The organism is Paenibacillus glycanilyticus NBRC 16618 (assembly GCF_004000805.1).
Classification (GTDB): domain Bacteria; phylum Bacillota; class Bacilli; order Paenibacillales; family Paenibacillaceae; genus Pristimantibacillus; species Pristimantibacillus glycanilyticus.
Genome location: NZ_BILY01000023.1, coordinates 1 through 102,531, shown reverse-complemented (window position 1 = coordinate 102,531; position 102,531 = coordinate 1). Strand labels below are relative to the sequence as shown.

Sequence of the window (102,531 nt, the reverse complement as noted above, 5' to 3'; positions counted from 1 at the left end):
TTGTGGCTTTTTCTTTTGACCTCAAACGGTAGAACAGATTTTTTTAAGAGTTAGTTAATAACAGGTTAACTTTTAAATGCTACTATTCTATTCATTCTCGATTACATTACTGAAAGGAGAAGTCCATCTCGATGGAAACGACTAAAAAAATAGCAAGCTCGTCGATTAACAAGCTCCCTCAATTAGCCCTTCTGTTCTGGATAATGAAAATCGCTGCGACAACGTTGGGGGAGACCGGAAGCGATTTGATTACCGTGCCTGGATCGGAAGATAATTATTTGACGCCTTTTCTATTCTTTATTGGAATTTTTGTAGTTTTCTTGGTCATTCAATTGTTTGTTAAGGCATATGTACCGCCTGTTTACTGGATTGTTATCTTGTCAACAAGTCTTGCCGGTACGGCGTTTTCCGACTATATGGACCGCTCATTAGGGTTAGGATACATGAAAGGTGCCGGTCTATTAGTCAGTTTGTTGGTCGTCATCTTTATCGTGTGGTACTTCATTGAGCCGAACCTGAATGTTAAGCAAATTGCGACCAAAAGAGTGGAGGTTCTATACTGGATTGCAATTCTCGTCTCCAACACATTAGGGACAGCCGCGGGTGACTTTCTGTCTCATAAGCAGGAAGGGATCGGTAAGCTTGCCGGAGGCGGAAGCTTTATGGAAGAAGGCTTAGGGCTTACGATTGCTCAAGGCGCAATGTTAACCGGTGGACTCATTGTACTCATTCTTCTCGCATTCTGGTTTACGAAGATAAATCGAGTCGTGTTATTCTGGTTAGCCTTCATATTGACCCGTCCATTCGGGGCAACATTCGGAGATTTCTTGATCAAGCCTCACGACAAAGGCGGGCTTGGTCTGCATCATGGTACGCAGATTGCCTCCGGTATTCTGCTGGCGCTTCTCATTATTTGTATTCTTATTGAGTATGCAAAACCAAAAAAATGGCTTAATCGTTCTGATCCGGCAGCGGCCTGATGCCTTTAAGAAAGCGAAAGGTTGTTCTGATATTCAGAACAACCTTTTATAAAACAGTCATTATTCTTCGCTATTTTCGAATCTTCCTCGAATCCTCCTCTTTTTCCTTTTATCCATCCTTTTGATTTGTTCAGCGATCGTGTATCCGATTAGGTAGGCCGCAGCCGAGGTGTTTCCATCCACAGTAAATGGGATAATGGAAGCATCCGCAACAATTAAATTTTTCACCCCATGAACGTGTCCCCTCCGGTCAACGACCCCGCCCTTGCTTAAGGGAGCCATGCGAAGCGAGCTTTGCTGATGATGATTGTGGTCGAAATTTTCTCTAATAAATTGCTCGAGTTCGCTATCGTCATCTATCGTTTCAAGCGTTGGTGAAATGAGGCGGTATGTTGGATCTATGGAGTTTAGTTCAGTAGCTATATCCTTTACATAGATCTTGTAAATGTTTTTTATGGCTTCCATATCACTCGGATTATCGAGAAAGCCTTCATCTGCGAGCACAATTTTAAGCGGGTCTTTGTTTTGGATTCGAATGGAACCGCGACTTTTCGGATGCAGATAAATTAAACCTAACGTTAACGTATCGTCTTCGGAACCAATACCCAGAATCTGAACCGCCCGACGGCGCTTGCCGTCTATTTCCAAAGGGGCAGGCAGGAAAGCGCCTCCGGTATAAAGGGCATTCGGATCATTGGAAGGTAAAGGCCTGTCGTGCGGATTCGATTGAAATACCGCAAAGTTCAGTGTGTGATTTCTTAAGCTTTTCCCCACGTTTGGATTATGAAAGACGCAGCGAATACCGGCTTCCTTCAGTGTTTTTGAGGATCCGATTCCGGATAGCATTAAGAGCTGGGCGCTGTTAATACCCGCTGCAATAATGACTTTTTTCCTTGCGTGCGCGATTATACGCTTACCGCTTTTTAGAAATTCCACTCCGCTAGCTCGCTTATTGGAAAAGATCACTCTTAAAGCAGTCGAATCGGAAAATAATCTTAATTGACGGCCATCTACTCCCCGACCATTCGGGGTTAAGATATCGGAAGACAAAAAAGCAGTGGAAGAGCTTTCTCTTCTGCAATTCGGATTCTGATACAATTGCCATCGGGTAAAGGGGCCAATTGGGGTTCTCGGGTCATTGTAATCGAGAATTTCAGAGAATCCGGTAGCTCGCTCAATTGCGGTAACTACTTTTTTTGCCATGGATGTCGGATTGGCGGGAGCCTGACGAATGTCAATGCGCCCATGATAACCGTGCGCCAAGGTATTATTTGTTTTCCCGTTATATCTTTCAAGTCTTTTAAACCGCTGAACCGCTCGATTTGGAGACCAGAGAGGCCCGAGCAGCCTTTCCCATTCTTTGAATACCTTGCTTGTTGGGCGTACGTATTGTTCCCCGTTTATCGATGAACCGCCTCCCAAGAGACGTCCTGTCGTCCATTCAAACGTTCTATCGTCCAGCCCCGCTTGCGGAACACCTTCTCCTTGCCAGAAATACTGAGGGAAGTATTGTTCCTCCAACTCGGAAGCCATCGTCGAGTCGCTAATCGGTTTATCTTTATCATTGTTTCCGCCTGCTTCCAGAACAAGGACGGATGTTCTTTTATCGTCGGATAAGGTTTTGGCGATGACCGCTCCTGCAGGTCCTGTACCCACTACGATGTAGTCATAGATGAAGTCGCTTCCCATCAAAACTCTCCTTTTACATTAAGGGGCTAATGTAGGATATTAAGATGAGTTGTCTCATGTGTCGAAAAAGCAGCTTACCTTATATTCACAATCAGAATATAATGAAAAACAATTCTAATTTATTGTAAAACAATAAATTTTATGTTAAGGTCATTTTGTGATTAAATTAGCGAGGTGCTTTTATGAAACGGGGAACAACACTCTTTTTGAAGATGGCCGTTATTCTTATTGGAATCCCGGTTCTTGCTTTGTGCATTTTTTTAGTGCCCAAAATCGGGGATTTTGCTGGAGAATCTTATCCGGATCTTGCTTATATAAAGCCTCTCGTTCTAATCGATATGTACGCGGCAGCGATACCTTTTTACTTTGCTTTGTATCAAGCCTTTAAACTTTTAAGCTATATCGATAACAATCAAGCGTTCTCGGAATTATCCGTTAAGGCTTTAAAGAATATAAAATATTGTGGCATCACCATTAGTGTCTTGTACCTGCTAGGTATGCCGCTCTACTATCTCATGGCGCAAAAAGTTGATCCTCCAAGCTTCATGCCAATGGGAACAGCCATTATTTTCGCCTCAATGGTGATCGCCGTTTTTGCAGCCGTTCTCCAAAGGCTGTTACAAGAAGCCATTCGAATAAAATCGGAAAATGATTTAACGGTCTAAGTTTGAAACTCTATCCTTATTCTTATAAGCAGCCAGCGTTCATTTTACGCTGGCTGCTTATTTGTTGAACTATTGGGCAGGGCAGCGTAATAAATATAGTTGAGGAAAGGGTGATCGCTAATATGGATAAAATATTAGAAGCGCTTCTTGAAGGATTTAAGAAGCAGTATTCCAAATCAAAAGCCATTATTCCGCCAAAGGTATATGATGTATCCCCTCAAAGTAAGGAGGAAATATTCGATATGAATTTCCCCGGAGTTTACATTTTTTATGGCCAGACGAGCTATTGCTCCAAAAAAAAGGTGCTTTACTTAGGGGTATCCGGAGCGCAAGGGGGCGTTGGGAAAAAGGTTCAAACTCAACTCGACAAGCTTAAATCGGATTCCGGTTTTCAGAAAAACATGAAAGAGTTGGGGTATGATGGAGCTATTCATTATGACATGGCTAGTTTTTTAGACAGTGCAAAGGCGACAGTTCTACTGGAGGAGATACATATCGTTGAATTTGAAGGGAAAGAAAATCTGAAGCTTGTTGAGAGGTTTCTTAGTATCGAAGAAGAACCTCTTTTTTGCAAAGAGCATATTACAGAGCCCATGAAAGATCGGCATAAACGTTATATAGATGAGTGCCGGGATGAGGTACTCCAAACCGATTAATCAGGAATGGGAAAGATGTCAGGGACAATACAGATATCGTTAGCCGGATTGGGATAAACAGGAATGCGGCTTATTGCCAATCTACTAATTTTTTCCTTTGTATAAGCACAGATCTAGGTGTATAATCCGTTCAGACATCGGAGCGAGAAGTGGGGAAATGGTTATGAACAGCGGATTGGTAAACGCCATTATTGCGTATATCATGTGGGGAGTCCTCCCCCTATATTGGAAATTGTTTAACGACGTGCCTGCGGGAGAGATTCTGTCCCATCGGGTCGTCTGGTCGTTCGTCTTCATGGGTATTCTTGTTGCCGTCCAGCGCCGCTGGGGCGACATGAAGCGGATTGCGTCCAGCCGCACGCTTCTGCTTCCGCTCGCCGCGAGCGGACTGCTGATCGCGGCGAATTGGCTGATCTTCATCTGGGCGGTCAACAACGGTCATGTCGTAGAGACAAGTCTCGGTTATTATTTGAACCCGCTCTTGAACGTTCTGCTGGCGGTTGTCTTCCTTCGCGAGAAGCCCAACCGTGGCCAATGGCTCGCGATTGCCATCGCAGGGTTGGCAGTGCTCATCATTGCCATTGACTACGGGCGGTTCCCGTGGGTCGCGATATCGCTGGCCGCGTCGTTCGGCTTGTACGGCTTAGCGAAGAAAAAGATTGCGCAAGACGCCTCTGTTGGCTTGCTGTCGGAAACGGCAGTCGTCCTGCCCGTCGCGCTTGGTTACTGGATTTACTTGGCTGCCACGGGAAAAACGACGGCATGGACGCTGCCCGCGACCACGTTCGTCGAACTGCTTTTGTCAGGCGTGGTTACGGCGTTGCCGCTGCTCTTCTTTGCGCGGGCTGCCGCTCGCATGGCGTTGTCCACACTTGGATTCGTACAATACATTGGGCCGACGATTATGTTGTTGTTAAGCATATTCATATTCAAGGAATCGGTCTCTCCGGTCCTGCTTGTCGGGTTCGCGCTCATCTGGACATCGCTCATCGTATATGCCGTGGCATCCGTTCGCGGTACGAGACTCGCGAAGGCGAGTTGAGTTTAGGCTAAAAGGCTAAACAGACAACATCCATTAATATAAAACAAACCGGCAGCAGATCAGAGATCCGATGCCGGTTTTTGTTATGCATAGTATGCAAGTGGCCTCTGAATTAAATAGGTAGGATAGGCCCTTGTTCATATATTTATTTAATAGTAAAAAGTAAATAAGCAACTGAAGTGGAGGACATTTACTATGCACATAGTATGGTCGACTTTGTTAATACAAGTTTTGGTATTAGCCGTTATTTTAACTTTTGTTATATGGGGGATAGTTAGAATAATAAAGGTTATAAAGAAGTAGTCGCAATCTGTTTATGAAGAGAAAAGAGCACCCGCCATTCATCGTCGAATGGAGCGGGTGCTCTTTATTTTCAAGGTCTGATTGCTCTGACCGCTCTCGAGATCGAGGTCATTCTTTTTTTACCATTATTATGAAATGGTATATCGAGTTCATAGCTACTTAATAGAATAATCAAATTTATTCTATTATTTTTTAAGTAGGCGGGTTCCAAAAAGTGTATAATTCATGTTAGTTTATGTCGAATTACCGCGCTTTTATGGGGAGGGAAATCAAGGAATGAAATTAAATGCGATCCCCGGTTCCGAACGGGGGCCAATTGCCGTATCCAAGCTGCTTGTTCCAAATGCGGCATCCAATTATGTCGAGCGGCCGAGACTGTCGAGTATTATGGACCGGTCGAACACCTGCCGGCTGACGGTGGTAGCGGCGCCTGCCGGATTCGGCAAAACAACGCTAGTCAGCGGCTGGATCAGTAGGCGGGCGGCTCGCGCAGCCTGGCTGTCGCTTGAACCGGCCGATAATACGTTCGTGCGGTTTTGGAGCTGCGCGGCCGCGGCGATTGACCGGACGATTCCGGGCTTCTACGAAGCGGCGATGCCGATCTTCCTCTCATTCGGCGAGACGTCCGCGGAGTCGGCGATGTCCTTTTTCCTGAATGAGTTAACGGGCCGGATTGCCGAGGAGACGATACTTGTCGTGGACGATTATCATTTCATCGACAATCCGGCCATTCATAATGGTCTTTCTTATTTGCTTGATCATATGCCAGCTGCCCTTCATCTCGTCATCGTCAGCCGAACGGTTCCGCCGCTTCCGCTGTCACGGATGCGGGCGCGGAGACAGGTGCTGGAGCTGGATGGACGTCATCTGCGGTTCACGGCGGATGAAGCGATGGAGCTTCAAAACAAGACGTCGGAGACCAGGCTTACGCATGAAGAAATGACGGAGCTTGACGCCAAAACCGAAGGCTGGGCGGTAGGACTGATTCTGGCCTTTCATTCCTTGGCCGCAACAGGCGGCAACGAGAATTTTCTTCGTTCCTTCGACGGTCATAACCGTTACGTATTTGATTACCTGATCGACGAGGTTATCCATCGTCAGCCGCAGAATGTGCAGAGCTTTTTGCTGCGGACGAGCATTTTGGAGCGCTTTTCCGTATCGCTATGCGATGCGGTGACCGATTGGGCGAACTCCGCTTCCGCGATTGCCTATTTGGAAAAATCGAATCTGTTCGTCAGCCCGCTCGACGATACGCGTACCTGGTATAAGTATCATCATCTTTTTGCGGAGGCGCTCCGGAATCGATTGGACGAAACCTGTGACCAGGCAACAAGAAGCGAGCTTCACCGGAAAGCTCATCGATGGTTCGGAGAACGCGGCTTGTATCGGGAAGCGATCAAGCATGCGCTGGCGGCGGAGGATTTCGATGCGGCCGGTCAGTACATGGAACGGCATTTGCCTGAAATAATCGGAAGCGGAGAAGAGGCTGATCTGCTTCGATGGCTTAGCGAGATGCCGCTCAGAAGCATCGTACGGTTTACGAATCTGTTCTTTTTCCAGGAAAGCGTACAAGCCGCGAAAGGGCGGGCGGCTGAAGCCCGCCGGTACTTGGATCAAGTCACAGCCTTGTTGGATACGGAGCCCGGGCTGATTGAAAGCGAACGGGTAAAGGAAATGCAAGTGCATATCCGGATGTACAGCAACTCGCTTTCCTATTATGAAGGGGATATTGACGGGTTCATCGGACAGTTGAAAAGCAATCTGGATTTATTGGTGCGGCATGGATCGATTGCGAATGTCGTGAATATGGGCGAAGCTCTGCTGTATCGCGGTCCAGTCGGCTTCGGAGGCAGACTGCGCAAAATCGCTTATTTGTCCTCACACGTTTCGGCCGATGAGAAGCTGTCGCTTGTGCTGCATCGGAGCCTGGAGGGCTTGGGCGTGATTTTGCTTGCGGATTTGTTATACGAACTCAATCGCATTGCAGAATCGCGGCTAACCCTTGAAAAGGCGCTATATGGCGGGGCGTTTCCGCGCAATCCCGCGGCTTTGGCGCCTGGATACATCCTGCTGTCCAAAATTTTGCAGGCGGAAGGGCAATTGGATCAGGCCAGGGACGTCATCCTGCGCGCGATTGAAGAGATGAGGGAATGCCGTTCTCCCCGCTGGCAGATGATCGTGGAAGCAAGACTGGCGAGACTGCAGCTTGCCGCGGGAGAAACCGAGGCGGCCGCCGCATGGATTAATGCCCGCCATATTCGAATCATGGAGCGCTCGGATGTGAGCCGCGAATACGAGAACTTTACTTTGGCGCGCGTCTTGATGTCGCAGGGCGAGCTGCGCAAGGCTTTGGGCTGGCTCTCGCGAATTAGCCTGGAAGCGAAACAGGCGGACCGGATTGCAAGCCGAATTGAAGCGCTCCTGCTTCAGGCCTTATGCCACAAGGAGCTGGCGGATTACGCCAGTGCCGCCTCTGCGTTGGCACAAGCCTGCGAATTAGCGCGCCCGGAAGGTTTTATCCGCATTTTCATAGACGAGGGACAAGCATTAACTCCTCTATTCGAGCGGTGGTTAAGCGAAGCTAAGCCGGAGGGAGAGATGGCTGCATACGCGAATCTGCTGCGTGAGAGGATTTCCGAAGGCGGTTGGACTGCTTCGTATACCCGGGCGAAAGAAATCCCAGCCATCAAGTTGACCGAGCGGGAACGGGAAGTATTGCGGAAAATCGGCGAGGGTCTTTCGAACGAAGAAATCGGCCGGCAGCTTTTTCTCTCCACGGGGACGGTCAAGAAGTACGCTTATAACATTTACGAGAAGCTGCAGGTCAAGAATCGGGTGCAGGCCATCTCGAGAGCAAAGGAAATGGGATTGTTGTAAATACCAACTTTAGTTGGTTGAGAGAGCGAAGCCAAGTTCCCTATAATTCTTTTTTAGAAGAAAGATAGGGAGGAATTGGACTTATGTCTCGTATAGGGAAGCTGCTGCTGGCGTTAATACTCGTATGGATGATTAATCCGGGATATTCCCATTGGGCTATGGCCAGCGGTGGAGCGGCTGTGGCTGTGCATAAGCAGATGAAGGCGGGAAACGAATTTACGCTGCTGCTGGACGAAGGAGGCCGTATATGGTCCTGGGGCAATAACGAATACGGAACGCTTGGAGACCGAACCAAGAGAGACCGTCTCACTCCGGATTTAGTAACGGGATTAAGCGAGGTCAAGGGAATCGCGGCCGGAGCTGATTTCGCCCTTGCGCTAAAGATTGACGGTACGGTGTGGGCATGGGGAGACAACTTCTTTGGGCAGCTTGGATTAGGCCACAGCTATGAGCGTAACACGGAGGTGCAAGTCAGCGGGTTAAGCGACGTCAAGACAATTGCGGCGGGAGCGGATCATGCCTTGGCCTTGAAGAATGACGGAACGGTGTGGAGCTGGGGATTAAACGCGAATGGACAACTCGGAGACGGGACCATGGATAACGGATATTTCCCCGCGCAGGTTTCCGGTCTAAGCGATGTTACGGCGATCTTTGCCGGATTCGATCAATCCTTTGCCGTGAAAACCGATGGAACGGTCTGGGCTTGGGGAATGAATAATGATGGACAGCTTGGCACGGGGATAATCAATTATTACCAAGCTGTTCCAATGAAAGTCCAAGGTTTAAGCGATGTCGTGGCGATCGCAGGGGGCGGCAACCATACTATTGCGTTAAAAAACGACGGAACGGTGTGGGCATGGGGAGATAACGGTTATGGTCAGCTTGGAAACAACGGAATAACGGATAACACGAGTTTCCCCGTACAGGTAACCGGTTTGGATCACGTGAAGTCGATTGCCGCAGGACGATTCCATTCCTTGGCGGTAAAGAACGACGGTACCGTCTGGTCATGGGGGCTTAATAGCTACGGGGAGCTCGGAGACGGAACCAATACCAATCGCGACTTGCCGGTGGAAGTGACGGGATTAACGGATATAACGGAAGTTTCATCCATGGTTAACCACAATGTTGCTTTAAAAAAGGACGGCACAGTATGGGGATGGGGAGCAAATTACGAAGGTCAGCTTGGTGACGGGTCCACCGGGGACCAGTCTATTCCGACGCAGGCTTTAATAATAAATCCTCAATTAGGAGGTCTTGATCTATCCGACGGCCGTTTGAGCCCGTCACTTTCTTCCGAGGTGAATGAATATAGGGTAGTTGTGGCCAAAGGAAAAAGCGGAATTACGGTGACGCCAAGAGAGGCCAACGCGAGTGCAACGGCAAGCATGTACAATGCATCGGGCTTGCTCGCTGCGGGTCCCTTCGGACTGACTAACGATACCGCTTCGGATTTGCTTCCTCTAGCGAGTGGTGACAACCGGCTTGAAATTACGCTGACTCCGCAATGGGGACCGGTTAAGACGTATATCCTAACCGTCATTCAAGCTAACGATAACGCTGAATTGAACAATCTGGAGATTACGGGCGGAACGCTGTCAGCCGCTCCTTCGCCAGCCGTGAACGCCTACACGGCGGACGTGGCGAATTCCATTGCATCCGTCAAAGTAAAGCCAACCGCAGCGGATGCAGCCGCGACGATTACGGTGAATGGCAAGCCGGTAGCAAGCGGAGCAGATTCGGAGGATATTCCGCTCAGTGTCGGCAATAACACGATTTTGGTGGTTACGACGGCGCAGGACGGTATAACGAAGAAAACCTATACCATTAACGTCACTCGGGCTTCCGCGCCATCGAGGCCCTCTCTGTCCGGTAATGCAAGGTTAGGCGGTATCACCTTATCCAGCGGAGAGCTTACGCCGGCCTTCTCATCCTCGATACAAGAGTATCGGACGACAGTACCTGATGACGTCGATAAATTAGTGATTACCCCCATAGCCGAGCATTCGCAAGCAACCATTCGCCTTAACGGAAAGTTGGTACCCGGAGGCGAAGCCAGCCAGCCGATCATTCTTGCAGTCGGAGAGACGACAATCGAGATTGCGGTGACGGCTGCAGACGGAACGGTTGCCGATTATCGAATAGTCGTTACGAGAACTCCCCAGCCATGTGTCAATGACGGATCACGACTATCCGATATTGCCGGTCATTGGTCGGAAACGTTTGTGAAGCAAGCAGCATGCGCGGGTATCGCCGGAGGGTATCCGGACGGGACATTCAAGCCCAACGCGCCGATTACGAGAGCGGAATTTCTCGTCATGCTCATGAACGCAATTCGAGCGGAATTAACTAGGGCGGCTACGGTGAATGTGTTTGCCGATCAAGCGGAAATACAGGCATGGGCGGTGCCGGCCATCGGTATGGCCTATGCAAAAGGAATTGCGCAAGGTTACCCGGATGGAACGATTCGTCCAAACGCTCGGATTAACCGCGCGGAAATGGCAACCCTGGCCGCGAGGGCGTTCGATATCCCGTTAACAGCCGGGGACGCCGGATTTGCGGATGACTCCGGCATACCGGAATGGGCGACCGGAGCGGTTCATGCACTCAAGGAGCAGGGAGTTCTGAATGGCAAAGGAAACGGCATGTTTCATGCTGAAGCCGAGGCGACAAGATCGGAAGCTGTTGTGGTGATTCTGAAGCTACACCGGTTAAGAACATCGGATGAATAAAAAAGGAGGGGATAAGGTTCCGTCATTTGCGGATGACAAGAATCTTATCCCCTTCCTCGCTCACACAAACGATACATCGGATTCGTCGTTGAATTCTTCCTCCAGCACCTCGACCGGTACCGTCTGCTCTTCTTCCGGCGTGGCCGTCGGGTGAATTCTCGCCGTGCCTGCCCCTACATTAACATGCTCGATAAAAACGGGGACGCCGAAATACGATACGATAATCATATCCGGAGAATCGGCGATCTCCTTCGCTCTAAACGCTTCCACAGTCCATCACCTCTTGCAAAGTATTTACCTTGTCTAGGTTGTTTATCCGCCGGTTCGCATCGAACAAAAACACGATATTCTCCGAACAAATTGCTTCTTTTCATTCGAAAAAATCCCGCTGCGAAACAATTACCCTCCCCTCTGAAAACAACTGTCGGTTACGGCCGAACTCCCCTTTCGATAAAATGAAAGCGTATACGACGAAGTCGAGAGGGAGATTATGATGAACTTTGACTTAAATATCGTTCCGTTCAGTCGGAGAGACTCGTTCCTGGCGGTCTCGATTCTGCCTGAAGCCCAAGATAGAGAACAAGGTCTGTACCTGCGCACCGTTCGCGGCGGCGATGATAAATTCGGCGAGGCTTTTCATGTCGCCATGCTGGATGAAGGCGGCCAAGCCGTACCGTTCAACTCGGCAGCCTCGCCTGAGCGGGTGAAGCTGGCATCGGAATGCGGCTTAACGGCCGAGATCTGCATTTCCGACAGCCGGACGTTCCGCGTCCGGACAAGCGGCTGCGGAATCCGATTAACGTTCCGTACATCCGCCTATGATTACGCGTTTCAAGAGTCGCCCGGCAGATGGGAGGTCAACAGCTTCACCCATGAATGCCGGTTCAGGCTTACGGCGCTTGTCGGAGAGCTGCGGATGGAAGTGCCATGGGATAAAATCAAAAGCACTTACGTGATCGCCGACTTCCTGCCGTACCGGGCAACAGGGCAATCCGAATTCGCTATCGAAGAATTCCGGACCGTATTAGAGCCGCGGGCTGCCTGGAAGCCGTTCGATGATATCGTAAATGAAGTGAAGGAAGAGTTTAGCCAGTGGCTGAATAACAGCTTGTCGATGCCCGAACGCTGGGAAGATAGCCGTGCTCTTGCTTCCTATATTACCTGGTCCTGCCTTGTTCCGGCGGAAGGATGCCTGACGCGTCCCGCTATGTATATGTCGAAGAACTGGATGACGAATATTTGGAGCTGGGATCACTGCTTTAACGCCATGGCGCTCGTACGCCACGATCCGAAGCTGGCTTGGGATCAGTTCATGATCTTCTTCGACCGCCAGGATGAGAGCGGGCTTATCCCGGATTTCATCAACGATAAGTATGCGTTATGGAATTGCAACAAACCGCCTATTCACGGATGGACGCTTGCTTGGATGATGGCGCGAACGGATTTTATCCAAGAGGAGCAGCTGGCTGAGGTATACGGGCCTTTATCCAAATGGACAAATTGGTGGTTCCGGTACCGCGATAATGATGGCGACGGCATACCGCAATACAATCACGGCAATGACTCCGGATGGGATAACAGTACGGCGTTTAACAACGGCATTCCCGTCGAAAGCCCGGATTTGGCGGCTTTTCTAATTATTCAATCGGAGGTATTGGCCGGCATCGCGGAGCGGCTTGGAAAAGCGGAAGAGGCGGTCGGATGGCGGAAGCTTGCCGAGGACACACTAGAAAAAATGATTGCCCATTTCTGGGACAACGGAAGGTTTGCGTCCTGCCGCTCCGGTACTCACGAGAAGTCGGAAGGAGACAGTCTGCTCCTGTTCGTACCGATTCTATTGGGCAGCCGTCTGCCTGAAGATATCCGTGCTGCTCTGCTGCGGGGATTGAGAGAAGAGGGCAGATTTTTAACGGTTAACGGCTGGGCGACGGAAAGTCTCGATAGTCCCTTCTATCTTTCCGATGGTTACTGGCGGGGTCCGATCTGGGCGCCATCAACCATGCTTTTAGTTGAAGGCGCTGCCGCGGCAGGAGACAGAGAGCTTGCGGAAACCGTCTCGAGGCGGTTCTGCGCGATGCTTGACCGGAGCGGGATGGCTGAGAATTTCGACGCGGTTACGGGAGAAGGATTGCGGGATCGCGCATTCACTTGGACGTCCAGCGTATTTCTGATCTTGGGAAATGAATATACAACTTAATGGCTTGATCGCACTTCTTCACCGTCTTAAAAAGACTGGCGAGGAAGTGCTTTTGACGTTTGGGGACCAATGACATTGTTTGTCGGAATGGTCCATGCTACAATTCAGATGATTTTTGCAAGCAGCAGCACGGAGGGCATCCCTATGAACGATTTACTGAAACGGCTTCGCATTCGCCTTCAGCCAAGCGCTTACCGGAGCATTCGCACCAAATTTCTCGTCAGTTTTCTTATTGTTACGATTATCCCGCTGCTATCGCTTGGCGCCATGTCCTATTACCAATCGGCGAAGGTTATCAATTCTCAGTTCGGCAAATACGGAGAGAACGCCGTAGCGCAGCTGGAGCAGCAGACGAGCTCCTATTTGAACCGGATGAATCAGACGACGGAGACGATTTATACGTATTTGCTTGATCCCGCGTGGGCTGACTTAGGAGATCAGCCTCCTTCAACCTATAGCGATATCATGGATAAAAATGATTTGGAGTCGCTTTTGAAAGCGCTTAAAACCGATCGGACGACCGGCATTTATATCATTACTCGTACCGGCTATTATTATGGGGAAAATAATCTGGACGTATCCAAGCTGACGGCCATTCCCGCATGGCATACGATGCCGGATTCCCAATCGGGCAAATATTGGCTTGGGTTCTACCCCCAGAGCCACGGAATGAACGATACGGCTGATGCCGGCATGCCGGTTCTGGGCTTGGCCGTATCGATTAATAATCCCTATGGAGCCCTGAAAGGAAGCAAAATTCTAATCGAAGAGAATGCCGAAGAGCTGCTTCATATGTTCAAGCTGTTCGAGAACGATACGAAGGCGCATCTTCGAATCAATGACTCAAGCGGAAGGGTTATCTACGAAACGGCGGGTGCTTTTGCTTCGCAGTCAAGCGATATTGTCTGGAACAAAACCATAGCCGTAAACGGGTGGAACATAGAATCAAGGCTGCCTGCCGCATCGTTCTATCGTTCCTCCGGCATTATCAGGTCGAACACGATAATCGTGGCAACGGCTTCTTGTCTTTTGGCATTTGGACTCGCTTATTTGTTCTCATCCCGTTTCACCGTGCGGATCCGCCGGCTCAGAGACGCAATGCAGAAGGTCAGCTTCGGCAAGCTGCATACGAGAACGCAGGTGGAAGCGAAGGACGAGCTGGGCGTTCTCGATATCAGCTTTAACAATATGGTAAGCGGCATACAGACGTTAGTCGGCGAGATTGAACAAAGCGAGAGGCTTAAGAAGGAAGCGGAGCTCAAAGCCTTTCACTATCAGATCAATCCCCATCTGTTGTTCAATACGCTGAACTCGATTCAATGGAAGGCAAGACTGCAGGGAGCGGAGGACATTCGCCAGATGCTATACCATCTGACCAAGGTGCTGGAGGGCAATCTGGATATCTCGCAGGAGATGATTCCCCTCGGGAGTGAGCTGAAGATTATTGAGCATTACCTCAAAGTCCAGGAAATACGTTATGGCCCCGTGTTTACGTACAAGCTGGAATGCGAAGAGCAGCTTAAGCGCTATTTGATTCCCCGTATGACACTGCAGCCGTTATTCGAAAATATTTTTTTCCATGGGTTCGAGGATGGTCAAGGAGAGATTGGGTTAACCATTCGCGAAGCAGGCAATCATCTGCGGCTTATCCTGTCCGATAATGGAGCGGGCATTCCCGCAGCGAAGCTGGAACGTCTTCTTTTGCCGAATACGGAGAAGCGCAAGGGCAGGGGAGGGCTTGGCGTGCAGAACGCGAATCAGAAGTTCAAGCTGCATTTTGGACCACAGTTCGGGTTAAACGTACAATCGATTCATGGGGAAGGGACCACCATCATCATCGAATGGCCCAAGAAGGAGGAGAATCCGCATGGAAACGGAAACAGCGATTAAAGTATTGATTGCAGACGACGAGAGTATTGTCCGCAAAGGACTCCGTTCGACCGTACCTTGGGAGAAATACGGAATGGAAGTGGTCTCGGATGCCCCGAACGGGCGCAAAGCTTGGGAAGCTTTTCTGGAACACCAGCCCCAGGTCGTCATCACGGATATCGTGATGCCCGAGATGGACGGCATAGAATTATCTCGGAAAGTGAAAGAAACAGCTCCCGATACCAAAATCATTCTGCTCAGCTGCCATAGGGACTTCGAATACGCGCAGCAGGGCATGAAGCTTGGCGCATCCGGTTATTTGCTAAAAACGGCATTCGAGGATGAAGAGCTGGAGGAAATGCTCGCGAAATTCCAAAGAGAGTTCGCGGCAGCTTCGGAATCAGCGGCTGTGAAAGACAAGGAAACCGATCAAGGAGAGCGACTTAGCACTCTTCTATATGCTTGGCTGAACGGACACAATGATAAGTTTATCGGCGAAATGGAGAAGCGTTCCGGCGAGGACCGGTCCTTTAACGATGAGCCCGTCTATATCTATTTGATTAAAACCTTGGGCTGCGAATGCTCATGGCCGGATCTACTTAAGCAAGGCACCTCTCATGATCAGCAGCTTTGTACCGGTATGCTCATTCCGTATGGGGAGGAGCGCTGTTATTGCATGCTGCCGAAATCTAAGGCAAATGCTATGGAGAGCTTGCTGGTGGAGCATAAAAGCGAGCTTGCGAAGCTGCAGTGGACGAGAAGAGGACCGCTCTCGGACACGGAAGAAAGATTGGAAGCCTTTCTTGCGCTTCATAAGGAGGCCGAATTGGAGAAGGCTTATAATGTATCGAAATCGGATTGGCCGGAAGCCATTTGGCGCGCCGTCAAGCTGCTTCACGACAATCCGTCCGCCGAATGGTCCGTCAGCGATGTGGCAAGGCAGGTCGGTCTCAGCCGGAGCCATTTCTCGATTCTGTTCAAGAAAGCGGTCGGGGACAGCTTTGTCGCTTTTCAATACAAACGGAAGCTTAGGCTGGCTACGGGATTATTAAGAGATACCCATCTTACAATGCAGGAAATTGCCGAGCGCACGGGGCTTGGCGACAGCAAATATTTCAGCAAATGGTTCAAGCGGTGCACGGGGGAGACGCCAAGCCGCTACCGCGCCGAACAAAAAGACAACAGGCATCTAACAGATGACCACCCGCCTTCGTAATCGAACAAAAACACGGAAACAATCGAATAGTTATCGGTTTTGAACCGCTTTCATTTTCGTTATGATGAAAGCGGTTCAATTATTATATATCTCATTTTTCAAAAGGGGAGCTGCCAGAAATGAAAAAGAAACTAACCTTTATTCTTCTGACAACTGTAGTGTCGATGGCTGCGCTGACGGCATGCGGCGGCAATAATGAAAGCTCGGGCGGCAATTCGGCGCAGTCCGCGGGCGGCAAAGGTTCCGCCGATGTGAAGAAGCTTCGGTTCGCGACATGGGATACAGGCGACGCGCTTAAGATCGAGCAGGATATCGCGAAGAAATTCGAAGCCGATCATCCCGGAACGCAGGTGCAGGTAGAAGCCTACGCGGATGGCTTTGACCAGAAGCTCGCGGCGGGCTTTGGCGCTACGAATCCACCGGATGTGATGTACATGTGGGACTTCCCAACGTATCACCGGTCGCTTGAGCCTCTTAACAGCTACGCGGACGGCGATAAGGATCTGAATAAGGATGATTTCTACAGCGGTTTGTTCAACTATGCGACTATAGAAAACAATCTCTACGGCATTCCGGCAGGCTTTACGACTCGCGTGGTCTACTACAACAAAAAGATGTTTGACGATGCGGGCATCGCGTATCCGAAGGATGGCTGGACATGGGATGATTTTCAGTCCGCCGCGCAGAAGCTGACGGATAAATCGAAGAAGCAATACGGCTTTGGCGTACGCGCGGAGAACGATACGTATGATCTGCAAGGCTTTGTATGGAGCAACGGCGGATCTTATATCTCGGATGACGGCAAAACGATCGACGGCTTTATGAACAGCAAGGAAACAGCCGGCGCCATCCAAATGTTTGGCGATATGCTGAAGAACGGCTCGGCTGTATTGACGGGCGGCAAAGGGCAGCAAAGCGGAGAGGATATTTTCAAAGGCGGAAAAATCGCCATGTGGGAAAGCGGCATCTGGCCGCTCGAATCCTTCAAGCAAGCAGGCATTGACGTAGGCACGGTAGAGATGCCGGCCTTCCCGGGCAAGCCGGTAAAAGGCGTCGTCGCCGAATCTGCCCTGTCCATTGCCAAGGATTCCAAGCAGAAGGAACTGGCTTGGGAATTTATCAAATATTACGTGTCGAGCGAAGCCATCAAGATGCGCGTAGCCGACTTGCCGGTACGGGTAAGCGTAGTAAGCGAGTTGAAAAAGGATCAGGATCCTCTATACAAGCCTTACTATACGATGCTGGAACGCTCGGACAATACCCCCGCCTTCCTTCTTAACGACAAGTGGAATGAAGTGAACCGTCAGCTGTCCGCCGCGGTTGAAGCGGTCGTGCACGGCAGCAATGCGCAGGATGCGCTTAATCAAGCCGTGAAGGACAGCGAGCGGTATTTGAAATAACATTACAGCTTTGGAAAGAAGGTTAGGAGATGGCTCAGACCTACTCGCAGACAGCAGGGAACAACGCGGCCAGCTTCACGCCTAGAAGAAAACGCAGATGGGGTGGGGCTGCGCCCTACCTCTTCATCTTCCCGTGGATCTTCGGATTCCTCGTTTTCACGCTAGGCCCGTTATTGTTCTCGCTTATTATTTCGTTTTTTGATTGGCCGATCGTAGGCCAGATGCATTTCATCGGTCTTGGAAACTACAAATCCATGTTTACGGATGATCCGTTATTCTGGAAGTCGCTAGGCGTAACGCTTAAGTTTGCCGCGCTGTTTGTTCCTTTCAACATTATCGTCGCGCTGGGGCTTGCCATTCTGCTCAATCAGAACACGCGCGGCACGGCTATTTTCCGAACCGCCTTCTATCTGCCTTCCGTTATTTCCGGCGTTGCTCTAGCGATGATCTGGTCCTGGGTGTACAGCGGCGATTACGGCATCTTGAATTATTTTCTCTCGATTCTTGGCGTGCAAGGTCCGGACTGGCTGAACGATACCAAATGGTCCATGGTTGCGATGGTTGTCGCCAGCCTTTGGGGACAAGGCTCCATGATGCTCGTCTTTCTCGCCGGGCTTAAGGGAATTCCGAAGGATCTATATGAATCGGCTTCACTGGACGGAGCGGGGAAAATCAGGCAGTTCTTCAGCGTGACGGTTCCCATGCTAAGCCCGACCATTCTATTTAACTTGATTACTTCCATTATCGCGGCCTTCCAGCAGCTCACTCTCGCTTTGCTCTTGACGGGCGGCGGGCCGATGAAAGCCACTTACTTCTACGCGATGTACATGTACGAGAATGCGTTCAAATATTACAAAATGGGTTATTCCGCAGCTAACGCATGGTTTATGTTCCTTATCGTGCTTACGTTGACCTTCCTGGTATTCAAGTCTTCCGAGGCGTGGGTGTTCTATGAAGGCGAGATGAAGCGCAAGCCGCAGAAGAAAACGAAAGCTGGCGGAAAGGGGAAAACCGCATGAAAAAGCTATTTATCTATGCGTTATTGATCTGCTGCTCGCTGCTGTTCGCCGCGCCGTTGTTCTGGGCAGTGACCACGGCGCTTAAGTCGCAAGCCGAGCTGTACCTTTTTCCGCCGAAATGGATTCCTTCCGCACTCCAATTCAGCAACTTCTCGGATGCATGGACGATACAGCCCTTCAACTTATTTTTGAAAAACACGGTTATCGTGACGCTGTTGTCAACGATCGGCCAGCTGGTATCCTGTACGCTTGTGGCTTACGGCTTCGCAAGATTCGAATTCAAGGGACGCAATCTGTTGTTTCTTGTCGTGCTGGCGACGATGATGATTCCTTGGGAAGTGACGATGATTCCGCAATACATGGAGTTTAACTACCTGGGCTGGATCAATACGCTTAAGCCGCTTATTGTTCCGTCATGGTTCGGGTCGGCCTATTTCATCTTCCTGCTCAGACAATTTATTCTTACGCTTCCACGCGAGCTGGATGAAGCGGCAACGATTGACGGAGCGAACAAGTTCGGCATTCTTGCCCGAATCATCGTGCCGCTTATGGGGCCGCCGCTTATTCTGGTCGGAGTGTTTCAAGTGATGAACTGCTGGAACGATTACCTGGGACCGCTGATTTTCCTTAATGATCAGTCGAAATATACGCTTACGCTTGGCTTGTCGCAGTTCAAGGGGATGTTTGGCGTCGATATGCAGTCCATTATGGCGATTACCTGTCTGATCTCGATTCCGCCGCTTGCCGTATTTTTCTTCGCGCAGCGTTATATTGTAGGCGGAATCGCCAATACGGGGATTAAATAAACAGAGAGCTTTGCGATTCGGGAGGAGAAGCATCATGACAAACAAGACAATCGAACGGGATTGGGACAATCTGGCGGTGCTGGAGCGCAACCGGGCGAAAAGCCGGGCGTATTTCATCCCTTTTTCTGATATAGAAGGCGCTTTGAGCTATGACAGGGGGAGCTCCCCTTGGTTCAAATCCTTAAACGGCAACTGGAAGTTTCATTACTCGAAAGGGCCAGAATGGGCGCCGGAAGCCTTTTTTGAAGAGAGCTATGACGTGTCCGGCTGGGACGAGATTCAGGTTCCGGGTCACTGGCAGCTGAAGGGCTACGGCCATCCGCATTACACGGATCTGTATTATCCGTTTCCGGTCAATCCTCCCCATGTGCCTAACGATAATCCGACAGGCAGCTATGTGCGGGAGTTTGAGCTTCCTCCGTATTGGGACGGAAGAAAGCTGGCGGTCAAGTTTGACGGCGTAGACAGCGCCTTCCATGTATGGGTGAACGGCGAGTTCGTCGGTTACAGCCAAGGAAGCCGATTAACGTCGGAGTTTGATTTGACGCCTTATGCGAAAGCCGGAATTAACCGCATGGCCGTCCGGGTTTATCAATGGTCGGACGGCTCCTACCTGGAAGATCAGGATATGTGGTATATGAGCGGTATTTTCCGGGATGTATATCTAGTTTCCGAGCCATCCTCCATCCGTCTTGCAGACTACCGGATCGTGACCGAGCTGGACTCGCAGTATTGCGATGCAAACCTGTCCGTAAAAATAGAGTTAAGCGGAGACAACCTGCAAGGGGAAATCAGATTGAACCTGCTGGATCAGGAAGGCAATGCGGTTGCATCCGCGGTTAATCCGATCGATTCGGCAAGCCAAGATCAAGCTTGTACTGAATTCGCGATGCTGGTAACAAAGCCTGCGCTGTGGAGCGCCGAATCGCCGGCACTGTATCATTTAACGATCAGCATTGTCGATCAGCATGACCATGTGTTGGAGACGGTTGCCCAACGGGTAGGCTTCCGCAAGATTGAAGTGAAGGACGGCCAGTTTTTGGTGAATGGTAAAGCCATTCTGCTTAAAGGCGTGAACCGGCATGACCATCACCCGGATACGGGACGTACGGTTACGCTGTCCACGATGATTCAAGATGTCATGATGATGAAGCAGCATAATATTAATGCGGTGAGAACCGCGCATTATCCGAATGATCCCCGGTTCTATGACGTTTGCGATGAATACGGGCTGTATGTGATGGAAGAAGCGGATTTGGAGACTCACGGATTCGAGCCGCTTGGCAATATCTCTCGTTTAAGCGATGATCCCGCCTGGCGGGACGCGTATGTCGACCGGATCCGCCGCATGGTCGAACGCGATAAGAACCATCCATCCGTCTTGTTCTGGTCGCTTGGCAACGAATCCGGCTTTGGCTGCAATTTCAGGGCGATGTCGGAATGGTGCAAGCAGGCTGATCCGACCCGTCTCATTCATTATGAAGAAGACCGGGAAGCGGAAGTATGCGACGTGGTGAGCACGATGTATTCCTCCGTGGAGAAAATGGAAGGCTTCGGACAGCTGGTTGATCATCCCAAACCGCATATCCTATGCGAATTTGCTCATGCGATGGGGAACGGACCGGGAGGGCTCAAGACATATTTCGATACCTTTGATGCTTACCGAAGATTGCAGGGCGGCTTCGTGTGGGAATGGATTGACCACGGCATCTCCCGGAAGACGGCTGACGGAAAAGGCGATTACGCCTATGGCGGAGACTACGGCGATGAACCGAATAACGGCAACTTCGTCATCGACGGCCTTGTTCGTCCCGACCGGACGCCTTCACCGGGACTTATCGAATACAAGAAGATAATCGAGCCTGTAAGGGTTGAATATCTGTCGAATCATCGTATACGCGTCGTTAACCGGTACGATTTTATTACGCTGGATCATCTTCACGCGGATTGGAGCGTGATTGCAGACGGACGTACGGTTCAAAGCGGTGTTCTGGCGCTGCCTCCGATTGGACCGGGCGAAAGCGCGGAGCTGGACGTTCCTGTTCGGACGGATGCGCAGCTTTCCCATTTAGATTCTGGTGCCGAGCGGTGGTTGAACATCGGTTTCTCGCTTGCGGCAGATTGCAGCTGGGGAGAGCGGGGACATGAGCTCGCCTGGGCGCAGCTTGCGCTTGAAGCTGCAGAGAGGAACGCCTCGGCGGCAGCTGTAAATCTGCCTATTCGAAGCTTATCCTGCTCGGAGGAAGGACGAGAAATTATTCTTGAAAATGATTTATTCCAAATAGCCTTTGACTCCCGTCAATCCGGCATCCGCTCGCTTCGAATGAACGGACAAGAGCTTGTGAACAAAGGGCCGCGCCTTAACTTCTGGAGGGCGCCGATTGATAACGACATGTATGTCCTGCCCGATTGGCGCAAGGCGCATCTGGATAAGCTGTCGGAGCGTATCGATGGATGCCAGTGGGAACGGCTTGATGAAGGGACTGTTCGGGTCAGCTGGATCTCCCGCATAGCGCCGCCGGTGCATGATTGGGGCTTCCGCTGCGAAACCGTCTATACCGTAACGGGCTCAGGATTAATAACGATTGATATTCACGGGGTTCCGGAAGGCAAGCCGCCAGCTATGCTGCCTAAGATTGGGCTCCAAATGGAGCTCCCTCCGTCTATGGATAACGTCAAATGGTATGGCCGCGGACCGGGAGAAAATTATTCCGACAGCAAGGAAGCTGGACGTTTCGGCGTGTATAGCAAAACGGTAGACGAGCTGTTTACCTCTTATATTTATCCGCAGGAAAACGGCAACCGCACGGATGTCCGCTGGGTATCGGTGACGGACGGCGGCGGTATCGGGTTGCTTGCCGTAGGCGAGCCAACGCTTGAATTCAGCGCCCGAAGATATGCGGATGCCGATCTGGAAGCGGCAAGGCATGCCAGCGATCTTGTTCCGCGGGATTTCATTACGCTGAACCTGGATTATCGGCAGAATGGCCTTGGCAGCAATAGCTGCGGGCCGGCGCAAGCACCGGATTGCATGGTTACGCCTGACGAATTCCGTTTCCGGGTGCTATTAAAGCCTTACCTTTCCGAGGATTCCGCTCCGGAGCGACTCAGTCATCAGATGAGATTGGAAGCGAAGCGCGGCCTTTCCACTCTCGGAAAGGAGTAGGAGATGTCGGACTATTTCCGGGGATTATTGCGTCTGCCCTCAGGCGTTCGCCGCTTCCTGATGACCGAGTCTTTGTACGGTATCGGGATCGGATTGTATTCGCTTGTCCTTAATTTGCATTTATTGTCCAAAGGATTAAAGGAAGATCAGGTTGGCGCTTTAGTATCCGTTGGCATCCTGATTATGGGGATACTGGCTATCCCCGTATCCTTGCTCGCCAATCGGTACGGCCGCAAAAAGCTGCTCGTTACCGGCATCTTGTTTATTGCGGCAGGCAATGTCCTGTATGCCTTTACCGGCGAACTTGCTTACTTCTACCTGGCTCAAGTACTTGTCTCTATCGGATTAACGCTGGTAGAGACGACGGAGGTACAGCTTCTGTTCCATTATTGCACGTCCCGCAGGGATGAGATGCGAGCGTTCTCCCTGATGTTTGCGGTCTTTACGGCCTTCACGGGAGCGGGTACTTTAATCGCGGGTTATTTGCCTAGCGAAGCAACAAGCGGAGAAGGCTATCGGACAGCGCTGCTTCTTGCCGGCCTGGTGTTTGTCATTCATGGAATTGTCCGCGGCTTGATCCTTCCGGCAGAGAGCGGCTCCACTCCCCCTAAGGAGAATAGATGGGATGATAGTAGTAACCGTGAGATGGTGTCCGGTTGGAAAAAGAAGCTTCCTAGCTCCAAGCTATGGCTGTTCGCCGTCTTTATGGCTTTACTAGGAGGAGCGCTTGCGATTACGGGATCATTCCTCAATGTGATCGTCAAATACCGGCTGGACTGGATGGACGATAATGTCTCTTTGCTGCTTGCAATAGCGGGAGTTGTTCTCTTCGTAAGCTCTTTGCTTACTCCCTATATCATGGAGCGGTTTGGCCCGCATACGGCAATTATTTCTGTTTTCGTTATGAATATGGTTATTTTCGCGGCTCTTTTCTGGTCCATGCCGGTATGGCTGTTTATGGTCTTGTTCCTTATCCGCGGAGGCGGGGTGACCATGCTTTCCAATTTGGTAGACAGTAAATTAATGTCCGCCCTTAAGGAAAAGGAGAGAAACCTCTTCGCCGGGATGCGTTCGGTCTTCCGCAGCGTAGGTTCTTCCATTGCCGCTTATTTGGCAGGATTGATTTTGGCCGGTGCGGACTACCGGATGCCCTTCCTCATAACGGCTGTTGTGCTCGGCGCCGGGTTGTTATGTTATATAAAGTGGATTCGTCCGCTTCTGGATTAAATTATAAAAACAAAGAAAAACCTTTGATAATCGAAGGTTTTTCTTTGTTTTTATAAGAGTGATATTTTGGTTCCAACATATTACCAATTTAAACTATGGGAGTTATAATAAATAGAGCTAATTAATAGAGTTAATTTAAACTATTACAGAAATGGACAGAGGCCGTCATGAAAAACTTATCACGAAAATCGATGTTTTTGCTTATCCTTGCTATGCTCTTTCAATTGGGGCTGGGGAATTATTTGATGCCCAGCACATTCGCCGCCGCCGCGGATCCCGTCATAACCGCAACTCCGGGTTCGGCTTCATTCGTGGCAGGAGACAACACGGCCTCTACACCGGTTATTATCGACTCCGGTCTAACGGTCACTGATGGGGTTAGTACTACGCTAGAAAGTGCAACTGTTGCCATTACGGGCAACTTCCATGCCGGAGAAGATGTTCTGGGGTTCATCAACGACGGGGCGACCATGGGTAATATTTCAGCCAGTTATAATGCAGCAACGGGCTTGCTAACGCTGACGTCTGCGGGCGCAACAGCAACGTTGGCGCAATGGCAAAGCGCATTGCGTTCCGTTGCTTATACAAATACCGCCATCTGGCCAAATACGGCAACGCGTACAATCAGCTTCAGTGCCATTGACGGGGCAAGCAATACTAGCAACACAACAACAAGGACCGTTACGGTAACAGCGACGGACCAGACGCCGATCGTGACCGTAACTGGCGGGACAACTGCTTACATATCCGGAACATCTGCTGTTACTATTGACCCCGGTGTGACGGTGTCCGATCTGGACAACATGACGCAGTCCAGCGCCACGGTAATCATCACGAACAGTTTCCATTCTGGCGATACACTTGTTTTTATCAATACCAGCTCGATCTTATACGGCAATATTGTTGCAAGTTATAATACAGCCACAGGCGTGCTCACGCTGGTGTCCGCAGGCGCAACGGCGACTTTGGCGCAGTGGTCCAATGCCTTGAGTTCGGTTACGTTTGCGACAGTGAGTATGGCGACAGGGAACCGTACGATCAGCTACATGGTAAGTGATGGTACAAAAACCAGTGCTGCTTCTACGAATACCGTCAATGTGATTGGGCTCCCAACCTTGACCGCGAGCAGCGGTTCGGCTTCATTCGTGGCCGGAGATAACACGATCTCGACACCGGTTGTTATCGACTCCGGTCTAACGGTTACAGACGGAACTAGTACTACGCTTGAAAGCTCGACCGTGGGCATCACCGGTAACTTCCAACCTGGGGAAGATGTATTGGCTTTTACCAACGACGGAACGACCATGGGGAACATTACGGCTTCTTATAATGCAGCAACGGGAGTGCTGAAGCTGACCTCTGCGGGCGCAACAGCAACGTTGGCGCAATGGCAAAGCGCATTGCGTTCCGTTGCTTATACGGATACGGCCATAACGCCAAATACGGCAACGCGTGCAATCAGCTTCAGCGCAGTCGATGGGGCAGGCAATACCAGCAATACAACAACGAGGACCGTTACCGTAGCGGCAACGAACCAGACGCCTGTCGTATCGTTGAGCAGCGGTCCGGCCATTTTCAGGACCGGTGATCTATTAACTTCTACTCCGGTCGCTATCGACAACGGTCTTACGATAAACGATTTGGACAACGCAACGCTAGCAAGCGCAACGGTTAACGTCTCGAGCCATTACAGTGATCAAGAGGATGTACTGGCATTCGCGAACGACAATGCGTCGGCATACGGCAATATTACGGCCAGTTATTCGAGCGCAAGCGGCGAGTTGACGATGACTTCCGCGGGAGCTGCAGCAACCTTAGCCCAATGGCAGAACGCTTTACGCGCGGTGACCTACAATAACATAGCGGCGACACCGGATACCGCGGCTCGCACGATTAGCTTCACCGTAAACGATGGAACAAGCAACAGTAACAGGGTAACGAAGAGCATGACTTTGATCGCATTAAGCAGCTTAAGCGCTAGTACGAATGCAATAAGCGTTCTGGCAGGGCAAACGGCGACTACAGCCATTACGGCCAAGTATTCGGATCTGACCCAGGCGGATGTGACTTCAAACGTATCTTGGTCTGTTCGGAATTCCGCAATCGCCAGCGTCTCAAACGGAACAATTACAGGTCTTCAGGCAGGCAGCACGGTTATCACCGCCGTCTACGGAACCCGATCCATAGACATAAACGTGACCGTAAGCAGTGTCTCCATCTCGGGCCCTGTAACGAACCCGGCTGCGAAGATCTTCTACGATTTCGTGTCTATGGACCGGCTTAAAGCTTCCATACAAAATGCCTTAAATGCCGGGAATTCTGCATCATTCCAAGATACGGCGTCCCATTGGGCTTCCAAAGATCTCTCGCTTGGCGCTAAGCTGGGCATCATTAACGGTTATCCGGACGGCAGCTTTAGACCGGATGCCTCCGTTACGAGAGCCGAATTTAGTACGCTTGTCGTTAAAGCATTTGCTTTGCGTTTGGAAAACGGCGGGAAAGAGTTCGAAGATACCCAGACCTCCTGGGCACGAGATTCCATTGGAATTCTTGCCTATTACGGGGTTATCAGCGGCTACCCGGATGGAACATTCCATCCTGACCAAAAGATTACGCGTGCCGAGATGGTTGCTATTCTCTCGAAAATATTAATCCTGCAAAGCAATTCCGGTGAAGCCAATACCTTCATTGACGTAACACCACAGTATTGGGCTAAAGCGATTATTGAAGAAGCTGCGGCAGCAGGGATTATTCAAGGCAAAGGAGAGAACCGATTCGCGCCGAACGATAACCTTACGAGGGCTGAAGCTTTAACGGTTATCCTGCGCGTGATGAAAAAAGATCCGGTTATTTCAGGTCTGCTCGTTTAGGAAGATGATAAGGGCAATCTCTCAGGTTAACGACCCGGTGTCTCCGTTACGATCTCACCTTCCGGGCCCATGATCATCACGACTTCTCGTAGGACATGCCGTTGGTTCCATTCAGTCCTTGCGCATGGAATTTCTCTTGGCGCTCGCCTTGCCCTGGGGGATCAAGAACTGTACAATGTTTTTGAACAGATCTTGACTACAAACTAAAGGAGAGAGATCAGATATGCAATCCGTAGCAGGGAAAGTAGCGTTAATTACAGGAGCAGGGCGTGGGATCGGACGCGCGGTAGCCATTGCGTTCGCGCAAGAGGGTATTCATGTCGGCCTTGTTGGACGAACGCTTGATAATTTACATAAAGTAGCGGAAGAGCTTAAGCCGTATGGCGTGAAGGTAGCCCTTGCATCAGCCGACGTGGCCGATCTGGCTTCGATTACCGCAGCGGTTGAGAGCATTCGCTCCGAGTTAGGCGCCATCGACATTCTAATTAATAACGCCGGCATAGGCAAATTCGGCGGCTTCATGGATCTGACGCCGGAAGATTGGACGAACATCATTGATGTTAACGTCAAAGGCGTGTATTACACGACACGCGCGGTATTGCCTGAGATGATTGAACGCAATACGGGAGATATCGTAAACATTGCGTCCACGGCCGGCCAGAGAGGAGCGCCTCTCACAAGCGCCTATACGGCTTCGAAGGCTGCCGTTATCGGTCTCAGCGAATCCTTAATGCTTGAGGTTCGCAAGAATAATATTCGGGTAATCACCTTGACCCCAAGCACGGTGGCAACGGATATGGCTGTGGAGCTTAAGCTAACCGACGGCAACCCAGATAAGGTTATGCAGCCTGAAGATTTGGCGGACCTGATTGTAGCGCAGCTGAAGCTGCACCGCCGTGTCGTATTGAAGCAAGCGGGACTTTGGTCGACCAACCCATAAGAGCGCAATATGAAATAGGAAACAAGCAAAAGACTGCCGAGTTATCGTCAGTCTTTTGCTTGTTGCATACGGAATAGTGTTATATATTCGATTTTATTTATAACACTCATTCGTAGACGGAGAGGTGACAATGGCAAATATTAATGACATTGCAAAGCGGGCAGGCGTTTCGGTATCAACGGTATCCAGAGTGCTGAATCATAATCCGTATGTATCGGAGGAGAAGCGGGCGGCCGTTCAGCGCGTGATCGACGAATTGGATTACACGCCAAACCGCCTGGCCGTTGATTTAATCCGTCAAGAAACAAGAACCATCGGTGTCATCATGCCCTATAATAACAATCAGGCTTTTGATCAGCTGCTTCACGGCGTGCTTAACCGTTCGGCGGAACACGATTATTCCGTTATGGTGCTGCCTACCAAATACGATCAAGTTAAAGAGCTCCGTTCCTTGGACAGGCTGAAAAATAAACAGCTTGACGGGATTATCCTCACGTCACGCTCGAATGCATGGGACGCCATTGTCCCGTATTCCAAATACGGTGCCATTGTGGCTTGCGAATATACGGATCATCCGGAGATTGGCTGCGCCTACATGGACCGGTATGCTTCTTTCGTAGACGCCTTCCGCTTATTAAGGGACAAGGGTCATACCCGTGTCGCGTTTACGACGGCAAGAGGAGAAGAGAGCAACAGTACCCGACTGACTTGCAAAGCGTATGAGCATATATTTGGCGAGCTTCCGCCTGCTTATCATATCAGCGATTGCTACAGCATGGAGGATGGAATAAGGGCAGCCAAGCAGCTGCTTCATGCTAAACGGAGGCCAACGGCTATTTACGCGAACGGCGATGAGGTTGCAACGGGGATTTACCAGTATGCAAGAAGCATCCAGCTGGAGGTACCGGAAGACTTGGCGATCATCGGCCAAGAAAATCAGCCGGTTGGAATTGGATTAGGCTTATCTACGGTTGATCATCAATTGGTGAAGGTTGGGGAACAGGCCTTTGATCTCATCGTTGAAAAATCCAGGAATAAGATCGAGATCCCGTATCACATTATTATAAGGCAATCGATTTAGCTATTGACCTGAAAAGGATTTCATACTTTAGCCTACAGACAAGAGATTCATTCTAAAGCTGTAGGAGGAAGATAGCTATGTATACGGCCCTTATTTTTGACATTGACGGCACTTTAATCAATACGGAGCAAGCGGTGTTAGGTACGATTCATGTATTTGACGGAATTGGGGAGCTGCTTGCTGAGCTTAGGGAGTACCCGGTTCTAAAAGGAGTGGTTACCTCGAAGACGAGTCAAGAGTATCTGGATGACTTTGTCCCCTTTGGTCTCGTTCGCGATCTGCCCTTTGCTTTATGCGCGGATGATACGAATCGGCATAAGCCTCATCCGGAGCCCTTGCTTACCTTTCTTGAGATCTCCGGCGCAAGGCCGGACTCAACCATTTATATCGGCGACACCGTCTACGACTACGAATGCGCCAGAGATGCCGGAGTAGATTTCGGTTTAGCGTTATGGGGATGCAGGCAGCCTGGCCTTATTCCCGCGAAGTATAAATTCGAACATCCGAAAGATATACTGACTCTTATGAATCGTCCTTAATGGCAAGGGAGATTGACCTTTCCAATCCCATTGCCAATAATAGAGAAACAACCCTTAACGCAAGCTGCATCTTATTTTGTTTCCCTAAGGAGATTTACCTTGCATGTCCATTCGTTTTAAATTGCTATTATCTTATGCGGCCATGCTGGTCATACCGCTAATCTCGATCCTGGTTATCAGTCTGCTCCTGGTTATCTTCTACCAAGGGGATGTGAAGAATCTAAAGGGCGTTTACGAAACGACGGAAAACAGGTTTGGCCACGAAGCCGTCGAGCATGCGGTCAAAGAAATCAAACGCACCTCGGTTCGGCATCCCGATTTATTGCTGGACTCGACGTATTTGAATGATATGTCCGCCGATTTGGAGAAGAACGATTCCGGTATCATCGTCAGAAGAGGCGATGCCATCTATTACCGCTCGGAAAATATGGCGCAAAGCCCTCGGCTGGCAGTTGATTTGCCGGGATATGCACGTTCGAATTCTTCAAACGGTTATACGGAGAAAAAAGAAGGAAATACGAATTATGTATTTCTGCAGTTTGACGTCATGTTTAAGGATGAACCGGTAAGCCTGTTTATTATATCGAAGGAAGATCCGCTTACCTACTTCATCCGCAAGTATTTCCCCACCTTATTTGTGTGTTCTTTGTTGATTTTGATTATTACCCATGTCCTGCTGACGACTTATATGTCCAAAAACATTATTCGCCGCCTGCGGACCTTGCGGACAGCCGCGCGGGAGATGAAGAACGGAAACCTGGACTTCAAGCTTCAGGTTGAGGGCAAAGACGAGATTGGCCAATTAAGCATGGCATTTGAGGATATGCGTTCGCGCATGCAGGAGTCCATTCAGATCCAAGCGCAATACGAGGTGAACCGCAAAGAGTTGATCGCAAGCATATCGCATGATCTGAGAACGCCGCTTACCGCCATACGGGGTTATATTGACGGGGTAATGGAAGGTGTGGCGGACACGCCCGAGAAAAGCGCCAGGTACATGAAAACCATCGATGCGAAGGCGGCGGAGCTGGAGCATCTGATCAACGAACTCTTTTTGTACTCCAAGCTTGATCTTAACCGTCAGCCATTCCAGTTTGAAGCGGTAGAGCTCCTGCCTTTTCTAAACGATTTATCGGAGGAGCTTCAATTCGAGCTTGAGAAAAAATCAATCGCGTTCGAGCCCGATATGGATGTGCCTGCCGGATATTTCGTGCGCATGGACAGGGATCAATTCAAACGCGTGCTGAACAATATTATCTCCAATAGCGTCAGGTATATGGACAAACCATTGCCGGTTATCCGGATGAAGGCTTATTTGGCGGGCCATCAAGCGGTCATGAAGATTTCGGATAACGGGATCGGGATGAAGGACAAGGATCTTGAACACATATTCGAGCGCTTCTATCGCGCCGACGAATCGCGAAGCAATAAGACGGGCGGCAGCGGTCTGGGGCTTGCCATTGCAAAGCAAATTATGGAGAGCCATAACGGAGAAATCACGGCGGCAAGCAAGTGGACAGCCGGTACAACCATCAGCTTGAGTCTGCCTATTCATTCAAGGGAAGGGGGAGGGAAATGATAAAATCGGTTTTGTTGATTGAAGATGATACAACGATTGCGGAGCTTCAGCGGGATTACCTGGAGATTAACGGGTATGAAGTGCAGGTTGCCGGGGATGGAGAAGCGGGTCTGGCCATGAGCTTGTCCGGTCTTTACGATCTGGTCATTCTGGACCTGATGATTCCCAAGATGAACGGATTTGAGGTCTGCAAGAAAATAAGGGAGAAGCAGGACATTCCGATTCTTATCGTCACTTCCCTCCATGACGATATTGACGTGATTCGGGGTTTAGGCCTTGGCGCTGACGATTATATTACCAAGCCGTTTAAGCCGGCGGAGCTGGTTGCTAGAGTGAAGGCCCATCTGGCCAGGTATGAGCGGCTGGTCGGCAAAAAGGATATCAAAAACATCATTCAAATTCGCGATTTGTATATCGATCCGGATACGCGCAAGGTCTATGTGAATGATGAAGAAGCCGTATTAACAACGAAAGAATTTGATCTGCTGTACTTCCTGGCGAGTCACCCCAACAAAGTATTTAGCAAAGAACATCTTTTTGAGCGGATTTGGGGAGTTGACGCGCTTGGGGATATGCAGACGGTTACCGTGCATATCCGGAAAATTCGCGAAAAAATTGAAAAGGACTCTGCTAACCCCGACTATATCGAAACGGTATGGGGGGCCGGCTATCGCTGCAGAGGGTAAAGAGAAGTCTGATCAGAGGATCAGGCTTCTTTATTTTTCTTCATAATAGTTAATAAAAATTTAATTGAATATTCACAGCTCGTTGAGATCTTCGCCTTACATTAGGAGAAGTTTAATTAAGGCGTGATTTACGAGAGGAGTAGTTATTCCGTTATGCAAAACATTCTTACAGCCGTCGTTCAGGGCATCATAGAAGGATTAACCGAATTCCTTCCGGTGTCTTCAACGGGCCATTTGATTTTGTCGGGAAAGCTGTTGAACTTTACCGGCGACAAGGCGGATACCTTTGAAATTATTATACAGCTTGGAGCCATTCTGGCAGTTGCCGTTATTTATTGGCGCAGAATATTAAACCTTCTGGGGATAGGGAGACTATCGCCGGACATGGCTGAAAATCAGCAAGATAAGCAGCCAGGCAAACTTAATCTTTTTCATATTATCCTTGCCTGCTTGCCTGCGATGGTGCTGGGGCTAGTTCTGCACTCGTTTATTACTTCGTATTTATTCTCCGCGTACACCGTGCTTGTAGGCTTGGTTTTCGGAGGGATCTTTATGCTGTTTGGCGAGAGCAGCAGCAAGTCTTCCGTCCAATCGACCGGAGTGGATCAGATTACTTATAAGCAGGCCATTTATATTGGATTATTTCAATGTCTGGCGCTTTGGCCTGGCTTCTCGCGCTCGGGGGCGACAATTGCGGGAGGATTGCTGGCTGGTGTTGGTTATAGAGCGGCAACCAACTTCTCGTTCCTGATTGCAATTCCGATGATGGTAGCCGCCAGCGGATTCGAATTATTAAAAAGCTATGACACCTTAACAGCGTCGGATGCGGTTTTTTTTATTACCGGCTTCCTGGTCGCTTTTGTGGTGGCGCTAGTTGCGGTTATTACGTTCTTGAAGCTCCTTGAACGCTTTAAGCTTGCGCCTTTTGCTTATTACCGCTTTGCGCTTGCAGCCGTATTTCTGGCATACCTGCTGGTTACGGGCAACTAATCGCTCTATTTTCATATTCTCGGAATAATTAAGCGTAACGGAAATCGATAGAAAAATCACAACGGCTGCCGGGCATCACGTATGACGGCAGCCGTTTTTATTAGCCAATAAAACAACCGGATTTTGGAAGAAAAAATATTTTATCGCGAATGAACAATTCCGCCCATACCGGAGTCTTTCCCTATATAGACAGGAGAGGAGAGTAAATAATGAAGCGAATTATAGAAGCAGTTATGCAAAGATCAGCCATTATTTTAATTAGCGTCGTATTAATTTTGGCATGGGGGGCCGTATCGGCGTTGCAAATGCAGCGGGATTACCTTCCCGGCATCAATAACACAACCTTAATGGTGTCCCTGCGTGCGTCTTCGTATCAAGCAGATCAAATCAAGCGGGACATTACGGCACCAATTGAGGATGCGATCCGCAAGACGAACGGAATAACGAACTTGGAGACAACCTCGTATGACGGCGGGGTATTAATGAATATTTACTATCCCATGGACTATGATATGGGCAAAGCCGAGAATGCCATCAAGCAAGCGTTAAACGATGCGGCGCTGCCCGACGGCGTAAACAAACCTGCTGTAACCAGGCTGACGTCCAGCACTTTTCCGATCTTGAGTTACAGCCTTACGTCAAACAGCGGTAAAATCGATGATTTAACTTTGCAGTCATCTACCCAGACCGACATCGTTAACCAATTAAAATCCGTTCCGGGCGTTTCCGACGTTCAGACGGTAGGGGGAGCAAACAAAGGTTATGTCGTCGTGCTCCGCATGAAGGATCTTGTGGCGAATAATCTGACTCTCGATGATTTCAATAAATCCATTACGGCAGATATTCCGAGTCTGCAAGGCAATATCGCGAATATCAAAGCGTCGTTCCCGATCAAGGTTGAGGGCTGGGATCTGACAGAAGATCAGTTGAGCAAGCTTATGATTAAAAATAAAGACGGAAACCGTGTTCCCTTATCCGCTATTGCTGCCGTCTATCCGTCTCTGACGGATGTGAAAACCGTTTCCCGCACGAACGGGAAAGCTAATGTCATGCTTAATGTCATAAAAACGCCAACCGCAACCATCACGGATGTGGCCAAGCAGGTCAAGCATCGCGTGAATCAGATCCCGGTTGTTCAGAGCGGGGACGTCAAGATGGAGTTGCTCACCGACCGCGCACATGATCTGAACAGTTCACTGTTAGGACTTGTCCGGGAAGGATTACTAGGCTGCGTGTTCTCTATGCTTTGCGTCTTATTCTTCTTCCGGAATGTGCGTTCTACCTTGTTGATAGCCGTTACGCTGCCAATCTCCCTGCTCGCAACAACGGACGTATTGAAAGCAATGGGCATTACGCTGAACATTTTGACGGTGTCCGGACTTATCGTTGCGATGGGCCGGATTGTGGATGATGCCATTGTCATCCTGGATAATATGTACCGGAGAATTCAAGAGAACAAAGACAAGCCGGTTCTTGGCGTTCTGTCCGCTGCGGTTGTTGAGATGCTGCCGGCGATTTTTGCATCAACCGCAACAACGATAGCCGTATATGTTCCTATAGCTTTGGTAGGCGGCATTATCGGGGCTTCTTATTCCGGTTTTGCCTGGTCGGTAGTTATTGCCCTGACCGTATCGTTCCTTGTTGCCATGATTGTCATCCCAACCTTTGCGATGATGGGTTGGAGCAAACCGAAGTCGGAAGCGGTAACGCTGGAGCCGCTTATGAAGCCATTGCTTCTGTCGGCACTGAAGCGCAAAAAAACCGTGGTAAGCCTCTCGCTCATTCTGTTTGTGGCTGCAGCAATCTTTGGATCGCAGCTTCCATTCAGCCTGCTCCCAAGCACCGCAAGCGGGCAGGTGGCCGTTAAGGTGGAGCTTCCGAAAGGGACTCCTTTGTCGGAGGTCGATAAAGAAGTCAAAGTCGTCGAAAACGAACTTCAACATAATGCTGGTATTGCTTCTTATACGGCTACTTTTGGCTCCAGCTTTACGCCTACGGCAGACGATGTATTTGACCAAGGCGGAGGATTTATCCAGCAGCCAAACGTTGCCAATCTTTCCATTCAGCTGAAAGACAAGAAGAGCGTCAAGGCATTTATTCCTTCTTTGCAGTCGGATTTGAATAAGGTGTCGGGCCAAGGGGCGATCACGGTCACTAATCAGAATATTGCTGGCGATGATTCGACAATCAAGATTATGTTAACCGGCGCGGACCAGCTGACGCTAGAAAAAACAGCCGGGCAAGTACGCGCGAAGCTGGTTCAAATTCCGGGACTTAGCGTGACCGGCCAGACGGATTTGACGAACGGTAATCCTAAATATGAGCTTTCGATAGATAAAGACAAGGCCCTTGCTGACGGCATTGATCCGGATGAGGTCAATAAGCTATTGCTCAGATATACCTCCAAAGCAAAGGATTTTGACATCTCGACATCAACGGGAACGGGTACGATTCCGGTGGATGTATATATCGATTCGGTCAAAGAGGGAGCAGCGACCGGCTCATCCGTGCCGGTGTATTCGCCGCAACAGGTGCTTGCCTCCTTATCGGCAGAGACTGTTAAAGGCAGCGGCGGGAAAGCTTACCGGCTCGATTCCTTTGTAACGATGCAAAAAAGCAATGCATTATCTTCCATTCAGGAGCGGGACGGCGAGCCGGTTTCAGTCGTTCAGGCTCAGATTACTTCGAGCAATATGAGCAAGGTATCCAAAGACGTGGATAAAACCTTAAAGGATCTGCAGCTTCCGGAAGGAGTAAGCTATTCGCTTGGCGGAATTACCCAGCAGGTCACGCAGATGATTATCGAGATTGTCATTGCGGTTGCCGTATCCATCTTGCTTGTGCTGCTTATTACAAGCATGGTATTCAAAGGCTGGAAGGCGCCGTTTGCCGTATTGCTAAGCATTCCGCTAGCTTTGTCCGGCATCGTGATCTCTTTGTACGCGATTCATGGCCAGTGGAATCTCGCGGCGTTTATCGGCGTGTTGATGCTCACGGGGATTGTTGTTACGAACGGTATCGTGCTTATCGATAAGATCGAGCGTAACCGAAAAGAAGGAATGGAGCTTCGCGACGCGGTTATTCAGGGCAGCTTGTCCAGAGTTCGTCCAATCTTTATGACAGCCGGCACCACGATTTTGACCTTGATTCCTCTAGCGCTCTCGCATAGCGCGGATACGGTTATTTCTCAGGTGCTTGGCATTGTGGTTATTGGAGGTATGATTACCTCCACATTAAACAGCTTCTTCATGATTCCGATTATTTACGAATGGATGCAGGGCAGAGCCGCACGAAAATCCTAATCCTTCATCAGGATGAATAGCCGATATCCGGTTCACAATAATGGAAGAAGCAAGGGGGTATACGTCATCGATATCGCAGCTTGGCTTGAACAGTATGGTTACGGAATTATTTTTCTCTCGTTATGCCTCGAAATGCTGGCCTTGCCTCTTCCTGGAGAGATTATGATGAGCTATGCGGGAATGCTCGTATTCGAGAAGAAATTGAGCTGGCTTCTTAGCATTCTGACGGCATCAGCCGGGGTTACAACCGGAATAACGCTTTCCTATTGGATCGGTTATTGGTTAGGTAAACCGTTTATAACGAAATACGGGCATCGGTTCCATATGGGTGAGGAACAAATGGAGCGCCTAACAATCTGGTTTGAGAAATACGGCGATAAGCTGTTGTTTATCGCGTATTTCATACCGGGCGTCAGGCATATTACGGGTTACTTCTGCGGAGTAACCCGTATGCCGTTTCGGCGGTATGCGATTTATGCTTATTCCGGGGCTGTCTTTTGGGTCAGCTTATTTATCTCGCTCGGAAAAGTGTTAGGTCCTAAATGGGAAGCGTACCACTCCACGGTGAACCGTTATTTGATTATCTTTGCGATTGCCTCAGGTCTGCTGTTTTTGCTCTACAATCTCTTGAAAAAGTACAAGTACCGTATCATTTCGTTCCTGCTGGATCTAGTTGGCGGAGGAGTCCGCCATGTACGCTCATTGGGGAAAGCGAAATATTTGGTGTTCGTTGCCTTTGCCGCATTCGTATTGTCTCTCTCGCTTATGTTCGGAATGATTCAAGATTATGTTGCCCAGGAGTTCGGGAAGTTTGATGAAGTGACTTATTATTTGATCCTGATGATTATCGGCTCAGGCCGGCATGACCTGATGGCGAATTTCCTGCAGATAGGCAGCATTTATCTGTATGCCCCGGTGATTGCCCTTACCCTGATCGTTATTCGATTCAAGGGCGATAACAAGCTGCTGGAAATCGTATTTGTATGCTGGACGATTGCTGGTGGTGTCGTTCTAAATGAAGGGCTTCGCATGGTCTTTCATCGGACGGGGCCCGTTTCTTCCGGTATTCCAATCACCAACACCTTTCCAAGCGAGGATACCTTTGCGGCGGTTACCGTATTGGGATTTTGCGTCTTTCTAATTTTGCGGCATTACAGCCAGGAAATCGTTCATGTCGTCCTGATTGCAGCCGCGGCGCTTCTATGCCTCTTGTTAGGGATAAGCCTCATCTATTTCAACTTGCAATATCCAAGCGATGTAGCTGCAGGTTACGTATTCGGCGGCGTTTGGGCAAGCCTAAACGTTCTAATGCTGGAAGTGAGGCGGAAGCTGCGGCGAAGCAGAGTAAGTATAGCGTAAGTTATCGGTCAGGTTTGAAAAGCTTAATCCTAATACAGCGGCAGCTGGTCACTACGACCGGCTGCCTTATTTTTTTACGAAAAAAAAGATTGATCTTGTGAACGAATTCTAGGTAAAATATGGATATTGTATGAGGAGGGATTTTATTTTGTCCATTGTGATTGTCATCGTTATTGTAGCGGCTGCCTTCATCATCATATCCAACGTGATGGGAACCTCCAATCAAAGAGGAAACCGCTCCAATGGGAGAAATAGGAGATCGGGACACACCTCGGTGGATCCGAATTTGCATTCTCCCATCATAAATAATCATTCGGATGACAATATCCACCGCCATCACCATCACGGCCAGCATCACGATCATCATCATCACTATCATGATCATGGAAGCAGCTCTTCTTCGAACGATTCCTCCTCGGGATCCGATTCGGGAGGCGGAGGATCAAGCAGCGATTAACAAAGAAGCTCCCCTCAAGGGCAATCAGGCGAATCAACCTGTTCCTGTGCGGGGGAGCTTTTTTTCTTCCAGCATCTTCTTAAGAAAAACTTAAGGTTTATCCTTAGGTTTTATTAAATAGTTTTTCTTATCCTAGAGCTTAGATTGTACAGGAGGAGAAGGGAGAATATTTCTCTATGGACCGGCAAGTAAAAATCGCTATTTTACGGCGGTATGAGTCCTATTGTTATCAGATTTGCCATTATCTTATCCAGCAAGAACCGTATGCTTCCCAGGCAGCGAAAGAGGCATTGCTCAGCATTGCCGTCGATGCTTGCTTTTTTACGGATTCCGACGAAACGCGAAAGGATAAGATCCGCCGCACCAGCATCCGTATGTCCTTGTTATGGCAAGGAAATAGCATAAAAATATAATATAAGAGCCATGGGATCGCATGCGATTCCATGGCTCTCCGTACTAGAGGCTGATGCTGCCGGTGAGCACGGCAGTTCCCCTCGGAGTTACTCCGTAAGCGTCAGGCTCTTGAGTAATGGCGATCTGATCGTAACCGGACAAATTTTTGTCGAGTGTAAGATACAGGCCGCCTTTTCCTTCGCGTGCGAGGAAGGTTCCGGCGTTTACGACGTCTTGGCCGTCCTTCATCAACCATACCTGGAACGCTTCGTTGCCTTTTAGCTCCGGAAGCTTCTCAGCTTGCACAAGAAGATGCGTTCCCTTACGGTCAATGACGATTGTAGCCAGCCCGTTGGCCACGATGTTCTGCGCAGCCGAGCTTAGGCTAACCGCTTCGTTTGGCCTAACCCCTTGCGGTGGAACCGATGAGTCCTCCAGTCTGCGATTGAGATCGGATACCTGAGTCCGAAGAGACAAGCAATAAACGAAGAGAAGAAGAACGGCAGCGGATAGCGCAATGATAGCCCATGCCGGCCTTAATCTGCGTTTGATCGAGTGTGTCTGTTTCCCAGTAACGGATTCAATAGAGAAGTGGATTACGGAAGGTGCGGCAATAGTCGCAGGGGCTTCGTTATCTGCTGCCTGCTCGCTTCCGGACACCTTGTCTGCCGAGTCGTTATTTTGCCCAAAGCCATCGCCGAGTATATGGCCTAGTATTCGGTCGCGCATGCCAGAAGGTGGTTCGACCTGTTCTGATGCCAACGGCAGCTGATCGACAATGGCAGTCAGCTCTGCCAGCTCGGCTGTGCATTGAACGCAAGTCGTCAGATGGCTCTCGAATGCTTTGCGTTCTTCGTCGTCAAGTCCTCCTAGTGCATAGAGCTCAACGTTTTCGCACAGTTTTGAATGATGGTTCATAACTTGCCCCCTCCTCTCCGATATGCCCTAGGTGGCTTCTCAACGCTTTCATTGCCAGCCGTACTCTGCTCTTGACTGTCCCGAGAGGGATTTCGCATCTCACCGACACTTCCTGATGGGTATACCCGTTAAAATAGATTAGTTCAACCACTTCCTGCTGATCACCGCTCAGCTTGCCTAGGGCATTCCGAACCTGCTCCCCGACAACGTTGGCTGCAGCCAGTTCCGCTGTATCGGAATCGGGGTCTGGAGTCTGATTCAATTGCTCGGTCTCCGCAACCTGCTGAGATGTTCGCGTTTGTCTCCGTCTAAGGGCATCGATCGCTATGTTTCTTGTAATCGTGAATAGCCAGCTAGCCAGACGGCCTTGCTCGGAATTATAACGTTCGGCTAAATTCCAAATGCGCATGAACAGCTCCTGCACGACTTCTTCCGCCAGCATGGCGTCCTTGACGATCCGGTAGGCGAACATATACACAGGGCGTTCATATCTTTCGTAGAGAAGCTTAAGAGCTTCGGGATCTTTGTCTGCGATACCCGAGAAAATCTCCAATTCCGTTCGATCCTCCGACATATACGGGCTATCCCCCTTTTATCGCCTCCTTATTATATCGAAAAGTCCCGACCCGGCATAGATTCCAGCCGGATCGGGACAAGAAGAAGGCTTTACATGGATTGAGTCAAGACAATGGACCAGTCGGCGTTATTCCATTTCAAATCCCAGCCAAGCAATTCGGCAATGAATCGGAGAGGAACCTGCGTACGTCCATCCTTAATGAATACTTTTGCGCCTAGATTCACGCTTTTTCCGTTAACTTGGGCGGTGTTTTTGCCGATCCAGAATTTCACTTTATCCGAACCTGTTTCGACAACGACTTCGTTACTCGCGGGAATCCATTGAATACTTGCTCCCAGCGCAGTAGTCAACGTTCGAAGCGAGACAAAAGTCGTACCATTCACGACGCTTGGGGCAACGTCCATCATCATGGAGGTGTTATCCACCTTTGCTGTTTTGCTATTGATTTTCAGCCAGATTGTATTTACGTGAGTGGCGGCTTTGAATAGGTCGGGTTTCTGAGCGACGATAGCTCCGCCAAGCGCTTTGCCCACTCCGAACATAAGGCTGTAGCCTTTATCGTAGCTGGCGTATAATGCCATCGCATCCTGCGCGCGGTACAGATCGAAGGCTTGCAGTACGAGTTTTTCATGCTCGGCTACGGCTGCGGTGGCTGCGGAAGCGGGAAGCTTGCCGGATGTTGCGCTTGCCAGGAAGCTTCCGAAGTCAATGGCGAATTGGCTGAGCTTGGCTCTTGCGGCTTTCATTTTCTCGTTATCTCCCTGCAAGGTAGCTTGAACGATCTCGTCCTGAGCATTAATATGATCGCCCAGCCACACTTTCTTGAAGGCTTCTCCTCCGTCTTTACCGTAGAGGGAGGTGATTGCCGCCGTAAATCCCTCGGTATTGCCGCTCTCGGCCTGAAGAATGGCAGGATAAGCAGGCGATTTGTCATAGCCTTTCTGCATACTGAGGACGGCAAGAGCGTAATGCTCGGCTGCTAGATAGTTGAGTGCGGAACGGAGGTTGCCAGCCGGCGTATCCGGGCGTGTTCCGTTGAATTTATCGGGCATTTGGGAGACAACGGCGCCGGACAAGGCGCTGCTAATCTGGAACATGAAGCTTAAGCCTTCCCGGTATTTGGCCAACGCATGGCCGTAATCCTTCGCAACATATTCATCGAACACGTCTTTCACTTGCTGCTCGTGGGTGCGGAGCACGCTTTGAGCCGTCGAGGCTGGAAGCTTGCCACCCGTTGCCGAGCTAAGGAAATTGCCCAGATCTACGGCAAATTTCTCGATTTCGGCTGCTACCTCCGCTTTGTCAGAAGCGTTGTTATTCTCAACGGCAGAGACATAGTCTTTCGTATAAGTCAAATGCCCGCTGAAAATGTCGTCAAATGCTTTTGCTCCAGTATCCCCGTATAGCGAGGCAATGGCAGGAACCATATCCTTAGCGTTCTTTTCCAGCGCGCTCTGTGCGGACATGGCATCAAAGCTGTGATCATACTTCTTGATCATGGAATCAACCGCAAGCGTAAAATGCTCCGACAATAAGTAGTCAAGCGTTGCCCTGAGCTCCACGGCCGGCGTATCGACGGTTGGTGTCACGGGCTCCGCAGCGCTAGCTGCCGATGCTCCGGCAACCACGGAGGACAGAAGAGATAAACTTAACACAGGGGCCAGCAATTTCGTTTTCAATTTCATTCCATTCACTCTCCTTGGTATAAGCTGATTGTTTCTGACAATTAGCCTAACGCAAGAATCGGAAAGCTGGATCACCTTATTTCATAATAAATATTCTGTTATTTGGATAACCGTAGCTTTAAATAAATCCCCATCGCTTTTGAGCGTTAGGCTAATCTGAAATTACTTTGACACATAGAGTAATTTCGGTTAGTATTACTCTATCAGACAGAATAGTTAGGTCAAGGAGGGCTCAGTATCATTAGGAGCGACATTATTCGCGGGCATTTGGATCCCATTATCCTACGCCTTATCCTCGAGAAGGATCGGTACGGATATGAAATTTCTAAAGAGATCAGCCTGCGGACGAAGGACAGATTCCAGATTAAAGAAGCGACGTTGTATGCGGTATTTCAAAGACTGGAGAACAAAGACCTTATCGAGTCTTATTACGGTGATGTTTCTCACGGAGGACAGAGGAAATATTACCGAATAACAACGCTTGGCAAGGCTTACTTACGGGAAATGGTTAAAGAATGGGAAGAAATCAAGGGAATTATCGACGTGTTCATGGAGGGATTGAATTGAAATCGATAAAGCAGCATGTAGACGAATTGTTTAAGGGAATTCCGGAGAGCGAGAAGAAGAAAGTGATCAAACAGGAAATCGTGGCCAATCTCCAGGAGAAGGTATTCGATCTGATGGAACAGGGGAAGGAAGAAGAGGATGCCATCAACAAAGCGATTGTCGAGTTCGGAGACATCGAGGAGATTAAGCAGCAACTTGGACACAAGCTTCCCACAAGAAGAAACAATGCCAAATTAAATCTCGGCTTTTCGATCTGGGGCAGCCTTCTCATTATCGCGCTTGTTGTATTCGTGAATTTCTATTACACGCCGGATGTGATCTGGTTCGTATACCCGACATTTGCCGTTCTCTGGTGGCCGTTGTCCATGGTGTTTAATTGGTTGCGCTTAAGGTGAGGAGGTCGACCTAATGATAGATAGGCAGCAAGTTGGATTTGCCGCTGTTGGCAGCTTGATGAGTATCTTGTTTTTTATGATCGTAAATTTTTTAACATCTCCGAGTGAAATTTGGTTTATTTACCCGGCCTTTGTGTTATTGTTCTGGCCGCTAAGTCTGGCATCCGTAAGAAAGGGCTATTACCGACTGTACTCCGTGCTCGGAAGTCTGCTTGTCATCGTCTTTCTGCTTACGATCAATTATATGAAATCTCCCGAGTTTCCGTGGATGGTATACGCCATATTTCCATTCGTCTGGTGGCCGGTAACGATATGGAGCGGATCCAAAGCAAGGACGTTAACGTTCGCCATCTTCTCGAGTATAAGTACGACTGTGTATTATGCGATCCTGAACGCCGTAATGTCACCCGAATATCCTTGGGCGATCTATCCGGCCTTTGCCGTGATTTGGTGGCCGCTCGCTTTGTACTATGTACGGAAGAAACAGTACTACTCATTTTCCATCTCCGCGAGCGCACTGATGATTGCCTTCTTTATTACGGTTAACCTGGTTTCTTCACCGGATACCATTTGGGCGATTTATCCGATCTTCGCCATTTTATGGTGGCCGCTTAGCATGTACTATTTCGGGGTCAAAAGAATAAAGAGTTGATGTACCAACTAATAAACGAAGTCCATGGGGACAGAGGGGAACAACTATGCCTACTCCAACTGTACGTCAACTAAAAAAGGACATGGCTCCTTACGAAAAATCGCATGCAAGGACCAGCATTCTGCAGATCTTGACTACCGTTTTGCCGTTTGTGATGCTTTGGTATTTAGCCTATTGGGCGATGGATATATCCTATTGGCTTACGCTTGCTCTTTCCGTTGTGGCAGCCGGTTTCGTCATTCGGATCTTTATCCTTTTTCACGATTGCTGTCATCAGTCGCTGTTCAAAAGCAAGAGGCTGAACGAAATCGTAGGAACGATTACGGGCATTCTTACCTTTCATCCTTATCATCAGTGGAAGCATGCGCATTCGATTCATCATGCTACGAGCAGTAATCTGAATAAACGGGGAACCGGGGATGTATGGATCCTCACCGTAGAGGAGTATTTAACCTCCTCCTTCTGGAGGCGTTTGGGGTACAGACTGTACAGGAATCCTTTTGTAATGTTTATTCTTGGGCCTTTCTACACGATGCTTATTGAGAATCGGTTCAACCGGAAGAATGCCAAAATCAAAGAACGACTCAATACGTATTTAACCAATCTGGGTATTGCGGGATTAGCTGCGCTGCTTTGCTGGGCGATTGGATGGCAAGCTTTCCTGCTGGTTCAAATTCCGATCTTCTATCTCTCCGGTGCAGCCGGGATCTGGTTGTTTTATGTCCAGCACCAATTCGAGGATAGTTACTTCGAGAAGGAAGAGGAGTGGGACTATGTGAAAGCAGCGGTAGATGGAAGCTCGTATTACAAGCTGCCCAAGCTGCTGCAATGGCTTACAGGGAATATCGGTTTTCATCACGTCCATCACCTTAGCCCGAGAGTACCGAATTATTATTTGGAAGAAGCGCATGAGAAAACGCCTGCTTTGCACAAGGTGACCACGATAACGATAGCTTCCAGCTTGCAAGCGATCCATTTCCGCCTATGGGATGAGGCCAACAAGAGATTTGTGGGCTTCAAGGAAATTCGTCTCATGAAACAAGTCGCTAAACAATAACCTGGATAAAATAAAACCTCTTCCCCATAAAAGGGAGAAGAGGTTTTTGCTGTTGTTGCAATATGATTCGCTATAGCCTATACGCCTTGAGCGATCATCGCGTCGGCCACTTTCACAAAACCGGCGATGTTGGCGCCGATAACGAGGTTGCCCGGAACGCCGTATGTTTCGGATGCTTTCATGCTCGCGGAATAAATGTTGTGCATGATTTGCTGGAGCTTGGTATCTACTTCCTCAAGCGTCCAGGACAGTCTTGCGCTATTTTGCGCCATTTCCAGAGCCGATACGGACACGCCGCCTGCATTTGCCGCTTTCGCAGGAGCGAACAGTACTTTGTTGTCCAGGAAGACATCGATAGCTTCCAGCGTGGAAGGCATGTTGGCACCTTCGCCAACCGCTTTTACGCCATTATTGACAAGCAGCTCAGCCGAAGCCTTGTCGATCTCGTTTTGCGTTGCGCATGGAAGCGCGATATCGCAGGCAATCGACCAGATGCCGGAACAGCCTTCAACGTAGATCGCGTCCGGATGCTCAAGAACATAATCTTTGCATCTGCGGTTTTCGACTTCTTTCAGGCGTTTAAGCGTATCGAGGTTAATGCCGGCCTCGTGATAGATATAACCGCTGGAATCGCTGCAGGCTACAACTTTCGCGCCAAGCTGAATGGCTTTTTCGATGGCATAGATGGATACGTTGCCCGAGCCGGAAACAACTACCGTGCTGCCGTTAAAGCCGAGGCCTACGCTCTTCATCATTTCTTCAACGAAGTATACGGCTCCGTAGCCTGTTGCTTCTTTGCGGCCAAGGCTGCCGCCGTAACCGATCCCTTTGCCTGTCAGAACGCCGGCTTCGTAAGCGCCGACCAGTTTTTTGTATTGGCCGAACATATAGCCGATTTCTCTGGCGCCAACACCGATATCGCCTGCCGGTACGTCCGTATCCGGACCGATATGCTTGCTAAGCTCCATCATGAAGCTTTGGCAGAAGCGCATGATTTCCAGATCCGATTTACCTTTAGGATCGAAGTCGGAGCCGCCTTTGCCGCCGCCGATCGCTTGGCCGGTCAACGAGTTTTTGAAGATTTGCTCAAACCCGAGGAACTTGATAATGCTGGCGTTTACGGATGGATGGAAGCGCAAGCCGCCTTTGTAAGGACCGATGGCGTTGCTGAATTGAACGCGGAACCCGCGGTTAACTTGCACTTTGCCCTTGTCATCCGTCCAAGGTACGCGGAAAGAGATAATCCGGTCCGGCTCAACCAGGCGGTCGAGGACGGCATGCTCGATATATTTCGGCTGCTGAGCGAGCACGGGAATCAGGGACAGGAACACTTCTTTCACAGCCTGATGGAATTCAACTTCACCCGGATTGCGTTTTTGCACGGTTTCAAACAGATCATCAATATAGCTGTGGGCAGCTTCTGTGTTCGCTTGTTCGACTTCTTTTACGATACTCATCGCGGTAACACTCCCTCAAAGTTTGTAGGAAAACTTATTCATTTCTCTTTTTTAATTTAGTAGTTTAATATTAATATCAAATATTTAATCGCAACAATATTCAGATAGGATAAAGTTGATGCGTTTTGCGCATGAAGGATAGGGTGAGTGTAGTGGAAGTTAGACAAATGCGATATTTTATGGAAGTTGCAAAGAGAGAGCATGTGACTGAAGCCGCCAATGTCCTGCATGTTGCGCAATCCTCGGTCAGCAGGCAGCTGGCTCAATTGGAAAGCGAATTAGGGGTCGATTTATTTATCCGGAATGGACGGAGAGTTAAACTGACGCCGATAGGGAAGATTCTGCTGCAGCGAGTGGAACAAATGCTTCACATGATGAACGAGGCCGAGCGGGAAGTAAAGGAATATTTGGATCCGGAAAAAGGGGTTGTTCGTATTGCCTTCCCGATCAGCTTGGCGGCGCATGTTCTGCCAAAGGCGATTTACGCCTTTCGCAAAAAGTATCCGGAATCCAAGTTTCAGATGAGACAGGCCCTTTACGGCGATTTGATTGACGGTGTTGTCAACGGCGAATTTAATTTGGCCATGATTGCCCCGCTGCCGGAAGAGGATAAACATATTCAGCAAAAGCTTTTGTTTACGGAACGGATTGTTGCGCTGCTGCCCATCCATCATCCGCTTGCCAACAGGGCCAGCATACAGCTGTCGGAGATCAAGGATGAGTCCTTCGTCACGCTCCCGGAAGGGACGATTTTCCGTAAAATCGTACTGAGTGCCTGCCAAGAAATCGGCTTCACGCCCCATATCGCGTTTGAAGGGGATGATATCGATGCGCTGAAAGGCCTGGTATCGGCGGGCCTCGGGATTGCCCTTATGCCGGAGGTTACGTTGGTGGAGACCATTCCGCAATCGACGGTGAAAATTCCGCTGGCAGATCCCGCGGTTACGCGGAGCATAGGAGTCATCTGTCCGACCCAGCGCAAGCTGCTTCCGACGGAGCAATTGTTTTACCGCTTTCTTACCGAGTTTTATACGCCGGATTACAAGCTGTAATATCAGCCCAAATAACAAAAACGCATTGAAAAACTCCTTGATAACCAAGGAGTTTTTTGCGTTGTTCGATATATGCCGGGAGCATCAATCGAGAATGATTGAGGGTAGTTATGGTCACAATACCATTACCATAAATGGAGATTTGAGGATTTGAAATGGCTGATGATTTGAAGACCGATTTCAAGGATTTAATCCAGTTGAAAAAGTTAATAAGCCAATCCAGCGATTACAAATCGCTGCAGGTTGCCGCGGGCAGCAAAACGCTGAACATTTGCTATTTCAGCACTTTGATTGACGAAAAAACCCTTCAGACGAATGTCCTTCTCCCTATGCAAAACCGTTCGCTTGACTCGGATCTTGAACGCCTTGAGGACCTGAAAAACTGGATTCCGGTCGAGAACGTGGAAATATCGGATCAGGTGGAAGTTCTTCAAGCGAAGCTATTGAAAGGCTGCGCCATAGCTTCGTTTGCCCGGGACGACCGTAAACACGCCATTATCCATATCGCGACGGTTCAAGGAGTACGCCAAAACAACGATACCGAAAATGAATTCAGCGTTGTTGGGCCAAAGGTAGGGTTTGTGGAAAGTCTGGACACGAATATCGGATTATTACGGTCTCAGGTTAATATACCTAACCTTGTTGTGAAAGAAATCTTGATTGGGACAACGTCCAAGACCAGAGTCGCCATCGTTCATATCGACGGGATAACCAATAAGGAATATGTGCAAACCGTGGAACAAAGACTGAATAATATCGATGTTGACGTTGTTTTCGATACCTCCCAGCTGGACCAGTTTATATCGGACAATTCTAAAACGCCATTCCCTTTATTTCTGTCCACGGAACGGAGAGATCGCGTCGTTTACGCGCTTACTCAAGGGCAAGTGGCGATTATTAGCGATGGCTCGCCTTATTTCGTTACCGGCCCGTCTACCTTATTTGATTTTTTCATCTCTCCGGAGGATTATTATCTGCCTTGGATCCTGGGATCTTTTTTTCGGCTCATCCGTATTTTCGGCGTCATTTTTTCCTTGTTCGCAACCTCCATGTATATCGCGATTACCACTTTTCATTACGAGGTTATCCCAAGGGATCTGCTGGAGCCGCTCATATTCTCGAGAAGAAACGTCCCGTTTCCGCCGCTGCTTGAAGTATTGTTTCTGGAAATCACAATCGAGTTTCTCCGGGAGGCAGGCGCACGGCTGCCGACCAAGATCGGTCAGACCTTAGGTATCGTAGGCGGTATCGTAATTGGCCAAGCTACGGTTCTGGCCGGTTTGACGAGCAATATTCTCGTTATTATCGTCGCTTTCTCGGCGCTTGCTTCTTTCGCTACGCCGATCTACAAGATGTCGAACGCGATCCGCTTTTTGCGCTTTCCCATGATTCTTGCATCGTCGATATGGGGAGCTCTGGGGATGTTTATCGGAATCGGTTTTCTGCTTGTCCATTTAATCCGTCTGACCTCGCTTGGCGTCCCGTACATTGTACCGATTCACCCTTTGAGAATCCGGGATTTGAAGGACAGCTTTATACGTCCGTCTTATGAATTCATCAACAGGAGACCAAGCTACTTAAGAACGGAATCCTTGGTAAAGTACAAGTCCGCCAAGGTGAAAAAACAGAATAATCTCGACAGAGAATGATTTGGAAAGCGGGAATGACGGTGTTGAAAGTCAAGGTTCTCCTGATGCTTGTTCTTAGCGCGCTGCTGACGGCATGCGGCGATACGAACATAGTCAACAGCATTAAATTCGTTCAAACCATAGGGTACGATGCCGTCGAGAACGGGGTAACCAGCAGCGCCATAATCGCCAATTACGAAGAACAGGGAAAATCGAAGCTGGAATTTTACGTGACGGAGTCCAAATCCATCTATGACAGCATGCCTAAGCTCAACATGAAGCTTGACTTCCCTATCGAATACGGGCAATTAAGAATGGCGTTATTCGGAGAACGCTTTGCGCGCAAGGGGATAAAAACGGCGATCGAAAGCCTGATCCGCGATCCTAAAATATCCTCGAGAGCTCATCTTGGCGTTGCGGATACGGAAGCTCTGAAGATGCTTAACATAGCCGAAAACCGGAATGACCCCTATTTTATGTCCGATATGATCGAGCAGAATATTAGATACGGCAATTTGCCGAGAATCAATCTTCACCTGACGTTTTTTGATTTTTACGGGAGCGGAAGAGATTTCTTTCTGCCTCATTTCACCGAGGAACGGGGCGAAATCAAGCTGGATGGCATTGCCTTGTTTAAAGAGGACAAATTCAAGACTAAGATCGGCATAAGGGATTCCTTTTTGATGAAGCTGCTGACGGAAGACTCGTCAAACGGCAGCATTATGGTTCCGGTGAAAGCATCGGATCAAGCCGGCGACGAGTATTTTTTAATGAACAGCATTCATTCGAAAGCTACGTATAAAGTGATTCAGACCGGTCCTCCAGCCTCCATAGACATTCGGGTGAAGCTTGATGCTCAAGTGAAGGATGTTCCTCAATGGATTGATCTTACTTCGTCGGAGCAGCTTGCCTTGCTGGAGACCAGCATAGAGACCTATTGCCGGACTGAGATTCGGAAATTTATCGCTTTATTGCAAAGCAATGACGTGGATCCGTTGGGCCTGGGGGACTTGATTAGAAGCAGATCGAAGGAGTGGAACCCGCAAGAGTTTCAGAAGCATTACAAGGAGCTGTCCGCGACAGTCAGCGTAACGGCTCGCATTATTCGTACGGGTGCAGGAGGTTAGGCGGATTTGAACAATGATATCAGCGAGAAATACAAGATATCTCCCTATTTAATCATTTTTCCGCTGTATGTCAGCATGGTCGGGATTGGCGTGCTTTCTTACCAAAGGACAGTTATTAAGCATGCCGGTTACAATGCGTGGATCTCGGTTATTTTAACGGGTTTCAGCATCCATATTCTAATATGGATGATTTACAAGCTGCTGTCGGTTAGCGAGGATGCGAACGACATAGCCACAATCAACAAGAAGCTGTTCGGAAAAATAGTGGGCAGCTTCTTTAACGCGGCGATCGCTTTGTACTTTGTGTTTGGGGCATTCGTGAAATTCAAAGTGTATATCGAATTGATTCAAGTCTGGATGTTTCCAAGCATGAATTTTTTGTACGTCAGCATCATTATCTTGCTGCTTGTTTACTATGCCGTGTCCGGCGGTCTCCGGTCCGTATTGGGTATTGCGGTGTGGGCGACAATGATTTCGTGCGTATCGATTATCCCGCAGGTTTCGCTTACCTTCCCGTATTTGCATCCTTTGAACCTGCTGCCGTTATGGAATCATTCCCTTGCGGAAGTTCTTTTATCTTCCAAAGACATGGCCTTTAATTTCCTTGGTTTCGAGATTCTTCTTTTGTTTTATCCGTTCGTTAAAACCCCGGAGAAATCGCAAAAATGGGCGCATCTTATCCTTTTTATGGTCATGTTATTGTATTTGGTTATTTTGGTTCTGGCCCTTATGTTTTTCACCGAAGAACAGCTGCGCCATTCCATCTGGCCGACGTTAAACATGATAGGAATTTTTGAAATACCGCTGCTTCAAAGGCTGGAGTACTTCGCTATTTCGTTGTGGTTTATCAAAATAATAGCCGGCATTTCCATCTACGCATGGTCGGCATGCCGCGCAACCAAGATTGCTTTTCGCATAAGGCCGCGGCTTTTTTTAGCTATGAGTCTTATCGCGATTACGATTCTCTGCGAAGTCATCAGGGATCACAGGACGGTCGAGAAGCTGTCGGCCGTTTATTCCGAGGTTGGTTTGTATTTTATATACGTCTACATTCCTTTGGTATGGATAGGAGTTCTGGTCCGGCAAAGGTGGGTGGCACATCTCCGCGGCAGCCGTTAACGCATGGAGGCATTTGTTCCGATACTATAGGTGAAGTCCAAATGCGGAAAGGAGGGGAATTATGGATATTCCGGCTATGTCCGTTGCTTTGTCCCAAAGCAAGCTTATGAACGATGTTGGAATCAGCGTGCTCAAAATGGCGAAGGACCATTCAACGGAGCAGTCGCAGCAGTTGATCCAAATGATGGCGCAAAGCGTGCAGCCCCATCTGGGTGGCAATATCGATTTGAAAGTGTAATGAGTAGACGGAAGGCCGCCTTAAGCGTCGATTAGACGAGAAGGCGGCCTTTTTGCATTTTCCACGGATTCACTAAAATAACGCTTTACAGGACACCAAAAGGTGTTATATTATAAACCTATAAAATGACACCAAATGGTGTCTGTTTAATGGATGATCCAAAACAAACAAGGGAGAGATTTTAAACATGCATATTTTAGCAATTATTATTCAAAGCTGGCTGCTGTTCTCAATGGTTTTCTTCGGAATTACGAAGCTTGCCGGTGCCAAACATCAGGTGGAGCTGTTTGATTCGATCAAGCTGCCGCAGTGGTTTCGCGTCGTTACGGGTCTTGTTCAACTGATTGGAGCAGCTGGACTCCTTATTGGCTACTGGTATCCCGGCATGGCATTCTGGGCGGGCGTTTGGATTGGGATTACGATGTTATTTGCGATTTTGTCGCATTTGAGAGTAAAGCACACGTTCGGCAAAATGTTCCCCGCTGTCCTGAATCTCGTCATAGCGGCTGCGGTGATCCTTCTGTTTGCGGGGGATCTGGCTCATCCGTTTGGCTAAGTTACGGCAAAAATAACAAACCGGTACGCTGATACTTCAGTCGTACCGGTATTTATTTATATAAATTTTACAAATCGTAGGACTCTCCCTTACAATAAAATAGTAAAATTATCACTATATTCTGACGATATCTTGTCCTAAACTATTGATTGTAAATCCTTTCCCTATACGAGGAATGAACAGATTCAATTCCTGGCATAACGGTGATTAATAGAGGAAGTCCATATCGGATGCAATCCAATCAGGTGAGGAGAGGTAGAGATGACAGAAAAAACCGCAAGCAAGAAAATCGTGCTGGAGCCGGAAGCTTTAAAATTCGCTCAGGATACGGCAAATCCGCCGTATTTGTTCGACCTTGGTCCGGAAAAGGGCCGCGAAACGGTAGATAACGTTCAAGCCGTACATATTGCGAAGCCGACTGTCGACATCACCGATCTAACGATTGAGGGCGGGCCAAGCGGGCAGGTGTCCATTCGCATTCTCCGCGCTCCCGCTACGACCAAGAAGCTCCCGGCTATTCTCTATATTCATGGTGCCGGCTGGGTGTTTGGCAACGCCCATACGCATGACCGTCTTATCCGCGAGCTGGCGGTTGGAGCGGAGGCTGCCGTTGTGTTCCCGAATTACAGCTTATCGCCGGAGGCCAAATACCCGGCAGCGATCGAAGAAATTTATGCTGCCCTGCAATGGATAGCGGAGAACGGCGAAGAGCATGGCCTGGATACAAGCCGGCTTTACGTCGCGGGGGACAGTGTTGGCGGCAACATGACGGCTGCGATAACGCTTATGGCAAAAGAACGCAAAGGACCTCAGATTCATAAACAGCTGCTTTTCTATCCGGTTACGGATGCAGGGAATGAGACCGAATCCTACAAGGAATTCGCGACGGGTTACTTCCTTCGCCGGGACGCTATGGCCTGGTTCTGGGATCAATATACGACAAACCGCGAGGAACGGGAGGAAATCTATGCCTCGCCGCTGCGCGCGACAACCGAGCAGCTTGCCGGCTTGCCGCAGGCTCTGATCATTACGGGCGAAGCGGACGTCCTCCGCGATGAAGGCGAGGCATACGCCAATAAGCTTCGCGAGGCTGGCGTGCGGGTCACGCAGGTGCGTTTCCAGGGAACGATTCACGATTTTGTTATGCTGAATGCCCTGGCAGACACGGCTGCCGCCCGCGGAGCGATGCTGCTGGCGAACGCTTGGCTGAAGGAATAACCTTTAACCTTTTATAATGGTAAAAATTCGATTGCGCCAACGATGCGCAGGCAGGAGCGGGACATGAACAATATTGCTATTTTCGGCTTTGGACGGATCGGCAGACAACTTCTTCGGGTAGCTTTGCAGGACCAGCTGTTTGTGCCGGTATCCATCTCGGATATTAAAGACGAGGCCACGCTTGCAGCTCTCTTTGAAGTCGATACGAACTACAAGCGTTGGCCGGAGCCCGTGGCCGGCACAGAGGGAACGATCAAAATCGGCGACCGTTCCATTCTGTATTTGAACTCGTCGCAGGAAATTCCGAATTGGAGCGAGCTTGGCGTTGGGCTTGTCATCGACTGCACGGGGCGCGCGGTGACCAGACAGGTAGCGGAGCTTCACCTGGAGCGCGGTGCGAAGCGCGTTCTCGTCAGCGGACCAAGCAAAACCCTTGACGACTGCGATGCGGTATTGCTGAAAGGCATCAATCTCGACAGCTTTGATCCGGAGAAGCACAAAATCATCAGCATGGCGAGCTGCACGACCAATGCGCTTGCTCCCGTTGTTAAGCTGGTCCGGGAAAACTTCGGCATTCAATACGGCTTATTCTCGACGGTGCATTCCTATACGAATACGCAATCGCTGACCGATCAGCCGATGAGAGACCGAAGGGATTCCTGGGCAGCCGCGGAAAATATTATTCCATCCTCTTCGGGTGCGGCTAAGGCGCTTAAGTTTATTTGGCCGGATCTGCAAATTACGGGCAAAGCTTACCGGATTCCGACGCGTACCGGAAGTATCGCGGAGCTGAATCTGGTTACGGAGAAGCCGTGTACCGCGCAGGAAATTAACGATATGTTCCGTAAAGCCGCGCAGGAAGGCCCGCTTAACGGAGTTCTTGATGTGCTGGAAGGAGAGTGGGCTTCCTCGCGTATCGTAGGCGATTCCCATTCTTCGATTATCGATCTGCCGCTGACTCATGTACAGGGCGGACTTTTATCCGTTGCTGCCTGGTATGATAACGAGTGGGGTTATGCTTCCCGCCTCGCCGAAGTAGCGGCATTTTTAGGCCGGCAATAATGACAAATAGGAACCCGCTTTCTCCAAGGAGAAGGCGGGTTTTTGCGATTTCGGACATTGTTGACGAGGTCGCGCAATCGGTGCCTGGGACTTTAAAATTGGCCTAAATGGCCTATATTGACAACCAAAAAGTTTATGCTATATTAATCTCATGGTTTTACTTGGTATTAATTGGCACCTATTGGATGAACCATCCAAACAAACGAACCGCTGACCGGGCAACTGGAAGCGCAGAAGACCAACTTACGTTGTGGTCGGCTGCGCTTTTTTTGTTATTGCCGGGTAAAAGAGAAAGGGTGAGGGAGATGCCGGCATTAGAAAAGCTTCGATTCGAGAATGTGGCAAAAAGCTTTATCGTGCGCGATCCAAAGCAAAAAGGGGCGACGCAGCAGTTTACGGCGGTTAAAGATTTGAGCTTTTCCGTCAAGGAAGGCGAGTTTATTACCTTAGTAGGACCAAGCGGCTGCGGAAAATCAACCCTGCTTGATCTCATTAGCGGTCTGTCGCTTCCAACTAGCGGACGTATCTACATGGACGGGAAGGAAATTACCGGTCCGGGCCTCGACAGAGGGATTGTTTTTCAGCAATATGCTTTGTTTCCTTGGAAGACGGCAAGAGGGAATATCGAGTTCGGACTGGAGGCCAAAGGCATCCCGAAGCATGAGCGGAGGGAATTAGCGGAGCATTTTCTATCGTTAGTTGGTTTGAGCGCCTTCGCTAACCGGTATCCCCATGAATTGTCCGGAGGCATGAAGCAGCGCGTAGCGATTGCCAGAAGCCTTGCTTTTAACCCGGATGTTCTGTTGATGGATGAACCGTTTGCGGCGCTTGACGCGCAGACGAGGGAAACCTTGCAAAGCGAGCTGCTTCGGATCTGGCAGAAAACGAAAAAAACGATTATTTTCATCACGCATGGCATTGACGAAGCGGTATACCTGGGAGAACGCGTTGTTGTTCTGACTCCCGGTCCGGGTACGGTGAAGAAGATCGTCGATATCCCCTTGAAGCACCGGCTGGATGATGCGGACATCCGCTCCAATCCGGAGTTTGTAAAAGCGCGGCACGAGGTATGGAGCTTATTGCATGAGCTGGAGTACCAAGGCGCGTACATCTAACGGATTAACGAAAGGAGCGTATCGAAATGGAAAATGTAAAAGCGGTTCCTAGACCCTTGCAGACTAGAAAGATCAAGCTGGGCATTTCGCTTAATATCCGCAAGCTGTTCAAGCAGTCTATCGTCCTGATTCTATTGGCGCTGGTCTGGCAGTTTGCTCCCCTCGCGGGCTTCGCGGATCCGGCTTTCCTGCCCCCGTTCTCCGATGTCATTCAGGCGTTGTGGCATTTGATAGTGTCCGGCGAGCTGTTCCATCATTTTGCGGCGAGCATGATTCGTTCGTTAAGCGGATTTGCTCTGGCTCTTGTTATCGCCATTCCGTTAGGGCTTGCGATTGGCTGGTATCCACTTGCGAGGGAGCTGCTTAATCCGGTTATGGAATTGTTCCGCAACACGGCGGCGCTTGCTTTGCTTCCCGTGTTTATGCTCATCCTCGGCATCGGAGAGACATCCAAAATCGCCATCGTTTTGTTCGCCTGCACATGGCCGATTCTTCTGAACACGATCGCCGCCGTCGGCAACGTTGATCCGCTGCTGATCAAATCAGCCCGGTCCATGAATCTCTCGTCTTATAAGCTATTCCTCAAAGTTATACTTCCGGCGTCGGTGCCTACGATCTTTACCGGAATCCGGATGGCGGGAACCGGAGCGATTCTCGTCCTTATCGCCGCCGAGATGGTAGGCGCCAAGGAAGGACTCGGCTACCTTATCACGTATTCCCAATATAACTTTCAAATCCCCGAAATGTTTGCCGGTATCCTCACGATCGCTTTGCTTGGCTTGTTGATTAATCAGGGACTAAGCGTGCTGGAACGTAAATTGTCCAAATGGAAGCAGCAAGTATAAACGAAGCGGATATTTTTTTACATTAAAGTGATTAAAAATATAGGAATACTAGGAGTGGTGAGTATGACCAACAAACAAATGAAGCTTGGAGCCTTCTTTAACCTACCGGGCCATCATGTGGCCAGCTGGCGTTATCCGTCCACGGATCCTCGCCGTACCTTGGATCTGGAGTACTTAAAGGAGCTGGCGCAGACGGCGGAACGGGGCAAGTTCGATATGATTTTTTTCGCGGATATCCTTGGCCTCAAGCGCCTAGGCAACTTTGCTACCTCAACCATTAAGCTTGATCCGCTGATCATTATCTCGGCCCTTGCGGCAGTCACCCGAAATATCGGTCTGACGGCGACGCTTACGACCACTTATAACGAGCCGTTCCAGGTAGCGCGCAAGTTCGCGGCTATCGACCATTTGTCCGGGGGGCGCGCGGGCTGGAATGTAGTGACTTCGGGCAACGAGAAGGAGGCGCAGCTGTTCGGCAAGGAAAAGCATCTCGAGCATGCTCGTCGCTATGAAAGGGCGGAAGAATTCGTTGAATTGACGAAAAAGCTCTGGTTCTCCATCGAAGAGGAAGCGCTTGTTATCGACAAGGAGAATGGTCGGTTCTTGGACGTTGACAAGGTTCACCCCGTTGATCACCAAGGGGAATGGTTTAAAGTGCAAGGTCTGCTGGATGCTCCGTCGACGCCACAAGGTTATCCCGTTATTGTGCAGGCAGGGTCCTCGGAGGCGGGGAAAGAGCTGGCCGCGAAGACGGCCGAGGTCATATTTACCGCCTGGCAGACGCTGGAGGAAGCGCAGGCCTTCTACCGGGACGTGAAGGGACGCCTTGCTAAATACGGACGCCAGCCGGATGACCTGAAAATTATGCCGGGCGTGTTCATCACGGTTGCTCGCACGGAAGCCGAAGCGATTGCGAAGCGCAAGGAGTTAAACAGCTATATTTCGCCAGAGGTTGGTCTGGAGTACTTATCGAATTTTATCGGCGTCGATTTGAGCGGTTACGATGTGGATGCGCCGCTTCCGGCAAGCGGGGAGAACGAGGACAAGACGAACCCGCAGACCCGCACGAATATCATACGCGCTCTTGCGGAGCGGGAAGGCTTAAGCACGCTGCGCGAGGTGTACGAATTTATCGCAGGAGCAAGGGGACACCGGGAAATAGTAGGCACGCCCGCCCAGATCGCGGATCAGCTGGAGGAATGGTTCTTGAATGACGGTGCCGACGGCTTTAATATCATGCCGCCTACGTTCCCCGAAGGTTTAAACGACATTGTGGAGCTAGTTATTCCGGAGCTGCAGCGCCGAGGATTGTTCCGCACGGAATACGAAAGCCATACGCTGCGGGGGAATCTGGGCTTATCCGTTCCGGTTCATCCATACAGCAAGCAGCCGCAGCAATCGCATCAATAAATATGAAGAGGTCGGGAGAGGGTCTTATGAAGAAACGATTTACTCACGTTCATGCTTTTTTGTTAACGATGGGCTTAGTTAGCGCGCTGCTTGCAGGCTGCTCCGAGAGCAAAGCGAAGTCGGGGGAAGAAGACAAGGTGCTCCAGTACAATTCGGCGCCGGGAAGCGTATCGTTCCCTGAGCTGGCGAAGGATTTGGGGTATCTCGGCGATTTGGAGCTGGAATCGATCGGGAGCACGACGGGCGGACCGGAAAGCATTCAATTGACGGCAACGAAACAGATTGATTTCGGTTCGGCTTTTAACGGGGCGATCATCAAGTCCATCTCGCAAAACGTAAAGATTAAATCCGTTATCGGCTCTTACGGCAGCGATAAGAATACTTACATCGGCGCATACGTGCTGGCAGACAGCCCGATTAAATCGCCAAAGGATTTTATCGGCAAAAAAATTGGCGTCAATACGCTGGGAGCCCATTTGGAATTTGTAACGAAGGATTATTTAAGGAGAGGCGGCTTGACCGAAAAGGAAATCGAACAAGTGACGCTTGTGACGATTCCGTCCGCCAATGCCGAGCAGATTTTGCGCAGCAAACAGATTGACGTTGTGCTTATGAGCGGTATCGCGAGAGACCGTGCCCTGGACAAAGGGGGCATTGTTGAGCTCTTTAAGGATACGGACGTCTACAAGACGGAATTTACGGCGGGCGATTATTTCTTCCGCGAGGATTATATCAAGAAGAACCCGGACACGGTGAAGCAGTTTGTTGAAGGAGTAGCCAAGGCTATCGAATGGGCGCGCACGACTCCGCGGGAAGAGGTCATTCAGCGGTTCGAAGCCATAATCAAAAAGCGCGATCCCAACGAGCCAACCGAAAATCTGAAATATTGGAAGAGCACCGGAATTGCGAAGGCCGGAGGCGTTATAACGCCGGGCGAATATCAGGTCTGGATTGATTGGCTCGTAGCTAACGGTGATTTGAAGAAAGGCCAGGTTAAGGCGGAAGACTTGTACACCAACGAGTTTAATTCCTACGCGAAGAAATAAAGGAAAGCTCATTATATATAGAAGAGATGGAGTGGTGAAGATGACGGTAAGACAAATGAAGCTTGGTGCTTTTATCATGCTGCCCGGACATCATGTGGCGAGCTGGAGACATCCTGATTCCGGAGCAGACCGTACCTTTGATCTGGCCTATTTGACGGAGATCGCCAGGACGGCGGAGCGGGCCAAGTTCGACATGATCTTTTTCGCGGACGGCTTTGGTTCCAATCTGAATGAGCATTCCAGCTCCGCGCTTAAGCTGGATCCGGTTATTCTAATCTCGGCGCTAGCAGCCGTTACGGAAAAAATCGGGTTAGCCGCTACCTTAACGACCACTTATAACGAACCTTTCCATGTCGCGCGCAAGTTTAGTTCGATCAACCATTTGTCTGGCGGCCGCGCAGCCTGGAATGTCGTAACCTCCGCCAATGACAAGGAATCCTTCCTGTTTGGCAAGGATAAGCATCTGGAGCATGCAAGCCGGTATGAGCGGGCCGAGGAATTTGTTGAGCTTGTCCAGAAGCTGTGGCAATCCATCGACGCGGATGCGCTTGTTATTGACAAGGAACAAGGACGTTTTCTTGATGTTGATAAAGTGCATCCCGTCGATCATGACGGAAAATGGTTCAAAGTAACGGGTACGCTCGATAATCCGGCTAGCCCGCATGGCAACCCGGTAATCGTGCAAGCCGGCTCATCCGAGTCCGGCAAGGAACTGGCCGCGAAGACGGCCGAGGTTATATTTACGGCCTGGCAGACGCTGGAGGAGGCGCAAGCTTTCTATCGGGACGTGAAGGGGCGGCTGGCCACATACGGACGAGAAAAGGATGAGCTGAAAATTATGCCGGGCGTCTTCATTACGGTCGCCAAGACCGAAGAGGAGGCGCTGGCGAAGCAGAAGGAGCTGAACGGCTACATTTTGCCGGAGGTAGGTCTGGCATATCTGTCGGGCTTCACCAATATCGATTTGTCCGGTTACGATGTGGATGAGCCGCTGCCGGATATCAGCTCGATTGAAGACAAGACCAATCCGCGCATCCGGTACAATATTATCCGGGATATTGCAAAGCGCGAGAATTTAACTTCGATCCGCGCCGTATACGAACGGATTGCCGGCGCCCGCGGACACCGCGAGATCGTCGGAACGCCTTCGCAGATTGCCGATCAGCTGGAGGAGTGGTTCCTGAATGAGGGAGCGGACGGCTTCAATATCATGTCGCCGTATTTCCCCGGCGGATTCGAAGATATTATCGAGCTCGTCGTTCCCGAGCTGCAGCGGCGGGGACTGTTCCGTACCGAATACGAGAGCGGCACGCTGCGCGGGAATCTAGGGCTGCCTCTTTCCGTGGCAAAGGCAGAGAAGGATGAAGCGGCTGTAGGGCCGGTTTAACAGCAACCTGCATATTTGAATGTTCTTCCGATCTCCATTACTCCGGGATTCCTTTATCTATATTATTTAAGGTAGGAATCCCGAGAGTAAAAGCGAACGCTAGCGCTTCTCCAGAAACATTCAAAATGCTCCGGTTGTGTTTAACCTTGATTGGGAATAAATTGAGGCATTTTTTTTGCGTAAATATAAAAAGGTTATCTATAACCCGTCGTATCCGCCGGCTTGCCCGCCTCGATAACTTCAACCAGATAAGGCATGCAATTGGGCTGTGAACCGTCCACATCCGTGAAGCCGTAAACCTGCGCAAGCTGGCCGCTTGACAGGGATTGTCCATTCCAGCGGCTTACTTCCGAATCTCCCGCAAGAGCAGCGACGGCACGTCCCACATAGCGGGGCGATTCGGAAATAATAAAATGAGGATCCTCGGAAGCGCCTTCCCGCCAGTTCTCCTCCGTCACCTTAAAAATTTCCAGCATGAGTTCGGAACGAAGCCAGCCGGGCGTCAAGGAAACAGCCGTGCATTCGTGAGGCTTCACTTCTTGAGCCAGCGCCCAAGCCATGCGATTGATGGAGTTTTTGACCAAATCGTAATACATCGACAGTCTGTAATGATCCCGATTGTACTCGGCAGTTCCGTCAGTCATCTCGACAATCAGCCCGTTTTTGTTCTTAATGAGGAGAGGGAGAACGAAATGGCTCGTAATCAGATGAGTATCAATGGCGAGTCTCAGCATGCGTAGTCCCTTATCCAGCGAATGCTCCCATACCGGAGTATTCCATTCCACGAGATTTTCGCCTCCCCATATATCATTGACCAGAATATCAAGCCTTCCATGCTCCTGCTCAATGCGGTTCGCCAAAGCCTGCACCTGTTCGGGAATTAGATGATCCACCTGTACGGCAATTCCTTGTCCGCCCGCTTTCGTAACTAGCTCCGCTGTTTCCTCAATGGTTTCCGGCCGGTTGTACTCGGATACTTGCGCCCGAGTCGTGCGCCCCGTGACATACACCGTTGCGCCTGCCGCTCCCAGCTCAATGGCAATGCCACGCCCGGCTCCGCGCGTTCCTCCTGCTACCAGCGCGATTTTTCCATGTAAAGGTTTCATTTTGGTTGCCTCCTAATTAGAATGGTGTTGCAATGGGTTGATTCTTTTTTTATTGTAAACTATAATGACGACATCTTTTGTCATATATAAAAAAGCAAAGGTGAATGGATATGAGGGCAGACCGTCTGCTTAGTATTATGATTTTGCTCCAGAATAATGAAATATTGACGACCAAGGAGCTTGCCAAAAGACTTGAGGTATCGGAACGGACTATTCTTCGCGACATGGATGCGCTTAGCCTTTCCGGCGTGCCTGTCATAGCGGACCGGGGGAAAACAGGCGGTTGGAGATTGATGGATCATTTCCGGAGCTACTTAAGCGGTCTGAAGCTGGAGGATACAAAGGCTTTGTTTATTCTTCCCGCTGAACAAATGCTGAAGGATCTAGGCGTGGAGATAAAGGGACTCGATATCCGTCAGAAGCTGCTGGCCTCCTTGCCCGACTCCTCCAAAAGCGAAGCATTGCATTATATGGAGAAAATTTATATGGATACGGGAACGTGGAAGCCCGCCGAGGACAAGAATAAAGCTTTGCTAACGATTCAAAAAGCGTTATGGGAGGATACCCGGCTCAAAATAACTTATCAGAAAGCCGATGGGACCAGTTCGGAAAGGACGGTAAGTCCTTTGGGGCTTGTGGCGAAAGGCAGCTCCTGGTATTTGGTAGCCAGGAATGACGACGGGGCTTTCCGGAGCTTCAGGGTATCGAGAATTGCGAGGGCGGAAGCTACGGATGAGTTGTTTTCCCGGCCTGACGATTTCGATCTTGCTGAATACTGGAAGCAGAGCAAGCTGGATTTTGCCGGTTCGCTTCCTTCCATAGAAGTAAAGGTTCTTGCGGATCCGTCCATACTAGGCCGAATGTCCTTCACGGATCGGTTTGTAGAGAAGCTGGGCACGGCTGTACCGGCCGTGGACGGGAAGGTCCCGGTAACGCTTCGCTTTAATACGGAGCAGGAAGCCGTGGAATACGTTCTTGGCTTTGGCGGCGCCATGATGCTGGAACAGCCGGACCATTTGATCGAAAAAATCGTGCAGCAAGCAAAGGCCGTCCTTGCCATGTACGAATAGAAAAACGCAACCGGGAACGGTTGCGTTTTTGCTGATTTTACTTACTTGCGTATCAGCTGCCACGTTTGAGCGGCATTATTGTAGTCCTGCCAGATTTGAACGTTGGTGCCTGCCGCAGTTGCGCCGCCGGAGACATCAAGCGCTTTGCCGCTGTTCGGATTGATAAGCTTGAAGTTGCTTCCGCCGGTACCGAGAATTGCCCAACGCTGGGCAGCATTGTTCATATCCTGCCAGATCTGAACATTCGTGCCGTCAGCCGTACCGCCTCCGGCAACGTCAAGCGCTTTGCCGCTGTTCGTGTTAATCAGCTTGTAAGAACCGTCGCCCATGCTGGTAATGCGCCATTCTTGGGGCTTGTTGTTCAAATCATCCCATATCTGCACATTCGCCCCGTCAGCCGTGCTTCCGCCCGCAACATCCAACGCCTTGCCGCTAATCGGATTAATCAGCTTGTATACAGCGCCGGAGACAACGGCCGGGCTAGCCGGGAACAGGTCGAAGCAATCAAGCTCGCCATAGCCGTCCCCTTTGGAGAAGCGGATTTTGTTCCAGCCTGCATTCAGCGTAAGGCGTGCGACCGAAGCTCCCCAGTTTTCCCAGCCTTTGTTCGCAATATATAAATTGCTGGAGCTTGTGTTATTAACGGTAAGAACCAAATAGGACCAATCCAGTCCCGTCGTCCCGTTACCTGTCCGGGCCGCCATCACATAATCTCCCGCAGCCGCGGCGTAAACGTCGAATTCCACGTAACTGCTCGCCGTATCGATATGGCCGGCTTTGTTTCCGCCAGAACCGTTCGGGCTCGACGAAGCGTAAGCGGCGCCTCCGAATACGCCGGCCTCGCCTTCATAACGGACGCGGCCCGTGTCTCCCGAAGGTATGGCGATTGGAGTATTCGGAGCTGCGGGAGCCCCGAGATTTGGCGTGTTGTCCGCGTTCCAGGTAAACTTTTGCGCCCGGATTTCCCTATTCCAGCCCGCGCCGGAGTACTTCGCCGTATGATAGACGATCCAGTCCTCCGTACCGTCGGGTGATGTCGTGAAGGAATGGTGGCCGGGGCCGTACAAGCCGTTGCCGGATTGGAAGATCGGCTGGTTCCGCTTGGTCCAGGAGGACGCTTGCAGCAGGTTGCTGCTCGTATTAGCCGTAACAAGGCCTAAGCAATAACCATCTGTCCAGCTTCCGCTTGCCGAATAGACAAGACTGATGACGCCGTTACGGACGATGACTTGAGGTCCTTCGTTAACGGAAGGAGAGGTATTGGTTTCCCAGGAATAGGTCGGATGCGCAATTTCAACCCGGGCCGAGTCGATCGTCCACGGATTGCTCATATGGGCGATATACAGTTTTTGCGAGACATTTGCTGTGCCTTCCCAGCCAGACCATATGAAATACAGATTGTTATTTACTTGCAGCACGGTTCCGTCGATTGCCCAACGGTTTGTAGAGTCGGTAATTAGTCCCTTGTTTACCCAAGTACCCGTCATTGGATCGGCGGAGGTATTTTCCAGAACGTACATCCGGTGATTATCGTTGTTGCCGTCATCCTTGGCGTAATAGATATACCAGGCTCCATTGATGTAATGAATTTCGGGAGCCCAGACATTGCAGCAGCCGGTAGAGATCACTCTTTTGGCGCCGGCGTCAACTCCGGTAAGCGAGCTGGACTTCCAGATCGTCACGTCGCCTCCCGTTGTTTTGGTGAAGTAATAGAAGCCGTCGGTATGCTTGTAGATCCACGGATCCGCCCCGTCTTGGAAAATCACGTTGTAAAAGTTGCTGCTTTGCGTTGAGGCAGTTGCGTTTGCCGCCACAGGCAGGACAAGCAGCAATACAAGGAACAGCATCAAGCCTTTGATACCGCTTACAAAAAACTTCGATTTCATTCATACACCAACCCTTCGATTTGAATATGTTTTCACGTATAGTTAATCATTTCCAGTCAATGAGAAACAGGACGCGATTATAGATCGTACGGACATTTTTTTAGCCGGTGAGGCAAGTGAAAGGCGGGTAGCAGGCAAAAAGCCTGCTGCAGCGCAGCTTGAGGTACTTGCCGGGCAAGCAGCAAATGAAACAGCCTGCCCGAGATTCTCAGGCAGGCTGTTTATATAAGAAAGAATTAGTTCACCCGAAGATCGTAACGGTCCGCGTTCATGACCTTTACCCAAGCGGCAACAAAGTCGCGCACAAATTTCTCTTGGTTGTCGTCTTGCGCATACACTTCGGCAATCGCGCGAAGGATGGAGTTCGAGCCAAACACGAGATCCACTCTCGTTGCGGTACGGTCAACCCGGCCAGTCGTCCGGTTGCGGCCGTAATATACGCCGCCATCCCGAGGCTCCCAAGCAATGTTCATGTCGAGCAGCTTCACGAAGAAGTCGTTGGTAAGGGTGCCAACGCGATCGGTGAATACGCCATGCTGGGTGCCGCCGTGGTTGGTGCCCAGAACGCGAAGGCCGCCGACAAGGACTGTCATCTCCGGAGCAGTCAGGTTCAGCAGCTGAGCTTTGTCTACCAATAGCTCTTCGGCGGATACGCTGTACGTCTTCTTCAGATAGTTGCGGAAGCCGTCCGCTACTGGCTCAAGCACCGCGAAGCTCTCTTCATCGGTTTGCTCCTGCATGGCATCGCCGCGGCCAGGGGAGAATGGAACCGTAACGTTAAAACCTGCCTCTTGCGCGGCTTTTTCGACTGCGGCACTGCCGCCAAGCACGATCAGGTCGGCGATGCTGACCTTCTTATCCAAGTCCTCTTGAATCCCTTCGAGGATCGTTATGACCTTAGTAAGCTGCTGCGGCTGATTGACTTCCCAATCCTGCTGCGGAGCAAGACGGATACGGGCTCCGTTGGCGCCGCCGCGCATATCCGAAATCCGGAAGGTGCTGGCCGATGCCCAAGCCGTCGTCACCAGCTCGCTGATGGTGAGCCCCGAGTCGAGGATTTTCGTTTTCAGCTCGGCAATCTCTTCATCGGACAAGGTATAGTCAACGGACGGTACAACATCCTGCCAGATCAGCTCTTCAGCCGGAACTTCGGGTCCGAGATACCTGTCGCGAGGTCCCATGTCGCGGTGAGTCAGCTTGAACCAAGCGCGGGCAAAAGCATCCGCGAACTCTTCCGGATTCTGGTGGTAACGGCGGGAGATTTTTTCGTATTCGGGATCAACGCGCAAAGCCATGTCGGCCGTAGTCATCATGGTTCGAACGCGGACGGATGCGTCTTCGGCGTCCGGCGCAAGATGATTCTCGTCAGGGTTGATAGCGACCCAAATATGCGCGCCCGCGGGGCTCTTCGACAGCTCCCATTCGTAACCGAACAGCATATCGAAAAAGCCGTTATCCCATTGTGTCGGATTTGGCGTCCATGCGCCTTCAACGCCGCTTGTGATGGCATCGCGGCCTTTGCCGGAGCCATGCGTGCTCAGCCAGCCAAGACCTTGCGCTTCGAGAGGGGCCGCCTCAGGATCGGGACCAACTAGAGAAGCGTCGCCTGCTCCATGTGCCTTGCCGAAGGTATGTCCGCCGGCGACAAGCGCAACGGTTTCTTCATCGTTCATGCCCATGCGGCCGAACGTTTCGCGAATGTCGCGGGCGCTTCCGGCAGGATCCGGATTTCCGTTAGGACCTTCGGGATTCACGTAGATGAGGCCCATTTGCACGGCGGCAAGCGGATTTTCCAGATCCCGTTCGCCGGTGTAACGATTGTCGCCCAGCCATTCTTTTTCATTACCCCAGTAAATATCTTCTTCCGGATGCCAGACGTCCGCTCGTCCGCCGCCAAATCCAAACGTTTTGCCGCCCATGGATTCAATCGCGACATTGCCTGTCAGAATCATCAGGTCGGCCCAGGAAATTTTATTGCCGTACTTTTGCTTGATTGGCCAGAGCAGACGGCGGGCTTTATCCAGATTGCCGTTGTCCGGCCAGCTGTTGAGCGGAGCAAAGCGCTGCGTACCGCTGCCGGCACCGCCGCGTCCGTCGCCTGTCCGGTATGTACCCGCGGAGTGCCAAGCCATACGGATAAAGAACGGGCCGTAATGTCCGTAATCGGCCGGCCACCATTCTTGGCTGTCTGTCATCAAATTGCGAAGATCCTGTTTAAGAGCCTGGTAGTCAAGCTTCTTGAATTCTTCGGCATAATCAAAGTCTTCACCCATAGGATTCGATTTTCTGTCATGCTGGTGCAGAATGTTAAGGTTCAGCTGATTAGGCCACCAATCTCTATTTGAAGTACCACTAGATTTGAAGCTTGTAGCGCTTCCATGCATCACCGGGCATTTACCTGCGTTAGGAACTGTAGCGTCCATCCAATCATCTCCTATTAGCTTTATTAAAGTAGCAAATGATAGAAAAAAATTTGCACTTATCCTCTTTATAAAACGTTATGAAACCGAAATCAATCCAAGTTATAAAAATTCATCCAATCTTCACGCAAATCTGATAATTTAAATGGATGAACGGAAAAAGAGGGACAAATAGAGGATATGAACGCCACATGAAAATTAGAATATTGAAATGAAATCTTAAACTTTTGCTGTCGAAACGGTTTCGAATCAAGGTGAGCCATGCTACAATGTAGGCAAGTAAACCGCTTTACTCATTTAGGCTAATGATTGTGACAACGCTTACATGCAGAGTCGGGCGCGGCAGGAGGAAAAACATGCTCAAGCTGAACAATTGGTATATACGACTGCTCGTTTCTTATTTTCCGATCCTGGTGCTGACCGTATCCATGATCATTTTCTTGTCTTTTATCGCAGTTAATGAGATATCCCGGTCAGAGACGGCCAAGGCAGACCGCATTACGACCGGCTATGTCGTAGACAGCGTGGAACGGTCCATTCATGAAGTGGAATTTAATGTGTTGGGGGAAGTCGAGTCGAACAAGAGCTATGCGGCTTATTTGAACGGTTCTTCCGAATCCACAACGATCAAATATAATGTGGTTCATAGCCTGAGGTCGCTGATTGAGGATAACGACCTGGTCGAATCGATTTATTTGTACAGGAAGTCGGATAATGTTGTCCTGACGTCCAGCGGCGAGACCGATTTGTCCGAGTTTGGCGACCGGGAATTCCTGAGCAAGGCGGAGGAATCCCGCGATTACAAGGGCTGGTCGGCAAGCCGCGAATTCAAGGAATACGACGGCTTGAAGCCGGTAAAGGTCATTTCGATGTACAAGGAAACGCCGCTGCCTTTCGGCAAGGACGGCATCCTCGTGATTAACATCAATCTTTATAATGTCGGGCAGATGATCGGAAGCATGACGAACCACCAAGTATCGTTCATGCGGATTACCGATTCGGCCAAGCAGCCCGTGTATCCGGGAGATAACGGTACGGCTTCCGGCGGCAATGTGCTGACAACGATTACCTCGCAGCCGCTTGGCTGGACCTTCGAGAGCGGTATTCAAGCCGGGCATTTGATGAGTTGGGTTTCGGTTGTTTCTTATGTATGGGTTATTATCGCGGTCCTGACCTTTGGAGTTGCCATTGTTTATATTATTTGGGTAACCCGACGAAATTATAAGCCGATTAGGCTGATGATGAACCGGATTCAAGCGCTGCACCTGCGGGGGAGCGACGGCACGGCGGTTAAGCTCGATGATCTGACGATGATTGACCGCGCGCTCGAGAATCTCATCGTCCAATCCCGCGATCACGAGAAGGAGCAGCGCGAAAGCGTTGTGCTCCAGCGCAGGCAGCTGTTCAACGAGCTTATTAGCGGACAGCGCAGCGATCAGATGGTGGAACGGCTTCGCAGGCTGAATCTGTTGCCGGATAAAGGACGATTCGCGGTTATGGTCGCCAGGCTGAACAAGTACGAGGAATTCCAGGCGGATAATACGCTTCATGAGCAGAATGTATTAAAATTCGCGCTTGGCAACGTGATGCAGGAGCTGGCGAATAACGAAGGCCTGCAAAGCTGGGGAGAATGGTCGGCATCCGACCGGATTACGTTCGTATTCGCATCCGGCGACGGAGCTGCCGATTCCGACATGCTGACTCAGCTTCGCAAGACGGCTGCGGTGGCCAGGGAATGGGTAAAGGGACATTTGCGTTTTAACCTGGCTTTGGGCATTGGCTCCATCGTGAAAGACTGGAACGGAATAGGCGGTTCCTATCGCGATGCGTTAAACGGCATGGAATACCAATTCGCCATAGGCCGAGATGCGATTACGTTCAGCGGGGATATTCCACGGGAGCAGCCGCGCGGCATGTTCAATTACACGCAGCAGTGTACCAATTGCGTGCAGGAATTCAGGCTGACCAATGAAAGCTGGCGGGATACGTTCGAGCAGCTGTTCAAGCATTTCGAGACGGACGTTATGAAAGACGAAGATATTTTATCGTTAGTCCAGCTTTTCCTGCAGATGCTGAGCCGGGAGCTGAAGGAGCTGTCGGACACGCTGAACGAATGCTTGGACGAGGCCCGTATTTCGGAAGTGCTGGCAGGATTAAGAGGCGCGGCAACGCTTAGCGAGATGAAAGAACAGCTTTCGGATTATTTGGTACAAGTCTATGATACGTATGTCGCGATGAGCCAGACCAAAGGCTATAAGACGATGATCACCGAGATTAGAGCTTATATCCAAGAGAACTTTGCCGATCCGGACTTGTCTCTCAAGCATTTAAGCGACAAGTTCGAAATATCCGGCAAATACGCCAGCCATTTGTTCAAGCTGGAGTACGATATGAAATTTGTTGATTTTCTCGTACAGCTGCGGATGCAGCAGGCGGAGCGTCTGCTCGCCGAAACGGACGAGACGGTGCAAAATATTGCCCTTCAGGTTGGTTATGCTAACTCTATAACGTTCGGACGGGTGTTCAAACGGTTGACGGGCGTAACGCCGGGCGAATTCCGCAAGCTGAAGATGCGTCCTTCCACAACTCTTATTGGCGCACAGGGCAATCGCGATGAAACCAATATGGATGATAAAGCTAACGATTAAGTGCTGACGACAGCGGCGTTCCGGATAAAGAAATCTATTCGGACAGCCGTTGTTTTCTTTTTACAACGCAAAGTTTATCGCGGGAAACGGCTTTATTACGGGCTTTTTGCGATACGGTTTATGTCGGGAAAATGATTTATGCGAGGCATCAAAAGCCTTGCGGGGCAAGGAATTGGCGGAAAGGTTTGCATCGCCGAAACTGGTTTATTGTCACTTTCCCGCAGCCCGTGCCATACTGAGGGCACTTCCCAAACACGGGCCGGCAGCGATGCATGTAAGCGTGTTCAATACATTTACACCGGGTGCAGGAAGCAAATCGAAAAGGGATGAAAGAGGGGTTGGATTCGAATGAAGCAAAGCAGAAAAGGTAGAAAGACAGCCAGCACTCTATTAACGGCTACGCTCGTAGGCACGATGCTGCTCAGCGCATGCAGCAACAGCGGCGGTAACGAGAAAGCCAATGAATCTAACGGAGGCGACAAAGCTTCCAGCGGCAAAGCCTCGACATTAAAGGTTGAAGTATTCGACCGGGGCAATTCTCCTGCAGGCTCTACCATTACGAACAACTACTTGACGAAGCTTGTACAGGACAAATTCGGTACTCCAAACAACATCAATGTACAATTCGTACCGATTCCGCGCTCGGAAGAGGTTCAGAAGCTGAACGTACTGATGGCTAGCGGCAGCGACGTTCCGGATATCGTATTTACTTACGACTCGGGCACATTCTACCGGTACGCGCAGCAAGGCGGTCTAACGGATCTTGGCGAGCTGCTTGATCAATACGGTCCTAACCTGAAGAAATTCCTTGGCGATGAAACCCTTGCTTACGGACAATATCAAGGGAAACAGTTTGCTCTGCCGGCGAAACGCTCGCATCTTGGCAAATACTCGTCTTTTATCCGTCAGGATTGGCTCGATAAGCTGAACCTTCCGGTTCCAACAACAACCGACGAGCTTTACAATACCCTGAAGGCGTTTAAGGAAAAAGATCCGGGTCAAACCGGAGGCAAAGTCATTCCGCTTGGCATGGCGCTTGCACCGGCCCAATTCGAGCCCTTAATCTGGTCCTTCATCCAACCTGTGACAGAGGAACAAAGATACACCTTAACGCAGCAGCTTGGTTCCAATGATTATCCGGTGCTGCTGCCAGGCTTCAAGGATGCGCTGCAGTTCATGAATAAGCTCTACAACGAAGGGCTTATGAGCGCTGATTTCAGTCTTGACGAGGATAAGAAGAAGCTCGGAGAGGATGCCGCAAAAGGTTTAATCGGTTTCTACAGCGAGGATGACATGAATCCTTTCTATGCGGACGGCACGTATGCAACGCTTCAGAAAAATATTCCTGATGCAAAGCTGTCGGCAATTGATGTTTATACCAACTCGGAAGGCAAGCATCCGAAACCGGAATATGCGCCAATCGGCATGTATTTAATGATTCCTAAGAGCAGCAAGCATGCGGTGGAAGCCGTTAAATACCTTGACTGGATGGCTTCGGAGGGCAACCTGTTCGACATGCAGAATGGCGTCGAAGGCGAGAATTATACGCTTCAGAACGGCGTTCCTATTGTAAAAACAGATGCATCGGACGATGTGAAGAACCGCATCTACAACTGGGGCGATATGGCGATTATCTCAAACGGCAAGCAGCTTGGCGATGCGGACAAGAACGTAGAGGCTTACGTATACGGCATGCCTGAGGCTTACCAGGATGAGACACGCAAAGCGCTCACCATTTCCAGATCCGACACAATCAAGCCTGTTCTATTCGACCATCCGATTGAAGCGCAGGCGAAATACGGCACGGCTTTACGTGATAAGCTCAATGAAATCATTGTAAAGACAACAATGGCGAAACCGGACCAATTCGAGAGCACTTACGAGTCCGTAATGAAGGATTACATGGCAAACGGCGGTCAAGCGATTTTGGATGAACGCACAAAAGCTTACGAGGCAATGAAATAGAGGCAGATCCTACAATATAAAAGCTTGGGGACGATGGGCGTGCATAAGGCTCTCGTCTCCCGGCACATCGTAAGCGGACAGGGGTGGATGGCATTGAAAGGACTCTCGTATTTACGCAGATATTGGCAATTATATGCTCTACTGGTACTACCGGTAAGTTACTTTATTATTTTCAAATACGGTCCGATGTACGGCATTCTGATCGCGTTTAAAGACTTCAACTTTTTCCAGGGCATTAACGGCAGCGAATGGATCGGCTTAGACGGATTCAGGGAAGTGTTCGCGATGCCGGACTTTTACAAGGTACTGCGCAATACGTTGATGCTTAACTTCTTGGACCTCATTGTATCGTTCCCGGCTCCACTCTTTCTGGCCATTATGCTCTATGAGCTGAAAATAGGTTGGTTCAAAAAGCTGTCGCAAACGATTTTGTACATTCCGCATTTTATTTCCTGGGTCATAATCGGCGGTATCGTATTGCAGGTATTCGGTACGCAGTCCGGCATGATCAACAACATCATTACGTCGCTTGGCTTTGATGCCATACCGTTTCTGACGGATAAGAAGGATTGGCTTATTACTTACTTGGCCGTTGGCGTCTGGCAAAGTGCCGGATGGGGCACGATTATTTATCTGGCGGCTCTTACGGGTATTAATAGGGAGTTGTTCGAAGCGGCAGACGTGGACGGCGCGGGCCGTCTCAGAAAAATTTGGAGCATTACGCTTCCATCGCTGAAACCAACGATCGTAACTCTCCTGATTATCAACCTGGGGCATATGATTGCGATCGGATTTGAACGTCCTTACATTATCGGCAATACGGCCGTTCGGGATTACGCGGATGTGCTCAGTACCTTCGTGTACCGCATCGGCATTGAATCCGGGCAATATACGATTGCTACCGTAGTTGGTTTATTCCAGGCTCTTGTTGGACTCGTCTTCGTGCTTGGCGCGAACTATGCCTCCAAAAAATTGGCGGATCAAAGTATTCTGTAATCTATGCTATCGAAAACGGGAAAGGAGCGGTAAGACATGAGAGATCGAAACGCCAGCCGGTCATTTGACTTGATTAACACTCTTGCGATACTTCTATTCGTGCTGATATGTCTGGCTCCGTTTATTCATATAATTGCGATTTCCTTAAGCTCGTCGCGCGCTATTATGTCAGGCGATGTCAGTATTTATCCGGTAGAAATCAATTGGGGTGCTTACAAGCAGGTAGTCACGGACATGTCGATGATCCGTTCACTCGGCTTTACGATTTTGCTGACGGTTCTGTTCACCGTGCTCTGCATGGTGATGTCGATTGCGGCAGCGTACCCGCTGGCCAAAACCAAATTAAAAGGCCGCAAGGTTGTCATGTTTATTATCATCATCACGATGTTTTTCAGCGGCGGCATTATTCCGGAATACATGCTTGTGCGCAATCTGCACCTGCTCGACTCGATTTGGGCGCTTGTGCTGCCGGGACTAATCAGCCCGTTTTATCTGATTATTCTGATTACGTTTATTCAAAATATTCCCGATTCGCTTGAAGAATCGGCGGAGATCGACGGCAGCTCTTATTTCCGTACGTTAACGAGCATTATCGTGCCGCTGTCGATGCCGGTTATCGCTACGCTAAGCTTGTTCTATGCGGTAGGCCGTTGGAACGGCTTTACCGATACGCTGATGTACATTACAAGCCCGGAGTTGTATCCGCTCCAATTAAAGCTGTACCAGCTTGTTCAGAACAACATGGTCACCGATTTGATCGCGGCGGAAGGCGCAAGCGGACGCCAAATGCTGCAGCCGGAAAGCCTGAAGGCGGCAAGCGTTATTTTCGCAACCGTACCAATCCTGATCGTGTACCCGTGGCTGCAGCGCTATTTCGTAAACGGCGTTATGCTTGGCGCGGTAAAAGGTTAACCAAAGAGGCGGCAAACGCCGCTATGTATCTGGAGGATGAAAGTCATGGGGAAGGACAAAGGACAATATTCGTTCTCAACCTGCTGGAATATTAAAAGGCATCAAACGGGCAGCGGCATGATCGAAGAGATTCGGGAGCTTGGCTTCCGTTACGTCGAGCTGAACTACAATGTGACGAGCGAGCTGCTGTCAACGATTGAACCGATGATTGAACGGGGAGAAATCGGGGTATCGAGCGTGCATAATACGTTCCCGCATGTGGCGGATCCCGATTACGGTACCGATTCGGTTCTGCTTGGCTTCGACGACGAAGAGAAGCGTCAGCGTTCGATTGAGCTGCTGCTCCGCTCTGCCGAATACGCGAATCGTTATGGCGCAAAAGCGGTTGTGGTCCATCCGGGAGAGGTTCCGTTCGACTACAACATCGATCAGGAGCTCAAAAAGATCTACAGCGAGCAAGGCCCCGAATCGGCTGCTTATCTGAAGCTGTGGAGCGAAATGCTCGACCGCAGGGAAACGCTCGCCGGCCGTTATCTTGACCGGATTGGGGACAGTCTCGAGGAAGCATGCGACCGGCTCGAGGCCAAAGGCTTAGACGTATCCATCGGCATCGAAACGCGCTCGCGCTGCTATCAAATGCCGACGTTAAGAGAAGCGAAGACGGTCTTCGACCGGCTGAAGGGCGCACGCGTCGGGTTATGGTACGATTTTGGCCATGGCATGATGATGGAACGGATGGGGCTGTACGATAACGCCCGCGATATGGAAGCGATTAAGGATCATGTCGTCGGCATTCATATTCACGAGACGGTTGGCCTGTCGGATCATTGGTGCCCTTACGTGCATAGCGGCGACATGAATTATTTTGACCGCTTCCTCCCGATTATCGCTGCCGCTCCCGTCAAGGTGTACGAGCTGAAAGCGGCATGCACGCCGGAGGAAATCGAGCTTAGCCATGACCGGCTGCTCGGGAAGCTTGCGGTAATCGGAGGCTAGATGATGGATATCCGCCAATTGGCAGCATACGCTCCGCGGTTATATTTCGATAAACAGGAACCCTTTTACCCGGTACGGGTTGGGGTTTCTGTTCTTCATCGGGGAGAGAAATCCCCTTCCTTTCCGCGCAGGTTCGAGCAACTCGCTGACGGTATTGATTATGTGATTGAATTCGCTATTTATTGGGATTATGACATTCAGCATTTGTATGAGCTCGAGCATGTGTGGGTTTACGTCGATAGGAACGGTGGGGTAGCGGATGCCGAAGCCAGCTTTCACGGCAAGTACTTGAAGGCTTTGCTGCCGGACCGCTCGAACCTCGCGGGAAAGACGGTAAGCGTCTATTCCCAGCCGGGGAAGCATGCTTTCTCGCCGCTGCCCGTCTTATTCGAACTGCTGCCAAGCGCAAGAACGGCGACGGAGGAAGGGGCAGGCAGGGACGGCTTGACGCTTCCGGATTGGTATACGGCCAAGGGAAACTACGATGACAAGACGAGCGAGCTGGTCCGCGTCTATCAGCAGAGCTATCACCGCTTTACGCCGTCCTTCGAATTTGTTCCTTACGAGCTTGCGGAGCAGGAAAACCTGTTTGTTCCATGGAAATCGCTGTACGAGGAAATACCGGATAGGATCGAAGCGGAATTGGCAACGATCAGACATACACTTGCCGGCTTGAAGGAGCCATTGGAAGGATGATTACGATGTACGAGAAGCTTGTGGCCGTTAACGATGATTGGGTTACGCGAGGCTTGGATAATCAAATAAACGACAGTCAAAGCCGTTTTGATGGCGGGGTAGCGGATCCGGACAGCGGAATTCCGTTTGCTACCCATACCGGCACGTTAGCCGTAATGGCTATTTGGGGCTGTGCGCTGGTGAATGCGGATTCCCGTTACTATCATGACGAGAAGCTGCTTGCCAGCCTGGATCGGGCGGCGGCTTTTATTGTCCGCCAGCAGCATGCCGACGGCACGATCTCCCCGGGCTGGACGAATATGCATTCGCCGCCGGATACGGCGTTTGCCGTTGTTGGGCTTGCTCAGCTTTACGAGCTGCTCGACATGCATGATTGGGCGGCTTTGGAGCCCGTATGCCGGAATATTAGGCGATTCCTGGAACAATCGGTCCCGGCAATGCTTACCGGTGGCTGCCATACTCCTAATCACCGCTGGGTGCTGACGGCTGCTCTTGGCTTCCTGTACACGATTACCGGCAATGAGGCTTTGATTGCCCGCGCCGAAGCCTGGCTCGCGGAAGGGATCGATTGTACGGAGGACGGCGAGTGGACGGAACGAAGCAACGGGATCTACAACGGCGTAAGCGACGTGATGCTGTACCATACCGCCGAGCTGCTTGGCCATCCCGAGCTGCTGGAGCCGGTTCGCCGCAATTTGCGGATGATGGCTTACCTGATTCATCCGGACGGGGAAGTCGTAACGGATTATTCCGGCAGGCAGGACTTTGGCCATAAATACGATATGTCGGGTTATTTGTTCGTATCCTGCCTGATGGCCGAATACGACAAGGATCCTTTGTTCGCCGCGCTTGCCAAGCTGGGCGCGGAGTCTTCCACCCATCCGGGCGCGATTCCCAACAACGCTTTGCTCGGCCTTTTGCTGCACCCGGAGCTGCGCAGCTCAACGGTTGAGGCTGGCCATTTGCCGGAGTCCTACAAGGTTGTCATTAACGGGCAATTCGACAGGAAGCATTATTTAGGCCGGATGGACGCAGCCGGACATGGCGGGAAAATCTATCACAGCCGGCTCCATCCGGAATTTGGCGCACCGGTCGCCCGGCAGCGGGAGGGGCAAACCAGCCTGACGGTTATGGCGGAGACCAATTCCATCTTTGCGCTGCGCCACGGAAAAGCTCAGCTGCTTGGGGTGCAAGTGAGCAGCTCGTTTGAGCCGGGCTTTATCAAGATGAACGAGCTGGAGCAGCTCGAGAATGGATATAAGCTAACAGGCTCGGAGTCAAAGGGCTATTATGGACCGATTGCCGCCGACAGACTGCCTGGATCAGCTGCAGAGCAAGTGAGCCCTTGGTATCTTTTGCCGCATCAGCTGCGCGAGGTCACTCACCTGCAGCAGCATCAGGTGCAGGTGGAGCTGACTGAAACCGTTGAAGGCTGGCGACTTCGCGTACGCTGCGACAAGCCGGATGTGCTGTTGACCCAGATTTCCTTTATCTTTGGGAAGGACGGAGAGTTTAGCGGAGGAGATCGGGCGCCAGCCGAGACCGGAACCGAATTTTGGAAAGAAGGCACCGTATCGTTCAAGGCTGGCGAAGACTGGATGGAGCTCGACGGCGGCGCCCATGAGCACCGGATGAAGTCGATTCGCGGAGCAGCCTATCCGGCTGATTGCCAGACGCTTGTGGTAAATGTGCTGACCCCGTATGACCGGACCTTTGATATCCGGCTGTCGCCTTCAAATGGAAGTGGGAGGAACGGGCAATGACCGTATATATAGAGCCTCGGGATAGTGCAAGATCTGCGTTTGGCGATGATGAACACCGCATTTTGGAGCTGCTGGCGAGCCGCTATGTCGGAGCAAATCCACCAATTCCGTTTGCGTATCGCCCCTTTTCGAAACAAGGTATTTTGCAAGATGAAGAAGGTCTGTACGACATGGAGCTTGGCTCCAGATGGCCGCAGGCGGTAACCGGCGATTACGCTTACGTGTACGGGCTTGTATGGAGCGACAATGAACGCTCGATTGATTGCAATCTGGAGCCGATCGGCCCCATTCGACTATACATGAACGACCAGCTGCTGTTCCGTACTTCCGCCGTGGAAGAGATGAAGCCTGATGCCCGCGTTGTTGTTCCGATGCTGCTGGCGCAAGGCTGGAACCGGATTCTGATCGAGGCAAGACGGACGCCTGCGGGCTTTGGCTGCCGGTTTGGGGCGGATGAAGCGAAGGTACGGATTCTGAACGTGCTTGCTCCATTCACCGGACGGGACGGAAGCGCGGGATGGGTATTCTCCGAGCCGGTGAAGAAGTCTTTGTACGGGGAACTAGGTTTCCCTAACGAACGTTTACCGGAAGAGGAGACCGGCATCCGCTGGCTGCCTCGAACGAAATGGCAGGAGGATGAAGCTTCGCAGCCGAACCTTACGCGCCTCTTCGGTACTCCGGAGACAACCGTTGCCGGGTACGGCTGGACCAAGCTTCTTTTCCTGCCGGGTACAGAATCGCTTGAGCTTGAAGGAAAGGTATTTGGGCCGGCATCGGTATGGCTGGACGGCAAGCTGGTGCTGAGCCTGGCCGAAGCGGGAGCATTCCGCGAAAGTCTGAAGCCGGAATCCGGCAGCGGACATCTGTTGATCCGCACGGACAGCAGCGCGCGTGGCTGGGGCTTTGAGTTGAACGCTTCGTCAGGCGGCAAGCCGCTGGCTCTCCAGCAGCCTGTACACATTCACGGGTATGACGGCGAGTGGATTTATGCCGGGCCTATTGCGGCAAATGCGGAGCTGGATGCTTCGGAGGTTGGCCGGCTGTCAGCCCTGCTGCCTGCCGTTCGCTTAGACGGTCAAGCCGCGGGCAGCACGTATTGGGAGCTCGATATGCCTAAGACCCGGCTTCGTCCATATTATGAGAATGCGATGCTGAGCAACAAGTGGACGGTTGGCACGGCTACCAATTACGGGCGGTGGGACTATCCGCTTGGCGTTACGATGTACGGCTTGCTGCGCACGGCGCGGGAATTGAACCGGGAGGACTGGTCGCGTTACGCTTTGTCGCATATCCGCACCTGTACGGATATGTACGATTATTCCTTGTGGGACCGGCGGGAATACGGATTCCCGAGCGTTAATCATCAGCTGGTGCTGATGAAGATGCTGGATAATTGCGGCTCGTTCGGCTCGGCGATGCTGGAAGCGTATCTTCAGGAAGGAGACGACATATTCCGCCGCATTGCGGATTCCATCGTCGACTTTATGCTGAAGCGGCTGGAGCGGAGAGAAGACGGAGCTTTCTTCCGGCTCAGCGAAGGGGAATATTTCGACAAAACCATGTGGGCGGACGATCTGTACATGAGCGCGCCGTTTCTGACCCGTTATGCCGTTATTACCGGGGACCGGGAAGTACTGAACGAAGCAGCCCGGCAATTTTTGCTGTTTCGCCGTTATCTGTTTATAGAAGAAGAACGGATTATGTCGCATGTCTATGATTTCAAATACGGCCAGGCAACGAAAGTGCCTTGGGGACGGGGCAACGGATGGGTGCTGTTCTCGCTTTCCGAGCTGCTTGAGCGTCTGCCGGAGGATCATTCGGACCGAGAGGCATTGCTCGATTTCTTCAAAGCGATGTGTTCCGGAGTAGCCGACCTGCAGAGCGGCTCGGGTCTTTGGAGACAAGTGCTGAACGAGCCGGAAGCCTATGAGGAAGCTTCTTGCACCGCGATGTTCGCTTACGCCTTCTCGAGAGGCATCCGTTTCGGCTGGCTGCAAAACAGCGAAGACCATGACTACGCAGCCGCGGCAAGGAAAGCCTGGAAAGGCCTGACCGAGAATGCCATCGACCGTTCGGGCAGCGTACACGGCGTATGCAGCGGCTCGCGATACTCCTTCTCGCCGGATTACTATATGCACGACCTGCGGACCGTTGTTAACGACAATCACGGCATTGGCATTATGATGCTTGCCGGCGTTGAGGTAAGCAAGCTTAACCGCGCAGGAAGCGTTGTCTAACGAGGGCTTGCGGCTACGGAAAGGGGGGGATTAACGCTGTTTGCGTTTAAGCTTGGGGTGGCATTAGCCCTTGGTCTGCTCATTGGGGTAGACCGTCAGCTTCGGCATAAGCCGCTTGGCATTAAGACAAGCATGGTCATCTCGGTAGCAAGCTGCCTCATTACGATGGTGTCCGTAGAAGCGGCAACCACGCTTGCCCGCCCCGGGGTGACCAATATGGATCCGATGCGTCTTGCCGCCCAAATCGTAAGCGGTGTTGGCTTTATTGGCGCAGGGGTTATTCTGCGGCGGAACAATGACGTCATCTCCGGCCTGACAACGGCCGCGATGGTGTGGTCCGCCTCCGCGCTTGGCATTGCGGCGGGAGCGGGCTTTTACAAGGAGGCTTTCACGGCCGCCGGCATTATCATTCTGGCCGTTAACCTTGTGCCCCTTGCCGTTCGGGCGCTTGGCCCTTCCAAGCTGAGGGAGCGCGACGTATCGGTCTGTTTGACCTTCGACCGCTCGGCCGAGCTGGACGGGATGCTGGCAAGTATCCGGTCGGATCATCAGATCAAGCATACAACGATTAAGGATATCGGGGATGGCCGGATGCAAATCCGGCTTGTCCTGTCATCCGGAGAGCTGTATCCGACGACTTCGATCTACGAGGAAATGCGACGGTTTAAAAACGTTCTATCGGTTGAAGTCGAAAATTTGAGCTCCTGAAAAGGAATTTGCAAATATTCCAGATAAACGTTGAAAGCGCTCTCCTTAACGCGCATAATGGACTTAAATATGTTTCGCGCGATTGGAGACCGTCAATGATGAAAGCGACCATATACGATGTAGCTAAAGAAGCAGGCGTATCCATTGCCACTGTATCCCTTGTCATTAACGGTAAAGGGAAAATCAGCGAGGAGCGCCGGGAAGAGATCCGGCAGATCATGCTGCGCATGGGCTACAAGCCAAGCATGATCGCATCCGCGCTGACCGGTAAAAAAACGTATGCCTTAGGCTTGCTTGTGCCGGATATCTCTAATCCTTTTTTCGCTGAGATCGCAAGGGCGGTTGAGGATGAAGGGCAGCGGCATGGCTACAGCGTCTTTATATGCAGCACGGACAACAAAGACGAAAAGGTGGAGCATTATGCCGCCTTGCTCCAGCAAAAAAACGTCGATGGCGTTATTATCAGTACCGGCTTGAAGGAGCTGTCCGTGTTAAATCCGCTTCTGCAAGGGGGAGTTCCGGTAGCCCTGCTGGCTAGGGAGTTTCCAACCGTTGAGGTTCCGACGGTTGTTGTGGACGATTATGAGGGAGGGGCCGCCGCCGCAGGGCATCTGATCTCGCTTGGGCATACCCGTCTAGCCGTTCTGGCCGAGCAAGGCTCGATCAGCAGCAGCAGGGAGCGGGTTCGGGGGTTCAGGCAGACCGCCGAAGCGGCGGGACTTATGCTGGATCCGTTATTTGTCGTCAGCTGCGGCCATAAGGATGGCAAGGACAGGGCATGGGAGCTGCTTCAGATGAAGGACCGCCCGACGGCGATTTTTTGCTGCAACGATTTGCTGGCGATTGGCGCACTCCGCGCGGCCAAGGAGCTGGGACTGCGGATTCCGCAGGATTGCTCGATTATCGGGTTTGACGACACGGTGCTTGCTTCCGTCACGGATCCGCCGCTGACAACGGTCGCCCAGCCGATTGAACAGATGGGGCAAAGAGCGGTGCAGCTGCTTGTCCGCCAGATCAGTCAGCCGGGAGAAGAGAGTGAACGGATCGTGCTTTCCCCTTCGCTGACTATCCGGCAGTCCGCCGCGATGCCGGACAATGATTCCGTCTATAATCATCTTAGCGAGAAGAACTCAGGCTGAGCTTACGGCCCGTAGTCCGGAAACCTTTCGGACTGCGGGCTTTTTGCGGCCTGTCCGCAGCTGGTATACTGGGTAAAGAAAGGCGTATTCGTAAAATTGCGGGGTAACGGGAGGATATTATGAGCATTGTACGGTTTGGCATAATAGGGGGAGGCTGGCGCAGCGAGTTTTTTCTGCGTATTGCAAAAGCGCTGCCTGAACGATTTGATGTTGCAGGCGTCGTTGTGCGCGACGAGCAGAAAGGCAGAGCATTCGAGCAAGCATGGGGAGTTCCGACGTTCCGTACGGCTGCCGCGATGCTGGATGCCGTTTCTCTTTCGTTTGTTGTCGTCAGCGTACCGCGTAAGGTTGCTCCGGACGTCATGCTGGAATTGACAGGCCGAGATGTTGCGGTGTTATGCGAGACGCCGCCCGCCGAGAAGCTGGAGGATCTCATCTCATTATACCGGCAGGTCGGCGGCAAGGGGCGGATTCAGGTTGCCGAGCAATATGCGTTTCAGCCGAATCATGCCGGGAGGCTGGCCATTGTCCGCTCCGGCAAGCTTGGCCAGGTGACGCAGGCTCAAGTATCGTCCGCGCACGATTATCATGGCATTAGCCTGATTCGCCGCTATCTGGGCATTGGCTTTGAGAATGCCAGCATTCGCGCCGCCGCTTTCTCTTCACCGATTATGGAAGGTCCGGGCCGTTCCGGTCCGCCGTCAGAGAGCCGAATAAAGCAATCGGAGCAGGTTATGGCGTCGCTGGATTTTGGGGGGAAATACGGCGTTTACGATTTCACCGGAGACCAGTATTTCTCTTGGATTCGTTCGCCGCGTGTGCTGGTGAGAGGGGAACAAGGCGAAATCAACAACTTTGACGTCCGCTACTTGCTTGATCATTTGACGCCGGTCCATTTGCGGATGACCCGTCAGCAGGCGGGATTGGACGGCAATTTGGAAGGCTATTACCTGAAGAGCCTTCACTTAGGCGAACAGATCGTGTATAAGAATGACACGGCGCCGGCACGTTTGACCGACGACGAAATCGCTGTGGCGGCATGCCTGGAGAAGATGGGAGTATATGCGGCCGGCGGAGAAGATTTCTATAGCCTGGCGGAAGCCTGCCAGGACCATTATCTGGCTCTTATGATGAAGGAATCCCTGCTAACGGGCGAATCGGTTACGACGGAAACCCAAATCTGGGCGGAGCATAATTAAGAAAAACTTTAGATTTGCCCTGCTTAATTTTTAAACAATGAGTCTTATTCTGATTAAGTCAACGCAGGCGGCAATTGGCTTAACAGAAGGGCAGGGATATTTATGATGAAATACACCAAAGGCAGCATCCTATCGGTTCTTTTTTTATTCTATCTTTATATTTTGCTAAAGGTGATCTTGTTTAAGTTCAGCTCGGTTAACATAGCGTTTCTATGGCAAAAGCTTCACTGGACGTTAGAATACCCGGAATATATGCGGTACGGTCTGGAGCAGGCCAATTTTACCCCGTTCAAATCGATCTCGCAAAATCTTCACGGGCTGTCGGAGCGTCACGAACAGGTAAATCTGTTTGGCAACATCGCGATCTTCCTGCCTTGCGGCATTCTTGTGGGCTTATGGACGAAGCATGACTCCATTTCCTTTCTTGGAGCAGCCGCTCTTTCATTCGGCCTAAGCTTGGCCCTTGAATGCTCGCAGCTTGTTTTCGCGATGGGCAGCTTTGACGTCGATGACCTTATTCTGAATGGCTTTGGCGGGCTTCTGGGATGGTGGATCCTGTTTGTCGTACGCAGGGAAAGAGCACTTGCACAAGTTTAGCTTGCGCAAGTGCTCTTTCGTATATATGTACCGCCGTCATTAACCTTAAAGGTACAAGCTGTGTCCCGAACACGGCTTGTACCTTTTTTCATGCGGATCCCAACATTGGTTAACGTCCGTACAGCTTCCGGTAAGTCTCCGGCGTCATGCCTTCCTTTTGGCGGAAGGTGGAGACGAAATGGCTCGCGTCGCGAAAGCCTACCGCTTCGCCGATGCGGCGTACGGTCCAGTCCGGCCGGGAAGGCAGCCATTCCTTCGCTTTCCGGATCCGCAGCTGAATGAGATACGAATAAGCCGTCTGTCCAAACAGCTCGCGGAATCTTTCATTCAGCTGCCTCTCGCCGATGCCAAGCTGCACGGCCATGTCGGCCAATCCGATCTCCGGGTTGGCGAAATGCTGCTCTAGCCAGGCCAGCAGCACCTGAATCCGCTCCAGCCGTTTGGACATGGACGGGCGGTTGTCCGTTCGGGCATTGGTCCGTAGGAGCGTCAGGAATTGGTATAAATCGGCCGATGACTGCCAGCCGGAAGGATCGCTTCCGGCTTCGGCAGAGGTCAGCATGTTGAATAACTGATCGCTGATCCGGTCGTTGCCGGCTTCCCATTGGAATCGTTCGGCGCTTCCCCAGCCGAACGATTGCACGATGCTGGCAGCCATACCTCCCCGAAACGTAATGTAACCCGTCTGCCACCAGCCGTTTCTGGCCTCGTACCGGTGCGGCGTATCCGGGGCAAGAAGGACGCCGGAGCGCTCATTCATTTTCCAGGTTTGACCGCCAACCGTCAATTCGCCTTCCCCTTCCAAGGTCTGGAGCCAGTGGAAATAGGGATAACCCTCCTGTCTGTCCAAGGTCTCCTGATCGGGGTTGAAGCCAATCGTTTCGAGCTGCAGAGGCAGCGGCTCAGAAGGGAAGGCGGGCACGACTCGTCGCATCATAGGAACCTCCGTATTTTTATATGCGAAATCATTAATTTTATATAGGTTAAGGTAATGAGAAGGCTTACAATAGAAGAAGATAATGCAGTTTTATCATATACAAAGAGGTGTGACAAGATGATAAATACGAAAAAGCCGAAGATTTGGTATGGCGGCGACTATAATCCGGATCAATGGGAGAAGGAAGTCTGGGACGAGGATTTAAGGATGTTCAAGCTTGCCGGAATCGATGTGGCGACGCTTAACGTGTTCGCCTGGTCAAAAAACCAGCCTGACGAGGATACCTACGATTTCGGCTGGCTCGACGAGATGATGGACAAGCTTCATGCAGACGGCGTTGGCGTCTGTCTGGCTACAAGCACGGCGGCGCATCCCGCGTGGATGGCCCGTAAATACCCGGATGTGCTGCAGGTTGATTTCAACGGCAATAAACGCAAGTTCGGCGGGCGCCATAACTCCTGTCCGAACAGCCCAACCTTCCGCAAGTATTCGGTGCGTATGGCGGAGAAGCTTGCCGAGCGGTACAAAGATCATCCGGCTCTTCTTATCTGGCATATCAACAATGAATACGGCGGCGCGGGCAACTGTTATTGCGATAATTGCGAAGCTGCATTCCGCGTATGGCTGAAGGATCGTTACGGAACGATTGAAGAAGTAAACAAAGCTTGGAATACGGCGTTCTGGGGTCATATTTTCTACGACTTTGAGGATATCGTTCTGCCAAGCGGACGCAGCGAGGAATGGTACGGCGCGAACGGCCGGACGGAGACAAACTTCCAAGGTCTGTCGCTCGACTACATGCGCTTCCATTCGGACAGCCTGCTCGAGTGTTACAAGCTGGAGTACGAAGCGGTCAAGAAGGTTACGCCGGATATTCCGGTTACAACCAACCTGATGGGCGCTTTCAAAAAGCTGGACTATCATAAATGGGCGAAGCACATGGATGTTGTATCCTGGGATAACTACCCGAGCTTCGATACGCCGCACAGCTATACGGGCATGATGCATGATCTGATGCGCGGCCTAAAGGACGGCCAGCCGTTTATGCTGATGGAGCAGACGCCAAGCCAGCAGAACTGGCAGCCGTACAACTCGCTTAAGCGTCCGGGCGTCATGCGCTTGTGGAGCTACCAGGCCGTTGCGCGCGGAGCGGATACGATCCTGTTCTTCCAGCTGCGACGCTCCGTCGGGGCATGCGAGAAATATCACGGCGCGGTTATCGAGCATGTCGGCCATGAGCATACCCGCGTATTCCGCGAATGCGCGGAGCTTGGCGCAGAGCTTGGGAAGCTGGGAGATGCTTTGCTCGATGCGAGAGTGAAAGCTAAGGTTGCCATTCTGTTCGATTGGGAAAACTGGTGGGCGATTGAAATGTCCAGCGGTCCGTCCATTGCGCTTAAATACGTGAATGAAGCCCATAAATTCTATGATGCGCTATACCGTGCCGGCATTGCGGCCGATGTGGTCAGCGTGGAAGCGGACCTCAGCGGCTACGACCTGGTTATTGCGCCGGTCATGTACATGGTGAAGGATGGCGTAGCGGAGAAGCTGGAAGCCTATACGGCTGCCGGCGGCGCGGTTATTACAACCTACTTCAGCGGTATCGTAAACGAGACCGATCTGGTGACGCTGGGCGGTTACCCGGGCAAGCTGCGTAACCTATTCGGCATCTGGGCGGAAGAGATTGATGCCCTGCTTCCTTCGCAGCGCAACCGGATTGTTATGTCCGACAACTCGCTTGGTTCGAAGGCGGAATACGAATGCGGCATGCTCTGCGATCTCATTCATTCGGAAGGCGCCGAAGTTAAGGCCGTATACGGGGATGATTTCTACCGCGGCATGCCTGCCCTAACGGTTAACAAGTTTGGCGAAGGCGAAGCCTGGTACCTGGCGACAAGCCCGGAAGAAGCCTTCCTGCAGGACTGGCTGCCTCAGCTATGCGCTTCCCGCGGCATCAAGCCGCTGGTCTCCGGCACGCCGGATGGCGTGGAGACGACGATCCGCTCTAAAGACGGCCAGGATTATCTGTTTGTGCTTAATCACAATGCGGATGCCGTTACGGTGGCGCTCGGAGAGCAAACCGGGGTTGATCTGCTTACGGGAGCCAGCGTCCAAGGCGGCGCAACGGAGCTTAAAGGCTATGACGTGCGGATCATTAAGCTTAACCAGGCATAGAGTAGAGTTAACCCGCTAGGGCTATAACCTTAGAGAAAAAGCACGCCTTTTCATGGCGTGCTTTTTGTTATTTTAATTTATTACAAAACCTCACTTAATAAATTACATTTTATTAAAAATCCCAGCAGGTATAATTTTTTACATGAGCTCACCTTATACGGAAAGAGGGATTGATAAAATTGAAAGCGGTTTTAGGCAGAGATAGCCAGCGCGTCGAAATAAGGAGAAAAAACCGAATCGTTCAAAATATCAAAAGAGATTTTTTGTTATATGCCCTTTTGCTGCTGCCTATGGCGTATATCGCGTTATTCAGATATGCGCCGATCTACGGCGTATTGATGGCATTCCAGGATTACAACATTTTTCAGGGCATTAGCGGAAGCGAATGGGTTGGGCTTGACGTGTTTCGGTTTATTTTTGAGCAGGACAGCTTTTACCGGGCTTTAACAAATACGCTTGTTCTTAATCTTCTGGATTTGGTTGCAGGCTTCCCGGCACCGATTATTCTGGCGATTTTGTTAAATGAGCTTAGGTTTACGCGATTCAAAAAACTGACGCAAACCGTTCTGTACCTGCCGCATTTTCTATCTTGGGTCATTATCGGAGGCATGGTATACCTGATGTTCTCGTCGGGCGGCATGGCCAATACGATCTTGTCCGGCCTTGGTCTTGGCAAAATCGAGTTTCTCTCCGACAAAACAAATTGGCTGATCATGTATGTAGCCGTTGGGATATGGCAGAGTGCCGGTTGGGGGACCATTCTTTATTTGGCCGCCATGATCGGAATAAACAAGGATTTGTACGAAGCGGCAGACATTGACGGCTGCAGCAGGATTCGTAAAATCTGGCATATTACTTTGCCGGGCATCAAACCAACTATCATCATTCTGCTTATTCTGCAGATCGGAAGAATGGTCTCGATCGGATTCGACCGGCCATTCGTCATGGGAAATTCTCTTGTCAGCGATTACTCCGATGTGATCAGCACTTATGTCTACCGGATCGGGATTGGATCCGGCGATTTCTCCCAGGCAACGGCTGTCGGATTGTTCCAATCGGTTGTAGGGCTGCTGTTTCTCGTATCGGCCAATTATGTTGCTAAAAAAATCGGCGAGAACGGAATCTGGTAAAGGGCGTGAGTGTGTTGAACAAATCAAAAACGAATCTCGTAGATATGCTGATTGTATTATTCATAACGGCGGTTTCAATAACTTGTCTTGTTCCCTTCCTATATATGATAGCGCTTTCCTTAAGCTCGAATAATGCGATTATCTCGCAAAAGGTATCGCTTTGGCCGGTAGAACTCACGTTTGAAACCTATAAAACGATTCTGAGCGATAACGACATGCTCTATACCCTTGGTTATACCATTGTGCTTACGATTTTGTTTACCGCATGCTGCATGTTTTTAACCATATGCGCCGCTTATCCGCTTACTAAGAAAAGACTGATGGGTAGAAATTTCTTGTTGACCGCTATGGTGTTCACGATGTATTTCAGCGGAGGACTCATTCCGAGCTATATCCTGGTGAAAAATCTGGACATGATGAACACGATGAGCAGCTTGATCTTGCCTGGCGCATTGAGCGTCTTTAATATGATCATACTGAAAACCTTCTTTTCGTCTCTTCCGGAAAGCCTGGAGGAAGCGGCAGCGATCGACGGATGTAATGAATGGGGCATTCTGGTTAAGGTTGTTCTTCCGTTATCGATGCCTTCTATAGCAACCTTAAGCCTTTTTTACGCGGTGGACCGGTGGAACGGCTTCCAGGATGCTCTGTTTTATATTACAGACAAGAACCTGTACCCGATGCAATTAAAGCTGTATCAGATTATTACCGCCAATCAGCAGCTGGATGCGCAGCAAGGCGAAGGAAGCATGGGAGCGTTTATCGTTCCGGAATCCTTGAAGGCTGCAAGCGTCATGTTTGCTACCGTACCGATATTGCTCGTTTACCCTAAGCTTCAGAAGTATTTTGTTGACGGAGTAATGACGGGAGCTATCAAAGGTTAAGGCAGAGCCTCGTGGGCAGCCGTACGGAAAGGTGGTGATCGTTGCCAAATTGCCGGATTTCGTGAACAATTATTGGGGCCAGTTAAGATTCCATAAAGACGATAAAAATAAAAAAGCGAGGTTGAAAAACATGAACAAAAAATTGTTGGTTTTACTGCCCGTTCTTACTTTGCTAGCCAGCGGATTGGCCGGTTGCGGCGGCGATAACAATAATAAAGAGAATCAGCCGAACGAATCATCGGCCGCTTCAACCGAGACGAAATCCCCTTCAGGCCCGCCGACTACACTTACGGTAGAGGTGTTTGACAGAGGGATACAAGGCCAGCCGGATCTGAACAACAACACCTGGACCAGGTATATTAACGAACATTTCGGCAAACCAAACAATGCGGTTGTAAAATTTGTTCCGGTTCCGAGATCGCAGGAGATTGATAAGCTTAACGTCATGATGGCAGCGGGCGAGGCGCCGGATATTTCCTTTACTTATGACAGCGCAACCGTATCCCGGTACGCTAAGATCAACGGTATTATGCCATTGGAGGAACTGCTTGAGAAGTACGGCCAGGATCTGAAAAATTATCTGGGCGAGACCGTTCTTACTTACGGGCAGTTTAACGGGAAGCAGATGGCGATCCCCGCAAAACGAACGTCGCTGGCTTGGATCGGCAGCTTCATCCGGAAGGATTGGCTGGACAAACTAGGGTTGCCGGTTCCGACGAACAGAGATGAATTATATAATACTCTTGTTGCATTCCGAGACAAAAATCCCGGCGGCGTAGACGGCGTTATTCCTTGGGGGTTGGCGGCGACCGGCATGAATTACGGCACCGGTAATTTGGCCGAGTCCTTCTGGGGCGAACAGTCGGAGGAGGATTTTGTAACCTCTCCGAACTGGTTAAAGCCAGGAAACAAGGAATCGCTGAAATTCCTCAACAAGCTGTACAATGAAAAATTGATCAGTCCCGATTTTGCGCTGGACAAAACGGCAAAGCAGGCGGACGCGGACGTGACGAACGGGAAGGTCGGATTTTTCAGCGCTAACTGGGATTACGCGTTTAGACAAAACATAAGCGAGCCGCTAAAAGCCAATGTGCCTGATGCTAATTTTATACCGATCGATACGTTTAAAAACGATGAGGGCAAATACAAAAAAATGATTTACAACGAAAATGGTTTAAATGTGTTTATTCCGAAGTCCAGTAAAAATGCGGAGCTGGCGATTAAGTACTTGAACTGGATGGCAAACCCCGACGTGTTATTTTTCCTGCAATACGGGGAGGAAGGCGTAAATCACAAAACGGTAGACGGAATCCCGCAGGTGATTGCGCAGACCGGAGACAATATGCAAATGAGCCCTCAAAACCTCGACTATACCTTGGTGGTAAACGGCGTTGAGCTTGGCGATCAAGAGAAGAATATTAAAGCTCTTTCCGCTTCGTATGCCGGATTAGAAGAGACGGCAGAGCAGTCCTACAAAATCAATACGACGGACGGTTACACCAGCTTCTTCTATGATACGCCAAATGATGCCAACATTAAGTACGGCAAAACGCTGGGGGATTTGAACAAACAGATGACCGATAAGCTGATTGTGTGCAAGCCTTCGGACTTCGACAGTTTATACGATAAGCTTGTAGATGAGTATATGGCGGCAGGCGGCAAGGCCGTTATGGAGGAGAACGTGAAAATTTACGAAGCGATGCAGGCAAACAAGAAGTGATATAATAGGTTGGCTTGCTGACAAGCCTATGGACTTTAGGGTCCATAGGCCTTTGTCCATATAAAGAGAATGGCTGCGATTTGTTCCTGGTTACCGAGTTCCCACGATTATGACGAGAAGAACCTATCGGGAGGTACTTATGTATAGTGTCATTATTGTAGATGATGAGCCATGGGCGATTAAAGGAATAAGGAATGCCTTTGACTGGGGCAAACACGGATTTGAAATAGCCGGTCAGTTCACAAGCGTTCATAAAGCATTTGAGTTTATATGCGATGAAAATCCCGACCTGATCGTTACGGACATTAGAATGCCTGAAATTTCCGGGCTAGAGCTGATGAGGATGACCAGAGAAAAGGGCAAGCATGCCGACTTTGTAGTTGTAAGCGGTTTCGCCGAATTTTCCTATGCGCAGGAGGCAATAAGATGCGGGGCGCTGGATTATTTCTTGAAGCCTATCGATATCGAGTTGGCGGAAACCTTAATTAATAAGCTGGCTATCCATTTCGCTAACAAAAGAGGTCACCGTAATAGCCTTATCCTGGAGGCGTTAATGTCGGCGGACGAACATGAATTGAGCCGTTTAACTCCTTTTTTTGATCCTTCTTCGAAGGATGACTATTATCGCGCGCTTATTCTTTATTCGAATCGTGAACAAACCGGCGGCAAAAAGAAGTTTGATGTCAAGCATGCCTTGGAGATCGAGCTGGGATCAAGGAAAACGTTATATATACTAAAAAGCAGCCAATTGGCGGATTTGAAGGGACTTGATTTGGCGAGTTTGGCGGGATCAGATATTAAAGCTGCGGGAATCAGCAGCATCTCGAATCATTACAAGGATCTTGCCAAGCTGATCAAGGAATCCGATCTGGCGGCCTCAAAGGTCTTTTTAAATGAGGATGAGAAGGGTTTATTCGAATTCGAGCAAAAGCTGAATACAGTCAAGCCTTTTATAGATAGCATTTCAGTCATTATTCAGGAGAAACAATTCGAAGCTTTGGAAGATACCATGGGGAGGCTCAAAAACGACTTCAGCAAAAATAACGCGGGCATGGGGGAGGTAGTTTATTTATGGAATCAGGTAGTCGGCGTATTATTGGCTTCCTTTTACGAGGAACTGAAAGACATGGAGCTTGGCTTCCTGAATTATTCAGAGCTTAAGGAGCGCTTCGAGAACTTTGAGTCCTTATGCGGTTTTTTGTATGATGTCCTTCTCTATATCAGGCAGTTGAACCGTCAATGCGTCAGCGAAGGCGATATCGGCTCCTATTTCGCCCAGATGGTGAAATATATCGATAATCACTATTCAACCAAGCTGTATCTAAAGGATTTATCTTCAAAGTTTTTCCTTAATCAGGTCTATTGCTGCCAGCTGTTCAAGAAAAACTTGGGGAAAACCTTCTCGGAATACGTCACGGAACTCAGGATAAACAAAGCCTGCGAGCTGTTGAAGCATACGGAAATGTCCGTTGAGGAAGTAGCATTAAAGGTCGGAATCATGGATTATTATTATTTCAATAAAGTATTTAAGAAGCAATGCGGAATAACCCCTGCAAAATACAGAAAATGCTGATTTTTAAATTAACGTATCGGAGTGGGCAGCTTGAAGATCAGCAGACTGAAGCTTAAACATCAAATCTTCCTTATCGTGTTGTTTACGGTCATCATCTTTACCTTTATGGAGGCTTATTTCTATTTCAGCTTTTATAATCTGACCCAGACAAGGGCCGCCAATTACGGCAATAAAATCATTGAGCAGACGCGCCAAAAGATCGATTCGGTTTTTAACGATATAAAGATCAGCACGAATACTGCTGTAGATAATAGAAAAATTCAGGAATTTACTACGGCGGATAACGATTACACGAGAGATATCGACATCGGCAATTACGTCATCGACTTAATGGAGTACATGAGATCCTTCAATTCCTATGTAAGCGGCATTGTCATTAACGATAATCAAGGCAGAAAGGTTTACAGCGTCGATTCGATAACCGGCGATATCTTTTTCCTGAATCAGTATAACGCGTTTATCGCTAAGTACAAAAACGACAGCGAAGCCTTAAAAGAAGGAACGTTTACGGATTTGTTGAAAGACGGCAAATCAGGCAATAAATATTTCTTTTATGTGACACCTATTATCGAATCGATAGGCGGCGTTCATTTTTCGCAAAGAACCGGCTTTTGTTCCGTAATGGTCAATATCGGAAAGCTGCAGGAACTGATTGAAAACACGGAGCTTACGCCCCACTCCGCCCTGTATGTTCTGAACAGCAGCAACGAAGTTATAGCTTCCAACCAGGCAGGCTTCCGCGGCGTTTTGTTCGAGGATATCCTGTCGGCGGACCGGAACAGCTTAACAAGCGGAGTGAAAACGGAGATTAACGGGGAGAAGGTCATCGTCCAGGAGAAAGGTCTGGAACAAGCAGACGGTTGGAGCATTGTCAGTATTATCCCGGTTCATGAATTGACGGAGGACATGAACCCCATTAAACATAACAGCATAATAGCCGGAGTCGGAATCATACTGAGTCTCTTTATTCTCGGTTATTTCTTTCTAAACAATTTGACGCGGCCGGTTATGGGTCTTGTAGCGGACATGAGGAAAATCGGCAAGCGGGAGGGCTTCAGAGTTAAGGTCCGTTCGACGAATGAAGTCGGGGTATTGGCTTACGATATCAATCGGATGATTGACAAAATGGAGAATATGTCCAGCCATGTTATTAGCACGCAAGCACGATTATACGAATCGGAGCTGAGCAAGAAGCAGGCGGAGTTTTCTGCTCTGCAAAGCCAGATCAATCCGCATTTTCTCTATAATACTTTAAATTGCATCAGCGGCATCGGGCTGGAATACGGCAGCAAGGAAATCGCCCAAATTACATCGTGTATGTCCAAGATTTTCCGGTATAGCGTGAAAGAGGATGCGGTGGTACGGATCAGCGAGGAAATCGAATGCATTAAGGCCTATTTGAATATTATCTCTATTCGATATGAGAACAAATTTGCGATGGAAGTGCGGATAGACGAGAAGCTGATGAACCTGCAAACACCAAAAATGATTTTGCAGCCCATTGTGGAAAATGCCGTATACCACGGGCTTGAGAGAGTGGATGCCGAAGGAGAGCTTAAGGTGAGCGGCCACTTCGATGCCAATGGAGACATATGCTTTGCGGTAACGGATTCGGGAAGAGGAATGGATGAGGACAAGCTTAGGCACCTAAGAGAGAAGCTGAATACGGAGCATTCGGATAGAGGGTCCGGGAAAAGTATCGGTCTGCCGAATATAAATAACCGAATAAAGCTGCTGTTCGGAGAAAGCTACGGCATAGTAGACATCGTTAGCCGGTTGGGATGCGGAACGACCATAATTGTCAAAATACCAGCTTTGGAAAAATAAATTTGAAGCTTGATCTGGCGGAAAAGCTGGGATCAGATAGGGAAAGATCAATAGATTTGTCCACCTTCCATACATCCTTTTCCTTGAGCATCTCTTGAAATTATTGCTATAATTTCCTAATAGAGCTTCACGAGAGAGAGCATGCAAAGGAAAAGGGGGATGGAAGATGGAGCAATGCAATGAAAGCTTTATTATTAGCATCGACCGTTTCAAGCCGCATACCTTTCATTTGGAAGAGGGAGACGGTCTTTTTATCTCTCATTCTCATGATTACGACGAATTGACTTTGGTTCTGGATGGAGAAGGCTATTACAGTTCCCCGGAACAAAACATTAAGGTGCGCGCGGGCAGCTTGATCCTGATTCCTCCCGGGCTGCATCACGGCTTTGTATGCACGAAGCCTTGGAGAGGAGTATCGGTTCATTTCAGCCATGATCGGATTCCGCTCCAATCCCGTTTTCTGTTTCAAACCGGATACGAATGTAATCGAATTCATCATATTCAGCTGGATGAAGAGGATACCGATTGGGCGAAAATCAGCTTTAGCCAGCTGGAGAAGGAATGGAAGAAGGATACGCGCAGCATGGATTCCTTCAATATAATGCGAATTGCTTTCGAGACGGTAATCGTCTTATTCCAGCGGTATCAAGCTCTTACTTCCCAAACAGCCGGCGGCAAAAATGATCAGACGATTATTCAGGAAGTATTGAAGGAAATTCACGCCAGGTTCTACAGTCAGCTTACGGTTCATGAGCTGGCCTCCAAGCATTTCGTATCGGAGAGCAATTTGCGCAAGAAGTTTACGGAGATCGTTGGCGTATCGCCGAAGCAATATATGATTAACCTGCGGATGGAGGAGGCGAAGCGTCTGCTGCGGCAGACCGACAAAGCCATCGAATCGATTTCCTCCGAAGTCGGCTTTACCTCCTCCAGCCGATTTTATGATTTCTTCGTGAAAGCGGTTGGGGTAACCCCGTTCGAATGGCGCAAGCAAAACATGAAATAACAAATTTGATAAAGCCGGCTCTTTTTCGACCGTCGAAACCGATTTGGCTATTCCGTTTTTTGAATAAAAAATAAAGCGCTTTCGCAATTGTTCGCCGAGGGGAGACTCCTAGATAATAGGAGATGCAAGACGTAATGATGAAGGAGCAAGAAAAGGAGAGAGTAGATGACTCAAGCTAAGACATTCCGCAACCCTATTGTTGCAAACGCTGGCGATCCATGGGTGTATAAGCATACGGACGGTTATTACTACTACATGTGTACGCTGGGAAGCCGTCTGGAACTGACGCAATCCGCCAGCTTGACCGGACTTGCGGGGGGGCGCAAACAAACGATTTGGACACCTGAGGCCGGAGGCCCGTTCAGCAGTAATTTGTGGGCGCCGGAAATTCACTTCCTGAATAACAAATGGTACATCTACTACACCGCTAACGATGGAGGAGGGGATGATACCCGCCGGATTTGCGTCCTGGAGAATGAGCAGGCGGATCCGCTTGAAGGCGAGTGGACGTGGAAGGGCGCGTTGCAGACTCCCGTACCCGGTCTGGACGGAACCGTTCTCGAGATGGAAGAGCAGCTGTACTTCCTGTACGCCGGTTATGGTCACTTTCCGGATTACGGATCAGCCATTTATATCATGCGAATGACGAATCCGTGGACCTTAACCGGAGAGCAGACCTTGCTGACGGCACCAACCCTGGAATGGGAGAAGCAGGGCGGAATGGCGATTAACGAGGGACCTGTTATGCTGAAGCGTAACGGAAAGGTGTTTCTTGTTTATTCCGCCAGCACGACCTGGTCCGAGGATTATTCGCTTGGAATGCTGACCATGAAGGATTCGGCGGATCCGATGGCTGCGGATTCCTGGACGAAAACGATGCAGCCGGTATTTAAGAAAAGCGTGGAGAACGGGGTATACGCGACCGGACATAACAGCTTTACCAAGTCGCCTGACGATCAGGAGGATTGGATTGTTTACCATGCGCTGCATGCGCCCGGAGTGGAGACCAAGCATCGTGCGACCCGTATTCAGAAGTTCGGCTGGCATCCGGACGGATCGCCTGATTTTGGAGTGCCTTACGGGGATACGTTTGCATTAAACGTGCCATCGGGGGAATAAGGAACAGCTCTTTTTTTTGTCAATTGATACATCAATTCTGTAACCAAATAGTTTTTCTGAGAGGTAAAACGAAAGGAAAGCTCTTGAATACGCAGGATTTGATAAGATTAGTGCTGTTAATTCCATGATTTAAAAATGAAAACGTTGACATTAAGGGGGATAAATATGGGAACGATGAAGAAACGTTTGCTTAACCTGTTGCTGGTATGCGTATTGACCGGTTCCGCTCTGGCCGCCTGCAGCAGCAACAACAATAACGATCCGAAGGAGTCCTCGGATCCGGCAGCAACAACCGATAGCTCGCAGGCGCCGGCAGAGACGACGGCTTTCTCGGATATCAGCCCAACGATCCGCGGCAATAAAACCCCAACCCAAGAGCAAATGGATGAAGTCAACAATACTTTAAACGATACTTATCTCGGCGATCTGTACGACGAGAAAATTCCAAGCCATTATGACGCTTATCCTTATAAAAAGGATGTCACGCTGGACGTATGGCTGCCTGCCGATTCCCAAATTCCGGATATGAACAATCAGGTGGTTCAGAAGCAGGTTGAGAAATTAACCGGCATCAAGGTGAATTTCATTACGCCTCCGGTTGGACAGGAAGCGGACGCGTTTACGCTGATGATGTCTTCGGGCGAGCTGCCGGACATTATCATCGAGCCGGAACGTTACCCGGGCGGACTTGAAGCGGGCGTTAAAGACGGCGCTTATCTGGATCTAACGGATTACATGGATAAATACGCTCCGAACTACAGCGAATGGCGCAACTCCGATGAGACCAGAAGAAAAACGACGGTAACGGACAGCGGCAAGCTGCTGGGCTTCTACGGCATCGCTCCTTATTCCGAATGGATGTGGTTCGGCATGCTGATCAAGAAGGAAGCGCTTGAGAAGACCGGGCTCGAAGTGCCGAATACGATTGACGAATGGCATACGTTCCTGACCAAAGCGAAGGAAGTCGGCTACAGCGAGCCGCTCAACTACGGTTCCACTTACGGCCAGATCTTTACCGGCATCATTAACGGTGCTTATGGCGTATGGGACTGGACATTTATGGATGCGGACGGCAAGGTGCAATGGGGGCCAGCGCAGCCTAAAGCGAAGGATTACCTCGCTACGATGCAGCAATGGAACAAAGAAGGACTGCTGAACAAGGACTGGGCGACGGCGGACTTCAATCAGCGGATGGCAAGCGCCATTTCAGCTAAAACGGCCGTTATGATGGATTCTCCGGATACGATGTGGAGCTACTGGAAGCAGCAGAACAATATTGACTTCGTAGGCGCGTTGAACCCGGTTCTGAATGCCGGCGACAAGGCGGCTACTACTTACAAGAACTTCAAAAGAACAGGCCGTTCCGCAGCAATTACAACGCAGGCCGATGATGTGGAAGCGGCTATGAGATGGCTTGATTTTGCTTACAGCAAGAAGGGCTGGGAAATTCTGAACTACGGCGAATACGGCAAGGTGCATCTGGTTGACGAGACAGGCAAGCCTTACTTCCAGCCGGACAGCTACATTTACAAAGATCCGGACGGTCAGCCGGTGGCGACAACCCTTGTGAAATACCGCATGCATTCCTGGCCGGATATCCGCGACGAGCATAACTCCAACCCGCTTATCGTGGCAGAAGGCAGCTACTCGGGCGACATCCGGAAAACCTGGACGGAAAATATGGACACAAGCGTAGCGATGCCTCCGATTACGTTCACGACGGAAGAAGCCTCCCGCGAGGCGGAGCTTGGCAACCAGCTGTCGACGCTGCGCAATGAATATTTTGCCAAGATTATTAAGGGCCAGCTGCCGGTTGATGCTTACGATAAATTCCTGAGCGAAGCGAAAAAGATGGGGCTTGACGAGTTCCTGAGCATCCATCAGGCTGCGCTTGACCGGTATAACGCACGGTAATTTCAAGCTCAGGTTCATACAGGAGAGAAACGGGCATGGCTGTCTGCTTAATAGGCAGGCGGCGATGCCCTACCTGGGAAATAAGGCGGTGGATGCATGAGAACGGGTCAAATCATCAAAAAGGACGTTAGAAAAAACTGGTTTGTCTATTTATTGGCGGTACCTGTCATCGCATGGTTTGTTATTTTCTGCTATGGGCCGATGTGGGGGCTGCTGATCGCGTTCAAAGACTTTAAGCCTCTGCTGGGCTTCTCGAACAGCGACTGGGTAGGCTTGAAGCATTTTATCGATTTCTTCGAGGGTCCGTATTTCTGGCGGGTCGTTAAAAATACGCTTCTTCTGAACGTATGGGGACTTGCTTTTGGCTTTACCGCTCCGATTATTCTGGCGTTATTGCTCAACGAAATCCGCGACGGCAAATTTAAAAAGCTGGTACAGACGATCACTTACATGCCGCATTTTATCTCCCTGGTTGTCGTCTGCGGGATGATTCATATTTTCACGGCGGATGAAGGGGTTATTACCCAGCTGCTTCAGCTGATCACGGGCAAGGAATATACCTCTTTGCTCGGGTATTCCCAATTTTTCAGGCCGATCTATACGTTCTCCGACATCTGGCAGACGATCGGGTGGTCCAGCATTATTTATCTCGCCGCCATGAGCTCGATCGACTCGACGCTGTACGAAGCGGCGGATATGGACGGAATCGGCCGGCTGAAGAAAATGTGGCATATTACGCTGCCGCAGATCAGTCCGGTCATTATCATTCTCTTTATTTTTGCTGTAGGCGGCATCATGGCGTCCAGCTATGAGAAGATTATTCTTCTCTACAATCCTCTTACCTACGATAGAGCCGATGTTATTGCTTCCTATGTCTACCGGAGAGGCTTGCGCGAAGCGAGCTTGAGCTATTCGACGGCCGTAGGTCTTATCAGCTCGTTAGTCAATTTTGCCCTGCTCTGGGTAACGAACAAAATAGCAAGCCGTAAATCCGAAGTGAGCTTATGGTAGAAAGGGGGGGGCCTTTACGATGAAATATCATTCGATCAGCAGCAGAGCATTTGATGTCATGATCTATGTCCTGCTCACGGTTTTAACATTGTGCTGCCTGTATCCGATCGTCCATATCATCTTCGCTTCCGTTAGCGATCCGGCGAGACTGGTTGCGCATAAAGGCGTTCTGCTTAAGCCGCTTGGCCTTACGATTGACGGCTACAAGCTGATTTTTAAGGATAACAGTCTATTGGTCGGCTACAAGAATACAATCTTGTATGTAGGGCTTGGAACGCTGGTGAATATGCTCATGACGATTATGGGCGCTTTCGTGCTGTCCAGACGCGATTTGTATTTCAAGAAATATATCATGATCATCATTACCGTGACGATGTTTTTTGGCGGCGGTTTGATTCCATGGTTCTTATTAATGAAGGATATCGGCCTGTACAACAATCTGTGGGCTATGATTCTGCCTACGGCGCTGAATACGTGGAATATGATCGTGCTCCGTACCGGCTTCCAGTCGATTCCGACCGAGCTCGAGGAAGCGGCGATTATCGACGGCGCAAGCCAGCTGAAGCTGCTCGTAAACGTTATTCTGCCGCTGTCCAAGGCGACGCTCGCTGTTATTTTCCTTTATTATCTCGTAGGCAATTGGAACTCCTGGTTTAACGCGATGGTTTTGCTGAAGGACCGTGACCAGTTCCCGCTGCAGCTGCTGCTCAAGGAAATTCTGGTGGCGAACGATTCCACGGCTACGACTCAGGGCAGCGCCGGCGGCGTTGTGATCGACAGCGCATCCAGCGCGACCGCTTTCCGGGAATTGGTGAAGTATTGCACAATCGTATTTTCCACGCTGCCGATTCTGATGGTGTATCCGTTCCTGCAGAAATATTTTGTTAAGGGCGTTTATGTCGGTTCAATTAAAGGCTAATTGCAAAGGAGCTTGCTAACTTATGAAACTTACGATTCCCCGTCCCGAATATCCGCGTCCTCAGTGGGTTCGGCCTGATTGGATCAACCTGAACGGGCAATGGCAGTTCGAGATTGACCATGGCAAAAGCGGCAAGGAGCGCGGCTTCCAGGAGCCCGGTCTTGAGCTGTCCGGTACGATTACCGTGCCGTTCTGCCCGGAGAGCAAGCTCTCGGGCGTGGAATACAAGGACTTTATGGCGGCGGTCTGGTACAAAAAAGAAATTAATCTTCCGGATGATTGGGCAGAAGGCGGGCGAGTGCTGCTTCACTTCGGCGCCGTGGATTACGAGGCGGAGGTATGGGTGAACGGTACGGCAGCGGGCAAGCACCGCGGCGGTTATTCCTCCTTCAGCTTTGACATTACTTCCGCGGTCGCGGCGGGGAGCAATGTGATTACCGTATACGCGGTAGACGAGCAGCGTTCGGGACGCCAGCCGCGGGGCAAGCAATGCGGAGGCTATTACTCTTCAGGCTGCGACTATACCCGAACAACGGGAATCTGGCAGACGGTATGGCTGGAGCGGGTGCCGGTGGCCTATTTGGCAGGTATGAAGCTTGTCCCGGACCCGGACAACGCATGCGCGCATCTGGAGCTGCAGCTTGGCGGAAGCGGGGTTAACTCCGGTACCAAGCTGGTTGTAAAAGCGTTGCATGAAGGCGCGGCGGCGGGCGAAGCGGCGATTGCCGTATCCGGTCCGTCAGCGAAGCTGACTTTGCCGTTGACGGAGGTTCACCTTTGGCAGCCGGGCAGTCCGGAATTGTACGATCTGGAGATCAGTCTGGTACGGGACGGGCAGATTTTTGATACGGTCCAGTCTTATTTCGGGCTTCGCTCGGTGAAGCTGGACGGAATGGCTTTCCGCATTAACGGCAAATCCGTATTCCAGCGGCTTGTGCTGGATCAGGGCTTTTACCCGGACGGCGTCTATACGGCTCCAAGCGACGAAGATCTCCGCAAGGATATCGAGATCTCGATGGGTCTTGGCTTTAACGGCGCCAGGCTGCATGAGAAAATATTCGAGCCCCGTTTCCTGTACTGGGCGGATAAGCTGGGCTACCTCGTATGGGGCGAGCATGCCAACTGGGGATTGGACATTACGACTTCGGAGGGGCTCGCCGGCTTTTTGCCGGAATGGCTGGAAGGAATGGAGCGCGATTTCAACCATCCCGCGCTTATTGGCTGGTGTCCGTTCAACGAGACTTGGGATAAGGACGGGACCAAGCAAAATAACGAGGTGCTCCGCATCGTCTATGAGGTGACGAAGCGGATGGACCCGACGCGTCCGGTTATCGATACGAGCGGTAACTTCCATGTCGTCACGGATATATTCGACGTTCACGATTACGATCAGAATCCGGAGACGTTCCGGGCGAGATACGAGCCGATGAAGAACGGCGGCGAGGTATTTAATACGTTTCCCAAGAGGCAGCAGTATGAAGGCCAGCCTTATTTCGTCAGCGAATATGGCGGAATCTGGTGGAATCCGGACCAGAAGGACGAGAAGTCGTGGGGCTATGGAGACCGTCCGGTATCGGAGGAGGACTTCTTTGCCCGCTATGCGGGATTAACGGATACGCTGCTCGATCATCCGATGATGTTCGGCTTCTGCTATACGCAGCTGTATGATGTGGAGCAGGAAGTAAACGGCCTTTACACGTACGACAGACGGGCGAAGTTCGACCCCGGGATGATCCGCCGTATCAACAGCCGCAAGGCGGCAATAGAAGATTGAGTTGAGAGGCTTCCGGTTACCCGGAAGTCTCTTGTTTTGTTGCTAGAAAGAGGAATTGGGAGGGTAACTATTTAATAAGTAACTACGAGGTGATCCTATGAAAAAGCTAGGCATGCTCTTCTGCGTGTGCTTGCTGTTACTTACCGGATGTCAGAGCTCCAATGATGGGCTAGCCAAAGCCCAGGAGAAGATTGACCAATCCAACTCTTTTAAAATTCCGAAACTAGACGGATATGAAGTTAATTATGTGCAACTCGTCGGTCCGCCAAAGGATGAGCAGGGAAAGGCTATCGGAGACAAGCAAGAGGTTCTTGTTGCTTACACCAATCATAAAGGTAAGCTGATTAAGCCGGCAGACGAGCAGAAAGCAAATAAGGATAGGGACATCCTATATGGACCTTATCAAGGTGAAACGTTCATTACGATAACTTATAGTAATTTTAAGTCTGATCTGGATAATAGTCAGGAAACGATAATAGGCGGCGAGCAAGTTCGGAGAGCAGCTGCAGGCGAACGAACCTTACTGGTATTTAACGGCGGGGAAGGTTCAATAACGTTGGAGTATAACAAATTAGATGAAGCAGCTATTACTAAATTGACTGAACAGGTAATCAAGGAGAACAAATAGATCTAACCGATTAAGACTTCCGGATTTCCGGAAGTCTTTTTTTTTGTCATTTTAAGGAAATGTCGGTCTCCTTCTTAAGACCCTAAAGCGGACGTAAAGCACTATTTATTTGGTAATTTTTGTCGAAGTTATTGAAATGACATATACAATATATATAATATATCTTGTGTGTGAGCCACAGCTATGATGCACCGCTAGGAGGTGGGAAGCCAGCGTTTCGTTTTCGAACTTGCAGCATCACTAATTAAACCATAAGAGGTGTGAGAACATGATTCGAAAGTTAACGGCAATCAGTCTAGCCATTGTCAGTACGCTGTCTTTCACGGCGGCAGGATCGTATGCCGATCCGCAGCCAGCGGCACAAGGATCCACCATTTCATGGCCGGATAAACAACAGCTTCCGACCTTCAAGCAGCCTAAGCAGCTGGAGGTTGCGGACATTTATGACGCTCCGGGTGACGTGAAGCTTATGCTGTCTACCCTGCAGGGGATCGTCAACCGTAAGGAGCCCCGTATCTACCTGCTGGAAAGCAAGGAAGAAGGTAAGTATAAATGGCTGAATGATCTGGACGTCGACTATAAAGTGCGTGACGATTATTTCGACCTTTTGAAAAAGTTCCAAAAAGAAGTAAAGGGTATCATTATCTACGATCCTAACGTACCGGATTCCGTTAACGTGGCTACAACGCTTGCCGGACTTCGCGACGGCGTGGCCGTAAGCCCGGAGCTGGGCGCAAAGCTGCAAGCCGCACCGTATAATTTCAAGGTAATCGAGGATCTTCAAGGCAAATTCAAAGACCGCGTAGATGCTTATACGTGGGAGTACGAGAATTTGTGGAAGGAAACAAGCCACCGGATGCTGGTTGGCTTGAGTCCGGAAGTATCCGCGCGTCCGCCTGCGAATCAGCCTGATACGTACAAGGTTGTAGCGCAGGAGAAAACGGAAGAGCGCGATGCCAAGAACCGTCAAGTCTACGATCTGGACTTGTCTTCGTTTTTGGCAAAGCCTGATGTGTACGTGAAGTTCGGGGATGCTTTCACCCAGGACGGCTGGGGATCGGCCGTTCACGAAATTACGGTGAAGGCTGACGGCGTAGAGGTTGCGCACTTCCTGCCGGGTACGGATGCGGAGAAGCCTTTCCTGTATGACCCGCAAAGCTCCCAGGTATCTTCGGGCAGCGGCGGCCACCGCTTTGCGGATGGCGGCAACTACTTCACTTACAAGTTCACGCCGCCTGCCGGCACGAAAGCTCTGACCATGTCCGTTGAGATGTGGAACGAGTACAAGGTGAGCGCGACTAACGATCAACCGTTCTCTTCTCTGACGAAGGAGCCATACGGTTTCCTGCGCGATTACGCGGTAGCGAACAAAGCGATGGTGTTCTGGCTGGATTCCAATGATCCGGCGGAGAAGGAGCTGTTCGAGAAAATTTTGTCCGATGTGAAGCCGGGAACGCCGTACCTCGGATGGTTCAGCAACGATTTCCAAGGCGAGTTCAGCGGCGTAGAGGTTGCTTCGAATCATGGCGTATACGTGCTTGCGGCGGACTGGTTCAGCAATATGACCGTGTTCTCCGGCACGAAGCCGGAATTCTCGAAGCCTAAAGCTCCGAAGCCGGTGAAGCTGGATAACAAAATTTACGTAACGTATACCTTCAGCGAAGGCGACAACCTGCAATATAACCAGCATAGACTGCGGAATTTGTGGGATGATCCAAAACGCGGCCAGGTGCCGATCAACTGGACTTCCAGCCCGCTGCTCTACGATGCCGCTCCTGCCATGCTGAATTACTTCTATGGCACGGCAACGGCTAACGACCAGATTATCGCGGGTCCTTCCGGAGCGGGTTACTTCTATCCGGCAGCTTGGCCGGAGAAGGCTCTTACCGATTATCTGAAAAACACGAAAGACTACCTGAAGAAAACCGGCATGAACATTCCGTATGTGCTTAACCGTCTGAATGGCGAAAACCTGCCGCTCAGCAAAGCGAACAATGCGGCATACCGCGATCAATATGAAGTGCCTGGCCTGTTCATCGGCTGGGATAACTTCACCAAGGTAGACATTGTTGACGGTGTTCCAACGTCCAACATTCAAGGCGTAGGCTCCGTAAACGATACGAAAAAAGCTCTCGCGGACGCCAAAGCGAAATGGGACGGCAAATCGCCGCTCTTCGTATCCCTCGGCATCCTGGCATGGGGCATGACGCCAACCGATCTGGCGAATGTTACAGCCGAGCTTGGTCCTGAGTACCAAGTGGTCCTCGCCGACCAATACTTCTCGCTGATCCGCGACGCCAACGGCTTGCCGGCGAAAAAGTAACCTGATCCAGACAAAGACCTCCGGGGTTCCCGGAGGTCTTTGTTATTTCCGAGCCAAGCAGTCCGTCCGAGCCAAGCAGTCCGTCCGAGCCAAGCAGTCCGT

General features: G+C 50.3%; 79 protein-coding genes and 1 pseudogene. 69 read left to right on the top strand and 11 right to left on the bottom strand.

Annotated elements, in window-relative coordinates; all coding sequences use genetic code 11:
- The first annotated feature begins 131 nt into the window (after window positions 1-131).
- Window positions 132-980, top strand: coding sequence for a COG4705 family protein (locus tag PGL01S_RS18750; RefSeq protein ID WP_127496110.1), 849 nt, complete (start codon window positions 132-134; stop codon window positions 978-980).
- Window positions 981-1,040: 60 nt separating this feature from the next.
- On the opposite strand, the gene PGL01S_RS18745 is transcribed toward PGL01S_RS18750, so the two are convergent.
- Window positions 1,041-2,669 carry a GMC family oxidoreductase gene (locus PGL01S_RS18745; protein ID WP_127496109.1) on the bottom strand — a complete coding sequence of 543 codons (1,629 nt, stop codon included), beginning with the start codon at window positions 2,667-2,669 and terminating at the stop codon, window positions 1,041-1,043.
- A 182-nt stretch (window positions 2,670-2,851) separates the two neighbouring features.
- Here PGL01S_RS18745 and PGL01S_RS18740 point away from each other — a divergent pair, with 182 nt between their 5' ends.
- The 5 genes from PGL01S_RS18740 (at window position 2,852) to PGL01S_RS18720 (ending at window position 10,944) form a co-directional block, all read left to right on the top strand.
- Complete coding sequence (locus PGL01S_RS18740) at window positions 2,852-3,334, top strand: DUF2975 domain-containing protein (RefSeq protein ID WP_127496108.1); 483 nt, start codon at window positions 2,852-2,854, stop codon at window positions 3,332-3,334.
- 122 nt (window positions 3,335-3,456) lie between these two features.
- The gene (locus tag PGL01S_RS18735) at window positions 3,457-3,990 is read left to right on the top strand and encodes a hypothetical protein (protein WP_127496107.1); all 534 of its coding nucleotides are present in this window, start codon (window positions 3,457-3,459) and stop codon (window positions 3,988-3,990) included.
- A gap of 163 nt (window positions 3,991-4,153) precedes the next feature.
- The gene (rarD, locus tag PGL01S_RS18730) at window positions 4,154-5,032 is read left to right on the top strand and encodes an EamA family transporter RarD (protein ID WP_127496106.1); all 879 of its coding nucleotides are present in this window, start codon (window positions 4,154-4,156) and stop codon (window positions 5,030-5,032) included.
- Between the two features lie 579 nt (window positions 5,033-5,611).
- Window positions 5,612-8,212 (top strand): winged helix-turn-helix domain-containing protein, encoded by a 2,601-nt coding sequence (locus PGL01S_RS18725; protein WP_164775509.1) that lies wholly within the window; start codon window positions 5,612-5,614, stop codon window positions 8,210-8,212.
- 83 nt (window positions 8,213-8,295) lie between these two features.
- Window positions 8,296-10,944, top strand: a complete 2,649-nt coding sequence (locus PGL01S_RS18720) for an RCC1 domain-containing protein (protein ID WP_127496104.1) — start codon at window positions 8,296-8,298, stop codon at window positions 10,942-10,944.
- Window positions 10,945-11,004: 60 nt separating this feature from the next.
- Here PGL01S_RS18720 and PGL01S_RS18715 read toward each other — a convergent pair whose 3' ends face one another.
- Window positions 11,005-11,214: an H-type small acid-soluble spore protein gene (locus tag PGL01S_RS18715; protein WP_127496103.1), complete on the bottom strand. Its 210-nt coding sequence runs from the start codon at window positions 11,212-11,214 to the stop codon at window positions 11,005-11,007.
- A 223-nt stretch (window positions 11,215-11,437) separates the two neighbouring features.
- Between PGL01S_RS18715 and PGL01S_RS18710 the strand changes: the two genes are divergently transcribed.
- The 19 genes from PGL01S_RS18710 to PGL01S_RS18620 all read left to right on the top strand — a co-directional run bounded on the left by PGL01S_RS18710 (window position 11,438) and on the right by PGL01S_RS18620 (window position 38,060).
- Window positions 11,438-13,141: an amylo-alpha-1,6-glucosidase gene (locus PGL01S_RS18710; RefSeq protein ID WP_127496117.1), complete on the top strand. Its 1,704-nt coding sequence runs from the start codon at window positions 11,438-11,440 to the stop codon at window positions 13,139-13,141.
- A 144-nt stretch (window positions 13,142-13,285) separates the two neighbouring features.
- A complete protein-coding gene (locus tag PGL01S_RS18705; RefSeq protein WP_127496102.1) occupies window positions 13,286-15,031 on the top strand; it encodes a sensor histidine kinase in 1,746 nt (581 codons plus the stop codon).
- Window positions 15,009-16,226 carry a response regulator transcription factor gene (locus PGL01S_RS18700; RefSeq protein ID WP_127496101.1) on the top strand — a complete coding sequence of 406 codons (1,218 nt, stop codon included), beginning with the start codon at window positions 15,009-15,011 and terminating at the stop codon, window positions 16,224-16,226. The genes PGL01S_RS18705 and PGL01S_RS18700 overlap by 23 nt, the downstream gene beginning before the upstream one ends.
- 119 nt (window positions 16,227-16,345) lie before the next feature.
- Entirely contained in the window at window positions 16,346-17,626 is a 1,281-nt protein-coding gene (locus PGL01S_RS18695) for an ABC transporter substrate-binding protein (protein WP_127496100.1), read from the top strand.
- A gap of 29 nt (window positions 17,627-17,655) precedes the next feature.
- Entirely contained in the window at window positions 17,656-18,645 is a 990-nt protein-coding gene (locus PGL01S_RS18690; protein ID WP_127496099.1) for a carbohydrate ABC transporter permease, read from the top strand.
- Complete coding sequence (locus PGL01S_RS18685) at window positions 18,642-19,451, top strand: carbohydrate ABC transporter permease (protein ID WP_127496098.1); 810 nt, start codon at window positions 18,642-18,644, stop codon at window positions 19,449-19,451. The genes PGL01S_RS18690 and PGL01S_RS18685 overlap by 4 nt, the downstream gene beginning before the upstream one ends.
- Before the next feature lie 34 nt (window positions 19,452-19,485).
- A complete protein-coding gene (lacZ, locus tag PGL01S_RS18680) occupies window positions 19,486-22,617 on the top strand; it encodes a beta-galactosidase, LacZ type (RefSeq protein WP_127496097.1) in 3,132 nt (1,043 codons plus the stop codon).
- Between the two features lie 3 nt (window positions 22,618-22,620).
- A complete protein-coding gene (locus tag PGL01S_RS18675) occupies window positions 22,621-23,844 on the top strand; it encodes an MFS transporter (RefSeq protein WP_127496096.1) in 1,224 nt (407 codons plus the stop codon).
- Between the two features lie 245 nt (window positions 23,845-24,089).
- Window positions 24,090-26,714: an S-layer homology domain-containing protein gene (locus tag PGL01S_RS18670; protein WP_164775508.1), complete on the top strand. Its 2,625-nt coding sequence runs from the start codon at window positions 24,090-24,092 to the stop codon at window positions 26,712-26,714.
- A gap of 223 nt (window positions 26,715-26,937) precedes the next feature.
- Window positions 26,938-27,654 carry a 3-ketoacyl-ACP reductase gene (locus tag PGL01S_RS18665; protein WP_127496094.1) on the top strand — a complete coding sequence of 239 codons (717 nt, stop codon included), beginning with the start codon at window positions 26,938-26,940 and terminating at the stop codon, window positions 27,652-27,654.
- A 130-nt stretch (window positions 27,655-27,784) separates the two neighbouring features.
- Window positions 27,785-28,735 (top strand): LacI family DNA-binding transcriptional regulator, encoded by a 951-nt coding sequence (locus PGL01S_RS18660; RefSeq protein ID WP_127496093.1) that lies wholly within the window; start codon window positions 27,785-27,787, stop codon window positions 28,733-28,735.
- A 77-nt stretch (window positions 28,736-28,812) separates the two neighbouring features.
- Window positions 28,813-29,274, top strand: a complete 462-nt coding sequence (locus PGL01S_RS18655) for an HAD family hydrolase (RefSeq protein WP_127496092.1) — start codon at window positions 28,813-28,815, stop codon at window positions 29,272-29,274.
- A 103-nt stretch (window positions 29,275-29,377) separates the two neighbouring features.
- The gene (locus PGL01S_RS18650) at window positions 29,378-30,853 is read left to right on the top strand and encodes a sensor histidine kinase (RefSeq protein WP_127496091.1); all 1,476 of its coding nucleotides are present in this window, start codon (window positions 29,378-29,380) and stop codon (window positions 30,851-30,853) included.
- Window positions 30,850-31,539 (top strand): response regulator transcription factor, encoded by a 690-nt coding sequence (locus PGL01S_RS18645; RefSeq protein WP_127496090.1) that lies wholly within the window; start codon window positions 30,850-30,852, stop codon window positions 31,537-31,539. The genes PGL01S_RS18650 and PGL01S_RS18645 overlap by 4 nt, the downstream gene beginning before the upstream one ends.
- 153 nt (window positions 31,540-31,692) lie before the next feature.
- Window positions 31,693-32,529: an undecaprenyl-diphosphate phosphatase gene (locus PGL01S_RS18640; protein WP_127496089.1), complete on the top strand. Its 837-nt coding sequence runs from the start codon at window positions 31,693-31,695 to the stop codon at window positions 32,527-32,529.
- A 209-nt stretch (window positions 32,530-32,738) separates the two neighbouring features.
- Complete coding sequence (locus tag PGL01S_RS18635; protein WP_127496088.1) at window positions 32,739-35,831, top strand: efflux RND transporter permease subunit; 3,093 nt, start codon at window positions 32,739-32,741, stop codon at window positions 35,829-35,831.
- A gap of 12 nt (window positions 35,832-35,843) precedes the next feature.
- Window positions 35,844-37,190, top strand: coding sequence for a VTT domain-containing protein (locus tag PGL01S_RS18630; protein ID WP_127496087.1), 1,347 nt, complete (start codon window positions 35,844-35,846; stop codon window positions 37,188-37,190).
- 148 nt (window positions 37,191-37,338) lie between these two features.
- Window positions 37,339-37,647 (top strand): hypothetical protein, encoded by a 309-nt coding sequence (locus tag PGL01S_RS18625; protein ID WP_127496086.1) that lies wholly within the window; start codon window positions 37,339-37,341, stop codon window positions 37,645-37,647.
- A 176-nt stretch (window positions 37,648-37,823) separates the two neighbouring features.
- Entirely contained in the window at window positions 37,824-38,060 is a 237-nt protein-coding gene (locus PGL01S_RS18620; protein WP_127496085.1) for a hypothetical protein, read from the top strand.
- A gap of 43 nt (window positions 38,061-38,103) precedes the next feature.
- Here PGL01S_RS18620 and PGL01S_RS18615 read toward each other — a convergent pair whose 3' ends face one another.
- The 3 genes from PGL01S_RS18615 to PGL01S_RS18605 all read right to left on the bottom strand — a co-directional run bounded on the left by PGL01S_RS18615 (window position 38,104) and on the right by PGL01S_RS18605 (window position 41,220).
- Window positions 38,104-38,958 (bottom strand): anti-sigma factor, encoded by an 855-nt coding sequence (locus PGL01S_RS18615; protein WP_127496116.1) that lies wholly within the window; start codon window positions 38,956-38,958, stop codon window positions 38,104-38,106.
- Window positions 38,924-39,532 carry an RNA polymerase sigma factor gene (locus PGL01S_RS18610; RefSeq protein ID WP_127496084.1) on the bottom strand — a complete coding sequence of 203 codons (609 nt, stop codon included), beginning with the start codon at window positions 39,530-39,532 and terminating at the stop codon, window positions 38,924-38,926. The genes PGL01S_RS18615 and PGL01S_RS18610 overlap by 35 nt, the downstream gene beginning before the upstream one ends.
- Window positions 39,533-39,624: 92 nt before the next feature.
- Entirely contained in the window at window positions 39,625-41,220 is a 1,596-nt protein-coding gene (locus PGL01S_RS18605) for a copper amine oxidase N-terminal domain-containing protein (protein ID WP_127496083.1), read from the bottom strand.
- 237 nt (window positions 41,221-41,457) lie between these two features.
- On the opposite strand from PGL01S_RS18605, the gene PGL01S_RS18600 reads away from it, so the two are divergent.
- Genes PGL01S_RS18600 through desA form a run of 4 tightly spaced genes read left to right on the top strand, consistent with a single transcriptional unit; the run spans window position 41,458 to window position 43,891 of the window.
- Window positions 41,458-41,787, top strand: coding sequence for a PadR family transcriptional regulator (locus PGL01S_RS18600; protein WP_127496115.1), 330 nt, complete (start codon window positions 41,458-41,460; stop codon window positions 41,785-41,787).
- On the top strand, window positions 41,784-42,182 hold the full coding sequence (locus PGL01S_RS18595) for a permease prefix domain 1-containing protein (protein ID WP_127496082.1): 399 nt from the start codon (window positions 41,784-41,786) through the stop codon (window positions 42,180-42,182). Before PGL01S_RS18600 ends, PGL01S_RS18595 begins: the two co-directional genes overlap by 4 nt.
- A 13-nt stretch (window positions 42,183-42,195) precedes the next feature.
- Window positions 42,196-42,834 (top strand): hypothetical protein, encoded by a 639-nt coding sequence (locus PGL01S_RS18590; protein ID WP_127496081.1) that lies wholly within the window; start codon window positions 42,196-42,198, stop codon window positions 42,832-42,834.
- 46 nt (window positions 42,835-42,880) lie between these two features.
- Window positions 42,881-43,891 (top strand): Delta(5) desaturase DesA, encoded by a 1,011-nt coding sequence (gene desA / locus PGL01S_RS18585; protein WP_127496080.1) that lies wholly within the window; start codon window positions 42,881-42,883, stop codon window positions 43,889-43,891.
- Between the two features lie 77 nt (window positions 43,892-43,968).
- Here desA and gdhA read toward each other — a convergent pair whose 3' ends face one another.
- Complete coding sequence (gene gdhA, locus PGL01S_RS18580; protein WP_127496079.1) at window positions 43,969-45,348, bottom strand: NADP-specific glutamate dehydrogenase; 1,380 nt, start codon at window positions 45,346-45,348, stop codon at window positions 43,969-43,971.
- A gap of 152 nt (window positions 45,349-45,500) precedes the next feature.
- Between gdhA and gltC the strand changes: the two genes are divergently transcribed.
- From gltC to PGL01S_RS18515, 13 genes are all read left to right on the top strand, one after another.
- Entirely contained in the window at window positions 45,501-46,400 is a 900-nt protein-coding gene (gltC, locus tag PGL01S_RS18575; RefSeq protein WP_127496078.1) for a glutamate biosynthesis transcriptional regulator GltC, read from the top strand.
- Between the two features lie 155 nt (window positions 46,401-46,555).
- Window positions 46,556-48,049 carry a spore germination protein gene (locus PGL01S_RS18570; RefSeq protein WP_127496077.1) on the top strand — a complete coding sequence of 498 codons (1,494 nt, stop codon included), beginning with the start codon at window positions 46,556-46,558 and terminating at the stop codon, window positions 48,047-48,049.
- Window positions 48,050-48,069: 20 nt separating this feature from the next.
- A complete protein-coding gene (locus tag PGL01S_RS18565; protein WP_164775507.1) occupies window positions 48,070-49,155 on the top strand; it encodes a Ger(x)C family spore germination protein in 1,086 nt (361 codons plus the stop codon).
- A 6-nt stretch (window positions 49,156-49,161) separates the two neighbouring features.
- Window positions 49,162-50,274 carry a GerAB/ArcD/ProY family transporter gene (locus PGL01S_RS18560; protein WP_127496075.1) on the top strand — a complete coding sequence of 371 codons (1,113 nt, stop codon included), beginning with the start codon at window positions 49,162-49,164 and terminating at the stop codon, window positions 50,272-50,274.
- 61 nt (window positions 50,275-50,335) lie between these two features.
- Window positions 50,336-50,512, top strand: coding sequence for a YjfB family protein (locus PGL01S_RS18555; RefSeq protein WP_015843321.1), 177 nt, complete (start codon window positions 50,336-50,338; stop codon window positions 50,510-50,512).
- Between the two features lie 187 nt (window positions 50,513-50,699).
- A complete protein-coding gene (locus PGL01S_RS18550) occupies window positions 50,700-51,068 on the top strand; it encodes a DoxX family protein (RefSeq protein ID WP_127496074.1) in 369 nt (122 codons plus the stop codon).
- A 261-nt stretch (window positions 51,069-51,329) separates the two neighbouring features.
- Window positions 51,330-52,286, top strand: a complete 957-nt coding sequence (locus tag PGL01S_RS18545) for an alpha/beta hydrolase (RefSeq protein ID WP_127496073.1) — start codon at window positions 51,330-51,332, stop codon at window positions 52,284-52,286.
- Window positions 52,287-52,349: 63 nt separating this feature from the next.
- Entirely contained in the window at window positions 52,350-53,348 is a 999-nt protein-coding gene (locus PGL01S_RS18540; protein ID WP_127496072.1) for a type I glyceraldehyde-3-phosphate dehydrogenase, read from the top strand.
- A gap of 305 nt (window positions 53,349-53,653) precedes the next feature.
- Window positions 53,654-54,463, top strand: coding sequence for an ABC transporter ATP-binding protein (locus PGL01S_RS18535; RefSeq protein ID WP_127496071.1), 810 nt, complete (start codon window positions 53,654-53,656; stop codon window positions 54,461-54,463).
- 26 nt (window positions 54,464-54,489) lie between these two features.
- Entirely contained in the window at window positions 54,490-55,308 is an 819-nt protein-coding gene (locus PGL01S_RS18530; protein ID WP_127496070.1) for an ABC transporter permease, read from the top strand.
- Between the two features lie 63 nt (window positions 55,309-55,371).
- Entirely contained in the window at window positions 55,372-56,718 is a 1,347-nt protein-coding gene (locus tag PGL01S_RS18525; protein WP_127496069.1) for an LLM class flavin-dependent oxidoreductase, read from the top strand.
- A 26-nt stretch (window positions 56,719-56,744) separates the two neighbouring features.
- Window positions 56,745-57,764, top strand: a complete 1,020-nt coding sequence (locus PGL01S_RS18520) for an ABC transporter substrate-binding protein (RefSeq protein ID WP_127496068.1) — start codon at window positions 56,745-56,747, stop codon at window positions 57,762-57,764.
- 40 nt (window positions 57,765-57,804) lie between these two features.
- Window positions 57,805-59,151, top strand: a complete 1,347-nt coding sequence (locus tag PGL01S_RS18515; RefSeq protein ID WP_127496067.1) for an LLM class flavin-dependent oxidoreductase — start codon at window positions 57,805-57,807, stop codon at window positions 59,149-59,151.
- A gap of 194 nt (window positions 59,152-59,345) precedes the next feature.
- Here PGL01S_RS18515 and PGL01S_RS18510 read toward each other — a convergent pair whose 3' ends face one another.
- Window positions 59,346-60,257, bottom strand: a complete 912-nt coding sequence (locus PGL01S_RS18510; protein ID WP_127496066.1) for an SDR family oxidoreductase — start codon at window positions 60,255-60,257, stop codon at window positions 59,346-59,348.
- A 110-nt stretch (window positions 60,258-60,367) separates the two neighbouring features.
- Between PGL01S_RS18510 and PGL01S_RS18505 the strand changes: the two genes are divergently transcribed.
- The gene (locus PGL01S_RS18505) at window positions 60,368-61,327 is read left to right on the top strand and encodes a helix-turn-helix transcriptional regulator (RefSeq protein ID WP_127496065.1); all 960 of its coding nucleotides are present in this window, start codon (window positions 60,368-60,370) and stop codon (window positions 61,325-61,327) included.
- Window positions 61,328-61,368: 41 nt separating this feature from the next.
- Here PGL01S_RS18505 and PGL01S_RS31265 read toward each other — a convergent pair whose 3' ends face one another.
- The 3 genes and pseudogenes from PGL01S_RS31265 to katG form a co-directional block, all read right to left on the bottom strand.
- The gene (locus PGL01S_RS31265) at window positions 61,369-61,821 is read right to left on the bottom strand and encodes an RICIN domain-containing protein (RefSeq protein WP_268960330.1); all 453 of its coding nucleotides are present in this window, start codon (window positions 61,819-61,821) and stop codon (window positions 61,369-61,371) included.
- A pseudogene (locus tag PGL01S_RS18500) lies at window positions 61,807-63,213 on the bottom strand (family 43 glycosylhydrolase); the annotation flags it as partial. The pseudogene PGL01S_RS18500 and the gene PGL01S_RS31265, both read right to left, overlap by 15 nt.
- A gap of 236 nt (window positions 63,214-63,449) precedes the next feature.
- The gene (gene katG / locus PGL01S_RS18495; RefSeq protein WP_127496063.1) at window positions 63,450-65,636 is read right to left on the bottom strand and encodes a catalase/peroxidase HPI; all 2,187 of its coding nucleotides are present in this window, start codon (window positions 65,634-65,636) and stop codon (window positions 63,450-63,452) included.
- A 353-nt stretch (window positions 65,637-65,989) separates the two neighbouring features.
- On the opposite strand from katG, the gene PGL01S_RS18490 reads away from it, so the two are divergent.
- The 12 genes from PGL01S_RS18490 to PGL01S_RS18435 all read left to right on the top strand — a co-directional run bounded on the left by PGL01S_RS18490 (window position 65,990) and on the right by PGL01S_RS18435 (window position 81,489).
- Window positions 65,990-68,281 carry a helix-turn-helix domain-containing protein gene (locus tag PGL01S_RS18490; protein WP_164775506.1) on the top strand — a complete coding sequence of 764 codons (2,292 nt, stop codon included), beginning with the start codon at window positions 65,990-65,992 and terminating at the stop codon, window positions 68,279-68,281.
- A 348-nt stretch (window positions 68,282-68,629) separates the two neighbouring features.
- Window positions 68,630-70,246 (top strand): extracellular solute-binding protein, encoded by a 1,617-nt coding sequence (locus tag PGL01S_RS18485; protein ID WP_127496061.1) that lies wholly within the window; start codon window positions 68,630-68,632, stop codon window positions 70,244-70,246.
- A gap of 93 nt (window positions 70,247-70,339) precedes the next feature.
- Window positions 70,340-71,242 (top strand): ABC transporter permease, encoded by a 903-nt coding sequence (locus tag PGL01S_RS18480; protein ID WP_127496114.1) that lies wholly within the window; start codon window positions 70,340-70,342, stop codon window positions 71,240-71,242.
- A 36-nt stretch (window positions 71,243-71,278) separates the two neighbouring features.
- Window positions 71,279-72,154 carry a carbohydrate ABC transporter permease gene (locus PGL01S_RS18475; RefSeq protein WP_127496060.1) on the top strand — a complete coding sequence of 292 codons (876 nt, stop codon included), beginning with the start codon at window positions 71,279-71,281 and terminating at the stop codon, window positions 72,152-72,154.
- Window positions 72,155-72,199: 45 nt separating this feature from the next.
- Window positions 72,200-73,150 (top strand): sugar phosphate isomerase/epimerase family protein, encoded by a 951-nt coding sequence (locus PGL01S_RS18470; protein ID WP_127496059.1) that lies wholly within the window; start codon window positions 72,200-72,202, stop codon window positions 73,148-73,150.
- A complete protein-coding gene (locus PGL01S_RS18465; RefSeq protein WP_307719641.1) occupies window positions 73,151-73,846 on the top strand; it encodes a hypothetical protein in 696 nt (231 codons plus the stop codon).
- Window positions 73,843-75,609 (top strand): prenyltransferase/squalene oxidase repeat-containing protein, encoded by a 1,767-nt coding sequence (locus tag PGL01S_RS18460; RefSeq protein ID WP_127496058.1) that lies wholly within the window; start codon window positions 73,843-73,845, stop codon window positions 75,607-75,609. The genes PGL01S_RS18465 and PGL01S_RS18460 overlap by 4 nt, the downstream gene beginning before the upstream one ends.
- On the top strand, window positions 75,606-77,846 hold the full coding sequence (locus PGL01S_RS18455; protein WP_127496057.1) for a glycoside hydrolase family 88/105 protein: 2,241 nt from the start codon (window positions 75,606-75,608) through the stop codon (window positions 77,844-77,846). Before PGL01S_RS18460 ends, PGL01S_RS18455 begins: the two co-directional genes overlap by 4 nt.
- Before the next feature lie 36 nt (window positions 77,847-77,882).
- Entirely contained in the window at window positions 77,883-78,554 is a 672-nt protein-coding gene (locus PGL01S_RS18450) for an MgtC/SapB family protein (protein WP_127496056.1), read from the top strand.
- A gap of 98 nt (window positions 78,555-78,652) precedes the next feature.
- On the top strand, window positions 78,653-79,693 hold the full coding sequence (locus PGL01S_RS18445; protein ID WP_127496112.1) for a LacI family DNA-binding transcriptional regulator: 1,041 nt from the start codon (window positions 78,653-78,655) through the stop codon (window positions 79,691-79,693).
- Window positions 79,694-79,812: 119 nt separating this feature from the next.
- On the top strand, window positions 79,813-80,892 hold the full coding sequence (locus PGL01S_RS18440) for a Gfo/Idh/MocA family protein (RefSeq protein ID WP_127496055.1): 1,080 nt from the start codon (window positions 79,813-79,815) through the stop codon (window positions 80,890-80,892).
- A 102-nt stretch (window positions 80,893-80,994) separates the two neighbouring features.
- The gene (locus PGL01S_RS18435) at window positions 80,995-81,489 is read left to right on the top strand and encodes a VanZ family protein (protein WP_127496054.1); all 495 of its coding nucleotides are present in this window, start codon (window positions 80,995-80,997) and stop codon (window positions 81,487-81,489) included.
- Between the two features lie 109 nt (window positions 81,490-81,598).
- Here PGL01S_RS18435 and PGL01S_RS18430 read toward each other — a convergent pair whose 3' ends face one another.
- Window positions 81,599-82,426: an AraC family transcriptional regulator gene (locus PGL01S_RS18430; protein WP_127496053.1), complete on the bottom strand. Its 828-nt coding sequence runs from the start codon at window positions 82,424-82,426 to the stop codon at window positions 81,599-81,601.
- 117 nt (window positions 82,427-82,543) lie between these two features.
- On the opposite strand from PGL01S_RS18430, the gene PGL01S_RS18425 reads away from it, so the two are divergent.
- The 14 genes from PGL01S_RS18425 (at window position 82,544) to PGL01S_RS18360 (ending at window position 102,429) form a co-directional block, all read left to right on the top strand.
- Window positions 82,544-84,601 (top strand): beta-galactosidase, encoded by a 2,058-nt coding sequence (locus PGL01S_RS18425; RefSeq protein ID WP_127496052.1) that lies wholly within the window; start codon window positions 82,544-82,546, stop codon window positions 84,599-84,601.
- 179 nt (window positions 84,602-84,780) lie between these two features.
- Complete coding sequence (locus PGL01S_RS18420) at window positions 84,781-85,731, top strand: ABC transporter permease (protein WP_127496051.1); 951 nt, start codon at window positions 84,781-84,783, stop codon at window positions 85,729-85,731.
- A 44-nt stretch (window positions 85,732-85,775) separates the two neighbouring features.
- Window positions 85,776-86,615: a carbohydrate ABC transporter permease gene (locus PGL01S_RS18415; RefSeq protein ID WP_127496111.1), complete on the top strand. Its 840-nt coding sequence runs from the start codon at window positions 85,776-85,778 to the stop codon at window positions 86,613-86,615.
- 130 nt (window positions 86,616-86,745) lie between these two features.
- Window positions 86,746-88,335 carry an extracellular solute-binding protein gene (locus tag PGL01S_RS18410; protein WP_127496050.1) on the top strand — a complete coding sequence of 530 codons (1,590 nt, stop codon included), beginning with the start codon at window positions 86,746-86,748 and terminating at the stop codon, window positions 88,333-88,335.
- Between the two features lie 139 nt (window positions 88,336-88,474).
- Window positions 88,475-89,908: a response regulator transcription factor gene (locus PGL01S_RS18405; protein WP_127496049.1), complete on the top strand. Its 1,434-nt coding sequence runs from the start codon at window positions 88,475-88,477 to the stop codon at window positions 89,906-89,908.
- A gap of 30 nt (window positions 89,909-89,938) precedes the next feature.
- On the top strand, window positions 89,939-91,735 hold the full coding sequence (locus PGL01S_RS18400) for a cache domain-containing sensor histidine kinase (RefSeq protein WP_127496048.1): 1,797 nt from the start codon (window positions 89,939-89,941) through the stop codon (window positions 91,733-91,735).
- Window positions 91,736-91,901: 166 nt separating this feature from the next.
- A complete protein-coding gene (locus tag PGL01S_RS18395; RefSeq protein WP_127496047.1) occupies window positions 91,902-92,741 on the top strand; it encodes a helix-turn-helix transcriptional regulator in 840 nt (279 codons plus the stop codon).
- A 165-nt stretch (window positions 92,742-92,906) separates the two neighbouring features.
- Complete coding sequence (locus PGL01S_RS18390; protein ID WP_127496046.1) at window positions 92,907-93,860, top strand: glycoside hydrolase family 43 protein; 954 nt, start codon at window positions 92,907-92,909, stop codon at window positions 93,858-93,860.
- Window positions 93,861-94,025: 165 nt separating this feature from the next.
- Window positions 94,026-95,774 (top strand): type 2 periplasmic-binding domain-containing protein, encoded by a 1,749-nt coding sequence (locus tag PGL01S_RS18385; protein ID WP_127496045.1) that lies wholly within the window; start codon window positions 94,026-94,028, stop codon window positions 95,772-95,774.
- A gap of 96 nt (window positions 95,775-95,870) precedes the next feature.
- Window positions 95,871-96,785, top strand: coding sequence for an ABC transporter permease (locus PGL01S_RS18380; protein ID WP_127496044.1), 915 nt, complete (start codon window positions 95,871-95,873; stop codon window positions 96,783-96,785).
- A gap of 19 nt (window positions 96,786-96,804) precedes the next feature.
- On the top strand, window positions 96,805-97,704 hold the full coding sequence (locus PGL01S_RS18375; protein WP_127496043.1) for a carbohydrate ABC transporter permease: 900 nt from the start codon (window positions 96,805-96,807) through the stop codon (window positions 97,702-97,704).
- A 22-nt stretch (window positions 97,705-97,726) separates the two neighbouring features.
- Window positions 97,727-99,478, top strand: a complete 1,752-nt coding sequence (locus tag PGL01S_RS18370) for a glycoside hydrolase family 2 protein (RefSeq protein WP_127496042.1) — start codon at window positions 97,727-97,729, stop codon at window positions 99,476-99,478.
- A 97-nt stretch (window positions 99,479-99,575) separates the two neighbouring features.
- The gene (locus tag PGL01S_RS18365) at window positions 99,576-100,106 is read left to right on the top strand and encodes a hypothetical protein (RefSeq protein ID WP_127496041.1); all 531 of its coding nucleotides are present in this window, start codon (window positions 99,576-99,578) and stop codon (window positions 100,104-100,106) included.
- 268 nt (window positions 100,107-100,374) lie between these two features.
- Window positions 100,375-102,429, top strand: a complete 2,055-nt coding sequence (locus tag PGL01S_RS18360; protein WP_127496040.1) for a GxGYxYP domain-containing protein — start codon at window positions 100,375-100,377, stop codon at window positions 102,427-102,429.
- The last annotated feature ends 102 nt before the right edge of the window (window positions 102,430-102,531 follow it).

Excerpts from the sequence above, each read along its gene's own strand:
- PGL01S_RS18750 (WP_127496110.1), top strand. The coding sequence starts at position 132 with ATGGAAACGACTAAAAAAATAGCAAGCTCGTCGATTAACAAGCTCCCT.
- PGL01S_RS18745 (WP_127496109.1), bottom strand. The coding sequence starts at position 2,669 with ATGGGAAGCGACTTCATCTATGACTACATCGTAGTGGGTACAGGACCT.
- PGL01S_RS18740 (WP_127496108.1), top strand. The coding sequence starts at position 2,852 with ATGAAACGGGGAACAACACTCTTTTTGAAGATGGCCGTTATTCTTATT.
- PGL01S_RS18735 (WP_127496107.1), top strand. The coding sequence starts at position 3,457 with ATGGATAAAATATTAGAAGCGCTTCTTGAAGGATTTAAGAAGCAGTAT.
- rarD (WP_127496106.1), top strand. The coding sequence starts at position 4,154 with ATGAACAGCGGATTGGTAAACGCCATTATTGCGTATATCATGTGGGGA.
- PGL01S_RS18725 (WP_164775509.1), top strand. The coding sequence starts at position 5,612 with ATGAAATTAAATGCGATCCCCGGTTCCGAACGGGGGCCAATTGCCGTA.
- PGL01S_RS18720 (WP_127496104.1), top strand. The coding sequence starts at position 8,296 with ATGTCTCGTATAGGGAAGCTGCTGCTGGCGTTAATACTCGTATGGATG.
- PGL01S_RS18710 (WP_127496117.1), top strand. The coding sequence starts at position 11,438 with ATGAACTTTGACTTAAATATCGTTCCGTTCAGTCGGAGAGACTCGTTC.
- PGL01S_RS18705 (WP_127496102.1), top strand. The coding sequence starts at position 13,286 with ATGAACGATTTACTGAAACGGCTTCGCATTCGCCTTCAGCCAAGCGCT.
- PGL01S_RS18700 (WP_127496101.1), top strand. The coding sequence starts at position 15,009 with ATGGAAACGGAAACAGCGATTAAAGTATTGATTGCAGACGACGAGAGT.
- PGL01S_RS18695 (WP_127496100.1), top strand. The coding sequence starts at position 16,346 with ATGAAAAAGAAACTAACCTTTATTCTTCTGACAACTGTAGTGTCGATG.
- PGL01S_RS18690 (WP_127496099.1), top strand. The coding sequence starts at position 17,656 with ATGGCTCAGACCTACTCGCAGACAGCAGGGAACAACGCGGCCAGCTTC.
- PGL01S_RS18685 (WP_127496098.1), top strand. The coding sequence starts at position 18,642 with ATGAAAAAGCTATTTATCTATGCGTTATTGATCTGCTGCTCGCTGCTG.
- lacZ (WP_127496097.1), top strand. The coding sequence starts at position 19,486 with ATGACAAACAAGACAATCGAACGGGATTGGGACAATCTGGCGGTGCTG.
- PGL01S_RS18675 (WP_127496096.1), top strand. The coding sequence starts at position 22,621 with ATGTCGGACTATTTCCGGGGATTATTGCGTCTGCCCTCAGGCGTTCGC.
- PGL01S_RS18670 (WP_164775508.1), top strand. The coding sequence starts at position 24,090 with ATGCCCAGCACATTCGCCGCCGCCGCGGATCCCGTCATAACCGCAACT.
- PGL01S_RS18665 (WP_127496094.1), top strand. The coding sequence starts at position 26,938 with ATGCAATCCGTAGCAGGGAAAGTAGCGTTAATTACAGGAGCAGGGCGT.
- PGL01S_RS18660 (WP_127496093.1), top strand. The coding sequence starts at position 27,785 with ATGGCAAATATTAATGACATTGCAAAGCGGGCAGGCGTTTCGGTATCA.
- PGL01S_RS18655 (WP_127496092.1), top strand. The coding sequence starts at position 28,813 with ATGTATACGGCCCTTATTTTTGACATTGACGGCACTTTAATCAATACG.
- PGL01S_RS18650 (WP_127496091.1), top strand. The coding sequence starts at position 29,378 with ATGTCCATTCGTTTTAAATTGCTATTATCTTATGCGGCCATGCTGGTC.
- PGL01S_RS18645 (WP_127496090.1), top strand. The coding sequence starts at position 30,850 with ATGATAAAATCGGTTTTGTTGATTGAAGATGATACAACGATTGCGGAG.
- PGL01S_RS18640 (WP_127496089.1), top strand. The coding sequence starts at position 31,693 with ATGCAAAACATTCTTACAGCCGTCGTTCAGGGCATCATAGAAGGATTA.
- PGL01S_RS18635 (WP_127496088.1), top strand. The coding sequence starts at position 32,739 with ATGAAGCGAATTATAGAAGCAGTTATGCAAAGATCAGCCATTATTTTA.
- PGL01S_RS18630 (WP_127496087.1), top strand. The coding sequence starts at position 35,844 with ATGAATAGCCGATATCCGGTTCACAATAATGGAAGAAGCAAGGGGGTA.
- PGL01S_RS18620 (WP_127496085.1), top strand. The coding sequence starts at position 37,824 with ATGGACCGGCAAGTAAAAATCGCTATTTTACGGCGGTATGAGTCCTAT.
- PGL01S_RS18615 (WP_127496116.1), bottom strand. The coding sequence starts at position 38,958 with ATGAACCATCATTCAAAACTGTGCGAAAACGTTGAGCTCTATGCACTA.
- PGL01S_RS18610 (WP_127496084.1), bottom strand. The coding sequence starts at position 39,532 with ATGTCGGAGGATCGAACGGAATTGGAGATTTTCTCGGGTATCGCAGAC.
- PGL01S_RS18605 (WP_127496083.1), bottom strand. The coding sequence starts at position 41,220 with ATGAAATTGAAAACGAAATTGCTGGCCCCTGTGTTAAGTTTATCTCTT.
- PGL01S_RS18590 (WP_127496081.1), top strand. The coding sequence starts at position 42,196 with ATGATAGATAGGCAGCAAGTTGGATTTGCCGCTGTTGGCAGCTTGATG.
- desA (WP_127496080.1), top strand. The coding sequence starts at position 42,881 with ATGCCTACTCCAACTGTACGTCAACTAAAAAAGGACATGGCTCCTTAC.
- gdhA (WP_127496079.1), bottom strand. The coding sequence starts at position 45,348 with ATGAGTATCGTAAAAGAAGTCGAACAAGCGAACACAGAAGCTGCCCAC.
- PGL01S_RS18570 (WP_127496077.1), top strand. The coding sequence starts at position 46,556 with ATGGCTGATGATTTGAAGACCGATTTCAAGGATTTAATCCAGTTGAAA.
- PGL01S_RS18555 (WP_015843321.1), top strand. The coding sequence starts at position 50,336 with ATGGATATTCCGGCTATGTCCGTTGCTTTGTCCCAAAGCAAGCTTATG.
- PGL01S_RS18550 (WP_127496074.1), top strand. The coding sequence starts at position 50,700 with ATGCATATTTTAGCAATTATTATTCAAAGCTGGCTGCTGTTCTCAATG.
- PGL01S_RS18545 (WP_127496073.1), top strand. The coding sequence starts at position 51,330 with ATGACAGAAAAAACCGCAAGCAAGAAAATCGTGCTGGAGCCGGAAGCT.
- PGL01S_RS18540 (WP_127496072.1), top strand. The coding sequence starts at position 52,350 with ATGAACAATATTGCTATTTTCGGCTTTGGACGGATCGGCAGACAACTT.
- PGL01S_RS18535 (WP_127496071.1), top strand. The coding sequence starts at position 53,654 with ATGCCGGCATTAGAAAAGCTTCGATTCGAGAATGTGGCAAAAAGCTTT.
- PGL01S_RS18530 (WP_127496070.1), top strand. The coding sequence starts at position 54,490 with ATGGAAAATGTAAAAGCGGTTCCTAGACCCTTGCAGACTAGAAAGATC.
- PGL01S_RS18525 (WP_127496069.1), top strand. The coding sequence starts at position 55,372 with ATGACCAACAAACAAATGAAGCTTGGAGCCTTCTTTAACCTACCGGGC.
- PGL01S_RS18520 (WP_127496068.1), top strand. The coding sequence starts at position 56,745 with ATGAAGAAACGATTTACTCACGTTCATGCTTTTTTGTTAACGATGGGC.
- PGL01S_RS18515 (WP_127496067.1), top strand. The coding sequence starts at position 57,805 with ATGACGGTAAGACAAATGAAGCTTGGTGCTTTTATCATGCTGCCCGGA.
- PGL01S_RS18510 (WP_127496066.1), bottom strand. The coding sequence starts at position 60,257 with ATGAAACCTTTACATGGAAAAATCGCGCTGGTAGCAGGAGGAACGCGC.
- PGL01S_RS18505 (WP_127496065.1), top strand. The coding sequence starts at position 60,368 with ATGAGGGCAGACCGTCTGCTTAGTATTATGATTTTGCTCCAGAATAAT.
- katG (WP_127496063.1), bottom strand. The coding sequence starts at position 65,636 with ATGGACGCTACAGTTCCTAACGCAGGTAAATGCCCGGTGATGCATGGA.
- PGL01S_RS18490 (WP_164775506.1), top strand. The coding sequence starts at position 65,990 with ATGCTCAAGCTGAACAATTGGTATATACGACTGCTCGTTTCTTATTTT.
- PGL01S_RS18485 (WP_127496061.1), top strand. The coding sequence starts at position 68,630 with ATGAAGCAAAGCAGAAAAGGTAGAAAGACAGCCAGCACTCTATTAACG.
- PGL01S_RS18475 (WP_127496060.1), top strand. The coding sequence starts at position 71,279 with ATGAGAGATCGAAACGCCAGCCGGTCATTTGACTTGATTAACACTCTT.
- PGL01S_RS18470 (WP_127496059.1), top strand. The coding sequence starts at position 72,200 with ATGGGGAAGGACAAAGGACAATATTCGTTCTCAACCTGCTGGAATATT.
- PGL01S_RS18465 (WP_307719641.1), top strand. The coding sequence starts at position 73,151 with ATGATGGATATCCGCCAATTGGCAGCATACGCTCCGCGGTTATATTTC.
- PGL01S_RS18460 (WP_127496058.1), top strand. The coding sequence starts at position 73,843 with ATGATTACGATGTACGAGAAGCTTGTGGCCGTTAACGATGATTGGGTT.
- PGL01S_RS18455 (WP_127496057.1), top strand. The coding sequence starts at position 75,606 with ATGACCGTATATATAGAGCCTCGGGATAGTGCAAGATCTGCGTTTGGC.
- PGL01S_RS18445 (WP_127496112.1), top strand. The coding sequence starts at position 78,653 with ATGAAAGCGACCATATACGATGTAGCTAAAGAAGCAGGCGTATCCATT.
- PGL01S_RS18440 (WP_127496055.1), top strand. The coding sequence starts at position 79,813 with ATGAGCATTGTACGGTTTGGCATAATAGGGGGAGGCTGGCGCAGCGAG.
- PGL01S_RS18435 (WP_127496054.1), top strand. The coding sequence starts at position 80,995 with ATGATGAAATACACCAAAGGCAGCATCCTATCGGTTCTTTTTTTATTC.
- PGL01S_RS18430 (WP_127496053.1), bottom strand. The coding sequence starts at position 82,426 with ATGATGCGACGAGTCGTGCCCGCCTTCCCTTCTGAGCCGCTGCCTCTG.
- PGL01S_RS18425 (WP_127496052.1), top strand. The coding sequence starts at position 82,544 with ATGATAAATACGAAAAAGCCGAAGATTTGGTATGGCGGCGACTATAAT.
- PGL01S_RS18415 (WP_127496111.1), top strand. The coding sequence starts at position 85,776 with ATGCTGATTGTATTATTCATAACGGCGGTTTCAATAACTTGTCTTGTT.
- PGL01S_RS18410 (WP_127496050.1), top strand. The coding sequence starts at position 86,746 with ATGAACAAAAAATTGTTGGTTTTACTGCCCGTTCTTACTTTGCTAGCC.
- PGL01S_RS18405 (WP_127496049.1), top strand. The coding sequence starts at position 88,475 with ATGTATAGTGTCATTATTGTAGATGATGAGCCATGGGCGATTAAAGGA.
- PGL01S_RS18395 (WP_127496047.1), top strand. The coding sequence starts at position 91,902 with ATGGAGCAATGCAATGAAAGCTTTATTATTAGCATCGACCGTTTCAAG.
- PGL01S_RS18390 (WP_127496046.1), top strand. The coding sequence starts at position 92,907 with ATGACTCAAGCTAAGACATTCCGCAACCCTATTGTTGCAAACGCTGGC.
- PGL01S_RS18385 (WP_127496045.1), top strand. The coding sequence starts at position 94,026 with ATGGGAACGATGAAGAAACGTTTGCTTAACCTGTTGCTGGTATGCGTA.
- PGL01S_RS18380 (WP_127496044.1), top strand. The coding sequence starts at position 95,871 with ATGAGAACGGGTCAAATCATCAAAAAGGACGTTAGAAAAAACTGGTTT.
- PGL01S_RS18375 (WP_127496043.1), top strand. The coding sequence starts at position 96,805 with ATGAAATATCATTCGATCAGCAGCAGAGCATTTGATGTCATGATCTAT.
- PGL01S_RS18370 (WP_127496042.1), top strand. The coding sequence starts at position 97,727 with ATGAAACTTACGATTCCCCGTCCCGAATATCCGCGTCCTCAGTGGGTT.
- PGL01S_RS18365 (WP_127496041.1), top strand. The coding sequence starts at position 99,576 with ATGAAAAAGCTAGGCATGCTCTTCTGCGTGTGCTTGCTGTTACTTACC.
- PGL01S_RS18360 (WP_127496040.1), top strand. The coding sequence starts at position 100,375 with ATGATTCGAAAGTTAACGGCAATCAGTCTAGCCATTGTCAGTACGCTG.